The sequence below is a fragment of the Oscillatoria sp. CS-180 genome (assembly GCF_028330965.1).
Classification (GTDB): domain Bacteria; phylum Cyanobacteriota; class Cyanobacteriia; order Phormidesmidales; family Phormidesmidaceae; genus Halomicronema.
Window position 1 is genome coordinate 57,672 of the sequence record NZ_JAQMUB010000052.1, and the last position, 100,118, is coordinate 157,789.

The following is a 100,118-nucleotide window of genomic DNA, read 5'->3' on the forward strand; positions in this document are numbered from 1 at the left end:
GGTGATCCAGAACGGACGTACTGCTCTGCCACCCGCAACAACAACGACCGAAGTGAACACTCGTATCCAGGAAACAACACCTCACAAGGCTAAAGGCCATCCGCAGGGTGCTTCAGATTTGCGTCAGAGTAAGTCTCGTCGCAACGCTTCATGACCCTACTGCATCTATGCTGAGCTATTTGAAGGGAACCCTCGCCGACATCACTAAACCGGGGGGGCAGCGGGTCATTATCACGATTGATGTCAATCAGGTCGGGTATGACTTGCAAGTCACGAGTCGGTTCCTCGGAGATTTGCCGCCGTTAGGAGAACCCATCCAGGTCTTCTGTCATTTGCAAATTCGCGACGATCAGCCAATTGTCTTTGGTTTTGCTAATCGGTCGGAACGGGATGTCTTCCGTCAGCTCGTCAGTGTTAGCGGCATAGGCCCCCAGATGGCAATGGCACTGTTGGATACGCTCGGTTTTCAAGAACTCATTCAAGCAGTGGTGTCGGGCAATACTCGCTTAATTTCCCAGACCAAAGGGGTGGGTAGCAAGACGGCAGAACGCCTGATTTTGGAACTTAAAACGAAGCTAGCGGAATGGCGACAGCAATCTGGTTTGGCGATCGCGCCAAACGCAGGTCCGATGGCCAGTGTGCAGGAGGATGTCGAAATCACGCTGCTGACACTCGGCTATACCAATGGCGAAATCATGAAGGCCTTCCGGGCCATTGGACGCAACAGCACGCTGGCTAAAAATGACAACGCTGAGGACTGGATCAGAGAGGCGATCGCTTGGCTCAGTCAATCGACATGACGGAGTAGCGCCTCCAGTCGGGGCTATGCTATTGTATGTAACTCTGTGCATTATTCACTCTATTCAAATTCTGAAGTAACTCGTACCCTATGGCACTGCTACAAGAACGCAAACAGGAGCTTATCTCTGAATATCAGGTTCACGAAACAGACACCGGATCTGCTGAGGTTCAGGTTGCCATGCTAACTGAGCGAATTAATAAGCTCAGTCAGCATCTTCAGAGCAACAAGAAGGACTATTCCTCTCGTCGTGGCCTGCTCAAGATGATTGGCCGCCGCAAGCGTTTGCTGTCTTACATTGCGAAGAAAGACGTCAATAAATATCGCGAGCTGATTGGCCGTCTTGGTATTCGTCGATAAGGCCGCTATCCTTTGGTGATGGAGCTTTACAATGCCTGCTGACTCTGAGAACGATCGCCTACCTTTCGAACCTAACCGCAAACGGAAAAAGGCACCGAAAAGCTCGGCTGCTCCGGATGCGAACGAACCATCTAGGCCTTCCAGAGAGGTCAGCAAGGAAGAGAGAGTCTCTTCTAGCCAAAGAAGCTACACCCGCGAGGAAACCAGTATTCCTGAGGTTGTTGGTCGTCGAATGTTGCGGAGAATGATGTTTTTCTCCGGCATTCCCGTCACCTTTGGAATTCTGACCTTTTTTGTGAGCTATGTTCTTATTGTTCAGGGCATTGCCGAACTTCCTAATGTGGTGGTTCTGTTGGTAACGCTTGCCTGTTTTGGATTGAGTGTAGTTGGACTCAGTTACGGTGCCTTATCGGCTTCCTGGGAAGAAAATACTGTTGGAACACTATTGGGGTTAGACGAGTTTAGGCTCAACTTTGGTCGCTTATTGGGGTCTTGGCGACAAGCTCGGGAGGAACGCCGCGACAGTGCCTAGGATTTGAGAGTTCACTACGGTTTGCTGTCCTGCTCCTGAGGCGAAAATTGGAGAGACAAGTTGTCGGCGTGACCTTTGCGGGGGAAGATAGCTTAATTCGCTTCTTACCGCCACGCTATCCCTATGACCGACTATCTTGAAAAGATTTTGACTGCTCGGGTGTATGACGTTGCTCAAGAAACGCCCCTAGAATATGCGTCGCGCTTATCAATACGGTTGCATAATCGAATCTTGCTGAAGCGAGAGGATATGCAATCGGTTTTCTCGTTTAAATTACGGGGAGCCTACAACAAAATGGCTCAGTTGGACGCTGCAACACTGGAGCGGGGTGTTGTGGCAGCGTCTGCTGGCAATCATGCCCAAGGGGTCGCCTTAGGAGCAAAGTACCTGGGTACATCAGCTATCATCGTCATGCCGATAACAACGCCTGAGTTAAAGGTAAAGGCGGTGGAGGCCCGAGGCGGTGTAGCGGTCCTGTATGGGGAAACCTATGACGACGCCTATGCGCATGCCCGCGAGCTTGCTAACGAGAAGGAGATGACGCTGATTCATCCCTTTGATGATCCTGAAGTCATTGCTGGGCAGGGAACCATCGGCATGGAAATCCTACGTCAGCATCAGAAGCCGATCCATGCTGTGTTTGTTGCCATAGGGGGTGGCGGCCTCATTTCAGGTATCGCAGCTTATATCAAACGCCTGCGTCCCAATATCCGCATCATTGGCGTGGAGCCTATTGACGCAGACGGCATGAAGCAATCCCTACAAGCTGGCAAACGGGTCAAATTGGATCAAGTCGGTCTGTTTGCCGATGGTGTGGCTGTTAAACAGGTTGGAGCCGAGACCTTTCGCCTCTGTCAGCAATATGTTGATGAAATCATTCTTGTGAACACAGATGACACTTGTGCCGCCATCAAAGACGTTTTTGAAGACACACGGTCTATTTTGGAACCCGCTGGCGCCTTGGCGATCGCAGGCGCAAAAGCCTACGTTGAGAGAGAACACATCACCGACCAAACGCTCATTGCTGTGGCTTGTGGTGCCAACATGAACTTTGATCGCCTCCGCTTTGTGGCTGAACGAGCTGAAATGGGAGAGCAGCGAGAAGCCATTTTTGCAGTCAACATTCCGGAGGGACCTGGCAGCCTGCGTCGGTTCTGCGAATGCATTGGCAAACGCAATTTAACGGAATTTAACTACCGCATTGCTGATCAAACAGAGGCCCATATTTTTGTAGGTTTACAGGTCGCCAACCGGCAGGACGCTAGTCAGATGGCGGCAACATTTGAAGCCAATGGCTTCAAGACTTTAGACCTGACTGACGACGAACTTACCAAAATGCACTTGCGGCATATGGTGGGTGGGCGATCGCCCCTAGCCCACGATGAGCTACTCTACCGCTTCGAATTTCCCGAAAATCCGGGCGCCTTGATGAAATTCCTCAACCGCATGAGTCCTAACTGGAACATTAGCCTTTTCCATTACCGTAACAACGGCGCTGACTATGGACGTATTGTTGTGGGTGTTCAGGTCCCTGCAACTGAGATGGAGGACTGGCAAGCCTTTCTACGAACAGTGGGTTATCGCTATTGGGACGAAAGCAGTAACCCTGCCTACCATTTGTTTCTCGCGTAGCTGTCTTTCAGGGAAGTTTTGTGGATCACCGTATTACGGCTTACGGTAACAAAACCAGACGAAATCCAAACAGAATGTGGCGTGATTCGGTGGGGCGAGTGTGCTCATAGGCAGCGCGACAGAATCCTGGCAGATCGTCCCAAGAACAGCCCTTCATGACCGAGACTGGAACACCACGTCGCTCTCGTAGCGTAGACGTAAACTCAAACACATTGCCTGACATGTCTTCAGCACCGTAGGGACTACGGCTGAGGGGATAGCGAGCGATCACACTTGTGCCAAATGGATCAGACTGTCCCCAATGGGTAGCATCATCCTGCCATTCGTTTCCCCAAGGAAAATAGCGTCCATCCTCGCCACGCGCGGTTTTTTCCCACTCCAAGGCAGTTGGCAAGCGATACACAACACCGTCCTGCTGTCCCCGCCACTCAGCATAAGCAACTGCATCGTTATAAGACACCAGCACCACGGGATGATTGGCTAGACCGTCAGGAAACGAGCTGTTGGTCCATAGGTAAGGGACGACATCCTCGTAGGGATGCACCAAAAATCCCTGCTCTTGATAGGCTGCTTCTGAGATGCCCGGAGAGCGATGTCCGGTGGCAGCTACAAACTCACGATAGTCCTGCTGGGTGACGAGATTGGCTTGAATGCAAAAAGCATTGAGCAATTCAGTGCGGCGGTTGGCTTCAAATTCAAACCAGCGGCGATCGCGCAATCCTGTTTCTGCCTCAGCAATTGCTTCGGGGGACGATGCGATCGCTTGGGCAGAAATTTCGTAGCCATAGTCTCGCTCGACAGTGTCGCTACCGGCGATAAATTCTCCAGCAGGCACGAAGACAAATCCAGGCTGAGAATCGCAGCGATCGCGAGTCATCGGCTGCTCTACCGCAGAATCTGTGCTGCAGGCAGTCACCAGCATCGATCCCAACATGGCGATGCAACTTATTCCCCTCATTGTTCACAATGTCCTCAGCAAAGACTCATCCATAGTTAGGATTTCAGTACTACCATAGCCCTCGGTGCTGAAATGAGAGTAATGGAAAATCGTACCTGGCTTGTGAACGATAATGCCTCGCTGCAAGCGTTGGAAACTGCTGATGTTGAAGAACCGCAGCAAACCTATCGCCTCTATCGTTTCTTGACTGAACTAGAGGATATTCTCAGTGGTGTGAAAGAAGACCCTAAACGGTTAGTGGCGATCGCTCCCCTGGTTCGCAAGCTACTGATCAGTTCCTACTGGCTACAGATGGAATATAAAGAACCTGACCCCAAGACGGGCTGGGGCGTTCATTTCCTCTATCGCGAATTTCAGTTCCCGCTAACAATCCAAATGGTGAGCTGGAGTCCAGGAACGGCCTCCACTGTCCATAACCACGCCACTTGGGGACTAGTCGCCATGTTGGGAGGGCAAGAGAAAAATCGCATCTGGCGCAGAGTTCCTACCCAAGAGAACCCTCACAAAATCAAGCTTGTTGATGAAATCGTACTTTCCCCTGGTGATATCATCACGTTCACTCCAGGCGCCATCCACCAGGTTGAACCCTATGGAGATGAGCCAACTATCTCGTTTAACCTTTATGGCGTGACTGACTTCAAAAATCGCTACGTTTTCAACATCAACGACAACACCGCAAAGCTGTTTTGACGTCGTCGCAATTGTGGGGTTCAGCTACCGACCAAAAATGGGATGGGATGCATGATGCCAGCGAGTCTTCGCCTCTACACAACACCGCACCCCATCTCAAAGCTGAGACGTTTATTCCCTTCAAAGCCAATGCAGAAACGAACGATTAGGTGCCAACCATGGAAGCGACACCCACAAGTCGCTCGCTCAATTCCCAGAGGCGCTTCGCCTTAGCATCGTCACTTCCTTCGGCTGACAGCTCTTGAACAAAAGCCTCTCGTCCTTCCTTCTGACGGTTTCCCCAACTCCAGTGATAGCCTGACTGCTTAAATTCTGGATCAGCAACGACCTTAGCCACCCGCTCACCAGAAAGCTCCTGCGAAACGTACCCACCGGTGACGTTCTTTTGGAACCACGGGAAGATCGTGCGGAAAGCAGCGTAGTGATTGCGGAACAGAGGCGTATCAGCGACACAGCCTGGATAAAGAGTGTTGAACACAATGCCTGTGGAATCGTGATAGCGGCGGTGCAGTTCACGGCTAGTCAGCATATTGCAGAGCTTGCTGTCTTTGTAAGCTTTGCCTGACTTAAACGGTTTGCCGTCAATCATTGAAATAGGCGCTTTGAAGCCTTTCTCAAATCCTTCCAAATCGCCCAGATCGGGAGGAGCTGGGATGGGGATCTTACCACCGAGTTCTTTACGGTTGGCGGTGACTGTTCCTAAGATGATTAAACGCTTGTCATCAGCTGGCGAATTTCTCAGATCGTCCAACAGCAGATGGCACAGTAAAAAATGGCCCAAGTGGTTGGTCGCAACACTGAGCTCATAACCATCTTCGCTGTATTCAGGTTCCTTAAGCAGTGGCAAGTAAACAGCGGCGTTGCACACTAGAGCGTTCAGCGTTTTGCCGCTCTTCCGAAAAGTCTCCACGAACTGACGGACACTTGCCAGACTCGCCAGATCTAGGTGCATTGCCGTGTACTGTTGCGGTTGTATCTGAACGTCTTTGGCGGCTTTTTCCGTTTTCTCTAGATTTCGGCAAGCCATGACAACGTGCCATCCTTTGTTGGCGAGGGCTTTGGCAGCGTATAGCCCAACGCCAGAAGAGGCACCTGTGATAATAACCGTTGGCTCATTTTGGTGTGCCATTTTAACTATTCGTTTTCAAACGTAGAGGTGTGTTAACACTGTTTAGGATTGCACATCTTTCATAACCTTCCTGGCGATGAAATAAACCTTTAGATGGATGAATGAATGTCTTCATCATCCATAGAGAGAGGGATAGAGGGGGATTTCTGTCATTGATCACGCGGCGGCAGCTCTATCAAACCCTGGGTGCCATCCAGTCTTATGGACTGACCTGATTGGAGAAGCGGGCGCTCGTTGGGCATCAGTAGAACAACGGGTAAGCCGTATTCTCGTGCGGCGATCGCACCATTGGACAACTGCCCTCCAGTCTCGATAATCAACCCTTGCAGTTGGGCTAAAGCAGGTACCTCATGGGCTTTGAGGTGAGGCACCACAAGAATGGTGTTTGAGGAAATCGCTGAGGAAGCTGAGTGCTCGTCTGGCACAATAACTTTTCCATCGGTTTGTCCAGGACTAATAGGCATTCCGATAAGGCGCTGGCTCTTTTCATAGGTGAGGGAAGTTGAGGAACCCGGCAGCGCTGGCATCTCTGAAGGGCGGTCAGGGCTGGGGGGAATTAAGGGGCGACTTTGGAGAAGCCATAGGCGATCGCCATCAAAACTCCATTCCATAACTTGAGGCACCCCCCGATATCGTCGTTCCACGTGACGGGCTAAGAAAGCCACTTCTTCGAGCAGTCGTTTAGGCGTGTCCCCGGTCCCTTCCACCGCGAACGTGAGGGCTTCAGGGAGCTGCCAGCTATCAGGGCTATTGAGCTGATCGGGTAGATCATTTTCTTGTACCAGGACACGGTAACGGTCTGGGTTGGATGTGCCTGAAGTCACTTGCTGTGCCGGACCGAGCAGGGCTTCAATGATCACAGCATCACCCTGGCAGGTAAACGGGTCACGGCTACAGGCAACACCACTACATAGGCCCTGAATCTGCTGCTGGACAATGACCGCCAAGCGATTTTCTGGGAGGGCGCGATCGCGACGATACTGAATTGCACTCCCTCGGTTATAAGACTGAAAAACCTGGTTGATGGCAACGAGTAACGCTTCTTGAGAGGTGACGTCAAGTACCGCGCTGTACTGTCCGGCGGCGGACGCCAGCAATGGATTATCCCCAATCGCGGACGCTCTCACGATCACGGGAGACTTACCGGAAGGGCGGGTAATCTCAAGTAGCATGGCGGGATCATCCCCTGCCGGCAGGACGTAGCCTTTGGGGACTGGGTAGTCCCACGCTGTGAGCTGCGCTAGCGTGGCCGCTTTGCTGCCAACGGTGTCCCGGCTTAACGCCTGATCCAGTGAAAAGAGGGCGCGATCGCTCCGAAAAAATCCGAATAGACGGCGGGATTCCAGACGAGTGGAGGCCGAAGGGAGTTCTAAGTCTTCTGGAACCTTTTGATAAATCCAACCCATCAGACCACATAAACAGGCCGTCAGCAGAATTTGCATCCCGTTCTGCTGACTCAGTGCTGTGATCACCGGAAACAGCACCAGAACCAGTAAACGCCCCTGCTGTTTCTCGCGAAATATCGTGAAGCCTAGAAAGCTAATCAGCAGGGTTAGTCCGGCTGCAACTGGACTGTGGATTGTTGATCCCCACAAAATGCTGGTCGTACCCACTGATTTTGCCGCCCAATAGCGCCCCATTAGTAAGGCAATTAGCGCCACCACTTCCCAACTCGCATCCGCTGGAAAGTAGTAACGGGCAAGCAGTACGGTGCCGATACCTTTTGCTGCCTCAAGGATAATGGCCAAAACGCCTGCAAAGGTTCCACCAGCCTCAAAAACGGTTGGGATGCCGATGGCGCGATCGCGCTCCTGCATTGGCTGTGCTCCACCCGTTGGAGGCAGTACGAATCGGGTTAATGGCAGTGCCCCCAAGAGTGGACAGACCACAAAAATCAGTAGGGCACCCCAGACTTGAGTAAGGGTCAGCATAAATCGACAATGACCTTGTCGTTATTAAGGATAAAGGTAGAAGGGTCGTCATCAGGATATAGACGCTATTGGCTTCTTGAAGTGTAGGCCAGGGCTAAGGAAGGAATGAATTTTAAGTTCTCAGTTTTGAGTTTTGAATGATTGAGTCATCGGCAAATCCAAAGTTCAAAGTTGATACTTAAATACGTTCCCGTTGCTAAAAAAGGAAGGGTTAAATCGACAATAGACCCAGTCTGCTATCTGTCGCTAGTAATAAGCTTCCTTCAAAAAAATTCGCCATACTAATCGGAGAGGGTAACGGCAAGCTTTAAAGGAAACTTCATGACAACAGCATTGGTGACTGGCGCATCTTCGGGAATCGGCGCTGTGTTTGCAGATAAATTGGCAGCGCGAGGATACGATCTTGTTTTAGTTGCGCGATCGCAGGACAAGTTGGAGGCGATCGCGGGTTCCCTCAATGAGCAATACGGCGTCAAAACTACTGTCATCGTCCAGGACCTTATCGCTCCTGAAGCCAGCGAAACTATCTTTCAAAAACTTGATCAGCAGGGCATCGAGATTGATGTGTTGATCAACAATGCTGGATTTGGCAGCTATGGAGAGTTTGCAGAGAGTGAGTTGAACACTGCTCTTAACATGGTTCAACTCAACATTTCGGCGCTTGTCGAGTTGGCCTATCGATGCTTGAAAAGCATGAAAGCACGGCAATCAGGCAGCATTGTCAACATCAGCTCTACAGCTGCTTTTCAACCCATTCCTTACTTTGCCATTTATTCAGCGTCCAAAGCTTTTGTCCTCAGCTTCAGCGAATCGCTTTGGTATGAGTGCAAACCGTACAATATCAAAGTGTTAGGCGTTTGCCCTGGTCCAACCAAAACTCAGTTCTTTAAAGCGGCTGATTTTCCTGACAGCATGGAGGCTAGTGTCGGGCAGAATTACGACACACCTGAGGATGTCGTTGAATCAGCTCTCAAAGCGCTTGATCGCGGTGACTCTAACGTCGTAACAGGTGGATTCAACAAAATATTGGTGAATGCTAACCGCTTTTTACCGAGAGAGTTACTGGTCAATACGGTGGGTCGCATGTTCAAAGCCGGCCAATAATCGTCCGTGCTGCGGGTCTATACTCTGGCTCGCTGAACTCATTCAAGTCTTGAATGAGACTGACGTCAATGAGCTATCGAAGTTGTACAGCTAGCGTGAGATGAACAGCACCCATCGACCGGTGAATATTCTGTGTCAGCCTTGCTGAGGGAGAGCGTCTCATGGCCAGACAAATCCTTCTGGTAGCGTGGCCCCATCGAGGGTAGCTCCATCCAAAATTGCTTCTTCCAGATTGGTGCTGGCAAGATTGGCTCCAGTTAAATTGGCATCGGTGAAATCAGCATCAGTTAAGTTTGCCCCTCGTAGATAGGCTTCGCTGAGGTCAGCCCCCTTCAAGTTTGCCCCTGCAAGATTGGCAGACGTTAGTGCCGATTGGGTGAGATTGGCATTAGAGAGATCTGCATTTTGCAAATCAACGTTGTCCATGAGCGCATTGTTTAAATCTGCGCCAGACAGCTTGGCACTGCTCAGATTGGAGCGGTTGAATCGAGCTTCCTTTAAGCTCTGCCCAGATAGATCGATTCCTGCCAGATCGCAATCTAGGCATTCACCCGCGCTGGCTTTGGCGATCGCATCCTCCGGTCCACCGCTGCCTCTTTGCGAGGAGCAACCTGCAGCGGCAATCCCAGTAAAAGCAATTAGGCCTAGAGCTAATCCTGAAAAGATGCGGTTTGCTTTCATAGTTATCGATCAAAACTTACAGTCACAGTTTAAGGCTACAAAATCTCTAAGGCGTTCTAGGCTAACACCTCTAGACGGAGTCGCCTGTCATTAAAGATGAGTTTTGCCAAATTTCTAGATCTGCTCAGATTGGGCTTGTGAGCCAACGTGACTTGCCCTTAATATGCTGTTCTAAGCAGCCAGTTGCAAATAGATGCCAATAGGCAAGTTATATTGGTGTCGGGCTAATGTTATGCATAATCAATAGCCTCGGGGTTAATCGCTGCCTATCTTTGTCAGCGTCATTAAAGTTGGAGTCATTTGTGCAATTCCGCCAGCCTAAGAAAAGAGTACTTGTGCCCATGGCTGTGTTTGCACTATCCGTGATCTCTCATGGGCTACTGCTGACGGTTCCTTTGCCTAAAGCTGAAGAGAAGGAAGCGATACCAATAGCAGAGTCTTCCGAACAACCTAGAACTGAGGACGTTACGGTCGTTATTTTGCCTGAACAACCTGAAGAGTCAGCGGCAAAGGAAGCTGCTTCAGAAGATTCGGTGACGCGATCGCCAGAGCCTCCTTCGGTCGATAACCTCTTGCAAAATTCTGTCATTTCTGGAACTGGCTTTCCAGAAGCTGCCGAACCCCAACCCGAGCTCGATAATACCGTTTTTCCACCCGCAGAGGATACACCTGCGCAAGAAGATCCTGTTCTAGAGGATGTACCAACCGAGGAATCCCCTACTCCCGCCTATGGCGATCCTGTGTCTGGTTCAGAGGGGCCACTCAGGGGCTACAGCAGTGACTTTCCGCATGTTGAGGGTTCTGTGACGGGCTGCTTTGGTCTCAGTGATTGTCGGCGGGTTAGCTCAGCGGTCAGCTATCGTTCGGTTGGTAGATCAATCGTTTCAGGACTAGAAGACCAAGGCTACAGCGTCGATTTGCGGGACGATCTTGAAGACACTGGACGTAATGTCTATGAGTTAATTCATCCTGACGAAGGGGGTACCGTCAAATATTTAATCGTTTTTTCCGATGTGGATGGCTCGGCTGTTTATGTGATGAGCAATGAAATTTTGACATTAGGAGATTTACAAGCGCTTCAGCAATCCATACCAGCTGGTTAGCCCCACTCACGCTGTGAAGCAACAGCGACCTGCACTCCTGGCGCTGTCCCAGAGTCGGCCTCGCCACCTATCTATCCTTTTGAACTCATGTCTTTGGTCAAGTCAGGGAATTCGTTTCACCAACGTCATCGTCAGCCTAAGCAAGTTGCAGGATGGTCAATCGTCGTCTTGGCAATTGCTTTCCTAATAGCCTCGCCCATCATTGCTGTTCTGATGACTGCGGTGATTCATCTGGGGGATGAGACAGCGAATGAGATTTGGGGGCACTTGGTTGAAACCGTTCTGCTTAACTATATTGCCAACTCTTTAGGGCTAATGTTCGGAGTTGGCTTTGGCGTTCTCCTGTTGGGGATCAGTACCGCTTGGTTGGTGACAATGTGTCGATTTCCGGGACGGCGCGTTTATGAGTGGGCACTGCTGCTGCCCTTAGCATCCCCTGCTTACTTACTGGCTTACACGTACACCGATTTTTTGGAGTATTACGGGCCGGTTCAGACCTTTCTACGGACTACGTTTGACTGGCAAAGCGCAACGGACTATTGGTTCCCCAACATCCGATCGCTAGGGGGAGCTATTGTGTTGTTCAGCCTAGTACTCTATCCCTACGTCTACATGCTGGCGCGAGTGGCCTTTCAAGAACAATCGCTTTGTGCGCTGGAAGCAAGCCGCTCTCTGGGATGCAACCCGTGGCGTAGCTTTGCTACCGTGGCGTTGCCGCTGGCCCGACCTGCGATCGCGGCAGGCACTGCTCTGGCTCTGATGGAAACTCTGAATGATTTCGGGACAGTGGAGTATTTCAGCGTTCGTACCTTTACCACGGGCATTTATCGCACTTGGTTTGGCATGGGCGATCGCCTAGCCGCAACACAACTAGCCTGTATTTTGCTGACCTTTATTGTGGTGCTGGTCACTTTGGAACGAGTCTCGCGGAGGCAGGCTCGCTACTACCAAGCTGTCGGCAGTCAGCAAAGTCTGTCAACGTTCGATCTCAGCGGTGTGAGGGCGATCGCAGCAAGTCTGACATGCGCACTGCCTATCGCTTTGGGCCTGTTATTGCCTGCTGCGCTCCTGCTGTGGATGGCACTTGCAAATTGGCAAAAGTCCTTCGACCGAGAATTTTTTGAACTAGCTAGCCATAGCTTCATCCTGGCAGGTATCACGGCCTGCTTGGGCATTGCCCTATCGTTAGCGCTGGCTTATGGTGCTCGTCTACAGTCCGGCAAGAGCGTGCAGTGGGGTGTGCAGGTAGCGTCTTTGGGATATGCCGTTCCTGGAGCCGTTATTGCGGTGGGCATCATGATGCCGATTGGTCGTTTAGATAATGCGATCGCGGCCCTCTCTGAAAGCCTGTTTGGGATTTCTACGGGGCTGCTTCTGAGTGGCACTGTTGTAGCCCTTATCTTTGCCTACCTCGTTAGGTTTCTGGCCATCTCCGTCAGCACCGTTCAGGCGGGATTGACCAAAATTCGCCCGACGCTGGATGACGCTTCCCGCAGTTTGGGGAATGGCCCAACTCAGACGCTGGCCCAAGTGCATGCACCTCTTCTAAGCGGCAGCTTACTGACTGCGGCTGTTCTCATCTTTGTGGACGTGATGAAGGAATTGCCTGCGACGATGGTGATTCGCCCGTTTAACTTCGATACGCTGGCCGTCCGCGTCTTTCAATATGCCTCTGATGAACGTCTGGTCGATGCGGCTGTTCCGGCGATCGCTATTCTCATTGTGGGCGTTATCCCCGTCATTTTTCTCAGCTATCAAATTGCCCGCGATCGCCCTACTCAGAAGCCTGTTTCCCAAACGACTCACCTTTCGGATAAAACGACGAATCGCACTGTCTAAAGGGGGAGGCTTTGTTTTATGATGGTCAATACGCTGTGAATTCTCGCTTTTTAACAAACTTATGGATATTCTGTCTCTGGGCTGGGTTTCGCTTCTCGTCGTTTTCACGTTCTCTTTGTCTATGGTGGTTTGGGGTCGTAACGGCTTCTAATTCCAGAAAGACCCGGTTTGCGGGGTTCGTTGTTGGCTTGACCCATGGATACAGCTTTTGAGGCACAAACTTTTACAGTCTTGGCAGTTTTAGCTGCTGCACTGTTGCTCCTAGTTACGGGAGGCGTCATTTATTTGACTGCTGTTGATTGGCGCGATCGCCGTCGTCGTCAGCGTGAACAGCAAGCTAACAAGCCCCGTATCAGCCCTAAAAATAGGAAGAAAAAGAAGTAGTCGTTAGCCTCTCTGTATCTCGTGTCTGTTCAGTCTCAACCTGCCTCAAATGCAGCTTCGCCAGCCAGACGGTTGGCGTTTGAAGCTTTAAAGGAAGTCCATCAAGGAGGATTTGCCGATGTGGTGCTGCACCGCCTTCTACATCGACATGACTTGAATTCCCTTGATCGGCAATTTGCCACCGAGCTAGTTTATGGAACAGTGCGGCGCCAGCGGACGCTGGATGCGCTGATTGATCAGCTCGGCAAAAAGAGCGCACAGCATCAACCTCTAGACCTGCGAATCGTTCTGCATTTGGGGCTTTATCAGCTGAGGTTTCTAACACAGGTGCCTGAATCAGCTGCTGTGAATACCAGCGTTGAACTGATGAAGGCGGCTGGCAAAACTAAGCTTTCTGGTGTTGTCAACGGTATCCTGCGTCAATATATTCGGCTGCAACAAGCCAGTGTGGATCCCTTGCAGTTACCTGATGATCGCACTCAGGCGCTGGCGATCGCCCACAGCTATCCCGATTGGATCGTCAAGCTCTGGCAAACTCAGCTCAACGAATCAGGAGTCGAGGCGCTGTGTAAGTGGTTTAACCAGGCCCCGTCAATTGATCTGCGAGTCAATCGCTTAAAAATTTCGGTCGAAGAACTGGCTCAAAAGTTTTCCCATGCGGGGATTGAAACCATTCGCCTGCCGCAACTACCGCAAGCACTACGTCTTGTTAGACACGTAGGAGCGATTCGAAATCTACCTGGCTATGCTGAAGGCCTGTGGACTATTCAGGATGCCAGCGCTCAGCTGGTCAGCCATTTCGTGAGTCCACAACCGGGAGATGTGGTTATTGATGCCTGCGCGGCGCCCGGTGGAAAGACAACTCATCTAGCAGAACTCATGGGCGATCAAGGTCTAATTTGGGCCTGCGATCGCACCACCTCTCGGCTCAACAAGGTCAAACAAAATATCAAACGGCTAGAGCTTAGTAGCATCAAAACTTTCACTGGAGATAGCACCGTAATTACACGATTCGAGCAGCAGGGCGATCGCGTGATTGTCGATGCCCCCTGTTCTGGTCTTGGCACCCTGCATCGACATGCCGATGCTCGCTGGCGCCAAACGCCAGAAACAGTTGCAGAACTGGCGACACTTCAGACACGCTTATTAGCGCAGGTGGCTACTTGGGTAAAATCCAACGGCACCCTCATTTATTCAACCTGCACCCTCCACCCCAGCGAGAACGAAGCGGTTGTTCAGCAGTTTTTACAATCCCATCCTGAATGGAGAATCGTGCCACCTGCTGTCGATGAACTCGCCGCTGCTTATACGACGCCTGCCGGCACCGTCAAAGTGTGGCCTCATCAACACGATATGGACGGATTTTTCATGGCGCGTTTGAGAAGGTAACGCCAGAGAAGGTCGTGCCAGGAAAGGTATTCCAGTAGAGGTAGCTGATTTAGGCAGCCATCTTCAAGCCAGCCATGAGCTTGTTTTCCAGGTACGTATAGAGTCCTTCGCTAGCTTCGAAATACAGGCTAAGGCGATCGCCGTCTTGCTCAGCAGAAACAATATCGGCTCGATAATGAGGCGTCACCAGAAAGTTCAGCCAGTCTGCTGCCTGGGTTGCGGGTACCTTTAAACGTCCAAGCCGATACCCGTCAATGACTTCGACTCTAAACGTTACGGTTTGAGGTGCCATGGGTTTTCTACCGCCTTGATGAGTACACATGAACTATATACAGTTTCTCTGTAATTGCTGGAATGTGCAAGCGATCGCACAAGCTGTTACAGTCAGGTCGCACTGAGGCTAGGTTATCTTTGACAGGGGTTTGTCCCCGTTGCTTAAGACGTATCAATACTTTTACGATTTATTCTGTTCCCTTCTACCCAACACCATGACTGGACCACTCCTTCAAATCACAGAATCCCCGCCAAATCAGCAGTTGACCGTATCCGTGCCTGCGGCGGGAATTGCTCTCCGAGGCCGTATTCAGGTGCCTGGCGATAAATCAATTTCTCATCGAGCGCTGATGCTAGGTGCGATCGCCCAAGGCGAAACGCGGATTCAGGGCTTGTTGTTGGGGGAAGATCCCCGCAGCACTGCTCAGTGTTTCCAATCCATGGGTGTAACACTATCTGATTTGGAAGACGACTGGGTGATCGTGAAGGGAGTCGGCTTAGGACATTTGCAAGAACCTGCTGATGTCCTGGATGCTGGGAACTCAGGTACGACGTTGCGGCTGATGTTGGGGTTGTTGGCCTCTCACCCAGACCGTTATTTTGCAGTAACCGGGGACAGTTCGCTGCGATCGCGTCCAATGGGGCGAGTGATTAAACCGCTCGCTGAGATGGGCGCAAAGATTTGGGGGCGGCAGAATAACACCCTGGCGCCTTTAGCGATTCAAGGTCAAGCCCTGAAGCCTATCCATTACCATTCCCCAATGGCCTCAGCACAAGTCAAGTCTTGCGTCTTGCTGGCCGGGCTGCTAACTGACGGGAAAACGACCGTTACAGAACCCAGCCTGTCCCGAGACCATAGTGAGCGGATGCTCCAGGCGTTTGGCGCTGACCTCACCGTCGATCAGCCCAACCGCACAGTGACGGTCAACGGACCCGCTACTTTAACGGGACAAACCGTTGTCGTTCCTGGTGACATTAGTTCCGCAGCGTTTTGGTTGGTGGGTGCTGCCATCACGCCAGGATCTGAATTGGTTATCGAAAATGTAGGCGTCAACCCTACTCGAACAGGCATTTTAGAAGCGCTTCAGGCCATGAATGCCGACATCACACTGGAGAATGAGCGGCTTGTCACTGGCGAACCCGTTGCAGACCTGCGAGTGCGATACGGACCACTCACTGCTGCAACCTTCAGCGGTGATCTCATCCCTAGAATGATTGATGAAATTCCGGTTCTGGCGGTTGCTGCTCTCTTTGCCAAGGGCACCACGGTGATTAAGGATGCGGCTGAATTGCGGGTCAAGGAAAGCGATCGCCTCGCAGTGATGGCTTCGCAGCTTAACCAAATGGGGGCCCACATCACTGAACTTCCTGATGGCTTAGAAATCTCGGGTGGGTTCTCCGCTTTAGAAGGGGCAGAAGTGGATAGCTATACCGATCACCGGGTAAGCATGAGCTTGGCGATCGCCGCCCTCCAAGCCAAGGGAAAAACAATCCTGAGACGGGCAGAGGCAGCGTCAATTTCCTATCCCAACTTTCTGGACACGCTTGACCAAGTTTGTAGTTTGTAGAGTGCTTATCGCTGTCGTCAGTTCCGTTAGGACAAGACGGCGAGCCATCTGCCGATACACTGAGTACCCGGATGCTATTGGGGCATAGGCTTAGATGGCTAAAGTCACACTATCCGGCTTTTCTATCCTGTATCTGTCGGCTTGAGACATTGAATTAAATCATTTTCAGCAGGTTTATTCTTAATAAAGCCAAACATGAAGCCTGCGAAAATGATTGAAAGTAGGCTCTTATTTCAAACCAGAAGAATTGCCTTAATTTAATCTTTCGTCTCTCAAGCATTGTCTAGGCGCTCTTGCTATCACCGGCAAAGAAATGTACTGCACCGTGCCTTTAGTCAAGACTCTATCTGTTAGGAAAAAATTGCAAACTCTCTGCAGAGACTGTTAGCAGCTAGGGCATGATTGAGACACGTCAACTGCAATATGGCGTCTTAGACCCTCAGGCTAAACAACGTTACTCTCCGAAAAAGTACGTCTGAATTATTATGCGAAAAATTTTGGTCATTGAAGCAAATGGGGAACAACACGATTGTCATCTTTCCGCTTTGACCAAGGAAGGTTATGAGATTATTCAAGCTGAGACTATTCCAGCAGCTTTAGAGATGGCTCGCACCCACAATCCAGATCTGATCTTGTGCGGTCTGGAACTTACGGGCGGCGATAACTTTGAACTGCTGCAATATCTGCAAGGTAAGCCGGATCTGCTCTCCATTCCCATCATCTTATTAACGCCCATTGACAACACCCTACGCTGGCGGCAGTGCGTTGCCTTGGGGGCCGATGATTGTTTGGTCACTCCATTTACAGAGCGGGATCTCTTAGAGGCGATCGCGGGGCGCTTACGCAAGCAAGATGCGCTGACTAATCGCTACAACACCCTCATGCGATACACCGCAGAGCGGCTCAACCGGCTATCTCATTACGACAGCCTAACGGACCTACCCAACTATCAACTTCTAAGGCAGCGACTCATGCAAGCGATGCGTCGTGCTGCCAATGGCAATCAGCGGGTGGCCCTGCTAACCCTTAGCATTGACAGGCTTCGACAAGTGAACAACACGCTGGGGTATACGGCTGGAGATACTTTGCTGAGAGCCACCGCTCGACGGCTAACCGGCATCCTGCCACCCTCAACCGCAGTCGCCCGACTGACCGGCAATCAGTTTGCGATTGTAGTGCCTGCGCCTCAGGATCGGGACACGATTGTTGCGATCGCCGAGCAGATTTTTGAAAGCTTAGGACACTCATTTTCGTTACCCGGTCAGGAAGTCTTTATGACTGCCAGCATTGGCATTGCTTTATTTCCCGATGATTCAGAAGACATCAATGTCTTGCTGCGACAGGCGGATGCGGCCCTCGACTGGGCAAAGATACAAAAGAGTCATTCTTATCGGTTCTATCGCAAAGATATGCCCGTCGTTTCTGGAGATGAGTTGCAGTTGGAAACTTGGCTTCGCTATGCCTTAGAACGAGACGAATTCGAAGTATGGTATCAGCCCAAATACAGCCTTAGCGAGGATCGCATTGTTGGCGCAGAAGCACTCATTCGCTGGCAACATCCCGAAAGTGGCTATATTTCTCCAGGTCATTTTGTACCCCTAGCAGAAAACACTGGACTGATTGTGCCTGTTGGTGACTGGGTATTGAGAACAGTCTGCGACCAAACAGCAGCTTGGCTTCGCAGTGGACAGCCTGTGGTCGCGATCGCCGTCAATCTTTCCAGCGTTCAACTTAATCAGTCGCGATTAGCCCAGTCAATTCAGAATATCTTGACCACAACTCAGCTGCCCCCAGAGCATCTAGAACTGGAGGTGACAGAAACCGCTCTCATGCAGGATATTGAATCGGCTATCGATCTCCTGCAAGGGTTGAAAGCGCTGGGCGTCAAGATTGCGATCGATGATTTCGGAACGGGCTATGCATCGTTGGCTTACTTAAGACAGTTGCCCATTGACATTCTCAAAATCGATACATCCTTCGTTCGTGACATACCGACAGAGACTAAAAACCAAATCATTGTCAAACGTGTCACGACAATGGCCCATGATCTAGGTCTGAAGGTCATCGCCGAAGGGGTTGAGACTGAGGAAGAAATGGCAGTTTTAAAGTCCTACGGTTGCGATTTGATTCAGGGCTATTGGGTGGGAACCCCAATGGTGGCTGAGGAATTAGCCAAGCGTTTGTAAAAGATGACAATCGTTCCTTTCCGAGATAGCGCTAAACTGCAAGCGTCAACCTCAGCAAAACAGGCTAGGCTTCTCAGTGATAAAGCTCGTTATTGGCTTCAATCTTGTGATCGCTCTGTTTGGGTTTTATGTCGCTTGGCGCATTTGGCAGATGAAGCGATGGCTGATGTCATTCACAGTCGTGCTGACATCTTGGGAACGCAACACCCATCGTGTTTTGAATCCTGAGAGGACGCCTGAGTTAATTTTGCGGGGGCAACAAGCGACGGCAGCATCCCGGCAAAAGTTTGCTCAGTTAGCAAGACAGCTTCAGCAGTTGCAGCAAATCTTAGCGGTTGCTTTGATAGGAATACGATTATTTCGAGCACGGACCCAAAGACAGCACAGTAGAATCCGAAATAACTGACGGATTCGGTGATTAAACGATAGAGAGTCTACAAAGCAAGGCAAACTTAGAAAAGAACCGTTGAGGTTGAACAAGGAGTTTGAGCATATGGCAGACAATAAATCGGGTGCGTTCTTAGGAGGCGTTGTCATCGGAACCGCGATTGGAACCGTCACAGGTCTGCTCATCGCCCCAAAGCCCGGTCGAGAAACTCGGCAATTCCTTCGCAAATCAGCCGATGCTCTCCCAGAGATGGTGGAAGATTTAGCCACGTCTCTGCAGCTACAAACTGACCGCCTTTCTGAAACGACTCTCCGCAAGTGGGAGAGTACACTGGTGCGCTTGAGAGAGGCGATCGCAGCAGGGCAGGAAGCCTCCGAAAATCAGTACTCCACCTTGGTGAGTCAGGACGCACCCGCATCGCCCGAATACAAGAACTAGCGTTTCCACAGCTTCAGACAAGCCGTGATTAATCCCCTCTTCTGGTTGTTTCTCTCATTCTTGCTGGTGTCAATGAGTTTGACAGCGGTGCTAGTGGTTTTGGTTCCTGCTGTGCGGGAACTGAGTCGGGCTGCTCGCAGTGTCGAAAAGCTCTGCGATACCCTAAGCCGTGACCTGCCCCCCACACTAGAATCTATTCGGTTGACCAGCATTGAGATTAACAACCTGACGGACGACGTGAATGAAGGGGTCCAAAGCGCCAGCCGCGTTGCTCAGCAAGTTGATCAAAGCGTTGGTAATGTTCGTGTCCAAGCCAAGCGAGTACAGGTTGGCACCCGCAGCTTGATGGCTGGTTTTAGCGCCGCTTGGACAGCCTTTAACCGGCCCAAAGAAGGACGAGAACGGTCTTTATCTAAAAAGAGTCGATCGCCTCAACCTGATGTGACTGCCTATCGTCCTCAATCCACTCCGCTACAGCAATCACCAAATCACTATACGGCATCTCCTAGACAATCCGCCGGACAACCTGTACAAGATCCTACTCAGTTACCGACTGCTCAAAAAGAGGTGCCTGAACTGCTTCCTGGCGACTCTACCGAGGTCGATTTTTCGTCGGGTCAGCCCTCTCAAGACGCTGCCAATACTCGCCGCTCAACCCACCCTCCAGAAGCGCCTCGTTAATCATTCTCTGAGAATTTACCCATAGATCCCTTAGAATACAGTAAACATCTGTAAACAAATGAGGACTTCTGCTGAGTAAGTTCTCTAATAGTTAAAAGGCGATCGTGAAATATATGGGCATTTCGATGGAGTCTCAGATCATGCAGCGGTCTCTACGATGGGTTGTGGCAATGTTCGTAGGGCTAATGTGCTGGTCCTCTATAACGGCCCCGGCTGCTGCTTACAACAATCCAGATTTGTTGCCTGATGAGCCAACCCTGGTTATTGATTTAGCGAAGTCTCTCACTAGCCTAGAGGAAGAACAGCTCAACGAGCGACTCCAGGCGTTTGAAGATGAAAGTGGTTGGAAGCTCCGGGTGCTGACTCAATATGATCGCACTCCAGGACGCGCCGTCAAAGAATATTGGGGCCTAGACGATCGCAGCGTGATGCTCATTGCCGATCCTCGCGGTGGCAACCTACTCAATTTCAGCGTTGGCGATGCCTTGTTTGACCTATTGCCACGAACCTTTTGGATTGAACTCCAAACCCGCTATGGCAATCAGTTCTTTGTCCGCGATAATGGCGAAGACCGCGCCATCATTGAAGCGCTGGAGTCCATTGAAATCTGTCTCCGTCGCGATGGCTGCGCTGTGGTTCCGGGTCTACCTCAAGAGCAGTGGATTCTAACGCTGATTACCTCGATCGTGGGTGGCGTTATCTGTGGCTTTGCCGCGCATCCTCGCAAGTCGGGTCAAGTCATTGCTTGGCAATGGGTGCTCATTTTTTCACCGCTGTGGGGCATCCTGTTCCTGGCTTTTGGTGTTGGTCCTGTCGTCACTCGTACCAGCGACTGGATTCCGCTCACTCGAAACATTGCAGGCTTTGCCATTGGGTTCTTAGTGGCTTTCCTGAGTCCTGGCCTTGATGGTTCCTCATCAACCTCTGAGACTTGATAGGGGTCGAGAGCGTCCGCACCACGAGAACAGGTTTTACTCAGACACGCTCAGAAGCGATCGCTGTAGCCAATCGCTAGTACCCTAGGGCGAGGGATTCATCCTGCTGTCATCCTGCCGCCTTTATTAGGGATATGGATCTGTTTGCCCATCATCGAAATGCCCAAGTCGAAGCGGAAGCTCCGTTGGCGGCTCGGATGCGTCCGCGAACCCTAGACGAATTTATTGGGCAGGACGACGTAGTGGGTCCTGGGCGCTTACTGCGCCGGGCCATTCAAGCGGATCAGCTATCGTCACTAATTTTTTATGGTCCACCCGGCACAGGGAAAACTACGCTAGCGCAGATCATCGCGAATACAACTAGTGCTCAATTCATTGCGCTGAATGCTGTTCTAGCTGGGGTGAAAGACATTCGGGAAGCGATCGCTCAGGCGCAAGATCTGCGAGGACAGTTCGGGCGACGCACCATCCTGTTCATCGACGAAGTGCATCGCTTCAACAAGGCTCAGCAGGATGCCCTACTGCCGTGGGTAGAAAACGGCACCGTACTGCTGATTGGGGCCACTACCGAGAATCCATTCTTCGAGGTCAACAAAGCGCTCGTTAGTCGATCGCGCGTTTTTCAGCTCAAATCTTTGCAACGAGACGACCTGTATCGAGTGGTGCAGCAGGTTTTGGACGATCCGGTGCGGGGCTATGGTCAGCAAGCCATCCACATTGCCGAAGAGGCCCTCACTCATTTGGTCAACGTTGCTAACGGAGATGCCCGGGCTCTGCTCAACGCTCTGGAGTTGGCTGTGGAGACCACTGAACCAGATGCTACAGGGCAGATTCACATTCCGCTCTCAGTGGCAGAGGAATCGATTCAGCAGCGAGCAGTGCTGTATGACAAAGAAGGGGACGCTCATTTTGATACCATCAGCGCTTTTATCAAAAGTGTGCGCGGCTCTGACCCCGATGCTGCTCTCTATTGGCTGGCCCGCATGGTCTATGCCGGAGAAGACCCGCGCTACATTTTTCGACGACTGGTAATTCTGGCCAGTGAGGATATTGGCCTAGCGGATCCCCAGGCGGTGACCGTTGCCACGAGTTGCGCCGCTGCCTTTGATCGAGTTGGGATGCCGGAAGGCCGTTATCCCCTGGCTCAAGCTACGCTCTATCTGGCGACGGCTCCCAAGTCCAACAGCGTGATGGCCTTTTTCGATGCCCTCTCCACGGTCGAAAAGGAACAGCAGAAAGATATCCCTAACCCTTTGCGGGATGCCACTCGGGATAAGCATGGATTTGGACATGGCAAGGGATATCTCTATCCTCACTCCTATCGGGAGCATTGGGTGGAACAGCAATATCTCCCCAACGGCCTACAGGGACAGGTGTTTTATCAACCGTCTAGCCAGGGGTACGAGCAGTCGATTCAGGCGCAAGTGGTGAGACGACGAGAGGCTCAGCTCGCTGCGATGGTCGAGGGCACCAGCACGCCTACCTTAGAGGCATTGACCTATAGTCCTGACGATCCAGCTCGCGATCGCTGGCTGCAGCGCACCCTCAGCCAAACTGGAGAACGGCTAGCTCAAGTGCGCGATCGCCTCTTCACCGCTGTGGCTCCCCAACGACACCATATGCTGCTAGATCTCAATGCCCGCAGCGGGCTACTCACTTGGGAGGCTGTCCGACGAGTTCCAGAAGGCGGTGTCTATGCGCGGGTAGAGACCCAGAAGGATCGAGTGGCGTTGGCTGAGCAAGCTGCCCTATTGCCTGAACTGGATCGCCCTGTTATCGTGCAAACTGCCCTGGAGACGCTGGCAGACGCCCTTGCCCAATCAGCGGTAGGTATCACCTTTAATGGTGTGGTGGGTCGAAATGTGTTCAGCGCGATCGCCCCGACCTCAGACCTGCTGCAATTCATCGCAACGCTGCTGCATCCCGGCGGTCACCTTGCCCTCATGGAAACCATTCCCCGTCAAACTCAGCGACTCTCGTCTCTCGTCTCAGGTAGGGGTATGAATGCAGATCTCCGCGATCGCTGGCAAGCAGCTGAAGCCTCTATCTATACCAATCCCGCCGATCCGCGTTTTAGCTGGGATGGTGCCAGCCTTGCTGCTCTATGTGAAGGGGCTGGATTCTCTGTGCAGTGGTCCGAAGAGACCGTACAGAGCGATCTGTTTATCAGCGAAAAGCTGTGCGATCGCTGGTTTGACATCAACAATCCCACCAGCTACCGCAACCAGCTATCTCAGTCCCTTCATTCCAAGGACCTGAAAGCAATAGAAAAGCGCCTACGGCAAAAGCTACAAAGCCAAACCGTTGTTTGGCAATCTACTCAAGTTTTCTTGGTGGGAGGAATTAACGAAAGTCAGCAGGCAAGCTGAATCAACCTCTTGCAGGACCGGCGCAGGAGATTGATCACCTCACGACTATTCATTAACCACTGACCGGACAAAACAACGGCTTGTCAGGTTGATGTTGAACACAAAACTCCAGCATCAGCAGGGGTTCCGCTAGGTTTTTCCGACGCCAACCTAAGCCGCACGTTCGGGAAAGTTAATCCCTACTTATCCCAACTGTAGAAAGTTCACTGTTCCAGTACCGGAATAGTGCTTAATATCGGCTCACGTTGCTTAATCTTCGTGCTCATCGAACGGATCTACCAGCTGCTTAGCGGGAGGGCCAAAAGCCGTGTAGACAGCGAACATGGTGAAGGCGACAACGAGCGCCCCAACGGAAATAATAAGAACTGTTGCGGGTTGCATGAGATTTTGTTTGTTCTAAAACACTCTAATCTTATAATATTACGGAATATTAAAGTGGCGCATAGGTTCAGATACTCATGGCACAACAAACGCGGCTAGGCAATCTGCTTAAGCCTCTTAATTCTGAGTACGGTAAGGTTTCTCCAGGTTGGGGCACGACCCCGCTAATGGCTGTTTTTATGGGGCTGTTCTTCGTATTCCTGCTCATTATTCTCCAGCTCTATAATTCTTCTTTGATTTTGCAGAACGTAGACGTGGATTGGCGTAGCTTGGGTATCTAGGTCTGCTTCTGATACGGATAAATGAGTGAGGGGTAGAGGGTTTGCGCCTTCTACCCTTCAGTGTTTTATCCTCGTCTGTCTTTTGCTATAAGGTGTGGGTGTGGATGAGTACGGTTAGGGAAAGAGTATGAACGTTTTTGGCATTGGGCTTCCAGAGATGGCCTTGATTTTGGTCGTTGCACTGCTGGTTTTTGGCCCCAAAAAGCTGCCGGAAGTAGGGCGCAGTATGGCTCAAGCCCTCAACAGTTTTAAGAAGGCTCAGCAAGAATTTGAGAGCGAAATCAAAAAAGAAACGGAAGATCTTCAGAAGTCGATGAATACGTCGATGAAGGCGGAAATTGAGCGACCTGAACCCAAAGCTTTAGCGCCTCAAGAAGAGGACTCTCAAACGGAAGAGGGTGTTGCAGCGAACGAGGTTGAAGTTGAACCAGAATCAGCAGCCGTCCCTGATTCTCAAACGACTGCATCTTAGAAAGCTGTTTTACCGAACAGACCCTCTTGGCTCTAGCGTCTTGAATGGGTGTACGCATCCCGGTTCTATCTTGTCTAGCTAGAACTGACAATTGAAGACATTTGAGAACGTCGGAGTTCATACTGTGTAAGGCATTGATTCTGCCTTTTTTCTGACGGATATCGCCCTTAAACTCTGCATCCATGACTCAAGAACCTGCTGTCCCTCTCCGTGTGATTGTGGGACTTGGAAACCCTGGAGAAAAATACGCTCGCACTCGCCACAACGTAGGTTTTGATGTTCTCGATGCCCTTGCCCAGCGATGGCATATCGGGCTAAGCGAAAATCGTAAGTTTCAAGGAACGTTTGGTGAGGGCATGGCGATCGCTAACCACAAAATTGCCTTGCTGAAGCCGATGACCTACATGAATCGTTCGGGTCAGTCCGTTCGAGCTGTCATTGATTGGTACAAGTTTGCACCAGAATCTGTCCTAGTTGTTTATGACGAGATGGCACTGCCCTTAGGACGATTGAGGGTGCGACCCAGCGGTTCAGCAGGGGGTCACAACGGCATGAAATCTGTCATTACCCATTTGGGAACGCAGGAGTTTCCGCGAGTGCGGGTGGGTATTGGCAGCACAGAACAGGTTGGCGATCGCGATAAAGCGGTCGTGGCTCACGTTCTAGGAAAATTTTCCCCTGATGAAAAACCCTTGGTAAAGACTGCAATTGACTGGGCCGTGGAGGCGATCGAAACTATCCTGCTGAAAGGAACAGAGCCAGCCATGAGCGCATTTAATGGTCGAACGGCCTAACTTGACCTGACTACCAACTGATTCAAATCCTACAAAACCTCATGTTGCTTGAGTGGATAGACCGTTCTGTAGCGGTCACCGGTTCCGTTAGAACCCGATAGCAAGACATCTGGCTTTGTCTTCAGCCCTAGATGCTATTAGGTGCACGCGCCTAATTAGCTGAAGCTAGCGTGTCATCCAGCAGGAAACGAAAAAAGGCTACTGCTCGATTTCAGACTTCATTCGCTCTAAAGTCATGTGCATCTGTTCGAACATTTGCTGAGGGGTCATTCCAGCTTGGCTGAGTTGAGTTTTGAGCTGCTCAACCGTCATTTTTGCCATGAAGTCGTCAGATAATTCAAACCGCTTCATGAATATCCGATAGCGATCTAGAACAGCTTCCATCTGCTCGATGTAGAGCTTCTTCCCTTCACGATCAAACTTGCCGTAGCTGTTTCCCATCTGCATCAGGTTTTGATAGTCCTGAAACAAGGACATCGCTTCCTGCTGAACAATTTCAGAATCAAAAATTCCCATATTACCTATTGCTTTTCAGTCACTCGGTTGAAAAGAGAAGCGCAACGTTCTTACAACAGCTTTGGCCCCATGAGCTAATGAGATAGCTATGGCAAGCTATCAAAACCATGACGTTTCTTCGGTTGCGATGCCACTTCCAGTGTGTAATAACTACACATTAGAAAGAAATTCAGTTTCTGGAAAAGGGGAGATAACCCTACTTAGCTGCCCGCTTTCGGTTAAAGAAGCTGAAGAGTCCACCTGACTTACGATGACCATTCGTCTTGGACTGTTTGTTGTCTTTTGCTTGAGGTCGTTGAATGTCAAGTTCCAGCTGCTTGGCGTATTTGCGAGCAATCGGGTTTTGAGCGTCTAGCTTGAGGGCGTGGCGGATATGAACTTTAGCCATACCAACCATTTTCTGCATCAGGTAGGCTTGCCCTAGCATGGTGTGATAGTTGCTATTTTCAGGTTCAATCCGAACTGCATCTTGCAGTTCTCGAATGGCCTCGGGAAAACATTTGCTGGCAATGTAGGTTTTAGCGCGAATGACGTGACGCTGAGCGTAGTCAACTTGAGGCGGTTCTTCTTTAACAGGAGTAGCTGTACCATCTCCCCCCATAGGCGTAGGGGTAGCATTGACGCTGGCGGCTGGCACCAACCCAGCCCTTTTGTTGCGAATGACAGGTGTTTTTAGCGTTCGCTGTAGGTAGGTGAGATTGAGTTCTGCGATCGCCAACGTCTGTTCAGTAAACGACTCAACCGAAGTATGTTGTGCGTCAGAAAGCTCCGCCAAGAAGTTTTCATATAAAACCTCGACTTCGGCTTCATCAACTTGTGACAGTCTCTTAGCCAAATCGCGGCTAGGAATTAGCTTTTCTTCTCGGCTCAAACGGCGAACTTTGAAGCGCAATGTCGCCAGGGTCTCATCTCTACCCTTATCTTGCTTGAGCCGCTGGTAAGCAGGGTTAACTAACTGAGTCAACGTCTGATTGGCAAATTTTCGGGCATCTTCGTCAGCTTGCATTTGCTGATCAGGATGAAGTTGCTTGGCCACTTGGCGATAACGCTTTGAGATGCGCCGTTCGTCAGCAGTCACCGCAACACCTAGAATTGCGTAAGGGTCAGAAAACTGCTTGATCCAATCTGGAGAGAAAGCGGTTGATGTCATGCAAACAAAGCAAGAAGGGGCAAACGCAGAAGGGGGAGAAAAGGAACAGAGAACGATTTCTAAGGCTGTTGAAGCTCTAAATCATCAACACTGCACATCCTGTAGGCTTCATCAAGACCAGACTTTCTTTCAGACAATAAAGTGCCAGTCCAGTCTTAATTGTAAGCAGATTTACGGTTAGTTACTTGCTATCAATTCAGTATATGTACTTAAGTTGACGATATCTCCCTGACAGATATTTGTCGCAGATGCCCACTATGGATTCGGATTTTTATTCAGGAGTTCTCTGTTTAAATAGAGAAAAATTCTCCTCTTCAAGCCTATCGTAGTCTAACGTTTAGATGACGCAGTGCGGTTTCAGTAAACGCCCGTCTTTATTCATACTTCTCGCATCGGTTTACTTTGACAGGAAGGTTAGCGGTATTCATGGCAGGCTGGTCAACCTCATTCACTAGATTTCAAGGCGGTGAAGCGGCGCAATTCTCCCGTCAGTATAAAATTGCGGCTAGCTTAGCGTTTGCAGGTGCGTTCAACCCACTGCCATTTCCCCTGACCGGACTACATAAGTTTTATCTAGGACAGCCTATCTGGGGTGGCTTCTATTTGCTCTTGGGATGGACACACATTCCTCGGGTTGCGTGCGCTGTTGAAGGGTTTTGGTACTTGTTTCAGCTACAGCGGGGGGATGCCTCGAACTCAACCACAACTGATGCTGCCGCAGGGATTGCCCTGTCTCAGCAAACCCAAGCGATCGCCTCAGCCCTGCGAGAACTAGAAAAGTTGCGTCAGGAAGGCCTCATTTCTGAGCAAGAGTTCGAACAAAACCGCCGGAGTTTGCTCGACAAATTGATATAACTGCCCCACGATTGGCCTATTGATGTCTAAGCCGCCTATCCTTCAACTCAGCTTGTCTCGCTTGCAGCTTTCGACTTGGCGACGGCGCTTTCACCCTGTCCGAGATCGCCTGCGACGCAATCCTTTAGCCAGACTGATGAATATCGAGGAGGTATCAATAGCGGCAGAATTGGGAATTGCGATTGATGTTAATCAGGCCACAGTAGATGACTGGTTACGATTGCCGGATGTCTCTATCCATCAAGCTCGCACCTTGACAGCCCTGAGTCAGAGTGGCGTCGCGTTTCACTGCGTTGAAGATGTGGCGGCAGCGCTGAGTGTTTCCTGCGATCGCCTCTACCCATTGGCTCCAATTCTGGCGTTTCGCTACTACGACCCCGGCAACGCGGTAGCCCCTACTCCCGTCTCTTTGAATCAAGCAACGGTTGCTCAACTGATGCTCATCCCTGGAATGTCATCCACCATGGTTGAGCGGATTTTGAATGAGCGACGACGAGTGCCCTTTACGCATTGGCAGGAGGTACAACACCGTCTACGGTTGACTGCTGAGCAAATAGGAGAGTGGACGCACTATTTAAGAGTTGGCGGATAAGTCGCAAAGGGCGATAGTTTCCTAAACCGTTCCTACTCTAGATAAGGGCCAAAATCGCAGCCGAGCAACGCCAATAATATTTTTGTCTGGCAGCACGCCCCAAACGTGAGAATCGTTGCTGTCGTTGCGATTATCTCCCATGACAAAAACACTGTTGGGGGGAACGGTTACTGCGCCCATGATGTAGTCAGGGGGTTCTAAGATGTAGCGTTCTTGCAGCGGGATACCGTCGATGAAAACACGATTGTCTGATACCGTGACCGTCTCGCCAGGGGTAGCAATGACTCGTTTAATAAAAGCCTGCTTGCCGGTATAGCCATACTCTCTCAGTTGAGCTGGCGGCTCAAAGACAACAATGTCTCCTGCATGGGGTGGATTTAGGTAATAGGAGACTTTTTCGACCAGCAAGCGATCGCCGATATGGAGTGTCGGCTCCATAGAGTTGGAGGGAATAAAGCGAGGCTCGGCGACAAAAATCCGCAGAACAATCGCAATCACGAGCGCGAGCGCAAGAATGCGGACGTTTTCTTTTTGATCGATCCAAAGGCGTTTCCAGAGCGGTTCTGAAGCTGTTTCTAGAAAGTCTGAGTCTTGATTGACGGGTCGTTTTTGAGTTGAGACGTCATTGTGATCAGATTTCATTGGACCTATTGCCTAGAACCGTGTTTCATACTCTAGCAGGACTCCTGTGCGATCGTTAAAGTCTTCATAGCTAGTCGTTCCGCGTACAGTGAACTGGTCACTCAAACGATAGCGAACATTAAACTGGAACGGCGAATCGTTCGTCAACACTTTGAGAACAGAGACTGAGATGTTGGAACTCACGTCGAATCCAATTTCTCCTCCAATATCTTCAGAATCGTTCACATCTCCACTACCTTCTGCCACCTGGAAGATTCTGAACTCGCTCAGAGGCACAGTATCGCCTAAAAAGTCGCGGACGCTGTTGAGTAATGCCGATCCCAAAAATGTTCCAATGCCCGTCAGCGCGTTGTCTCCGTCTTCTAAGGAACCGAGTGCACCAATTACATTGCCACTTAGCAGCGTCACAATCTCCTGATCGGAACGAGGTGGAGAACTACTCAATTCTAGATTCCTGCGTAAACTTGTCGGATCGCTAGCCAAATTGGCGAGATTGCTAGCGGGACCGGTATAGCGGGCATTAATCCGCACGAGGCGGTTCCCTTGCTGAGTTAAACCGATATTGCCAATTGGTGTATCGGCAACTTCGTTGCGTGGGAAGGGACTGTTATTGGTTTGAATTCCTGATGCAAAGGCTGAGGCATCGGGTAGCGATGTTTGTAAGGTGACATCCAGAATTGGATCAGTATCTCCGCGAAATTCAGCGCGATCGTTCTCCCCTGCCAGTCTCAAAGAAGCACCAAATAATCCCACCCGGCCAGATGGCAAGCGAATATTACCAGTTGGTCTGATATTGTTGATGCTTCCGTCTACTCTTAAACCACCTCGGGCATTGACATCTAAGAAAGACCCCAGCACAACATTGATGTTTCGGGTTAGCGCAATTCGTAAATTGTCGAATCGTAGCGGTGGAATAATACCGGGTTCTTCCGAACCTGAAGCTTCTGTGGTCGTCTGATTGTCGCCCTCAAGGATGGTGATTGTTCCTCTGGATAAATCAATTTCGCCTGAGAGCGCAGGGCCACTAAGTAGACTACCACCCAGCTGAATTTGCCCGTCCACTTGGCCTGCATAGAGACCTCGCACAGCCAGGTCAATATTATCTAGGGTGACAGCTAGCGGAGTGGAACGCAGGGCAAGCGAGGGGGGCGTGCCACTTTCGACATCGGGTATTTCGCCATCAGGACGATCACCATCAGGCACTTCAACATCCGATTCCTCAACATCGGGAATTTGGACATCAGGGACGTCAACGGCATTTTCGGCTGAAGGATCTGGCTCTGAGGGGGCTTCCGCATCCACGGCGTTACCCGATGTGTCGGCGTCCTCCGGGACTACCAGCGGAGTAATCAGCGGGAACGTGCCTCTGGCCGCTAGCTGTCCGTCACTAAATTGCCCTGTTAGCTCGTCCACAACGACTAGAAAGTCTTCACGGACAAGACGAACACGACCAGTGAGACCAGTGATGGGAGCACCCGGGAGATTTCGTACAGAAACCGTGGCCCCATTGAGCAAAACCAGCCCATCAAACCTTTCAGGAATTAGGCTTTCTTCAAAGTTGCCTTCAAGATTCAGGAGGAGACTGCCTTCACCAGATTCCCAAGCAATTTGACGAGTAAACAGGTTTAAGAGGGCAAAACCTTCGTCTTTCACATTGGCTTGAATGGAGAAACTTTGATCAGTGGGTTCGACCTCAACAAAATCTAATTGGTAAGGTACTCGGGCTGATAGCGTTAGCGGATCATCAGACCCGATTAGTAGCAGTTCGGCATCTAACCCAGCACGAGCATCCCTATAGGACAAATTAGCTCGTGCCCCATCAATGGGATTGTTATTGAGCGTGCCATTGACAACTTCAAAGTCTCCTGCCAAGTCTGGATCAGACAACCGCCCGCGTAGGGTTGCATTGCCGTTCAGCCGGCCACCCAAATCGAAGGGAAGATTAGCTAGATCTTTGACTTCATCAATAGGAACATTGACCACCTCCAAGTTCATGACCCGATCGCGCTGCTCTTCTGGATCGATCGCAAACTCACCGGTCAGGGCAATGTAAGCCGTTTCAGCATCGATTTCTGAGATGAACTGCACCGGAGATAAGGTGACCAATCCATCTTCATAGCTGCCTTGGGCAATCACAGAATCAGCGCTAAGAGCTGGTCCCCAGGTCCACGAGTTGCCTTCAATATCAAACTCAATTTCAACGTCGTCCGGTAGCGTTGCTGAAAAATTAACCTCTCCTTCAAAAGAACCTTCAAGTTCGCTCAGGGGAGGAATGGGTGCCCGCTCCGCCTGAATTTCGTCCTGGATTTGCAGCTCTCTAATTTCCGCTAGGCGGCGTAGCTGGTTCAGTAAGCTACCGTCAGGATCCCCGGCTGGTGTTGTGGCAAGAATGGCTTCAGCCTCTGCTTGGGATGCCGGAATGAAGCCCTCCTCAGGGGTAAGACCGCGCCTAAAATCAGCCAGCTCTTGAATTTTGAGAACAGTGAAAATGTCCCGCAATTCACCTTCCTCGGTTGACAACGTAGCCTGTAGTTGAGGTATTTGGTTAATGGCATAACGCCCAGATAAGTTGTAGGCTCGACTCTCTGTTATCACGCCCCGAGCATCTCGATCAGACAGGGTGAATTGAGCGTCGTTGAGTCGAGCAATGCCATTCATGTAGGAAAAGCCGCCTGCCAAGCTGTCGACGGTGTAGTAACTGATGCCTAGGTTGTCGATGTAGAACTGCCCAACGGTGTTGAGCGTATTGAGGTTGACGGTGGCGTTGGCAAAGGCCACTTGGCCGCGTAGAGGACCATAGGCTGAGTTTTCGGGAGGAATATTGAGGATTGAAATAGGAAAGTTGTAGAGCTGCGTTTCTAGAAGATCGCCTTCCGTTTCTCCGATCGCGATCGCGGCGACAGCCTCTCCCGTTGCTGGATCAACTTCGTTGATGTTAGTTGCTCGAATGGAGAAATCGATATCTCTGGCAGCGATATCGTAATCGATAAGGATCTCGTCTTCTTGACCGCTTAGCGCGACATTGATGCCGTCTTGAGTCGAAAAATCGATATCGCCAGTCAGCAACGGCTCGAACACCAAGTCATTTAAGGCGAGGTTGGCAAGTGCTAAGTTGCCATCCAAATTGAGGTTATTGGGAGTTCCCGTTAAACGCCCTTGAAAATCAGCCTGTCCTTGCAGTCCCACAACTGGCGGTAATGTGACGGGTAATGCTGCTAGCGCATAGTCCTCAGCTGCAATATTGAGATCGATAGCGGCAATGCTGGGTGCGCCACCGCCGGTGAAATCAGGAGTAATGGTGCCATCAGCCGAAAGTCCTGCCGTTTCCAGACTGTTCACCTGGAGCTGACGACCATCCCAAGCCAGATTGGTTTCGAGGGGCGATCGCGCTTGAGCTAAGTTTGGATTAATGGCAGCGGCAGTGGCTAATCCCTCAGACAGTCTGACGTTGGCCCGGCCTCGAATACCCGCCGGGGTGAGGTTATCTAGATTGCCCGCTAGCTGGAAGGTCGCTTCGCCTGTTCCCTGCAATTCTGCCGCTAGCTGCCTAAGCTGCACATTGGTAGCCCGACCATCAGCTTGCCAAGTGCCGTTTGCCAGAATGAAATCGCTGACCACGGTGCCGCCTGCGATCGCGGTCGATGCAGTGCCCTCTCCTTGAATCGCATCCAAACTGAAATTGTCTACGCTGCCTGACAGGCGGGCGTCAGCTGTCACGCTGTTGATGGGGGCATCAGGGGCAAACTGCCCAATGGGGAAATCACGAGTTTGAATGTCAGCGTTCCACAGACCATTGGCTAAGGCGACCTGACTGTTAAGCGTGCCACCTCGCAGGGACGTCGTAATATTGCCATCGCCCTGAATGCCGCGCAGAGAAAAGTCGTCTGTACGCCCCGCCAAGCGGACATCACCTCCCGCAGTGATACCCGCTAGTGAAGTATTAAAAACCCCCAGCTGTAGTCCCTGTGCGGCAACGTCGGCAGTCCACTGCCCTGCCGCCAGTGTCCCTGTCCCAGAGAGCGTCCCGCCAGCGATTTCAGCATTGCGAATGCGAACGGTGTTCGCTGCCACTTCCGCTGTGCCCCGAGTAGGGTAAGTGCCCTCAGGAGCGTCCCAAGACACAACTCCATTCAGGCCATCGAGGGGACCTGAAATATCCGCCTCCAGATCCACAGTGCCGATCACAAATTCTTCCGGTAAACCGTAGGGGCGTCCGATAGCATCTGCGGGCAAATTGCGGCCTTGTAAATTCAATGCCAAGGTGGCAGGCCGGGTAAAGTTAAAGCTGCCGTCCCCTGTCAGCACGCCCCCTACTAGAGGTTCGGCCTCTACATTGGACAAACTGATGGCATTGGAAGCATAGGTCAATTGCCCAGTAAGGTTGGCAAACTGAACTTTATCGAGCGTAACGACATCGGTTGAGAGAATTTGGCCTGAGACTGCGGGTTCTGCTAAGGGACCGGTGAGGCGAACGTCTTCAGCTTGAAGGGTACCTTCTGCTTCAATCGGGAGATCAAAGTTGAATGCACTGGCGATTTCGGGAATAGCGACAGGCGCGATTGTGCCTGTCAAATCGTAACCGTTGCGAAAGTCAATATCACCCTCAGCGCTGGCCGACAGTGCACCATAGTCTGCCCTTGTATTTTCTAGGGCCACCCGATTGCCCAAAAAGCGAGCTTGCGTCGCAATATCAGTAAATGGAGTAGCTAAGGCATTAAGCTTGAGTTCACCTTCCGTAAGTCTTGCTGTGCCCGTCAGAGTCGGCTCCTCCTGAGGAACAATTTCAACCTCCAAGTTGGCATCCAACAACCCTGAATCAATCGACAATGGCACATCCTGAGGCAAGCTAGTGAACAAGACCGGAGTGAGTACGGCAAGGTCGATCTGTTGAGCTTGAATCGCCAGATTAGCGTTGACCGCCCCGTCTGTTTCAGGGGATTCATCGTCGCCAAAATCAGGCTGCTGAACCACCCCGCTTACGTCTAAAGTGCCAGCGTTCTCAGGTTCAGCGGTCACATCAAAGGTAATCTCTTGAGCTTCTACCTGAGAGTCCTGATTCCGAAAATCGGCAGTGTCAACTTGATCAATCGTAATTTCGCCGTTAATCGCACCGATAGTTAATGGAATCGCAGTGGCATCGCTGCTGTAGGGCAATGCGGTTAACTCACCGGCTTCTAGCACAATAGTGGGATTGACTTGTAGAAAAGGATCTTCGTCCTCTTCGTCGTCATCTTCATCATCAAAATCGAAACTAATCCACTCGCCTTGGGCATTTTGCTCAACGTAGGCGACTGGATTGACAAAGGTGATTTGAGGTCTAATAGTGCGAGTTAGTAGCTGTAAAGGATTGAGATCGATTTCAACCGCTTCTACAAACAGCTCATCTGGGGCATCTTCTGTGGGGGGCATTGCTGACGGACCAAATCGCACTCCTGTCAGAGACGCTCGCTCAACTTCACCTAAATAAACGGGACGATCAAGGGTATCGCTGAGCTGTTCTGAAGCCCAAGGCGAAAGCCTTTCATTCACAAAAAACCAAGCCCACCATGCACCACCGGCAACACCTAAAGTCGCGATCGCGCCCAAAGTTAAGCCTGTCGTTGCCCAAAGACGACGACGTTTACTGGGTTGAGTTGATTGTGGTTCGCTCGGTGGCTCGTTGGTCATGACCCCACACACCTGCTCGTATGTCGCTCTGTATCCATCCTTAGCGTTGCCCAGACATCATAAAGGACATTACCCATTCTTGAGAGGTTCAACATCGTTTTTCATGCCTCGGCCACTTAATTTAAGCCAGTTTTTCTGCTGAGCTAGCCTAGCTGCACATAAGATACTTAAAATTAACAATTACGGATAAAAACGGATTAGAGACTCATGCAAGTCTACGTGCTCTTGTTCAACGCGGGGACCGACAATGAAGGAATTCACTCGTTGCAGGCGAATGGGCGAAATACAGTGCTGATGTTCGAAAACGAAGACGATGCAACCCGTTTCGGACTCATGTTAGAAGCACAGGATTTTCCAGTTCCGACTGTAGAGGAATTCGACCAGAGTGAGATTGAAGATTTCTGTTCTGAAGCCGGATTCGACTATAAGTTGATTCCTTCAGGAGCACTCATGGTTCCCCCAGAAAGCATTGTCAACAAAACAGACTGGGATCCAGACGGTGTCTACGAAGAGGAAGTTCCACCTACAGCTGATGAGTCTCGGTTGTCGAATGAAGAGTTGAATGATATCCGCCAACGATTAGAAAAGCTGCTCTAGGTTAAGCGTCCGGAGACGCAATAACGTAACTTGGCTTATTGAGCAGCCATACCCACGGCGTTTTCTGTGAGGACGTTCACGTTAGTCATGCACCAAGCAATGCGCTAGATTGATTCAGCCATAAGCACGATCAGAAGTAGAGTATCGTCAGGTGCGTTTACGTCGGCACCCTATCTATTCTTCAAAGGGCAACGCACCGCCAACCGTGGCATAGTGATCTGAGCGGTAAGTCGTGACTTTTCAGGAGAGTCTGGATAATGTCATCCCCTACACCCGATGCAGATAGATTGGTAGATCGAGGACATTTATTAACAGAGCAGGCGAACCCAGCCAGCCGCAACCTTGATCAACTCTCCCCTCTAGCATTTGTCGATTTGGTGAATGCAGAAGACCAAAAGACACTGAGCGCGATCGCAGGCGCGCGAGAAGACCTCGCTGAGGCGATCGCGCTCACAGCCGCCGCTCTGCGCGAAGGGGGACGGCTCTTTTACATTGGTGCAGGTACGAGTGGCAGATTAGGTGTTCTTGATGCGTCAGAATGTCCGCCAACCTTTTGTACGTCCCCTGAGTTGGTGCAGGGCATCATTGCGGGTGGCGCTGGAGCCTTGGTGCGGAGCTCCGAAGGTTTAGAAGACATTGCTGAGGATGGTGAAACTGTGATCCACGAGCACCGGCTCCATGAGCATGATGTGGTTGTTGGCATCACGGCTGGGGGCACGACGCCCTACGTTCACGGAGCTTTGAAAGCCGCTCAACAGCGGGGTGCCACTGCCATCTTCATGGCCTGTGTGCCTCAAGATCAGGTATCTACTGACTACGACGTCGATATTCGTTTGTTAGTTGGGCCAGAGATCTTAGCTGGATCGACACGCTTGAAAGCGGGCACTGCAACCAAGATGGCACTCAACATTCTGTCGACTGGCGTCATGGTGCAGCTAGGCAAGGTCTACGGCAACCGAATGGTAGACGTGTCGGTGACGAATACAAAGCTGCGCGATCGCGCTATTCGTATTCTCAAAGACCTAACAAACTTGGATCGAACTGCTGCAGGGGATCTGCTTGACCGCAGCGGGCAACGGGTGAAGCTAGCCTTACTTATGCATTGGGGAGACCTTACTCCCAACCAAGCAGAAGAGTGTCTGAACCGGCATCATGGGCAGCTTCGTCAGGCCGTGAATAGTCTTAAGGATCCAAAAAGATAGGAAGGAGTTAGTCATAAGCCGGGTTCTGTTCTTCCGAGGGATTCCCGAAAGGGCAATCATCTATCTAGGACGACTGTTACCAATCGCCTCATGCGGTACACCAATAGCGGGGCTGGAAAAAAGACCAACCGTGGCCCCTGCGACCTTGCTTCCAACCGGGGTTTACCGAGCCAGCACCTCTCGATGCTGCTGGTGCGCTCTTACCGCACCCTTGCACCCTTACCTGTAAAGGGTTGAAGGATAAAGGATAAGACGGAGTTCCGCCCTCTGCCTTCGACCTTCTGCCTTTCATCGGCGGTATGTTTCTGTGGCACTCTCCTCACGGTCACCCGCACTGGGCGTTACCCAGCAAGTCTGGTCCTTAGGAAGCCCGGACTTTCCTCAGGCTGGAAACCCAACCCGCGATCGCCTCACTAACTCCTTCCTGTTTCTAGTCTAAAAGCTAAAGCGTCCGCATCCTTCATCTTTTGCTATTCCCTAGGGCCTGTCGTCATTTAGATCTGCAATGCTTCAGCAATGACGGCTTCAGTCCCTAGTTTATGAATCTGGGGCGGGGTCATGCTTATGCCAAAAGACCTCTGGCATTCATTAATGACGCGCCCTATGTGAACGCGATCACAGGCTCATTTCCCGACTTCCTCCCAGTTACTCCTTAACCTTGCACCTATCACTTCACAGGAGCAACACCATGAAATCTCAAGTCTCTCAAACCTCGCTTCAGCGTCATTTTGAAGCTCAAATAACGCCTGGCGGTTTTGGTCGCCGACCGCTTAGACCTCGCCCCCAGTTGACTGCCAAGTGGGTGGTCGGTAAAGACGGTGAGCTGATCTGCCAGTGGACCCAACGATAGCTGCTTACGGTTGCTCAGACTTCTCAGGCAGGGTTTATGTCCCGCTGATGAACTGATCAGGAAAGGTTCAGGAGTGAACCTCACTATATAGCTTTAGCCATCTAGGCTTGTGCATCCATTAGCATCCGGGTGCTTAGCACATCGCCAGATGGCTCGCCGTCTTGTCCTAATGGAACTGGCAACAGCTATAGAACTCAAGACAGATGAAACCCTACCCATTCGGAGTGGCAATCTCATGAAACTCACGTATCGCGGCGTATCTTATGATGCTTTCATTGCCGGTCGTACCGCTACTGAAACCACCGAAATAGGTACCTTTCGAGGCAAGAACTACGCCATCAAACAGTCACCTCTTCGTTTCCAAAAACCTGCCGAGGAATTTGTTTACCGAGGTATTCGATATAGCCGATAGGGCTAGCACCTTTCGCTTTTCTCCCTTCTACAAAGGCAGCACACAAACCCTCCTCTGTCCTTCTCATCCAGTTAAATGAGAGGGACTTTTATGGATAGATTCGGTCTTCCTAATGTAGGCAAAGCTTCAGGGTTAACGGCTGAAAAATGAGCTTGAGTTCAATGCACTATTTTGCGATCGCCGACAAAACCATAAAAAAGTCACTTCAAAATAAAGTTACGCTTTTTGAAAGCAGGTCCGTCTTCAGATAGAAAAAGATGAGTCTATTTATCCTCAAAAAGACGTATGAAATCTCTATCTAAAGCTGATATTTCCTTTTTTAGGCGCAGTGGTATTGCCCTCTATCCTTAGATTCGATACGTTACTAACAAATAGAACGGTGAAGCAGGTTAAGACGAGCAGCTGTTTTGCCCGTATGAGCATAGTTGAATTAAGTTCTTTTGAAGTTTGAAGATAAGGAGGAAATTTATGGCTACTCAAATACCCGATAAAATGCCCAAGATCCCAGCAGCAGAGACAAGAGAAGTCTATGAGGAAAGAGTTAAGGCTGAACTAGATCGGCTAAATGCTCGCATTGATGAGTTTAAGGCAAAAGCGGATCAGGCTAAAGCTGAAGCCGAAATCAACTATCGCAATGCAATGGAAGAAATTACTGCCAAGCGAGACGCTTTAGCTCTTAAATGGGAAGAGATGAACTCCTCTGGAGAAGCGGCTTGGAAGGAATTGCAGAAAGGCTTTGAATCTGCTTGGAATGAGCTTGCTAATTCTTTTGAAAAAGCGTCTAAAAAGTTTGATTGGTAAAAGTTGATGACGCACTTAATCAGCCTAGTGCTGGTATTGGATACTACTGACATTGATTAATTAGTACTCAATCATCGAAAGTTGGAAGGTTTTTATCGAAACCTTCCTTTTTGTTATTTCAATCTACGGTTTGGAAATATGTCGCGTTGGTTATTATCAGTTGTTCGTTATCAAGTTTGTTAACTGTCTGGGTACAAACTGAGCAATCTGGCACGCTAAGCTAATGTCAGCAGTATTTGTCAATTTTTATGAAAACCGTCCCTACGCCTAAAACGTCTCCTTATCTTCAACTGCTCAATTGGATTTTTCGTCCGCTGGAGTACATGGAGGCGAATTTCCAGCGTTGTGGAGATTTGTTTTTGGCGCGATGGGGGATGCTGGAGTGGATCTTAGTGAGTCATCCAGACGCTCTAAAAACAATTCTGACTCAGGATAGCGGTGACGTAGTAAGCGCGCCGGGAGAAGTCAGTGCTATTCTCAAACCCTTGTTGGGAGACAATTCTGTCATTTTGCAAAGTGGTGACAAACATCGCCAGCGACGCAAGCTAATCATGCCGCCTTTTCACGGCGAACGATTGAAGGTCTACGCTGACTTGATCCAAAACATCACCCGATCGCTCATGGGCGAGATGAGGGATGGTCAAACTTTCCAGGCGAGAGACCTGACACAGAAACTTGCTATGCGGGTCATTTTGCAAGCGGTGTTTGGGCTGCATGAGGGCGATCGCTACCGCCGCTTAGAAACGCTGTTGGCAGAACGTTTGGATATGCTCAGCAGCCCAATTGCATCTACCCTGATCTTTTTCCCGGCGCTGCAAAGGAACTATGGCGCTTGGAGTCCAGGAGCCAAAATAGCTCAGCAGTCGCAAGAGATTGATTCGCTTCTCTATGCTGAAATCAAAGCCCGTAGAGCATCTCTAGATCCGACACGCAAAGACATCTTGTCCTTGCTGCTGCTGGCCAAGGATGACGCTGGCAACGGGTTGACTGATGAAGAACTGCGGGATGAACTGATGACGCTGCTGGTTGCAGGTCATGAAACGACCGCCACAGCCCTAGCCTGGAGCCTCTACTGGACCCACCATCACCCACAGATCAAGGAGAAAGTTCGGCAAGAAATTGAGGCAGACGGGGCCATTGATAATGCGATCGCCCTCACGAAGCTGCCTTACCTAGAAGCCGTTTGTAATGAAACGCTGCGCATTTATCCAGTGGCAATGCTGACTTTTGGTCGTATGATTCATCAGCCAATCACCCTGTTGGATTACACCCTTGATGAGCCGGGACGGTTGCTCGTTGGCTGCATTTATCTGCTCCACCGGCGAGAAGATCTTTACCCTCAACCTCAAGAATTTCGTCCCGAGCGTTTTCTGGAACGCCAATATTCGGCCTATGAGTTCATGCCCTTTGGAGGGGGAGCACGGCGCTGCATTGGCTATGCTCTAGCAATGTATGAACTGAAAATTGCGCTGGGGACGTTGCTGACTCACTACGATTTGGAGATGGCGAGCGATCGCCCCGTGCGTCCCGAACGTCGCGGCCTTACTTTGGGAATGAAGGGTGGCGTCGAGATGGTCTTCAAGGGCAAACGATCCGTTCCAACTCCAGCAATGGTCTAGCTCGAATGAAAAAGAACTAGGAGAACAGGGTTTAGGTTGCTGTGGCGGAGCAATAGGACAAAACCTGACGCCTCAACCCTGACTTCTCTGTAGCGGATACTCGACTCGGCACGTCTTTCTACTAGATACTAGAGTTAGCAGCTTAAACCATGCAGCACCATGAAAAAGCGCAGGCAGCCTTGGGGATGGATATTGGCCAGCATCCTAGCTTGGGGGGCAACGTTGGAACTGACTCGTTCAGCAACCCCACCTCCCGACGTGGATACAACAGGCGATGAAACGACAGAAACGGCTTTCTCTGAAGAAGATCCTCTAGGGACAGCTTTTGAAAACGCCATAAGAGCTGCCAATCTGGCTCAGTCTGCCGAAACGCCTGAGGATTGGAGTGCTGTCGCGATCGCTTGGTCCGCAGCAATTCAGGCTCTGCAAGCCGTTCCACCCGATAGCCCCGAATGGCTCTTTGCTCAGCGGAAAACCAGAGAATATTTAACGAATCAAGAGATCGCCCTGCAACGGGCGGAAGCCGCAGGGACCTCAGCTGTGTTTCCAACCCTCGGAAACCCGGTTTTGGATGAACAGCTGGCGGTGTATTTATCTTATGTAGCAACGTTTGGTCCCCCTGATGTGTTGGTCATTGGCAGTTCCCGAGCACTACAGGGATTGAATCCCCAGATTTTGCAGCAGCGTCTCAGCCAGCAAGGAATTGAATCGCCTCGGGCTTATACCTTTGCCGTGAACGGTGCAACGGCTCAGGTCGTGAGCTTTATTCTGCGACAGCTTTTGACGCAGGAACAGATGCCGGAAATGATTGTTTGGGCGGGCGGATCGCGCTCTTTTAATAGCGGTCGAGTGGATCGGACCTTTGCCAGAATTCTAGAATCACCAGGTTATGCTGCACTGCAGGCTGGCGATCGCCCTAAAATTGATGACCCGGAGGAAACAACCGATTCAGAAGACTCGGAAGACGATAAAAACAGTCTTTTACCAGTGACGACCATCAATAGCTATGGTTTTCTAAGGGTCAGTGATGTCTTTGAACCCAGTGTTTACTACCAAAACTTTCCTCGGGTTGCGGGCTTGTATGATTCTTCTTACCAGGCATTTAACTTGGATGGCGTGCAGACTATGTCTTTCAGGGCGATCGCTAATTTTGCTCAGGCCAACGATATTCCCTTGATCTTTGTCAATCTTCCGCTTAGCGCTGACTACCTTGATGAAACGCGCCTTTTCTATGAACAGCAGTTTCAGCAATACCTAGAAACGGAATCGCGCTCGGGTGGATTTACGGTCGTAGACCTGCTCCAAGAATGGCCTGATCGCAACAATATCTTTGCGGATCCCAGCCATCTTAATCAGGTTGGAGCCGCTCAGGTTGCGATGAAAATTGCTGCCGACCCCTCCATTCCCTGGGATCGTCTTAACGAGAGTGAGGCGTTGAGCGAGGCTGATGAAGAGGAAGCAGCAGAATAAACGGTCTTAGGACAAACATGAAACTGGCGACGCCATAACTTAGACTGCTCCCCTGAATTTTGTCCTCAACGGTTTGCTTTTGGCAAAACTAACTCTGCAACAGCGATCGCCAGCGTTTCGGGCTGTACGGGTTTAGTAATGTGTTTTTGAAAGCCACTGTCGAGCGCGTGCTGATAGTCTTCTTGACGAGCATAGGCTGTTAGGGCGATCGCAGGAATTGTTCCTCCCTGTTCGGGCGAGCGTGATCGCAGCTGTCGAATTAATGCATAACCATCCATATCAGGCATGCCGATATCACTGATTAAAATATCTGGGATAAACGTTTCGAGTGCGCTCAAGGCCGCTTTGGCAGACGTGAAAACGATCACCTCAGCCCCATATTGGCTCAGTATGACTTTCGTCATCTCCAACGAATCAGGACTGTCATCAACTGCAACGACTTGCACATGGCTGAGATCTACTTGCTCCTGAGAGAGCCGACTAGGCAACTGAGCCGTTGACGAGTCTTTCAGCAACGGGAGACTAACTGTAAAGGTGGCTCCATGCCCTTCGCCTAAACTAGCGGCTTTGATATTGCCGCCGTGAGCTTCTACCAAATAGCGAACGATCGCCAGCCCTAAGCCCAATCCACCAAACTGACGGGTGATGGAGGTATCTTCTTGGCGAAACGATTCAAAAATGTGAGGCAAGAAGTCTGGGGGAATTCCGATACCCGTATCTGACACAATGATGTGCGCCTGTTTTCGCTTGCGAACTAACTTGACCTCGATTCGCCCATTATTGGGTGTGAACTTGATGGCATTGGACAATAAATTCCAAACGACCTGCTGGAGTCTAGCCATATCTCCTTGGATCTGTCCCACGTCTGATAAGTCTAGGTGTATCTCGATCTCCTTCGCTTTGGCTGCTGACTTGACGGTTTCCAGAGCCGCTTCAATAACGGATATGGGGTCGACGGGGACGGTTTCTAGTTTGAGCTTGCCCCGTAAAATACGAGCAACATCCAATAAATCATCAATTAGTTGGCTCTGTAGCTTGGCGTTTCGTTCAATTGTTTCAAGGGCTTGAGCTGTCTTCTCAGCACTGAGTCGATTGGTTTGCAATAGACTGGCCCAGCCTAAGATCGGGTTGAGGGGCGATCGCAGTTCGTGAGAAAGAATAGCTAAAAACTCATCTTTAATACGATTGGCCCGCTCCGCATCTTCTCTAGCGGCTAGTTCTCGCTGAAGTGATTTCTCCCTTTCGGCTTCAATCTGCTTACGAGCGCTGATCTCCTTAAACAAAACGGCAACTCTATGATCTTCGGGAGCGGCAATTGGAAAAGCGTGCACCTCAAACCAACGATCTATTGCCTCGGCAGCGTTTTCAAAGCGCATCGGTTCGCCCGTAGCCACGATGCGCCCATAAATTTCAGGCCAATGGCTTTCCAGATTCGGAACCAACTGACGGGCTGTCTTACCGGCTGCTTGCTGAAGTCCGGTCTGACGCTCAAATGCAGGATTGACTTCTAGGAATAGATAGTCAACTGGCTGATTATCATCATCAAACAAGACTTCGATGACGCAGAAACCGTCTTCCATTGACTCAAAGAGCGTACGATAGCGTTCCTCTGATTGACTTAACGCAGTTTCCACCCGTTTTCGATCCGTCAAGTCAGTCAGTGCTCCTGGAAAGGCGATCGCCTTTCCAGCCAAGTCATATTCTGCTCGACCCCGTGCTAGAACCCATCGCTCTTCACCTCGGGCATTATGAACCCGAAACTCCGTTGAGTAATTTCCACGAGTGACGATCGCTCGACTAATGTCCGCTTCGACTTGGGGGCGATCGTCGGGGTGCATTGCGTCTAGAAACTTTTCGATAGGCAGACCTGTTTTTGCTTGATTGGGGTCAACACCAAACAGATCGGCGCAACTGCTATCCGTAGTCACCAGATTGTGTACAATGTCCCAGCGCCAAGTGGAAATAGCCCCTGCCAATAAAGCTGCTTCTAGCTGAATGTGAGCTTCCTTCAGAGCTAGCTCAGTGCGTTTGATATCGGTGACTTCTTCACAAACGGTACTAATTCCAATGATTTGATTTCCGTCCTTCAAAGGGACGAAGTTTTCCCGCCAGATACGCTTCACGCCTGGCGAAGCCGGAGTTTCACCCTCAATTTCAACGTTCAGAAGGGGTTCTCCATTTTGAAGAATGGGAAACAAAAACTGTTCCGCCTCATCGGCCAAATCAGGGAGCAGTTCACGAATGGTGTAGCCTAGATGGGCCTCAGCTGACGGACCGTTCATCTCTGCCAATCGTTGGTTGATCCGCACAAACCTGAGGTCTCGGTCAAACACTGCGAGGCCAATGGGGGCTGTTTGATAGATGGCTTCTAGCTCAGCGAGTTGCTGGCGTAATTTGACCTGATTCTCTTGTAATGAAGCTTCTGCCTGAATACGTTCGGTGATATCAACACCCGAGGGAATTAAATACTCGACTTGTCCGTCGGCATCAAATAAAGGAACTAACGCAAAATCAATGGTGATGAACCGATCAGGCCCTAATCGAATCCTGGCGTCGTAGCGCACCTTGTCTCCACTTGCAGCCCTCTGTATCGCCGTTCTGAGAAGCTGTTGCACACTCGCATCATAAGACCACCAATAGGTTTGCTCGAAAGGTTGACTCAAGACTTCAATGGGTTGCAGAGAGGCAGATACTAAAGCCATTTGATTGACTTCAATCAAAATTCCGTCTGGAGTCAACACACCAACAAAGCTTTGCAAGCTGTCCAGAACTCGCCGCAGATTCTTTTCATCGCTTTTCAACGCTGTTTCAGCCTGCTTGGATTGACAGTAAGTCTCCAACAGTCTATTTTCTTCCACCGTTGAAAACGGTTCGAGCGACTGTCGCTGAGGCAACGCTCCATTGCCGTCAGTTGGGCTACTGAGATAATCAATCCGAAAATCAACGATCTCGCCTGCATCATCTCGAATGGCTGAAAACACCCCACAGCAATTACCCTCATTTCCGGCAGGCAGTACAGAGAGTTCTGGATTAGAGAGATGATCGAACTGTAATTCAGTGCTTGTAACCGCAGTACGAAGTGCGTTGCATAGACTGTCCGGCGTCAATTGATCTTTGACGAGATAGTCAGCTGCACCCGCTTTAATGACTGCCACTGCCGTTTGAATATCCTCGTCGCCAATGACGATAATTGGAGGACGTATTGCTTTCCAATAGACTTTGATCTGAGCCAGCAGGTCTAGGCTGTCTTGCTTAGAAAAAGCTTCTATTAGAACGACATTGACCTCATGGAATCGGCGTTCTGCTAAGGAAAGACTATGCCGCTGCACCTCAACTAGTCGATAGGAAATGGTGGAGTCTTGTTGTAAGAAACGCTCATAGCTTTCGGTGAGTGTTTGAGCGCTACCAATAACCAGAATAGTCCGGTCAAGCCTAGTCATAGTGTTATTTGAGTCTCCAGAGACTAGTTATTTGCCAAGATATAGCGTTAGCCATTTAACTTAGTACGCCTAGAAGCTACTCAACTTAGCGCATAGCCGAATGGCTGACCGCCTTGGCCTAACGGAACTGGCGAGGGCTATAGCTCAAGATACATACACGTCATTTACTTTTACCATCTTCTAAATAGTGCTGAATCTATCTCATGGGGGATGTTATTCTCTCAGCCAGCATCGTTGCTGCGGGCTACTTTGCTATAGCTCTGGCCATCTAGACTTGTGTAACCCGATAGCGTCTGGTACCGCTACGCGGAATTCAAAATTCAAAATACTCTGCGAGAAGAGCAAAGCTCTACAAAACTAAGGCAGATAAGCTTTCTCAGTGTTTTAAATGGTGAGCCTATTCCTGCCGCAGTGTACTAGGTGCTTGACTCATAGCCCGATAGCTCACCGTCTTGGCCTAACGAAACTGATGACGGCTATTAAAGCCGCCTTAATGGTTTGCTGCTATTTTTCTAAGCGAATTGCGAACCACTGCATTGCCTGACCAGGCCGCAGTTCAAAGTCACAAGCAGTGGCAATCAAATACTTGGCCTGCTCCTGAATAGAGGAAAACTTCGCCAGGTCGCGAGGGAGATTAGATTGGCGATCGCTCAATATTTGCTCAAGCTTTTGGCGAAGTTCCTCAGCCGTTAAAATCTGCTCCTCTTCTCCCGGCATGAGCAGAACGAAGTATTCTTCTTCATACATCAATGAGTAGTCAGGCATGATGGGATTCCACTAACCAACTTCCTGAGAGGTCTTGACTTGAGGTTGGGCTTGAGGCTGGAACTGGAACAGGGTGTAGACAACATTTCGTCGGATGCCCGTCATCATATCCAGGAAGACCTCATAGCCTTCACTCTTGTATTCGATGAGGGGATCCTTCTGTCCATATCCTCGCAGACCTACCGTTTCTCGCAGGGCATCCATCTGCTGAAGATGTTCTCGCCAAAGGGTATCAATTTGCTGAAGGATGAAGAAGCGCTCAGCTTCTCGCATCAAACCCGGCTTCATTTGGTCTACCTGAGCCTCTTTCATGTCGTAAGCCGTGCGGACCTGCTCATGCAGAAACGTCTTGATCTCCCCAATCGAAAGATCCTCTAGCTGCTCTGGCTCCATGTCAGACAGCAGGTAAACAAATTCCTTCACCTTCTCAACCATTTCAGGCAGCTTCCATTCCTCGGATGGCAGCTCAGGGTTGATGTAGGCTTCCACGATGTCATCCATCGTGCGTTCAGCATAAGAGATAACTAATTCCTTTAGGTCTTGCCCTTCTAGGACGCGCCGCCGTTCAGCATAAATGGCTCGCCGCTGGTTGTTCATCACTTCGTCGTATTCGAATACCTGTTTACGAATGTCGTAGTAGTAGGTTTCGACTTTCTTCTGAGCGCCTTCGAGCGAGCGCGTCAGCATTCCCGATTCGATGGGCATGTCCTCTTCAACGCGGAACATGTTCATCAGACCAGCAACACGATCGCCCCCAAAAATCCGCAGCAGGTTATCTTCCAAACTCAGGAAGAATCGAGTAGAGCCTGGGTCGCCCTGTCGTCCAGCCCGACCCCGCAGTTGATTGTCAACCCGACGAGATTCGTGACGTTCTGTACCAATAACGTGCAGTCCACCTAGTTCAATCACTTTGTCGTGTTCGGCGTCAGTGAAGCGCTCGTACTCCGACAAAATTAGTGTGTAAACGTCTCGCAGTTTTTCGACAACCGGATCGTCAGTGGGTGCTTTCTCTGCCGCGATCGCCACTTTTTCCTCAGCTTCCAACTCCGGTAAACTGCGATCGCCATAGGTTTCGACCGCAAAATCCACGGCTTCTTTCAAAGCCCTTTCCGCCTCATTGGAAAGCTCAGTCGGGAAAATATCGGGTGAAGCCTTCCAAGTCTTCACTTTCTTCTTAGTGTCTCCAAAGCCTTGAGATTTAGTTCGTCCCTTAGTACCGGGGACCGAAACCATCATGTCATCTTCTTCGGGCTTCACAATTCGCGGCAGCAAGTATTCCCGAATCTTCAGACGCGCCATGTAGTCGGCGTTACCACCCAAGATAATATCTGTTCCGCGTCCTGCCATGTTGGTGGCGATCGTGACGGCCCCACCTCGACCCGCCTGTGCGACAATCTCAGCTTCCCGCTCTACATTCTCTGGCTTTGCGTTCAGCAGATTATGGGGAATTTCCTGTTCTGCTAGCAGAGTCGATAGCAATTCCGACTTTTCAACACTTGTGGTTCCAACCAAAACTGGGCGATCCGCTTCGTGCATTTCAGCACATTCGCTGGCAACAGCCTTCCACTTCGCCATCTCAGTTTTATAAACCACGTCAGCCAAGTCCCGCCGCCGAGAAGGCTTATTGGTCTCGATGACAGTGACTTCTAGGTCGTAGATCTTTTCAAATTCCGCTTCTTCCGTTTTGGCTGTCCCTGTCATACCGGACAACTTAGGATACAGCAAGAAGAAGTTTTGATAAGTAATGCTGGCTAGAGTCTGGGTTTCAGGCTGAATTTCAGTGTGCTCTTTGGCCTCAATGGCTTGGTGCAGTCCATCACTCCAGCGACGGCCCGGCATCACCCGCCCAGTAAATTCATCCACGATGACAACTTCGCCATTGCGAACAATGTAGTTGACATCTTTAGTAAACAGTTCCTTGGCCTTGATAGCATTGAAAACGTAGTGCGCCCAAGGATCTTTCGGGTCGAACAAGTCTTGTACGCCTAACAGTTCCTCAGCTCGGATAAAACCCTCATCGGTGAGCAATACATTGCGGGCCTTCTCATCGGTTTCGTAGTGATCTTCACCATTGAGAGCCGCTGCTACTTCTGCGGCCTGAGTATATTTTTCACTCGGACGTTCAACCTGACCTGAGATGATCAAAGGTGTCCGAGCTTCATCGATCAGGATGGAGTCAACTTCGTCAATGACGCAGAAATTGAAAGGACGCTGAACAACATCGGCGATCGCCGTTGCCATATTGTCCCTCAAGTAGTCAAAGCCAAATTCGCTGTTGGTGCCGTAAGTAATATCGCAGGCGTAGTTCTTCTTCCGCTCAGTCGGACTCATCCCCTGCTGAATCAGCCCCACATTCAATCCCAGAAAGCGGTGAACCTGTCCCATCCACTCGGCGTCCCGTCGGGCTAGATAGTCGTTCACCGTAACAACGTGGGCACCCTTGCCTGTCAGCGCGTTGAGATAGCTAGGTAGGGTGGCCACCAGTGTTTTACCCTCACCCGTCTTCATCTCGGCAATCTGCCCCTCGTGGAGCACCATGCCACCAATCATCTGAACATCGAAGTGGCGCATCCCTAGAACGCGCTTAGACGCTTCTCGCACCACTGCAAAAGCTTCAGGAAGAAGGTCATCTAGAGACTCACCTTTCTCCAAACGCTGCTTGAACTCACCCGTCTTAGCGGTTAGTTCTTCATCTGACAACGGCTGGATGTCTTCTTCCAGCAGGTTGATTTCCACTACGTCAGGTTTGTAGCGCTTGAGTTTGCGAACGTTTGGATCACCAAGCAGTGCTTTGAGCATATGTCCGGAGACGATTAATTAACTGAATCTTTAGTAAAACGAAAATTTCAAGGCTGCACAAGGGGCGATCGCCGCACCTTCAACTGAAATCACCTTTACTACATTAAATCGATACTACCACCTGACTCTATAAATCAGAGAACGCTGACTTTTCAAGATGTTTTAAGCCCTCCCTCTAAAATTCGTGCTTAAATGTGTTCAGTCTGAACATTCAAGTTTTAAAGATCAGGGTTTGCGAGTGCGCCATTTCTTCTCCAATGCTTCAACGAAGACGGTAGGGAGGTCCTTTGGGCTTCTGATGGACCGTTTTGGGGTGACTGGCGTATCAGCACGAAGACTAGGCTTTTTGAGACTTTGCCGAGGACGGCTGAGCACACGACGACGAAGATACGGCGTTTGATCTTAGAGTTTGGGCGGCTTTCCCCATGTCCAAATCGATCTAGCGCCAGTCTTCTGCTCTAGCGATGGTTAGCTTCGCTGGCATCATTGCGTCATTTTTGCTTGTCAGACAATATTTGGACAATTTTCTATGGACTGCAGCAACATTCAGTTTCAGTATGTTGACTTTCTGGAGACTGATCAGCTGAATCAGCTCATCGGCCTATTTGAAGCAGCTGCTTTCTGGGCCTGTGAGCGCGCTTCGGAAGATATGGCTATTGCGATCGCTCACAGCCATCCGGTTGTTATTGCTTGGGACAGCAACGAGCTTATTGGGTTTGCTCGCGCAACATCTGATGGCATTTATCGCGCCACCATTTGGGATGTGGTGATTCACCCTAACTATCAGGGTGCTGGTCTCGGACGCAAACTTGTACAAACGGTTTTGGGACATCCCCACATGAGCCGAATCGAGCGCGTTTACCTGATGACAACCCGCCAGCAAGCGTTTTATAAACGCATTGGATTTCAAGAGAATGAAACAACTACGATGGTTCTGTTTCATCAAGAAATTGAACCCGTGCCCGATTTCACAGTTGTTGAATCAGGCGTTGCATCTTCCAAAGGCTAGAGTTTATGAGCTTCGGAGTAAGCAGTCTCCCTCAAGACAACCCTTCACCTTGATGGTTTAGGAACTCAACTTTCTTAAAATCCGGCGTCCCAAGCTGGGCTTCGTTGGCTCAGTGCTGACCAGAGGACCTTCAAAGCTTGGACGCTGCTGGGGAGCATGTAAATAGCGATAGTGGAGAAAAGTATTGCGATAAGGAATATCGAGATTCTCACCTTCGCACAAACGAGCGATCAGCTTTGAGGAAATGCCAATGTAGTGTAGGTAAAGCAGCCGCAGATCGCCATCAAAAACGACGTTATCCCGTTCCTCAAAATGAGTTGAGGTCACAGAATTACCCGTACGTTCTTCCCTCGATAAAGCGATCGCCAAGTTAGCCGATTCTATGGGCCGTCGGAGGACAAAGTAGTTCAGAATGGTCTGATCAGGAGCCATCGGATAAAGGACTTCAGCTTCCCCCTGAGCAAGACGCTGAAGATACCATTCAATATCGTCTTGAGCAACGGCACCTAACTTGGCACCATAGAAACCTGAACAAAACGTTTTCATCTCCAGCGCTTTTTCAGAGAAAAGGCTTTTGAGTTTGGGGGAACTTAGATCGAAAACATGACTCAGGTTTTTGTACTGAAAGTCATAGGTTACCCAATCGACATAATCTAATGCTTTGAAAATGGTCTCAGGAGAGCTCAGCAAAAGCGTATCGGCGTCCATGTATATGAAGCGATCAAAAGGACCTTCAAAGGCACAGAAACGGCGATGGGTTCCCATTCGGTGAATGCCAGATTTTCCATTGATCGCCAACCATTTTTCAGCTGCTGTGGGATGATGGCTCCATATTTGATGGACCCATTGGTCCCAACGTTCAATGATCGCTTTCTCCTCGAATAGATGTAGGTGAGGACGAGATGCCGCTAGCTGTCTTAACTTATCTAAGCGATCGTCGTAAGGATAAATACAAACTGGAAAAGATTTGCCAGCATGAACTTCAATACTATTCAGAAGGGCAACAATTTGGTCATATACGTTGTCATTACCCAGCGTACAAATGCCGTCTATCATTGGGACTTTCTCCTGAAAAGTTATTAGGATTCCACTGTTTTTGGAACTAAATTGGTTCTAGATATAGCCGTCGCCAGTTTCGTTAGGTCAAGACGGCAAACCATCTGGCGATATGCTTAGCACCAGATGCTATTAGGTGCACTAGTCTAGATAACTAAAGTGATAGCTCAGGCGGTCAAAAACTTTTAGACAGCAATCAGGTATCCATAGCACAGTTAAAACAATCTAGTTAAAAGAAGTATGCCCTTAAATCTTCAATTAATGACGTTATGGAAATAGACGCTAGGAGTTACGAGTCTTGGTTTTCTCATTTTTATGGATCAAACTTAATAGTCTTGATTTTCAAGCACTTTGAGTGCCTCAAGAATATTCTGTGCCGATCGCTGAATATCATCTAAAACGAGTTCTCGTTCTTCATCAGTTTCCAGCAAATTATCAGAGATAAGGCTTAAAGCCCCCAGCATAGAATTCAGGTTAGTGCGCGCATAATAAGACGTTTCAGACAGCTTTTGTCCCCCTTTCTTGGTGGTCAAAAGCTGATCGCCAAATTGCATTTCACAGAGTTCACGATACTTTCCACCTAGGCTAAGCAGTTCTTCATGAGTGCCAACTTCCACTACTTTTCCCTGGTCCATTACGGCTATCTGATCCGCATTACGGACAGTGGAGAGTCGGTGAGCAATGACGAGGATCGTGCGGTCATGGCTGAGTTCATCGATCGCCTGCTGCACTAAGCGTTCTGAAACCGTGTCTAAAGCACTCGTGGCTTCATCCAGAATCAAAATTTCAGGATCTTGGAGAATAGCTCGGGCGATCGCCAATCTTTGACGTTGTCCACCTGATAGCATGACACCGCGATCGCCAATTAAGGTATCCCACTGCTGCGGCAGCTCTAGGATGAAATCGTAGGCATTTGCCCGCTTCGCCGCTGCAAAGATAGCCTGATCGCTAGCGTCTGGCTTGGGGTAGCAGATATTATTCCGCACGGTCTCATTGAACAAAAAGGTATCCTGGCTGACCACTCCCATTGACCGACGCAAACTTGCCAAGTCAAACATCTTCATATCAACACCATCAATCATGATGCAGCCCGCAGTTGGGTCATAGAAACGGGCTAGAAGATCCGCCAACGTAGACTTTCCAGAACCAGAACTACCCACTAATGCAAGCGTTTGACCTTTTGGCAAAGTCAAGCTCACTTGGCTGAGCACAAGCTTTTCATGGCTAGGGTAGTGAAAGGTAATATCCTTAAATTCAATGTTGTGTTCAAGTCCTTGAAAGCACGTTTGTCCTCGAAGCATAAAAGGTTTGTTATCGAGGCTGATAAAGTCTTGCATGACTTCAACACTGGCGGAAGAATTGCCCAGCTGATTGCGAATTGCGTTGAGCTGCCCCACAAAAGGCAGCATCCGAAACAGAATCACCAAATAGACCAGAAGAACCGCTGAAAAGGCATCTACCTTGTCAGCAAAAAATATTCTGGCAAAGAGAATAATGAGGATGACCGAAACAATTCCTGTAATTTCATTAATAGGCCCAATCGCAGCCGCATTCATCTGACTCTTAAATTCTGTTTTTTCTTGAGAAAAAATCAGGTGAACAAGCTTTTGATATTCTCGATTCTCAGTCCCTACAGTTCTAATAAGGCGCATGCCATTCAGAACTTCTAAGAGATGAACTGAGATGGCACGATTCGCTTCGCTGAGTTGACGGCCTAGCTTTTTAGCTCGACGATTGTATAGCTGACTGGGAAGCAGTGTGGCAGTTGCAACCAAGGTTGCAGCGATGGTTAGTGGCCACGAAAGCGAAACTAAAATCCCCAGAAAAACTAGGATAGTGATAACAACATTGATGGCTTTGACATAAGAGATGATAGCGTTCACAGCTCGATTGACTTCGACATTGAGGCGGCGGGTGATGTCTCCAATTTGCATCTGGTCAAAATAAGCCAGATCGACATCCATTAGCATCCTAAAACCATTGGCTCGAACGGTATTAACCAAACCTCGTCGAAGCGATACATTCGTCAGCGTATTGAGATAAGTGACCATCCCTTTCAAAACAATCGTTCCTAAAATTGCCAAGAGCATGACAGTCAAGCGATATTGCTCAGGAACGGCTTCAAACGGTTGGGTCAAATACTGCAATAGCTTGGGTAGGCTTTGATATTGAGCTTCTTGCCCTAACAGCTGTAATAAAATAGGAAAAATTAGAGCAATGTTAATTCCGTTAAATAAAGCTCCAGAAAAGCCGAGAAGAACGCTGAGAAAAATTCTTCCTGGAAATTGTCTAGCTAACTTAAGCATGAATTCATTCTGAGAATTCTGCTTCCGATCAAATGCATAAGATCGTTTTTTGCCGCTTACGATACTAGTCATTAATTTCCGAGTTTTCTTCAAAATTAACTAAAATAAATTTGAGGGCTTAATCTAACTAGCTGTGACGTTGTGCTTGACCAAGTAGGAGTCGAGCAGGGGCTTTAGAGTGTGACTCATGTTGAGAATACTAAAATTTTGCTGGCACCGAAAACGAGCAAGCTTTGCTTTTTCTAAAGCGGAAGAATAGGACGCAAAAACATGGTCAATTTTTTCTGCAAGTTGCTGAGGCGCATTAGGCTCCACTAAATAACCTGTTTGGCCCAGAATGTTGGGGATATCCCCCACATGACTCGCTACAATAGGCTTTGCCATTGACATCCCGTCCGTTAATTTGAGGGGAAATTGTGCTCTTGTTGCGGGATCATCTCGCTGTGGAACTACCACGATGTGAGCAGCTGCAATATGTCGGGGCATATCTTCATACTTGGCTTTGGGCAACTGAATAAGCCACCGCCCCCACCGCTGACGAAGATGCTTATCGTAGTCATCATAGGGACTACCACCGACAATGACGAGTCGTAAGTCAGGCTGGTTTAAGCGATCAAGGGCCGTCAAGACATCTTCGACGCCTTTGTAGGGTCTGGGCGCACCTGGAAACATCAGGACTCGATAATCCGAAAGCCCCAAAGCTGCACGGCAGGTTTCGGGATCATATTGGTCAGGATCGAACAACTCCGTATCTTTACCGTTGGGTAAATAAGTGCCCCCAAACCGATTTTGCAAAAACAAATTGTGCGTTGTGATGTGATCGGCACGATCCGTCCACTTTTCCATCCATTGGAGATAGAGGGGATGTTCTGGATTTCGCAGCGCTCCACCTGTCTTAAAGGTATCTCTGAACAATTGTTTGGGGGTAGGCCGATAGCGCCAGCTATCTCCTCCGTGCCAACTCAATTCCCAATCATCAATATCAAGCAGTAAGGGTTTGTGGTGACGCTGTCGATGGAGCAATGCGAGTCCGAAGCTGCCTGGCTTGAGCTTATAGGCATAGATCAAATCACCCGTCAGCGATCGCAACATCTGACGAGCGGAACGCCACAGGTGAACGCCTTGCTGAAGCGGAATGATGCGAATAGGAATATCATCCGACGTCCCTTTTAGGGAAGTCTCGTGGCTGAACCCAATAATTTCTGGCGTATATCCAGCCTGCTGAATAGCTTTAGCGAGCAAAAATGGACGTACTGCACCTGACCAACGTCCGGCACCTTTGCTGGAAAGATCGCTGACCAAGATTGAGATACGTGGGGATGCTGATCGTTGATCAGGCTTAGTAAGGGCAGTTGTCATCGTTTCCAGAGTCGGATTGGGTTCAATCGTTTCAGCATTGTGCAGTGCGATCGCCAAGCACAATGAGCAAATGGCTGCTAAGGGGGCTTGCTTTTGCCTCAGAACCTACGCATTTTGCTTCCAAATCCCTTTAGAAGAGGAATTATTGGAAACTGACCCTCGTAGGGTTGGCAGATAGGATCCGGAACCAACCTTCACGACGTCAGTCCTGTCCCTGATAAACACGATAAAGGTTCTACAAACCGCTACTTTCCTCTAGTGAGAATACCCGGACAGTTAATGAAAAACGATATTCCTGCTCATCCTCACACTCATCGAAAGTAGATCTTTAAGAATGGGATTGACGTTAGGCAGGCGGCCATTCAAGAGGAAGATTGCCCAAATGACCGACTCGATAATCATGAAGCAGACTACGGGCTGCACGCTCGCGATCGCCTTGATAGCGAATCTCAGCCATTTGTTGTAAATAAGATTCGCCTGTTTGGTCCGCTAGAGCAATTCCATAGCGATCGTGCAAAGCCTCTATATAAGCTGCATCTGTCGCTTGATTCTCTAAAGATTTGAACAGGTCAACGAGACTAGCAGCAATTCTTTGGTTATCGTAGGCAGCTTGTCCAATGTCATCGCAAATCGCTAGCCTAAGGGCGGCTTTCTGATCCTTTAACTGGGCAGGAAGGATACCAGGGGCATCTAGTAGCTCAAGGTCGTCAGAGATACGAATCCAGCGAAGCTGACGAGTAACGCCAGGCTTACGAGCACTATCAACCACTTTGCGATTCAGTAAACGATTGATGAGAGCCGACTTTCCTACGTTGGGAAAGCCGATAACAACAGCGCGAACTGCTCTGGGACGCATGCCGCGATTCCGTCGCCGTTGGTTCATACTCGTCCCCGCAGACTTAGCCGCTTTGGCAATACCGGCAACCCCCTTTCCCTGTTGAGCATTCGCAAAATAGGGTGTATCGCCCTGATCCCTAAACCAAGTCTCCCAAGCTGTTCTGGCCTGGGCCGAAATCATATCGACTCGATTGACGACGAGAATTTTCTCCTTGCTTCCTACCCAATTGCCAATCTGAGGATGACACGTCGCTAGGGGAATGCGGGCATCTCTTACTTCTAGGATCACATCGACTCGCTTCAACTGCTCTAGCAGAGACCTCTCCGCTTTAGCAATATGGCCGGGGTACCACTGGATAGCAGGTGTCATTGCAAAGAAGGGTCAGTACTAGAAATAAAAAGAAAACCGGTGCGATCGCCCTGATTCAGGCCCCTGGTCTCAAATCTTGAGATATCCGTGAAGAGTCCTGAAAACTGGCAAACTTCAGGAGAGTTCGAACACACAACCTTCACCGACATCGATTCTTGACAATATTGGTGTAGGCCAAGATTGTAACTTGCCAACGCAGTTAATCAGTACTGTGCTCCTATAGGTTTGCTCGCAGACCTACTCTACACAATGCAAATACGAAAGGCATATTCCTTTTTTAGTGGGCTGTAGGCGTTCAAAATGCCCCTTCCAAAAGGAACAGGAGATATTGTTTCACCAAGCTTCAGACCGTGAAAAGAAACGATTATCGATCCCAGCATTAGCGATAAATTATACCCAGAGTTATATCCGGAAAAGGACAAAATCAACTACTATTCTTTACTGGATCTTAAATCTTCATCAATAGTATTGTGTGGATTGATGCTCCTAGCTTTCCAAAAGGAATACAGAAGAATTTATGCCTAAGGAAAGACTGCTATTGATGATTCTTTGACATTTTCTGGAGGACTTTATATGGGTTTTTTAGGTAGGCTGTTTGGGAAAAAAGAGGAAGAGAAGGCAAAAGCTGCGCCTCAGATCTCTGTCGCGAAAGCTGCGAAGGATAATTCAATTCCACCTGAGAAAGTGGGGTTGGACGGTAAGTTTGACGAAAGTGGACTGGCCAAACGTGTCGCTAAAGCCCTAGACGATGCGGGCATTTCCGATGATGTTGGCCTCTGGGTAGCCCAAAAAGGAGACACAGTTGTTCTAAAATATAACCCTGATGCAGAATCTATTCTAGCTCGTGCTGAACAAGTAGCTAAACGCGTGGATGGTGCAGGTGGATGTGAAACGGTACCTAACTCTTAGGCTCTTTTTTATACGGAGCTAAGTGTTTGTAAAGTGTGCAGGTGTTTTCTATTACCTACACACTTTTTTAGTACTGATTCAATAGACTGGCAAAGAAGTTGTTTAGTAAATCCAGTTGTATGAAACAAGCCCAAACCGATTCAAAAATTGCGTTAATTACGCTGAGTTATGCTCCCGATTTTGAACGATGTAAGTTATTAGTTGAATCAGTTGAGCGTTGTCTTACCGATGACGTCCATCACTACATCATCGTTGACCGGCGCGATGTTGCTTTGTTTAAGCCACTCGTCTCTTCTAGGTCGTCATTACGAGTCGTGGAGGATTTGCTTCCATCCTGGATGTTTAGAGTTTCTGGACTCAACAAATGGTGGATGAGTTTACGGACATTGCCCGTCCGAAACTGGATCATGCAGCAACTTGTGAAGATGTCAATATTCGACGCGATTGATGAAGATGTTGCTGTTTTCTGTGATTCGGATAATACCTTCATCCGTCCTGTTGACCTGAGTTCGTATCTTTTGAAAGGCGATCAGGTCGCTTTCCTAAAGGTTGATTATCAAAGTAAAGACATTCAGAAGTGGATCATTGCCTCTCAAAGACTACTAGGACTAGAGAGCGTTCAAATTCAACCCGCCAACTATATTTCAAATCTCATTGCGTGGCGACGAGACAATGTCAAAGCCATGCTCGATCGCATAGAGAAGACTAACAATGTCAGTTGGATGCGTGCTGTTTGTCAGCACCGAACCATTTCTGAATACATGATATACGGCATTTTTGTGGATTATATTTTGGGACTCGAATCTGCCAACCATTTTCTATTTGACACTGAATTAGTAAAGCCCTCATGGTCTATACCCCTATCAACACAATCTGAGGTTGATGACTTTTTTGGGGATCTTAAAGACAGTCATGTGGGCGTAATGATTCATTCTAAAGACGGTATTCCTGTCGAGCGATACCGCGATCAGGTTGAAGCTTTGTGGTCACAATCTACGCAAAAATCCCTCTCCGTATAGATGTTTCCTTCTGGCTTAATGAGATGGCTATATAAGCACAGAAGGAGATGAAATTCTGGAGATACAGCTAAAAGAGCGTGCAATTTCTCTAGTTAATGATTGCGATTGATATGCTTCGATTCTTGTTGGCAATTTTTGTCGAAGTTTCATTCATTTTTTGTTGCTAGAGAATTGAAAGCCTTGGTTTTTGAAAGTTTCAGTGCTACTGATTACTTCAATCGCTCTCGGCTTGGTATACGATAAAGAGCAGCTAGACTAGTGGAAATTTGTGAGTAAATTGCGAAAGCAGATTCGAAGTTGAGCTTTACAGCGTCATGATTTTTATCTAGATTAAAAGTCTTGACGTTCTTTATAAGCTGGCGTTGTCCAGTTAGCCCATCCTCTTCGTTAACAATAGAGGCTTCTTTCAAAGCTTGCTTTCAGCAACTTTTGGGTGCTGTCATCGATGAACGGTAACGATTTATTCTCCAATGGCAATTTTCTCTCGGAAGCTGCGTTGCAGCATCGGCTAGCGCATTGCGAGAAATTGTTGGCTAAGGGGGAATATACCGCCGAGCTTTGGCAGCAGCACGGCTATTATTTAGCGCGACTGGAGCGTTATGCAGAGGCGATCGCCAGCTACAAGAAATCTCTGTTCATCGACCCTCAGGACGCGAAGGCTTGGTGCAATTACGCTAGCGCGTTAGCAGCGGCAGGACAGCCCCAAGAAGCGGTCGATGCCTATGATCATGCACTCAATCTTGCACCTGGCTATACAAATGTTTGGCGGCGACGCGGCAGAGTGCTCTACCAGCTCGGTGAATATACGCAAGCAATTGAGAGCTATGACTACGCCCTAACAATATCACCTGCGGACAGTCGGCTTTGGCATGCCAAGGGATTAGCCGTTTATCGCCTGCAGCAGTATGACGAAGCGATCGCTTGTTTGCATGCTGCGATTGCTCATGCGCCGGGCAATCGCGAAGCCTATCTGGCACTGGCGCGGGTTTTTATTGATTGTCATCGCCATGACGAAGCGCTCTCCTGTGTGCAGCCCTGGATTGTTAGGGGATGGAATGATGCTCGGTTGTTTGACTGTTATGCCTATTTGCTACAGCAGCAAGGACATGATCAAATCGCTTTAGAGTATTTAGAAGAAGCCATCTTCATCAAACCTAAAGACGCTAATTTGTGGTTTCATAAAGGGCTTATTCTCACTCGCTTGAATCAATATCCAGAGGCTCACGATGCGTTTCGAGAAGCACTGAGGAGACAAGCAAATCATGCTGACAGTTGGCTAGCACTAGGCATTGTCCTACGACAATTATCTGAACCAGAAGAGGCGATCGCGGCCTTTGAAAAAGCTTTAGCTATTATTCCAAGTCATCCTTTGGCATTTTTCCACCAGGCAGGTTGCTACGCTGTCTTGGGTCGCCATGAGTGGGCAGAAGAACACCTCAGAAGAGCACTCTCGCTGGATGCTCAGAATTATTTAACGAAAGCTCAGCGCGATCCTGTTCTCAGCTCTTTTGAACCCTCAGAGATGCTCAGCTCTTAGGAGATCTCCAGGAAAGAATTTACCGCTGATAGGGTGTCATGAGCGCAGCGTAATGCACCACAGCCGGGTATTTTTATTTTCAGAACCCCCTTAACGGACAAAGATATAGCCCTGTGCAACTTGGTTAAGTACATCTCAGTGTCTTCAGGGAGCAGGGAATAAGGAACGGGGAATGGGGTGTGCTCGACTCAAATGGATGTCGCTATGTAAGTCCGTCAAGAGTTCTAAGCCGTTAGGGAGCAAGGCAGTAAGGAGCAGATTGCTACCAATGCCCACTGTATACCGCTCAGTTTTCTCATGAAGTGATTAAGAGAGGTTCATTTTGAAGTCAGGTCAGGTTCAGGAAGGCATCGCACTATGGAACTCAAGATGATTGAAGTGATAAATCAATTCAAGGAGTTCAATTATGAAACGCATTGCATTAGCCCTCACCGCTCTGACTGCTGTTTCCATCGCTGTTGTTCCAGCCGCCTATGCTGCTCCTGACTTCGACGAGTTGCGCCGCGAGAACTTAGACAAAGACGCAGTGAACTTCGATGAGTTACGCCGCGAGAACTTGGACAAAGACGCGGTGGCTGAGATTCAAATCAAGGGTATCGATTTCGACGAGTTACGCCGCGAGAACTTAGACAAAGACGCAGTGAACTTCGACGAATTGCGCCGCGAGAACTTGGACAAGGACGCGGTGGCTGAGATTCAAGTCAAGGGTATCGATTTCGACGAGCTACGCCGTGAGAACTTAGACAAGGACGCTAGTGGCTTCGAAGAGCAGCGTCGGATCATCACCAAGTCATAATCTTGGTCCACTGCCCACTTTCCTCTCTACGTATCAGCCTGCTCAACGATTGCAATTGAGCAGGCTTTCTTAGTACAGACTTATTGCACCAATCCTTGAATAACGGCCTTGTGGGTGAGCAGCGACTCTAAAGTGATACGTCCGCCTTTGAGCCCGCGCTGAGCTGACATCCCCAGCGCGATCGCGTTAGCTTGAGCAGCATTCCGCTTAAAGCGGGGAGAAGCATTGACATAGATGGACGCGCTGCGAACCTGGCTAGCAAACTGTACGCTTTCCTGGTAAGAGTTAGTCACGATGCAATCGGCATGACCGTTGCTGTAGCGATTGATCAGAGCGATCGCCGTTGATAGATCAGTCACCCGCGAAACGACAACAGAATAATTAAGCTGTGCTTCCTGCCAAAGTTCCTCCTCCTCAGGAGCAATAAATGGAACGATAGAGGGCACCTCGACATCTATCGGCTTCAAGCCTCGTTCTTGCAGCAATTGGAAAAGCTCATCCATTGCAATTGGAGAGACTCGGTTATCAACCAAAATTTTTTCGATTCCATTGACGGGCTCTGGATTACCTCGACGGCTGTCCAGGACAATCTCAGCAACGACGTCAGCTGGAGCCGTGTGTGCCCAATACAGGTAGCAGTTGGCGATCGCAATCGACAGGCTAGGCGAATTAGCTTCTCTGACCACCTGCTGCACCAAGCTGGCTCGTCCATAGGGGATCAGCAAATCCAGCTCGGTCGTCTGCATTAGCCAGCGACGGGCAGCTTCGCCTTCGCTAGGGGAAATGGTCAGAATTGCAGCTTCGGGTAAAGACACCCGAGCCAACACTGTTTGGAAAACCTCTGCAATCACCTGATTAGTCTGACTGGCTTCGTGACCGCCTTTGAGAATGAGACCGTTTCCTGCCCGCAAGCACAGTCCCGCTGCTACGATGGCAAGCTCGGGTAAGGCTTCGTAAACAAAAGCAATGACGCCCAAGGGTTCGCCTAACAAATAGGAATGAGAAATGGAGGCGATCGCTAGCTGAGAACTGTAAACAGAACTCGTTACCGAATCTAAGTTAGCTAACCTTTCCAAAATGGTAATGGCCGTATTGAGCCGCTCCGGCGTGAGCTTAAGCCACTCAACAACCAGCTCAGGCACTGCCATTTCTAAACTCGCTTCCAAGTCCAGCGTATTGGCTTCCAAGATGGCATCTGTTTCTTCTCGGAAGGTCTGAGTGGCTAAATGAAGGACCTCTGTCACCTTTTCGACCTTCTCTAAGGCCTTGGCTGCGTAGCGGACTTGTCGGATAAGCGCCGATAGCTCGGCCAAAGACTGAACAGAAGTCATTTACATCATCCAGGAAAACAAGAGGACGTCTAGCGACGACAAGAAAGCCAAAAAACAACTAGAAACAGTAGCGCAACAGCCGCAACCGTGAGCAACCGGAGAAACATTCCTAAGCTGTTAGGCGGCTGCAATATCGCCAACAATAGAACAAACATGCCAACCCCAAACAACATGGTTGCCAGGGGTAAGTAGTGATTACTCAAAACAGAGTGGTCAAGACGCCATTGACTGCCCGTCCAATACCACACCCGTTTGTAGGGATAATGGGTCGAAAGCTGCTCCAGCAGATAGCCGTCTTCTTTGATTACGAAGATTTGTTGGCAGCGGTTGCAACCAAACGCTTCGGTCAGCGCAATGGGGACCAGGGTGCCATTGCGACGGCAGGGGCAGGGGTACTCTGCTTGGAGGTCAATCTTTTGAGCTTTTCTAGAGCGCACAGATCGCAATTGTCGAGGATGTCTGAAAATGCATCGGTCTACCCTGTGTGGGGATTCTCACACCATAGCTAACCCCCCATAAGAAGGCAAGAGCGTCGCTTACACGACACATCATATTTGCCTCCTGTCTCAATCATGCCGCTTAAAAATGATTTCCGGAAGCTGTTTAACCAATTCGATCAAATCGTCTGAAGCAGCAGTCGCCAACAGGGAATGAAATACTCAGCCAGCACATTATCAATTTTCCAAAATTCAGCATAGCTATCCCCAGAACAATAGTTGCTGACGAAAACAATCAGCAAGTCTTGAAAGGGCAATGGAGCCTGCTCGGTAAACTGAGCGTCAGTGTACAGAGTGTTAATCACGTTCTGTAGCTGCAAAAGATTGAGCGCAATTTCTGCAAAAAGGCTTTCTTCCGTTTCGATCACCGGTAAGTAGGCCGTGTAATATTCATCGATGAAAATCTGATAAAGCTGAGCGATCGCTCGCTTCAAGTTGACCTCCAAGCGAGGCACCTGGTCAGAGGACAATTGCTGGATGGAGGACTCGGTTAGCAGTGCAATCTCCAGAGGTGAGGTTTTGAGTGGCGACAAGTGAATTTCGAGCAGGGGTTGCAGCACTCGCAGGAACAGAAAGTCGAGGTCTGCCAGACTGAGATCAAGGTTAGCCGGATAATCCGTAAATGCCGATGAGCTCGGCAGCTGATGGGCTGATTCAGGATTCGTCCAGGTGAATTTGAACTCAGCAATATCGGCTACAAGTTCTCCCAATAGATGCGTGAATAAGAGCCCTAGACGCTGACGCACTTCACCATGAAAAAACTGTCTAGCTCGCCCTTCATCGACTAGGACATCAGCGTTGGAAAACTGAAACAGCTCACGGAAGGTGAGAGGGCCTTGAGGCGTATAAGCGGTTTCTTGCAGTCGCAGCGCCTCACCACAATCTGCCAACGTGACATAATCGCTGTCAAACTGGCTGAAGAGGAGTTGCCAGTAGTGCCCCCAGATATCGTGAACCAAAAACATCTCAGCATCTTTTGCAGGTAGGACGCCAATACTTTTAGACAATCTCTGGATAACCTGCTCCGGCGTCACTGAACTGAGAGACGGAGACTGATCCTTGAAGCGATCGCAAACGGTCTGTGCCCACTCCCAGTTAATGCCTGCCGGGTCACAGGGTCCAAATGTTGGAAAGCGTTTGAACTTTTGAAAGCTGAAATCAGAAAGTTTCTGATGCAGGTCTCTCAAGTCAGCCTGATACTCGGGAGCACTCAAATTTCCCCACGCTAGAAAATCTTCTAAGGGTGGAAAGTCTATACAAAAGTGCAGCTGCGTGGGAGTGAAGATGACTGAGAGTCTGTCGGCGTTGACGACAACACCATTGAACAGGTTTTGAAAAAGCAGGGCAAAAGGGTCGATAGGCAGCGGTTCTGGCATATCTGCCGCTAGCCCCACCGATTGTAAAACTGCGTTTATTAACTGGCGCTGCTGAGCAATTTCTGTGTCTACCTGCTTGAGGGTGTGAGCAATATCCTCCATCACCTCTTTAGGCAGTGCAAAGCGATCGCCCATCACCGCTATGCCTGTGGTCGTTTCCCAAACGGGAGGTGTGGGATCAGGGCGATAGCCCGCCAGCGTTGGCGATTCGAAGGTGCCCCGCCAGCCCACACCCCCAACTGCAAAGTAGCGACTGACCAACAGCGTTGATTGCACAAATGCCTGGCGCACCCCTAACGGAATCGATTCAGGTGCACACAAATCCCGACGGATGGGATGGGTGCAAGCCTGCAATTCCTGTTGAAGGGTGCGTAAGCGATCGCGCCGCCGCTGCACCAATGACTCATCCGCCGTACTCGATTCAGCAATCAGAAATCGGGAGAGCGTCAGCGCCTCAGCCATGCGCGATCGCTGAACACCTGTCAAACGTGATGTCATATTCAAGACCGTGCTTTTGTACTACTAGCTGGCAATCCTTTAATCTAGTGATGCCCCGCAACCAATGCCTCACAACGCTCAAAGATTCTAACCTGTACTAACTGAGTTCATGGCAGATAGCGATCGCTAGAAAAACTTTTCTCAATCCTGACTGAGAAAAGTTTTTGGTCACGAAAAATAGCAGTCAATTACCTGTAGGGGATCCAATTTCTCTGGTCAGAGAAGCTCCGCTATCGCAACCGTAAACTTGGATATCGCTCTATGGAGAAATGCTAATTAAATGGTTTCTTCTTAGAAGGAAAAAGGGAATTTTTATAAAACATAGATATAGCTATTGACTTGATAGGACACGATAGCAACAGATCATTTTCAGATTGTTGAACGGATAGTCCAATTCAATGAATTCTCAAATTCCATCTGGGATCAACTGTTATTTCTCGAAAGGAGATGATCCCAGATGCAACCTTGAAAGTAATTGAATCCTTTTTTACTGTTCCGCTTACATCTGCTAAAGCAAGTCCTTGAGCGCAAAGGCTTGAAATACTTTGTGTCAAAAGAATTTGCTTCTGTTTGAGATACTGAGTCATTTGACGAGCCTTTGCAGGTCCGAAGAAGCTCGATAGACGCATTTGGAGTTAATACAATGGCACAAGAAATCGTAAACGTATCCTTGCCTGTTGTTACCAACAAAGTGGAAGAAGTCCTTAGTAATTACACTACGGCCCACTATCAAACAGCTCTCTCGTCTAAAATCTTGCGAGAGAAGCTAGTCGCTTACGTTTTGAGGCGCATGCCAACGTTTTACACGACAGCTGAAACCTCCCATAGCTGCTCCGCTGAAAATCTGACTCACTGCTTTTCGCAAGAGCAGCAGATCATCATGGATGATCTGATTCATGAAGGGATTCAGCATTTGACGGCGCGCCAAGCTCCTTGGGAATCGATCACTCAAGGGGCTCCCCAAAGCTGTGGTTCTTTGCCATCACACTGGTTTGGTTAGAAACCCGTTCTCGTTCCGTTCGGTTCTACACCTAACAAATACGCTGTCCTTCCAGTAGGCTCTACTTATTGGAGTGTGTGCTTGCTGACACACAGCGCCCTCTCAAGGGGTGATTTCAGTAGGGCAGGGAGGCGTTTGTGGATACCGCTAACTACACGAGTTTAAGCGATCTTCTGAGTGATATGGAGTGTTTCTCGGGTTCTTGGAATCAGAGAAATACATCCCGGCAATCTGAACAGCGCTCTCTTCAGGGGGCTGAGGCAGAATGGCGGGCGGCGATCGCAGCGCTCACTGATGTTTTGCCCCATTTACCTCGTCGAACTAGCCGAACAGCTCATCCAGCAGATTTAGCGAAAGGTCTTATTCTGTCAGGACCTCTTCCAGTTCTGAGTGATGCAACGCTCGACCAGCGGTTGGAAAAATGGGTGATTACGCCGCAGCCCATTGCTGATGCCCTACAGGGGCAGAAAACTCTGCTGCCGTCATCCTCAGAATGCCCTGTGGCTGTGAACGTAGGGGAAGCGCTTCAGGTGATTCCTCTGTCCCATGACGATCCCCTACTAACAGAGCGATTTTGTTTAGTGATCACGCCTGCTTTCAGCGTAGGTCTTGTTTTAGGACAACCCACAGGGGCGAGTCCCCGTCTACAATATTCATTCGATCCACAAACTCTATTGTCTCTCTGGCAGCAAATTCAAATTCATGTGTCGCGAGCAGGTGCATTGTCAAGCCTTGATGCATTGGATGAACGTATTACAAAGACGATCGCGGCTCCTGATTATCGAGCGATCGCCCAATTTACGCAGGCTCTACTAGCTCATCTACCCCACCGTACAGACGAGGGTTGGCCTTCTGAGGCATCCTCAGCTCAGGGATCTGAGTTCAGAATTCCAGACAGTAATAGTCATGTTCGGTTTGCTGCTGCCACTGCGTTGGATGGTAACACCGAAACGCCTGCCGAGAAGGATACTGAACTGTTGCAGGCCATGGCCCATGAGATTCGTACACCCTTGACGACAATTCGGACCCTAACGCGATCGCTCTTACGTCGAAAAGATCTCGCTGCCGAAGTTAAGAAACGCCTAGCTCGAATCGATCAGGAATGTACTCAGCAAATTGATCGCTTCAATCTCATTTTTCGCGCCGTTGAGTTAGAAACCGCTGAACGTAATCACCCGCGCTCCTCGTTGACCCCTATTGCCTTGACTCAGATCTTTCAAGATGCCATTCCTCGCTGGCAGCAGCAGGCGCAGCGCCGTAATCTTAATCTAGATGTGACCTTACCGCCTAATTTACCCCGTGTCACGAGTGACCCCACGCTGCTCAATGAAGTTCTGGCAGGGGTTGTTGAGTGGTTTACTCAGTGTTTGCCCCCCCATAGCCACGTCCACATGACCGTCATGCTGGCAGGACATCAGCTGAAGTTACAGTTTGAATCAGAAAATGGCGCTTCTGGTTGTCCCCTCGAAAATGGCTTTGCTAGCAAGCGCCAGTCTGTTAAATCAGTCGGACAGCTGCTGACTATCGTTCCAGAGACGGGAGGCGTGAGCTTGAATTTAGACGTTACGAAGAGCCTGTTCCAGTTCCTTGGAGGTAAGCTCATCCTGCGACAAAAGCCGGAGCAAGGAGATGTTTTGACGGCGTTTCTACCTTTGGATACTCGTGAAATATAACGTGTATTGACAATGAGTTCTTTGAGAGCCTGTCATAGATTGAGGCCATGAGGCAAAATAGGAAAGAAATTTGCTGACAGACTTGCTAGGAAATGACTTACATACGCCGACGTCGTCAAGAAGCCTCATGGATTCAGCGGTGGTCTCGCTGGATCATCGGAGCGATCGCTCTAATGGGCGCCTTAGGAACCGCCTACCTGACTGTCGTTAAGCTCATGGAAGGCGATGTTACCTGTCCGACGGGTGGATGCGATCGCGTCCTCTCCAGCGAATATGCTCGCGTCTTTGGCCAACCTTTAACGCTGTTTGGGTGTCTGGGATACTTGGGAATGGCCACGATGGCACTGTCTCCCTTTGCCATTAATCCAGACAAGAATAAAGATTTACGGCGGAAATTAGAAAACATTACTTGGCCGCTGTTGTTCATGGGCGCAACTGCAATGCTGGTCTTCAGCGCCTATCTGATGTACCTATTGGCGTTTGAAATCAAGGCTCCCTGTCTTTACTGCATTACATCGGCAGTCTTTGCAGCGACGATGTTTGTGGTGACTATCATTGGTCGGCGCTGGGACGATGTGGGGCAGTTAGCCTTCATGGGGGTGATTGTTGCCATGGTGACGCTGATTGGCACCCTAGCCGTCTATGCGCCTATCAATAATCCCCAACTCGCTCAAGAGGGCGGGCCTGGCGAGGTAGGGCCACCGATTTCCACCCAGTCTAGTGAGTCAGAATTGCAGCTTGCTAACCACTTAACTGACATTGATGCCAAGATGTATGGCGCTTGGTGGTGTCCTCATTGCCATGATCAAAAGCAACTCTTTGGACAAGAAGCCGCAAAGGCTATTCCCTACGTTGAATGTGCTGAGGACGGACAGAACTCACAGACGCAGCTCTGTCGTTCAGTGCCTGAGGTCGAAGGGTTCCCGACGTGGGAAGTCAACGGTGAATTTTTCGTGGGTGCCCAATCTCTCGAAACACTGGCGGATGCGTCTGGTTACACCGGTCCGCGCAATTTTCAGAACTAAGGCTCAATTTCCACTACATTCATTAGGCCGATGGAAAATACGACGGCCTGATAGATGACTCTTGAATAGTCTGAAACAGACCCAGTAGTAGGAGTCCTCAGTGCGACACATAGCATTGGGGACTCGTGTTTTGAAAACCTATCCTGCGTAATCGGTTGTGATCGCAACTTCGAGGGTGTCTTCGTCAACGGTGATGTAGAGCTGGTTAGGACGACAACAAACCTGGCAGTCTTCGATGTAGCTCTGTTGGAATCCGCCCGAGAGGTCAATGAAAGTCGTGTTGGATTCACCACAAAATGCACAAATGTAATCGGCTGTAGTCTGCATTGTCAGTTCGAATCGTGAGTTGTAGACCTTTCAAGAGTCTACTAGCTCACCCTCCCAAAAACATCTTGGCAATATCAGGATTTGTCAGAATATTGGGGCCTGTGTCTTCAAAGCGGTTCGCCCCCATGGCTAGCACGTAGCCACGATGAGCCATGCTGAGAGCCTGTTTAGCGTTTTGCTCAACCATTAAGACGCTGATGCCTTGACGATTGATATCTTCGACGATCGCAAATATCTGCTCAACGTAGAGCGGCGATAGCCCCGCTGTCGGTTCGTCTAACAAGAGCAGCTTCGGTTTGACCATCAGTGCTCGCCCCATGGCAACCATTTGTCGCTGTCCTCCAGATAGGGTGCCAGCAGTTTGCGATCGCTTCTGCTTCAAATCGGGGAACAGACCATACACCTCCTCTAGTTGGGAACGAAAGTCATCTTCACGAATAAACGCGCCCATTTCTAGGTTTTCTTGCACGGTCAAGCTAGGAAAGACATTGCTGACCTGAGGGACATAGCAGATACCGGCTTGAACGAGGCGATCAGTTCTTAAGTGAGTGATATCGCGATCGCGCCATAGGATTTCCCCCTGATGGACTTGGGCTAGGCCAAACAGGGATTTCAGCACCGTGGACTTGCCTGCTCCGTTAGGGCCCACAATGACAATAATCTCTCCAACATCGACTGTTAGATTCAGGCCCTTGAGGATATCCACTTCTCCATAGCCGCTGTATAAGTCTCGAATGACTAGAAGGCTCATGCCCAATCCTCTCGCTTTCCCAACAACCCACAGGCCAATGTGCGATGACGATTGGTCTGGTTTTTCACGTTTTCACAGAGGCTTACAAACTACCACTAGACTGCGTTTATCAGAAATTCAAAAAAATTCCTTGCCGTCTTTACCTGCATGGGTACAAAAACGGATAGGTTATGAAGTGGATGTTCTCTACGAACATTCACCCTCGGTAGTGACACGTTTGTTTGGGAAGAGACTATGGCAACTACGTTATACAACCCTGCTGTCAATACAGATATTTTGGCGCTAGGCCAATTAGCGTACGGTCAGATCCCCATATTTCCTTTCTTTCCTTCGCTGCCCCTCTCACTGCAATCTGTCGTATACGTCGACATACCCAATTTATCGAGCGATGCCACTAAATCGGCTAGTGGAACAACCCTAAACACAAATGGGACGGCTTTTGATGATGCCCCGGGTTACAACGCTCTTACCTTCATTCTCAGTGGTGGCAACCTACCCCCTATAGCGCCCTTCAGATTTACAGCAGACGCCAATACCGGATATGCAGGCTACACTAACTACACGATCAACCTAGAGGAAATTGACCCAAATAACCTTGATATCGAATTTCTGAGTAACTTAGACGAGTCGTTGGAATTTGTGAAGGTCAACGATAATTTTCCTGATCTTGATCCAACGCCCGGCTTTACCGTCGCCTTTGATTTAGCCATCTCGGAAGAAGCAAGTGACCCTAACCGAGCAGGCTTTACCGTTATTGCAGTCACGGACGATCCCACGAAAGCCATTGAAATCGGCTTCAAAACTGAGGGCAGCGATCGCGCCTTTGCCCAATCTGCCAACTTTACAGAAGCAGAAAACTCCAGCGCCACGCCCCTCGACTTCAGTGTTAGCAAGACGTATTGGCTTAGCGTTTCAGGTGAGACTTACTCACTCGCTGCAAACGGTGTTGAAATCCTGACGGGCAACCTGCGAGACTACCAGTTCGATCCTACGACTAGCGATCCGCCTTTCCCCGAAGCGGCTAATCCTTACGAGACGCCCAACTTTTTGTTCTGGGGAGATAATACTGACCAGGGATATTCCGAATTCACGCTCGGCAAAATCGAGGTCGTCTCCCTACAAACACCCCTTAGTCCGGCCACCTACGATGACTACATCGCGTCCTATGGCGATTTGATTAGAGCGTTTGGGTATAACCCAGAGGCAGGCAGACTGCACTATTTACAATCCGGCTTTAAAGAGGGGCGAGTCGCTGACCAGTTTGCCGAAGATATCTATCTGGCTTCCCACGGAGACTTGATCAGGGCATTCAGCTATAACCTGGATGCTGCCACCCGGCACTACATTCAGTCGGGTTTTGCAGAGGAGCGATCGCTGAAACTCTTCTTCCCAGAAATCTATCTGGCGGGTTATGAAGACCTGCAAGACGCCTTTGGTAAAGACTTGGCTGCGGCCACTCGCCACTACATTGAATCGGGCTTTCGGGAAGGCCGTGATCCTTTCCTAGGGTTTGATCCTGCTGCCTACATTGCCTCCTATGACGATTTGATTGCCGCCTTTGGCTATGACTTAGAAGCCGGTCGCAATCACTTCTTCCAAACGGGAATCAGCGAAGGCAGAAGCATCACCTTTGAAGCGGCTGACTACATTGCCTCTCATCCCGATCTTATTGAAGCATTTGGCTATGACCTGGAGGCGGGAACCGAGCACTACATTACTTTTGGCAATGGTGAAGGCCGTGCCCGTGACCTGTTTGATGAGGTCGCTTACTTGGGGAAACACAGTGATTTACGAGCTGTTTTCGAACATGATCCTAATGCCGCAACTCGACACTATATCGAGTTTGGCTACGCTGAAGGACGTGAGATATTCTGTTAGCTGTGTTGAACAGGTATACTCATTGTCGAACCCACATGGCGTTAGACATGATTATCGAGAAGGTCAGCTCATGGGGAAATTCGCTTGGCATTCCGCTGCCACCCGCGATCGCCTCCCAAACTGGTATCAAAGAGGGAGCGATGATTTCGATTACAGTGGAAGCTGATCGAATCGTCATTGCTCCTGCCAAGTCTCATCACACACTTGAAAGCCTGCTAGCCACAGCTAATTCAGCGCTACAGCCAGGTGAGGTTGACTTTGGCGCTGCTATCGGGGAGGAACATTGGTGACCGCCGAAGACCGGACCCTTGATCGGGGAGACATTATCCAGATTGACGGCAGCTTACAAATTGGGGAAGGCCCCTTAGACCGCCATTTTGCCATCGTGATTTCGCCCCTCATTTATAATCGCATCTCCAAACTCATGCTGGTTTGTCCTGTGGTCAGCTCTCAAAAGGGGTGGCCTTTTGAAGTGCCCTTACCAGAATCGATGGAGACCTACGGGGTTGTCCTGGTCGATCAGCTGAGGACGGTGGATCGAGAGGCTAGAAAAGTCGCGTTTGTAGAATCGGCCACGCCTGAACTCATGATGGAGGTCATCGGTCGCCTGGAGACCTTGGTGACATGACCGATGAACAGGCTGCTGGGATAGACATGGCACAGGGTGGACTGGGATGAGTGGATTGGCGGCAAAGGCGATCGCCTCAGTGCAGCGGTATCGACAACAAGCAGTGGGGCTATTGCTGTACCAGTCAGTATTAGAGACCCCGGTTAGTCAAGCCCTCTTGTCGCTGCTGGATGCCCTTTGCCGGGAGGACTCTGCTGAATGTCTGATTGCCTATGGCGTTTGGTTTCGAACACTGGCAGAACGTCAACAAACCTGGCAAGCTCACCTGATCGAACAGATCCTCCAGTCCGAAAATCCCTTTTCGCAGCAGGCACAGCGTTTGCCCGTTCAAGAGTTACCAACCGCGTTGCTCAATGCCGCGCGCAGTGATTTACGGCGACTCCAAACGCTATTCACGTGCCAAAGCAGTCAGCTTAGCCAGTGGGTGCAAACGGTCTGCCAGATCCCCGACGCTCCTGTGATTTGGTACTTAGAGGATGAACCTGCGCCCGACCTTACATTCGTCACCCTTCCTGACTGGCAAGAAGGGCTAGTGGAGCTGGCAACCCTTTATCGTCAGCGAGGCGCTGGCATTGTAGGACAGTATCAGGTCTTTCGTTGGCGGCACAATTCTCTAGACGGCGTGCCCCATCCCGACCCAGTTCGTCTCGCTGATTTAGCCGCCTATGGTGATCCTAGAAAGCGGCTTCTACACAACACTCAGTTTTTACTGGCGGGATATCCCGCGCTCCACGTTTTGCTGTACGGCAGTCGAGGCTCCGGCAAATCCTCTCTGGTGAAAGCACTGGTTAACGAGTATGGCGATCGCGGCCTTCGCTTAATTCAGGTAGACAAAGCTGAGATGATTCACCTGCCTGCGGTCGTGGAGCGGGTCAGAGATCTGCCCCAAAAGTTCATCATTTTTGTGGACGATCTGTCTTTTGAGGAGGACGATGATGCCTTTAAAGCGCTCAAGGTTGTTTTAGAAGGCAATGTGACGGCACGCGCTACCAATACGGTTGTGTACGCGACCTCCAACCGACGGCATTTGGTGCGGGAGTACTTTGCGGATCGGCCTCGCCCCAGCGATCAAGACGAAATTCAATCCTGGGATACTGTTCAGGAAAAGCTGTCGTTTAGCGATCGCTTTGGCCTGACGCTAACCTTTGAAGCGGCGGATCAAAAAACCTATTTGGCGATCGTTCAGCACCTTGCAGCCAATGCCAAGCTGACTATCGATCCCGAAGATCTCAAGTACAGAGCCTTGCAGTGGGCGACTCGTCACAATGGGCGATCAGGACGCACAGCCCGCCAGTTCATTGATTTCCTCACGGCTGAACTCGCTACGGCAGAGAGCTAGCAAGTTCTCAACGCGACTCATACAGGGGTAATGTCCTCACCTTTGGATAATGGCAGCTCCATAAGCTGTTACGTCAAAATAAAGACAGAAACAATTTGACACATTTCGCATCATGGCAACCCGCTCCACGTTTGTTTATTCAGCGGCAGCCGTTCGTCGATTAATGGGGCTGCCCAGTTCTGTTCCCGTTCAGATTCGAGAGTTTTTGGATGTTATTTGGGTTTGGGTGAAAGGCGATCGCCCCACGTTCATTTCCAAAACTGACTTTAAGCACCACTTTGTTGAGCGTCGGAAAGAAGATGCCCGCGAGCTAGAAGTGACTGATTGGCTACGCGATCCGCCTCGTTACACAGTCACTAACCCAAACAGCGGTTCCCAGCACGTGGTTTCAGAATATGCTGATCGCCTCGATTGCGACTGCGAAGACTATCGTTGGCAGCAGCAGTTTATTGGTCGAGGCTGTTGCAAGCATGGCTACGCCGTACTTCAATACTTAGGTTTCGATTCACTGAAGACTTTTGTCGAGGCAGGCACTACGGGTTTACAGACTACTCTGGTGCTTCCTACGCGATGAGGTGCACTGAATTCAATGGGTATCCCCTATTGGTGTAACCCGAAACGAGGCATCGTCTCACTAATTTTTTGCCGCTGTAGCCGCTAGCTGTTTTGAACGCTTTTAACGTCCTCGTGAAGATCAGCTTCGGCCTTATTCTTGCCCTTGCATCATTGCTTACTGCTGCTCGTTACTATACAGAAGCAACTCCTTCAGGGTGTTTGACGGCAGATTTTTCTGACTGCAAGCTCTCCATCAGCTGCAACAGTTCTCGTTCAAAAGCGACTTGAGCGCGGTTAGTACGTCCGCCCACGAAAAACTGCCCATCTGCCTCCAGTGCCCAGACTTGTGAGTGGGAAATGTAGCTCATCAAAACACCTACCATGAGGAGTCCGAAACCAAGATAAACCGCAGGAATACCAGGGTCAGCTTTAATTTGCAGCCCCGTGCTGCCGACAATATCAACGATGGCTAGGCGAATACCATTCACCTCAGTTGCCATGCCCTTTCTAACCGTAGAGATTAACTGTCCCTCTGTGTTGTAGACCAGGAGCATGCCTTGTAAGTCTGTTGCCACCAGCGAGACACCTTCGCTCAGGTCGGGCTTAATGGGCAGCCAGGTCCCCCAAATGCGGGACTTGCCCTCGGTCTCAAGCTGGCCCATTGGGACTTCCAAAACTGGGCTGTTGTTGAGCTTCACTTTGACGCTAGCGATGCCCCAATCGGCCTGATACAGCGTTACGCCCTTGTACCGCATGGGTTCATTGACGTGGATCGTTTTCTGCTTGACCTCTTCTCCAGACTCGTTGATCACCGATAGATCCGAATAGAACTGATCAATGACGCCTTCAGTGGTGTAGTCAATCCAGAAATCGTTGACGCGCACGGCCCAATCTTTGGGGATCTGTGCCGCTGCCCAAGGCCCCGCATCGAAGATATTGCGGATCTGAAACACCTGACCGCTGGGAACTATCTCCTGAGCGAAGAATCCCGTCATTGCCCCATAAATGGCACCCGCCAGGATGATCAACATACTGGCATGGACCACAATGGGACCAATTCTGCCAGAAATTCCCTTTTGGGCATAGAGTGCCTGATCGCGCTGAAAAACCTGATAGCCCCGCTGCTCTAATAGCGGTGTCATGGTCTCTAAGCTACCTTCATCCAACGCTGCACTCAGCGCCAACTTATTGAACTGCCGAGGCTTGGTGTAGAAGTTCCAGGTTCTGGAAAACCAGCGCAGCGCAGTGATTTGTCGGGTAAAGGTACAAGCCGTCAGACTCGCCCCAAACAGAATCAGAATCGCTAGATACCACCAAGTGCGATAGACGTGATCCAGTCCGGTGATGAGAACAAACTTCCAATCTAGAAAGCCAAATAGCGCCGGATCTTCAGGGTAATTAGCTTGATAAAACGCCACCGTTTGCCCTTGCTCAATCACAGTGCCCAAAATACTGGTCACTGCGATGGTCAAGAGTAGGGCGATCGCTAGCCGCAAATCCGCTAGCAAAGGCAGCAATTCTCGTTTGAAATATCGCTGCATCCAGCGACCCAGAGATTTAGTGTTTAAGGCAGCCATGTCAATTTTTAGTTGCGCTTCCCTACGCCACTTCAGCGCAGACATCCAAGCGTTGTTTATTGATCTTTATTTCTCAAGATCAATTCTAATCTGATTAACAACCTTTCCTAGGGCGCGTCATCAGTTAACGCTAGAGGCTTTGTGGAATAAGCATTGCTGTGCCCGCCCCAGATTTATCAACTAGGGGCTGAAACGCTCATTGCTGACGCCATTGTGGATATAAATGATGACAGCGCTCCATCCCTACACCAACTGACTCGGAACGAGTCGGAGCAGCAAAGAGAATACTCCAAATCCCACCAGTAAAATTCCACTGGCCGGGGTGATCCAGCCTGACCAGCGACGAATCTCTAAAAACCGTTTAATCGTTGCAGTAAAGCTTCCAGCAATCACTAGCGGAGAGACATAACCGACTGTGTAGGCCAGCAACAGCGCCGCGCCCAGAACTGGGTCGCCCGTTGTCGAGATCCAGGCCAGTATCGTTGCCAGAACAGGAGTGCTACAAGGAGAGGCGACCAAGCCAAACGTTAGTCCCAGCAGGTAGCTTTTAAGGGCTAGCGGTAGTCCCTCATTAAGGAAATCGGTGTTACCGATGCTGGGCATGGGGAGCGGCAGAGCCTCCAGCAGATTCAGCCCCATCAAAATTGCCAGCACGCTCACAATAATTGGCAGACCCACGCCAACTTGTCCGTAAACGCGACCGATCGCCCCAGCAATCAAGCCCAGCGCTGCTAACGTCGTCGCTAGCCCTAGAGCAAACCAAGAGGACTGAGCGATCGCCTGAAACCGTCCTTTGGCCTCATACCCACCCATGTAGCCCACCATAATGGGCAGCATCGACAGGGTGCAGGGAGTGAGACTGGTGAGCAATCCGGCGAGCCAAACCACGCCCAAACTAACAACCGAGATGCTGGTCAACTGTTGGGAGACTAGGGTGTTGGCATATTGGCTAACTTCATAGAGGGTGGTTTGAAGCGTTTCAAACATGTGAATTGAGTTGATGGCTGTTGGGGCGATCGCCCAGTTTATTTTTTAATACTCAGATCTTGCAGTTGTCCCGACATTGCTTGGTCTGCCCCCCCCTGCCCTCCAAATTTGGGTGGTTCTGAGATCGAAGTCCCCTAGAATTGGGGGATTTAGGGGGCAAATGCAGGATGCTGATGTACTAATGCAAGATCTCAGTAATACTCATTCTACTGGGGGTTGGTGGATTGGATGTGGACCTGTCTTGCTCGCGATGTGATCGCCTTTGCAGGTGGGGTCCCTTATCAAATCCCTGTGTTGTCTTTAATCTACAAGGCTTTAATCAAGAAAAATCAAGCTGTCAACTCAAAGGAAACGGTTCTCCAGAGGTCCAAAAAACCTGTAATAAGCTTCGGGGAATAGGGTTCTACTAGCTTATGACGTCTGATTTCTGACTTCTGGATTCCGAATTCTAACGCTTTCATCACCAACATTTTCCGACCTAAATGACGCGCTTCAATTAGGACAAACCACAGTGTTAAGCTAAAAAACCGACTCTTTAACGACTCGTTGAGTCAAGGTGCAATTGGGAAGCGAATGGGACAATACACAATTCAACGACGAGCAGCTTTGCTGGGAATGCTCGTCGGGGTGATGATGGCAGCCTGCCAAAGCACACCGGAAGCCTCGACAACCGACGCCGAAGAAACAACAGCAGCCACAGAATCCCCTTTAATAGTCGGCTCTATTCCTGACCAGGATCCTGAGAAGGTGCAGCGCCAGGCAGAAAAGTTGGCGGCGTACTTGAGCGAGGAACTGGGGGTTCCCGTGGAGTATCAGCCCGTGACGGACTATGCCGCTGCGGTGACTGCTTTCAGGGTTGGGGATCTAGATTTAGTTTGGTTCGGAGCGTTGACAGGGGTGCAGGCACGCCTTCAGGTTGAGGGCGCAGCGGCGATCGCCCAGCGAGACATTGATGAGCAGTTCACCAGTGTCTTTGTCGCTAATACCGCTAGCGGCATCGAACCTTTCGAGAACACCAGCGATCTGGCTGTGTTGAAGGAACGCACCTTTACCTTCGGCAGCGAATCTTCTACATCAGGACGGCTGATGCCTCAATACTTCATTCAGCAGGCTAACGTGACGCTGGATGACTTCAAAGGGGAAGTAGGCTTTTCTGGCAACCACGACGCCACGATCAAACTTGTAGAAGCGGGCACCTATGAAGTTGGCGCCCTGAATTCTGAGGTGTGGGAGTCACGTTTGGCCGAAGGCGAAATCGCAACTGATCAAGTGCAGCTTATTTGGGAAACGCCTCCTTATTACAACTATCACTGGGTAATTCATCCCGAGGTAGAGGCCCGTTATGGGGACGGCTTTATGGACCAGGTGCAGGCGGCTTTGGTGGGATTAGATGCTGGGGATGCTGACGAGCAAGAAATCTTGGACCTATTTAGCGCGACCCAGTTTATTCCCACACAGAATGAGAATTATCAGCAGATTGAGGTGATCGGTCGGGAGCTCGGCAAAATTCAGTGATGGGAGAAGCCGTATTTCAGCTGCATCAAGTAACGCATCGGTTTGGTGAACTCACTGTTTTGACTGACCTCACGTTTACGGTACAGCCAGGAGAGCGAGTTGGACTGATTGGTCCCAGTGGCGCGGGCAAGAGTACGCTACTGAGTCTGCTTAACGGCAGTCTGTTGCCTAGTCAGGGCACAGTGCAAGTGCTGGGTCAGGATCTCAGTGAGCTGCAAGGGCAAGAGCGACGACGGCTACAGCGACAAGTGGGAACCGTGTATCAACAGCACCACCTAGCCAACAATCTGGCAGTGATTCACAACGTCAATGCTGGACAGCTCGGCCGTTGGTCATTGGCCAGAGCGGCTTGGTCTCTGCTCTGGCCCCAGGATGTTGAAACGGCTGTGCAGGCGTTGACCCAAGTGGGCATCCCTGAAAAACTCTATGCTCGAACGAATCGACTGTCGGGAGGACAACAGCAGCGGGTGGCGATCGCCCGTGTCTTGGTCCAAAATCCAACGGCTATTTTGGCAGATGAGCCAATTTCCAGCCTTGATCCTGCTCGCTCCCACGACCTCATGGCTCTGCTCTGTCGCTTAACGGAAACCACTAGCAAAACTCTAGTCGTCAGCCTGCACGACATCGAGTACGCCTTTCAGTACTGCACCCGACTGATTGGTCTACGGCAGGGCCAGATCTGCTTTGATGCCCATCCAGAGCAAATGGACACCGCCCGCATTGATGCTCTCTATGCGCTCTCTGCTTAACGGATAGCCAATCCCCGGCTCTAAATCAGCGAAAACGCTAGAGTCCATCTTGACCTCGAAGCCAAAATCCAAAAGTCGAAAAGCCAAAATTGGTGTAAGCTCCGTGACTCCTTCTTTGCCAACAACCCTTTCCAAACGACCTCCTTGGCGGTGGAGCAGTGTGGGGTGGTGGGGACTAAGCTTGGGGGCAATCGCTACCTCTTTCTATCAGGCCGGCATTGGCCGTCCCGATGCTGAAGTCTTCAACAGCGGTGGGCTGAGGCAGTTTGCAGAATTTTGGCTCGGTGCACTCCAGCCTGACCTCAGTGCCGAATTTCTCAACATCATTGTCCGTGCCACTGTCGTGACCCTGGCCTATGCCGTATGCGGTACAACGCTGAGCGTTGGACTAGGCTTCGTCGGCGGGATATTGATTTCCAAGTGCTGGTGGCAAACGATATTTCCTGAACAAACGCGAGAGCGCTGGCTGGGAACTGCTATTTGGTGGTCATTGCGGGGATTGTTGGCCTTTCCCAGAGCGATTCATGAACTCATCTGGGGGCTATTTTTTCTCAATATCTTGGGTTTAGATCCCCTCGTTGCTGTGTTGGCGATCGCCCTACCCTTTACGGCGATTGTGGCTAAGGTCTTTTCAGAAATTCTGGACGAGACACCCCAAGAGCCGCTTCAGAACTTGCTCAACAGTGGCGTTCCACCGCTGACGGCGTGGCTGTATGGCCTGCTGCCTCAAGCGTTGCCCAATCTGCTGTCCTACAGCACCTATCGGTTTGAATGCTCGTTGAGATCAGCGGCAGTTTTGGGAGTGATTGGTGCTGGTGGGCTGGGGTATGAAATTTTGCTCAGCTTACAGTCCCTTCGCTACGACCAATTGTGGACTGGGTTCTATGCTCTGATCGTGCTGAATGGAATGGTGGATCTAGGGAGCGGCTGGATACGGCAACAGATGGGATTTACCAGTCGCTTGGATATCAATCAACCTCGTCGTCAATCAGCAGAACATGAAACCCTTTCGCGATCGCGATTGCGTCCCTGGCGTTTCAAGGCCACAATGCTTGGCATGGGGACCGTAATCCCTCTGTGCTTTTGGGCTATTGACATGGATTGGTCTCGCCTTTGGGCACCCCGGACGCGAATGCTGCTTCAGGACGTGATTGTTGCCGCGACGCCCCACTGGCCTGGAGGAGAAACGCTCAGCAACCTTCTACAGCTATCGGTGTTGACCTTGTCTATGTCGATTGTGGCGATCGTGATCGCAGGACTTAGCAGCATCCTGGCCTCTTTCCCAGCTGCACGGACTTTCCTGCTGCCAGGAGGCTGGTGTCGTCCTCTAGCTCGTCCACCTCAAGGCTCAAGGCTCAAGGCTCAAGGCAGAAGTGAGTTCAATCGTTCTAGCAACCCTGGCATTCCGTTGGCCTGGACAGGACTGATCATGACTCGTTTGCTGCTGCTCGTCAGTCGTGCTGTGCCTGCCCCCATCTGGGCATTGGTGTTTCTATTTGTGCTGTTTCCCGGCATTTTGCCTGGAGCACTGGCGCTGGCGGTACATAATTTCGGCATTTTGGGGCGCTTAATGGCTGAGGTCAACGAAAATGTGGACGATCGCCCAGCGCGATCGCTTCATGCGCTGGGGGCCTCTCCTGGACAGGTCATCCTTTACGGCATCCTGCCGCAAAACCTAGGTAGCTTTTTGGCCTATATCCTCTATCGCTGGGAGGTCTGTATGCGAGAAACCGTGATTGTGGGCTTAGTCGGCGCAGGCGGACTAGGCCGCTTGATGACAGAACAGCTGAGTAGCTTTGACTATGCTGGACTGGTTCTGACTCTAGGGTGTTTTATCGTCCTCACCTTTGGTGTAGACATGGTAAGCCAACAAATGCGGGCTACTTTACGGAGCGGCTGAGCGAAAGATTTCGGCCTATTGTTTTTTGGCTCTCATTACCCTGGCAGACGACTCTTTTGTGTGGGGAGCTGCACGACATTATCGTCTTTGATCTCACGGGCAACACGGGTCAGTAGAGCTGCACTGACTAAGCTCGAAATCATAGAGCTGCCACCATAGCTAAATAGCGGCAAAGGCAACCCCGTTGTCGGGAGGGCACCCACAGCAACGCCGATATTAAGGAATGACTGTCCAACCAGTAAGACCATAACGCCAACAGCGGTGAGGCGATGCAGAGGATGGGTGGCTCGTATTGCAATGATTGTGGCGAGGGAGGCGTAAGCTAGCAGCAGCAGCAGCAAAACGGCGCTACCCGCAAAGCCAAACTCTTCCGCGTAAACGGCAAAAATAAAGTCGGTATACTGAATCGGCAGATAAAAAAGCTTTTGTTCTGAGAAGCCAAAACCACTGCCGAACAGACCACCGGAACCGATCGCCAGCAAACTCTGAATCAGCTGATAGCCATTACCCATCGGATCTGCCCAGGGATTAAGAAAAGCCGTAACCCGTTCCCGCTGATAGGTGTTAGCGCCCAAACTAATAACGGCTGTTAGCAGACCTGTGGCGGCAGTCGTCAGCAGGAGGCGATAAGGCAGTCCGGCAGCTAAAGCAATGAGCCAGAGAGATAGGCCACAAATGGCGGCGGTGCTGAGGTTGGGCTGTAGAAGAATGAAGGCGATCGCAACTGCAAACAACGTCACCCATAGTCCCCGCGTGGACCAGGACAGCTGCGACCAGCGTCCAAATAGCCGTGCCGCTTGCAATATCAGCAGCGGTTTGAGGAGTTCGGAAGGCTGAATGAGAAAAGGACCGATCGCCAGCCAGCGAGTGGCGCCATTGATGGTGATCCCCAACGCGGGCATGAGGGTCAAAAAGAGCAGCCCCAATAAGCCGAAGAACAGCAGTCCTGAAAGGCGTACCAGTTTTGCCAACGGCTGACATACAATCCAGTTAAAGAGCGAAAGGCCAATGAACGCCCAGAGAAGTTGAATGGCGAGAAAGCGCCAGCCGATGCCTGTTTCGGCCAAGGCGATCGGATAGGACGCAGAGAAGAGCGTTACCAGACCGATCGCTAGCCAAACCAAGGTTAGCCAACGAACCGTCCTGGCCTCGCGGGACCACTGATAAATCGTTGGATCAATCACTGGAAACAGACGCCAAACCAAAGTCCTGCTGAGCTGTGGGGTCATAACGTTTCCGTTCGTGCAAGTTCCGTTATCAAGCGACATGCAGGATCTCTGTCCCGCAAATATCGGCAAAGTATAGCAAGAGATGTTGGGTTTGAGGCGATCGCAACAGCAGAACTTGTCAGCCTACGTAATAGTAATACTGTCAATGAGTTCGACCAGGCCTCGGAACGAGAGTCGAGTTTCGACTTGACGGAACTGACGACGGCCATAGCATCAGCTCATTGTCTTGAGCATACGAAGGAACTGACCAGAATGTACGGGTTAAAAGCAGTTGTAATCGGTGCGGGGATGGCTGGCTTGGCAACAGCCATTGCTCTACGTCAAGCCGGATATGAAGTAGACGTCTACGAGAAGACCTCGAAGATACGTCCAGCAGGAGCAGGTATTTCACTCTGGTCCAACGGCATCAAAGTTCTCAATCGGTTAGGACTAGGCGAAGCAGTTGCGGCTATCGGCGGTCAGATGAACCGTATGGAGTATCGCACTCACAAAGACGACCTGCTCAACGACATTGATCTGATTCCTCTTATGGAGAAAGTGGGGCAAAGACCCTATCCTGTTTCTCGGACCGACTTACAAGACATCATGGTGAACGCCTTTGGTGAAAACAACATCCATATGGGGATGCGATGTGTTGGCGTCAAACAAGATGAACAAAGCGCCACGGCGATCTTTGAAGACGGCAGCACCGCAACTGGGGATATCGTCATTGGAGCAGATGGCATTCATTCAGAAGTCCGCAGCTACATCGCGGGACCGACGGGAACGCGCTATGCCGATTACGTCAACTGGAACGGTCTAGTCGACATTGATGAAGATCTGCCTGCCCACGATAGCTGGGTGATTTACGTCGGTGAGGGCAAAAGGGCCTCAATGATGCCCGTTGGCGGCGATCGCTTCTACTTTTTCTTCGGTTGTCCAAAGCCCCAAGGCACGTCAACGGAACCAGAAGAGATTCCAGCAGAACTAGCAGGCATCTTTGCAGGCTGGGCAAAACCAGTGCAGCATCTGATTCAAAAGCTTGATCCCCAGCAGGTCAATCGTCTAGAAATCAGCGACCTTGATCCCCTACCTCAATTAGTGAAAGGCAGGGTTGCTCTAGTTGGAGACTCGGCCCACGCCTCGACACCGACCCTTGGACAAGGGGGATGTCAGGCCATGGAAGATGCTGAGGTGTTGTGTCGGTATCTAGTGACGACCAACATCAGCGTAGAAGACGCCCTCAAGCGATACGAAGCAGAGCGAAAAGAGCGCGTTGCTGACTTGGTCCTTAAAGCTAGAAAGCGGACCGACAAAATCTATAATAAGGTCCCCAAAGAAACTCAGGAATGGTACGAACAGCTCAAGTACGAATCGCCCCAAGATGTGACGGACGCCATTGCCAAAGTCATTCTAGGAGGGCCTTTCCGGTAGTACCGCTATGCGGAATTCAAAATGCAAAACTGCCTCACAGTGAGCCTTTTGAGCATTTGGAATGATGCACATACGTCCGTCGTCGAGTCCTAGTATCCGCTGAGGGATCCCCGCCGCTTGGCGGTACGCTCGGCCCAGCGAAAGATCAGCAAGCCTAGGGCCAGATACGCAATACCGTTCAACAGCGCTAAACCATAGGTGAGCCAGTCTAAGCCAATGTTTCTCGCCATGAGGTCTCGCAGTAGGCCCGTACTGGGGATCATGGGCAGCAGAAAGCGAAGCCCCTGCATGATGCCTGTCGATTCTTCTAGAGGGGCGGCGAGCAAAAACAGCAGGAGGAATTGAAAAACTCCCAGAATCTGCTGCACTCGCTTGAAGACCAACGCGCAGGCTCCCATCATGAAAGCGAATCCGTAACCTGCCATGACCAGAGAAAGGAGCGGCAGCAGCAGTGTGATTGGAAAGGATAAACGACTACCTGAAATGCCCATCAGCAAGAGGACAACGCCCACAATCAGGGTGAATCGCAAGGCTAGGCTAGCAACAGCCCTAGCTAGAAAAACACGGGGAGCACCAAAAGGAGACAAAAAGACTTGCTCTAAAGTACCGGTCTGGGCCTCTGACTGTAGCCCGATCGCAATGTCGTTGATGATGTACAGATTCAGCGTCCACAACACATAGCCAACGACAACAGCATCCAGGCGATCGCCGAAGGCAAAGCTTGGCCCTGCCATGTATCGAGCGCTGAGAAACAGGCCATAGAACACCGACGTCGTGATGATGAGACCTGCAATCACCTCAGCCGGGTAGCGGATGAACTGAATCCAAGTACGCTTCAGCTCGACGTAGAGTAAATCCATCATGACGTGGGTTCCTGATTATCTTGGACTAGCTTGAGGAAAACTTGAGTGAGGTCAGCGCGATCGCGCTGCACTGACATGAGCGGTAAGGGTTGAAGTGCCGCTAGCAGGGCATACAGCCCTTCGGACGTCCCAGCGTAAGTGATAGATTGGCCGTCCACGTGCCCCCCCAATCTGGCAATGGCAACGCGCTGCGTCTCGGTCGGTACACCATCCACTTCCAGGCGATAGGCCGAATCAGAAAATTCTCGCAGCAGGGACTCGGTAGATTGCTGTGTAATCATGCGTCCCCGTCGGATAATCGCAACCCGATCTGAGAGTTCCTCAGCCACGTCTAGCTGATGGGTGGTCAGCAAAATCGCCCGCCCCTCTTTAGCGATTTGTCGAACGAGGGTCTTTACCGTTTCACTGGCTTCGACATCAAGTCCCAATGTGGGTTCATCTAACAGCAGCAATTGAGGATTGTGGATTAGAGAAACCGCGATCGCCACTTTTTGCTGCATGCCCCGGGACAGGTTTTGCACAGGAGTCCTTCGCTTCTCTTCTAACCCAAAGCGGGCCAGCAGCTCTAAACCGCGCCGGTGAGCAATCTTGCGAGGAACTTGACGCAGGACGCCGAAGTACTCCAAATTCTCCTCCGGAGTCAACCGCCAGTAAAGATTGCGATTGCCCTCCAAAACGGCACCAATGTTGCGAAGGGCACGGGCACTACGATGGGGATCTTCTCCCACGACACGAACCTGCCCCCGATCAGGACGCACCAGCCCCGAAATCATTTTGATAGTAGTGGTTTTACCCGCTCCATTGGGACCCAAGAAGGCCAGAACTTCTCCTCTATGCAGTGTGAGTGAGACCTGATTAACGGCCTCAAATCGCCGCTTGCCACGTCCATAGGCTTTTGATAAGTCGCGGGTTGCCAACACCACGGATGAAGGCGATGGCTCCGTGACCTGCTCCAAACCCGGACGATTGATAAGTTGCACGACAGAATATCGCTCCTAGCTAAGGTTAGCTCTTTACTTATCTTAATATTCTGATGAGATTTCAACATAGCGGAATTGAAGAGCCAGGGCCATCGCCTCTGAGTAAGTCCTTCAAAGCCTCAGAATTTTGCCCGGAAGATTGTTCAGTACTTTGACTTGCAATCGTTCTTTGTCAAAGTTACGGCAGCGAATTAAATTTCGTCTCGAATATCCAATACCTGGCGCGTAGTTTCTAGCGCTTCTGATGCTCGTTTGAGCTTAGCTTCAAGATATTGCTTTTGGTTGACGAGCTGCCGCAACTGCTGGTTACGGGCGATCGCCTGACTCACAATACCCAGCTGCTCTGGTGGGCATATCTGGCACTGCATTTGACCATCCGCATCTAAGCTACAGAGACGATATTGTGTCCCTTGCACAAGACGGGCTGCCTGAGTTTGCTGGGACAGTTTTTCAACATAAGCTGCGATTTGCGCGGCATCTCCATATCGCAATACAGAGGCTGTGTCCTCCACAGTATTTTGAGGAGATTGATTGACCGCCTCTAGCCAACCGTCAATGATGGGACCTGCCATGTAGAGCTGCTGAATTTTAAATAAGGTATCTCTCAGAGCTTGATGCCAACCCACGATCGCCGTTTCCACATCGGCCAATAAATTGAGCGCTAGCGCCGCATTAGCATCGTTGCGATGACTACTAAAGTTAGGCCGCTTGGCTTTGGGAAATAGAGGCAGTGTTGCCTGTTCAGACACTGATTGTTTGGGTAAGGAGTAAGACACAGGGGGAGACGACGAGCCTGTCGCAGTAGCCTTCTTCTTAGAGGACACCGTTGACTGCGTGAATGATGGCAAGTCTAAAGAGGCGGATTTTTTAACCATTTCACTATTCCAAACTCGGCGCGATCGCACCTCGATTCCCCTTCGTTAACGCATACTTCAAATCCGATACAGGTCTTCATCAAAGCACACGGGTAGAATACCCGACATTTCTATTCAAAGGATGCAACAAAACTCATGATCTGCACCAACTTTTTCCTGATTTTCTAAACACAGCAGCAGAAATCATCATTGCTTTTTAAACTATACGATCACTTGTACTATAACTACCGAACTCTAGATTTTGGACCTTTACAAATTCAACGTCTCTTTAAATTGAACATCCCAGTCGCAGCATCAACCCCGATACTTCTTCCCGTTAAAACGCAGACCAATTCGAGGTCTTTTCCAAAAGACCTCTCCATAGGAAGACGACTGCAATGCCTCAGTTCAATAAGGTCAAATTTAGAGGCTGGATGTCTAGAACCAGCCTGTTTCAATTCTGTAAAGATTCAACTCTGTAAAGACCGCTGCCGAGGGATTTAGGCTTCTCCAACGTAGGGAAAACGCATGGCGTTCTTGTGCTACTACGTTCTTGTGATAGATGTATCAATGTTTTTCAGCAGATGAATATCTTTAAGTGGCTTTGGAAGACAACTCGCTTCCTTGCGTCTTTAGCCGCAGGGGAACAGGGGCAAAAAGCTTGGTGGATCAGAATTATTACTCAGGAACCCAACTGCACGTACTACTTTGGTCCCTTTGATGGGCGGAGCATTGCAACTGAACAGCAGTCTGGTTTCATTGAAGACTTGGAACTAGAAGGCGCCAAGGTTGTGACCGTCAACATTTTGTTCTGCTATCCATCAACTTTGACTATTGAAGGGACTCGTCAACTCAACTACTAAATTCTTTGATTGACAGGATTGATGCAGTTGAATCCGGTTTTGGCCCTTTGCCCGCTAAATTATGGAGAAGCCAAATTTAACGTCCCCCTAAATTGGAGGATGTCAGGGAGCCATGCGTAAGTCCTAATTGAAATAGGAACCCCAAAATTATTGACATGGCAGACAACTCTACCGCTAAAAAACCGACTGGCGATCTAGAGCAGGGCAACATTTATTTCGTCTATTTACCCAAAGTGCAGTCTGAAACGGTCAACGCTCTTGATGACGTGCAGCAACTTCACATCATTCTAGAACCTCATAATCATCAATGGTTTCGCCTAATTACGATTGGTAAGAAAACACTGCCTGATCCCAAAAGCTCAGGTCGTCAAGGCTGGTGTTATGTGGACAGTGTCACCGACTCCAATACTGAATTTGAAGAGGGCATGCGGCGCCGAACGTATCAGACTAAGACGCTAGGTGAACGGCTTCAGCCTGCTGCCCGGCCAGTTGGAGAAGGGGTTTATAGGTTGCTCACTTACGATGACCAGACCCGTCTGGTATATGCTTTAGAACTGCCCAAAGAATTGGGTGAAGCACAAAAACTATTCAATATCGGTAAGACGGGAGACTATATCGTCAGCGTCAAAAATCCTGACCAAAACTCTTCTGATGGCCAGGGTTTCCAGAAGGATAGCCGTAAAGCCGATTTCCCAGAATCATTGCAAGAGAGGTTTGGCGATCGCCGCTTTGCTTCGTTATCTTCAGTTGATTTTCTCGATTATGAAGGTGCTGAATTGCTGCTGATTGGCACTGATGCCGACAGTCCAGAAGCGATTGGTACGTCTTTGAGTCCACAGGACGAAGATGAAAGCTCTGCCGAAATCATCAACAAACTCAGGATGCGAAAGACACGACATCCTCTAGGACCGTTGCTTGAGGGCACCTTAGAGTAAGAGAGAAAGAAACTTTGGTCGACTGTAGTCAGCTATGACGACAAAACACAATTGCCGAATCGAGAATCGCATGAAATAATAGGAGATCGTGTCTCTTATTTTCTTGAGCTGATCTATCTGTCATGGCTAAAGGCGTTCGTTTGGTAATCACCTTGGAGTGTACGGAGTGCCGCACCAGCACCAATAAGCGGTCTCCTGGGGTTTCTCGGTACACCACTGAGAAAAATCGTCGGAATACCTCTGGTCGCATTGAACTCAAAAAGTTCTGTCCGCAGTGCAATACCCACACCGTGCATAAAGAAATTAAGTAATTGAACTCTGAGCAAACCATTAATTAGGTAGAACCAATGGCATATTTTCGTCGTCGTCTTTCTCCTATCAAGCCAGGAGACATTATCGACTACAAGGATGTAGATTTGCTTCGCAAATTCATCACAGAGCGAGGCAAGATCCTGCCCCGTCGGATTTCTGGCCTGACCGCAAAACAGCAGCGTGATCTAACGGTTGCAATCAAGCGGGCACGCATGTTGGCTTTGTTGCCCTACGTCAATCGCGAAGGCTAAGTTATTTCGTTGGCAGCTCAAGAGGGTTGGGTTGTAAGCGGCGATCGCTGAGACAGATAACACACCTACGGATATGGCATTGCTATCTGTCCAAACGGTAATCGTTAATACCTCAGGGCTTGCTTTAGCGTTGTTCTCTCAAGGGTTCTGAGCTGAAGTGCCGTTACTAACGACGTAATTGACAGCATAATCCCGTTGTCCTGATAGTTCTAAAATCGGAGCGTCTTGAGCAAGTAGGTCAGACGACCCTAGTTTGGATAAGCTAGGGACATATTGTGTAGCTGAAGGGAAGTTAAGGTTGTGCAGAAGGGGACGCTAGTCGAGTTCCAGGTGAAAGGCAGTCCTCGTCTAGGCATCCTAGATCGACCTGAGGGTAAGAAAAACTGGATCGTGCTAGATGATCGCGGCCAGTCCCACACGATTCATCCCCGCTCACTCACCTTCCAATTTGCGCAGCCAGTAGAAGAGGACTACACGGCAGAAGATCTCACTACGCTACAGGCCGAAGCTGAGAAATATATCGATCCCAGCAGCCTGCAAGTTGCTTGGGAACTGCTGCAAGAAGCTGGAGAATCAGTTGAGCCCTCCTCGCTAGCGCTGCTGCTATTTTCGGATCAAAGTTTTGCTTTTTGTTACGCAGCTCATCGGCTGCTAGCGGACGATACCATCTTCTTCAAACAGAAGGGCGATCGCTATGAACCACGCCCCCCAGCCCAGGTGCAGGAGCGTCTGCATCAGATTGAAAAAGAGGCTCAAAGGAAAGCGGAATGGGATGGTTTTTTAGGCCGAACTCAACAAAGGCTGGCAGGAGAATCAGTAGAATGGCAGAAGAGCGATCGCGTGCGCTTGGAAACCCTTGAAAAGTTCGCACTTTTAGGCGACGAGTCCAATCAAAAGGGTCAAGCTCAAGAGGTGTTGTCTGCTTTGGGTAGGCAAATGACCTCTGAATCAGCTTTTCATCTGCTAGTTGATTTAGGACTATGGAAGGTTCATGAGAATCTGGCGCTGCGACGTAGTCAAATTCCTGTGGATTTCCCTGAGGCTGTTGTAACAATGGCGCAGTATCGCCTGATCAATGTGTCACCTGACGCCGATGAAAATCGGCTCGATCTGACTGCCTTAAAAACTTACACCATTGACGACGAGAGTACTCGCGAAATTGACGATGCTCTCAGTATGGAAACTTTACCAGACGGACGACAGCGCCTCTGGGTTCATATTGCTGATCCAACCCGCTGGGTCGCTCCCGGTGATGCTTTAGATTTGGAAGCGCGTCGTCGCTGCACGACGGTTTATTTGCCAACTGGCATGGTGCCGATGTTCCCCATTGAGTTGGCAACCGGCCCCATGAGTTTGATTCAAGGAGAAGAACGCTGCGCTCTCAGCTTTGGTGTCGTCTTAACAGGAGCAGGGGCGATTGAGGAGTACTGTATTGCCGCAAGTCTGGTCAGGCCGACCTACCGGTTAACCTATGAAGACGTGGATGAGATGCTGGATCTAGGCATTCAGGCAGAGCCAGAACTGCTGGCGATCGCCCATTGGGCCAAAATTAGGGAACAGTGGCGAGCACAGCAGGGCGCTATCAATATTCACATGCCTGAATCCTCTATTCGAGTTCTGCAAGAGGATGAACAGGACTCAATCGACATTCGGGTATTAGATGACTCTCCCTCCCGGGAACTAGTCGCTGAGATGATGATCTTGGCGGGTGAAGTAGCCGCCCGTTATGGGCAAGACAATGCGCTGGCAATGCCCTTTCGGAGTCAGCCACAGCCTGAATTGCCGCCAGAGGAGGAGCTAATGCAGCTGCCCTCAGCCCTAGTTCGCTATTCCGCTATTCGCCGCTGTATGCCGCGCAGCGAGATGGGCATCACCCCCGCCCGCCACGCCACTTTGGGTCTGGAAGGCTACAGTCAGGTCACGTCTCCCATTCGCCGCTATACAGATCTGCTGGCCCATTTTCAAATTAAGGCTCATCTCCGGGGCGATCCGCTACCTTTTTCGTCAGACGAAATTACGGAGCTGACCCAGGGAGCTAGCTCAGGGGCCTATGAAGCTGTTCTTGTCGAACGTCAAACCAAACGCTACTGGGCCTTGGAATATTTACGTCGTCGGGGTCAAGAGACACTTTGGTCTGTGCTTTTACTGCGGTGGCTGCGAGAGAACGATCGCTTAGGGTTAGTTCTGTTTGAAGAACTGGGCCTTGAATTGCCCATGCGCTTCGAGCGCAACGTTGAACTGGGAGAACGGTTACAAATCAAAATCACCCACGCCAATCCTCGTCAAGACATCATTCGAATGCAGGAAGTGACCATCGAAGAAGAAACTGACTCTCTTGCTGAAGTCTCCAGTTAGGATCATCCCTTAGCTAGAACGATGGAGAGAGCTAGACCGTAATCCGTGGGCTAGAAATTGATCTCTCCTTCAGCCTTCATCCTGTTCTGGCGCTCCCTATAATAGGAGACTGTGAAAGTCGCCAATCTCCCAACCCTATGGCTAATAACGAGTCTCAACAGCCTGCCCAAAATGCATCAACATTGGACGAAATTCGGGCAGCGCGGCTACAGAAGGTCGAGCAGCTAACCCAAGCGGGCTTGACCCCGTTTGCGTATCGTTGGGAGAAGACCCACGATGCAGCTGACCTGCAGGCTAAATACGCGGATTTAAAGGCCGGGGGAGAAGTTGAGGATGAGGTAGCGATCGCCGGACGCATCCTGGCCCGTCGTGTCTTCGGCAAGCTAGCCTTCTTCAACTTGCAAGACGAGAGCGGCACCATACAGCTTTACCTGGATAAAAAAGTCATTCGTGACAGCATGGCCGACAATCCCAATGCGTTCAATCAGGTCAAGCAGCTGACGGACGTTGGCGACTTGATTGGCGTTCGTGGCACTATCAAGCGCACAGAAAAAGGTGAACTGTCGGTCAAAGTGCAGGAGTATGCCCTCCTGACTAAATCTCTGCTCCCATTGCCGGACAAGTGGCACGGGCTAACCGATGTGGCTAAGCGTTATCGTCAGCGCTATGTCGATCTGATTGTGAATCCTGACGTGCGGGAGACGTTTCGTAAGCGGGCGCTGATCACGTCGACCATTCGTCGATTTTTTGAAGACCGGGGATTTTTAGAAATTGAGACTCCCGTCCTGCAAGGAGAGGCTGGGGGGGCAGAGGCTCGTCCCTTTGTGACTTATCACAACACGCTGGATATGGAGCTTTACCTCCGGATTGCCACCGAACTGCATTTGAAGCGGTTGGTCGTAGGGGGATTTGAGAAGGTTTTCGAAATTGGTCGTATCTTTCGCAACGAAGGCGTCTCAACTCGCCATAATCCCGAGTTCACCAGCATCGAAGTCTATGAAGCCTACGCGGACTACAACGACTTCATGACTATGACGGAAGAACTGATTTCAGAAATCAGCCGTTCCATCTTAGAAACGACCCAAATCACCTATCAAGACCACACGATTGACCTGACCCCACCGTGGCGACGCATTTCTATGCATGATTTGGTGAAAGAGGAAACCGGCTTGGATTTTAACCAACTTACAGATTTGGCTGAAGCTAAAAGCAAAGTAACTACCCTGGGCATTAAAAACATTGAGGAGTGTGATTCGCTTGGTCGCTTGCTCAACACGGTGTTTGAAGAAGCCGTTGAGGCGAACCTAATTCAGCCGACCTTCGTCATTGACTATCCGGTTGAAATTTCGCCGCTCTCGAAACCCCACCGCAGCAAGCCAGGACTAGTTGAACGGTTTGAGCTATTTATTGCAGGACGAGAAACGGCCAATGGCTTTTCAGAGCTGACCGATCCGATCGATCAGCGGGCTCGGTTTGAAGAGCAGGCGGCTCGCAAAGCCGCAGGGGATTTAGAAGCTACAGGCGTTGATGAGGACTTCTTGACAGCGCTGGAATATGGCATGCCGCCGACTTGCGGTCTGGGAATTGGTATTGATCGCCTCACCATGCTGCTCACGAACAGCCCTAGCATCCGCGATGTCATTGCTTTTCCGCTCCTTAAACGCGATCGCGCCGACGAAACAGCAGAGACTTCTGACAAGAACAGTGAATGAAGAAACTTTTGGACAGCTCACTCTCTTGACTTAGCAGACTCCTGCTCTGCTGTCTACAAAATAGTGAGGTAAGTATCAACAGATTCTTCGGGCAAAACTCTGAGTTTCTGATTCCGCAAGTCCAACTCAATACCAAGGGCTTCCAGGGGAATGACCCCTAAGAGAGCATTTCGTCCCCCAGGGAGTTCTAGACATTCAAACGTCCCTTCCCGTTTCATGAGGGAAATACGTGCATCTTGGAAAATACGGGCTTTGCTAAAGCCCGTCGCGGTTGCTGCATCGACTTCCTTCAGAAGTTCCAGACCAAGCTGTTGGATTGCCTCTGAAGGTAAGCAGAGGGTAGTCGCCCCCGTATCGACAAGAACATCATTCAGCGTGATAGAGCGTATTTGATCTGCGGAAATGTAGCCTCGGGTAGCCGCTGATTGATCAGCGCGGTTGGTGATGGTGAGTGTGGTGAGAATCTTACCCGTTGCTTGGTCTGTAGACATAGCGACCCTCCAAGTTGCCCTATTGCCATTTTAGAAGCACATACAGACCACTCTCTCGGATAGGTCGGTCTCACCCATCCCCCCTCTACTCTCCCACTCCGATCCACCGCTCCCATCAACTTCAACGCTGTCCGTTGCCCTTTCGTCAGCCCGATCTCGCCTGTTATATCCATTCCAGCTCAGGCGCGATCGTCAATTCCCCGTAGATATTCACACAGGCCTACGCCTAAACAAAGTTTCATCAATCCTGGCTTTCAACAAATAGACTGGCTTCTTGAAACACTTGTGCGATGTCAGGTTTATCGACAGCAGTGACGGTGTCGGGAAGATGCTTGTGATGTGGAAAGGTAGACAGATCAGGAAAATGAGGGGTGCTGTCATAGCGGAAAACCATTTTGTTGTCCTTATTCTGAAAGTGATATCGATAATCGATATGGGTGATTTGCCCATCAATGACTAGGATCGCTTCGCTGACTGCTAGCAGATAGTTGCCTTTGAAGCGAATGCGTAGCTTGAGATTTGCTCTCTCGGTCGTCAGGATAGTGGCATTGAATTGTTCGACGTACACATTGGGAAGGTCGAGCAATCGTTCTTCAACGAGATCGAAGTAAACCGTTAGAACATCACGCGACACTGGTAAGTTTTGCCTCTAGTTCCTGATGCAAAGCTAAATAGTGTTGGTAATCACTAGCCCACTCAACGAAATCTTCATCGTCCGAAATTTGCCCCTGGCTGTACTTGTTGAAAAATTCAACGGAGTCCATTTGATATTGGGTTTCGTAGGTGTTGAGCTGCTTGGCCAAGGCGATTAGCGCATCTAGCGGTGACGTGTATTCAATGATCTGTTTACGCATGTGAAACTTCCGACAACTTCAAAGATGCTTGTTCTGTGGGCAGAGTGTACTTCCAAGATTCCTACCCTCATTGTAGAAGTGCAGATACGAGGAGATCGTCCCCATTCTTACTCCAAAGCCCTTTCTGCTTTCTGACTTTATCCTTCTGCCTTGTCAATGGCTCCCATCAGCTTCAACGCCGTTCGTTGCCCTTCTGTCAAGCCTATAGCGCCTGTGATGTCCATTCCGGTACAAACCCGATTATCAATTACATCCAGACACTTACCCGTGTTTACATCCCAAAATCGAATGGTTTCATCAACGCTACCCGAGACTAAGGTTTGTCCATCAGGACTGAAACTTACAGATTTAACCCAATCTGAATGACCCTGCAGGCTATGAATACAGATGTTTTCCTTTATTGACCAGAGCTGTACTGTCGAGTCTTCACTACCAGAGGCCAGAATTTGTCCATCCGGACTGAAGATGACACACAAAACCCGGTCTGAATGGTAATTGAGGCTGCAAATACAGGTTCCATCAACAATCGACCAGAGTTTTACCGTATGATCGAAACTGCCCGACGCTATGGTTTGCCCATCTGGGCTAAAAGCTACAGAAGAGACTTGATCGGAATGTCCCTCAAATGTATGCACACACTGATTATTAGCTATTGACCATAGCTTAATAGTGCTGTCACTACTACATGAAGCCAAGATCTGACCATCCGGATTGAAGCTCACACATAGAACCCTACCTATATGGCCCTTAAGGGTTTCAGTCTGAGTTTTGCTATCCGTTGACCACAACCTTACAGTACTGTCGGCGCTACCAGAAGCCAAAATTTTTCCATCTGGGCTAAAGGCCACAGACCAAACGCGCCCTTTGTGTCCTTTAAAGGTATGTACAGAGTTTCTGCTAACCATCGACCATAGTTTGATAGTGGAGTCACTACTGCTCGAGGCCAAGCTTTGTCCATCTGGACTGAAAGCTACGGAAGAAACTGTACCTGAATGGTCATTGAAGTTAAGGATAAAGGTCGTGTTAGCCATTGACCTTATTTTTACTGTGTTGTTACCGCTACCAGAAGCTAAAGTTTTTCCATCCGGGCTAAAGGCTACAGACCAGACCCAGCATCCATGACTTCCAATGGTTTGAATACGACTATTATCTTCTGTCAACCATAGCTTTATTGTGTTGTCACCTCCTCCTGAGGCTAAAGTTTTCCCATCTGGGCTAAAAACTACGGCTCTAACCCAGCTTGTATGTCCTACGAAAGTGTTTACGCAGTCACCATTCTCCGTAGCCCAAAGCTTGATAGTGCTGTCCTCTCCTCCCGAGGCCAAGGTTTTTCCATCTGGGCTAAAAACTACGGCTCTAACCGGGCTTGTATGCCCGTTGATGACATGAGTGCACTGACCACTGTCTATTGACCATAGTCTTACTGTTGTGTCAGCACTGCCTGAAGCCACAGTTTGCCCATCCGGGCTAAAGCTTGCAGACCACGCCCAGTCAGAATGTCCTTTAAAGGTCTGTACGCACCCACCACCAACTATCGACCACAATTTCAACGTTGTATCGGCACTGCTTGAGACTAAATTTCTTCCACTCTGATCAAAAGCTACAGATGTAACCCGATCTGAATGGCCTTCTAAGATACAGGTGCAATCGCCAGTCTCGACTGACCATATCCTTATTGTGGCGTCAGCACTACCTGAAGCTACTAATTTTGCATCCGGGCTTATCGCAACAGATCTCACCCAATTTGAATGACCGGTGAAAGTGCGGATACATTCACCACTATCTATGGACCAAAGTCTTACTATTGCATCCCTGCCACCTGAGACTAATTTCTGTCCATCTGGGCTAAAGGTTACTGACCTAACACCGCCTAAGTGGCCCAAGCAAAACAATAATACTTGGCCAGTTGCAATTCTCCAGATTTGTACGCTGCCTTTACTATCACCGATAGCAAGGTATTCGCCTGTTGGACTAAACGCTAAAGAATTTACATGACCGATAGCTTTGGAAAATACAGACTCTTCCAGCTGAGCACCCTGTAGTTTCACTTGACGTAAAAAGGTTTTAGTAAAGTCAATACCCAGCAACTTAGTGCCGTTCAAGTTGCTGCCTTCCAAAGCATAAGGAGTTTTAGCTAACATCAGTTGAACAACATTTCCTCCAAAGTATCTAACTTCCTTGAGTGCCCTCTCTCGTGTTGACGATAATAGCGGCAACAACAGATCGCGTACTTTCTCCCCATCTAACATTGGATGTGCCAGATCCAGTACTGCCTTCGCTAGCTTTGCTCCATTCAATAGTGACAGTAGTGCGTCAAATGCCATTGTCTTAAAGTCGCCCAGCGGAGCCATGATTTCTGGTACGCCATCTGCACCGCAGCTCCGGCGAAAATAGTCCCCCCAGGTGTATTCCTGAGGTGCTGCGGTCTCATCCAAATGTGTCTGCTGGCGTGCCATCGCCGTGAAATCCTCTGACATTGCCCCTAATGACGCCACGATTTTGTATGCCGCGAAGAACTCCAGCAGAGATCGATGGGCGGGGCTGTAGTCGCCTTCGGAGTTGCGGATGAGCATGGTTTGGCCCATCATGTCGTGACGCCAGTAGTCCAGTTCTCGTTCTTCTTTGAGCCGATCGCCAAACATGGCCTGCAATCTTTCAGGAAACGATCGGTAGTTGAGGCTCATGCGGTTGGTGGAGAGCATTTCCCAGGAGAGTTCGCAGAGGAAGTAGAGCTTGTCGGCCAGGGAGGTGAAGGTGCGATCGCTCTTGATATCGCGATTCATCTTGGCGGTGACGGCGTAGAGATAGACCCGCGCCATGTCTACAGGTTTTCCGGCCTCAATCTCTGGCAGGGCTTCGAGAATTAGATCTACCATCACGGGACGCTGGGCCAGATCCCGCAGTTGAGGATTGCCCATCACCATCTGCACCGTACTTTCCTGAGCTTTGCGCCCGAGCAGAGTAGCAATCTGGTCGTCAGTGAATTTTTCCAGATCCAGTACTTCAAACTGAGGGGATTCTCCGGTGAGGTTAGCGGTGGAGGCTTTCAGTTCAGCGTTGAGGAGTCGGCGACCGGCGATCGCATCGGGAAAGTGTTCGGTGCGACAGGTAAGGATGGCTTTGGCTCCCGGCACGACGACTTTGGACAGTTCCCAGAAGTTGTCGATCATGGACTGACGGTTCACCCGTGCCGCCATTTCGTCGAAGCCATCGAAAATCAGCAGCAGCTTACCCATGCGGTTCAACTGCTCGAAGATGGAGTAGGTTCTGAGGATCTCGTGCTTGCGGAAGAAGAACTCAGACAGCAGCGATTCCACGGTGACGGCTTTGGCATAGTCCCGCAGGGGCACGACGATAGGCACGCGGGGGCGTTCGAGACCACGTTTTTTAGCGTCTTGGTAGCGCTGGAGGGCTGTCCAGGCATAGTGCAGGGCGAACCAGGTTTTGCCCGTGCCGAATTCCCCCAGCACGGACAGGTGTTCCTTGGCCGGATCGTCTAGCCACTGGTCCACATAGCCGTCGATCCAGCCGTCGGCTTCGTCGTAGACGCTGACGCCAATTTTCTGCTGGCTGACGGGGTCTAATTCATCTTTGCGACAGGCCAATGGCAGATAGTCTGTATCCACATGCTTTTGCTGAATGTCTGCCGCCAGCCAGTCCAGATATTTGCTGAAGTCGGCGTCTTCATCTAGCAGTTCGTCAAAGGTGTAGCAGGTGATGGTGTCGTAGTGGGTGTCTTCCTGGGTGGCTGTGCGGGCGGCTTTGCTGACACGACGATTGCCGACTAGCCAGCCTTCGTCTGTGTTGGTGCGCGCGATCGCCTGCTGAAAATCTTGCAGGTCAGCCATGCCGACTTCTCCCGCCACGCCGCGCACCAAGATACGGGCCACTTTGCGGCGGGTCATGGGAAAGTTGATGATCCACTCAAAGGAATCCTCTGTCCAGGTTTCATAGTCGGGATCGCGATCATAATCCAGCACATCGAACCACTCCCCGAGTTGACGAGCCAAATCTACGGCGCGGCTGGTCTCGGCAGCAGCAGGTAAGGCAAGGGTTTCGTCGGCTCCCGCGAGCTGATTTACCCGCTGGTTGATGGCCTCCAAGCTGGGGAGCTGCTGGATTTGAGTTTGCAGGGTTTGCAGTGATCGCTGAAGACTATCAAGCTTTTGTTCTTGGCGGATCTCTTTAGGCGATCGCGTCTGCTTCACCACCTCCACAAACACTGCTGCAAAGGTGCCTAACTCCCGTTTGGGATCCATTTGTGGCAGTTGCTTGCCCAGTCTGAATTGGGCGATCTCTTCTCCCTTTCGCAGCCATCCTTTCGGGTCATTGTTTTGATAGACCGTCTGAAATAAATCGCGCACGTCCTTGGCTTTGAAAAAGGTCACCAGCTCGGGTGGCTTGCACAGCCCCTCGTCATCAAAGGCATATTCCACCAGGGCATAGGCATAGAGGTCTTCAAAAGCGGTCAGCACCTCAACGGAATCCAGGTTGAATCGCTTTAGCAGACGAATTACGCGATCGTTGCGACCAATTTTCTCTTTAAGGCCCGTCGCATCTAAAACCGCATCAATTACTTTTTCAATCACAAATTCCATCGCTGTGCCCGATTAAAACTCCCAACACTCAGGAGGCCGTCATGTCAGCTTTAGCGTAACCCAACAAAATCTTTATCCCGCTTCTCTTTTTGGGAGTTGCAGATAGTGAGAGAACTGATGCGATCGAGCGATGCGATCCCCCGTTCTAGCCCCGCAAGCCGCTAAATACTCCGCTTGATGTGGCTTGATAACTGTTGGATAAACGCTTCCGTTTTTCTCGGCAAATAGGCTTGGGCTACCTAAACAGCGTGAATAGGAAAACTTTTCAAGCGATATCCTGATAGGATTTTGCGAACTTTTCATTTCACTCGTGTAGCCGCTAAGGAGTTTGCCCTCGGGGCATCTCTGTTGCGGCGATCGGGCTAGGACCGATGGACACGCCGTTTTTCTATGGACCGGAAACACTCGAACGAGTGCGTTCTACAAGTCGCTCCCATGGGATATCGCTGCGCTGCAAGACTGGGTGCCATCTACTTTTCTGGGTTCGCGAGGGTCGATTTTCCTCGACATCTAGCCAACTCACGATGGCAGAAAGCTATCATCCATAATTTGAGATAGCTTGAACTCGCACTCACTAGGGGAGGTATCTGCCGGAAGCTGAGTTTCAGCAGCGGCTTGATTAATTGCGTCGGCATAAGCCTCGGATAGCATTGTTTCTAGCTGAGGTTTGAGACTGGGGGAGTCTTTTAATGCCTTACGAATACGGCGACGATGTTCGACGATGCTGCCTGCCCAGCTTCCACTCCTTTTGTTAGGCTGATATTGCCACTTCAGCAAGTGCAGTAGCAATATTGTCAAATTGCTTTCTAGGCTTCGCCGCTCCCGCTTTCCTATATCTTCGATTTCTTCGATCAGGTTGGCCCAATCGACGTGGTTGTAGTCCTGACGGCGCAGCTTGTCCACAGTGATCGCGATCCACTGCATGTAATCGGTGTCGTATAGGGTCACTAGAGAACTGCTGGATTGGGTAGCTGTCATCGGTCAGGTCGACATCAGCAGGTTACGGGTTTGATCATAGCAGGTACGATTTTGGGGTCGCTGGAACCATTGAATTGCTAGATGTACTTACCGTTTAAGGGCTATCAGACTGTGCTACTCGTTGCAGAATAGAAAGTACCTGATAGAGTTCATTACCCGGATTGAGCAAAGAAAACAATTTGGACGTTGCGTATTGAACCGTTGGCTGACGCTGAGCTCTTAGGAACAAAAACTCGGTGCCGTTAGTAATAAACCCAAACGTCGGGCGCTCCGGATCGGGCTTGCCCAGCATGTAGGCCAAGGTTTGTGGCAAGGCACGAGTCACTGCAAAATCGCTACGCTTTGATTCAATAACCACTAACCAAAACGATTCATTCAACACCAAAAATTCAATTCGCCCGCGAATGATGGTTTCTGCGTCTTCTAATTCAATATCAATGCTGGTTTCCGTCGTAATGCGAAAGGGGCGGCGATAAAAGCCTGCCAGGTCTAGGAGCGGTCCCAGAACAACCATCTTGACGCTATTTTCTAGAACCGGGGAGTCTTCGAGGAAGTCTAAATAGTTAGCTTTTACTCGAGCTAAAGCCTGCTGAGCCAATTCGCTAATAGGCTCCATGCCCCCCTGCCATTCTGCGAAGAAGGAGACATCGGTAGCTGCTTGTAAATTGAGGATCTGCTTCAGAGTCCGCAGAGTCACTTCAGGAGCGGGAATCGCTTGAATCATCGCACCTCCTTTCTTATACACCTAGTGTGCCTTGTAAAGGCCGGGTGTGCTCCCACTCTGATATATGAAGTAGGGTGGCATCGCCCACCAAAACCAGCCCGTAGGAAGTGGGCACCAAAACTTCTCATGCCGAATTGTTTAATGGGTTAAGCGAATATAAAAGGTGGGCAGTGCCCACCCTACCGGCTCTTTCGTCCGCTGCTTACACAAAAAATCAGAACACTCTCTGATTTCTCAAAAATTGCTTCATTCTGAAAATCTGTATTTACTGTCTTCGAGCAAAACAGGGTTGTAGCTAAAGCGGGTAGGGTGGGCACTGCCCACGCCATTTTCACATCTATTCTCCAAAGCATAGACCAACCTCATCAAACCATCTAAAACTCGCCCTTGAGCCACTGCATCGACAAGCCCAATCTCGACGATAAACACCCTCACCCACCAGCTTGTGAAAACTGGAATAACGCCATTGATGCGGGCAATCCACCAAACCATGCTTGACAGGGTTGTAATGAACGTAATCAAGACAACGGGACAACTCTGCCTCGCTACGAATAGTATGCTCCCAAAACCGACGCTGCCAAACATCGCTCTCCCGGTGCTTGCGACGAGACGGTGACAACACAGTCGGTCTTGTATTCTGACCTTTTAATGCTCTCGTAAACAACACCTTGATGCGTCCTACCCGTTTGGAATAGTTACTATCTGCTGGCGGTAACGTCCAAATAAAGTGAAGATGGTCTGGCAAAATAACTGCGGCAGCGATCGCAAAGTCTGCTTCGTTTTTGGTTTGTCTAACTGCTTGACGCAGGCGTTCAATATTCTCTGAGCTGTCAAAAAGTAGCCGACGACGATAGGTAACCAATGTCAGAAAAACAGTGCTTCCAGGAATATAGGCACGGCGATAGTAGGGCATTCAACAGATGATTTAGCGGATGCATTCAACGTGCCCAAGATGAGATGTTGATTATGGGTTGTGGGTGCGTGGGCACTGCCCACTCCACTCATTTGTAGCTCTACTTCGCTACGCAGAGTATATTCCCAAAATCGCTGTTGCCAAACCTCACTTTCCCGATGTTTACGACGCGATGGCGGAAGAGTGGGTGCGTGGGCACTGCCCACCCTACTCATTTATAGCTACTTCATCACGGCGATTAGTGCCGCATAATCGCCGTGATGAAGTAGAGCGGGTGGTGCTCATCATCATGCCGCTCTGTGCAAGGCACAGAGC

At 50.0% G+C, this 100,118-nt stretch carries 91 protein-coding genes and 1 other RNA gene (1 of these 92 only partly in view); 55 read left to right on the plus strand and 37 right to left on the minus strand.

The window, feature by feature from the left end:
• From PN498_RS12645 to ilvA, 5 genes are all read left to right on the plus strand, one after another.
• A protein-coding gene (locus tag PN498_RS12645; protein ID WP_272063162.1) for a DivIVA domain-containing protein crosses the window boundary here: on the plus strand, positions 1–154 show its final stretch. 611 nt of this gene lie to the left of the window's left edge; the window shows 154 of its 765 coding nt (coding positions 612–765); its start codon lies off the left edge, out of view; the stop codon is at positions 152–154.
• 13 nt (positions 155–167) lie between these two features.
• Positions 168–800 (plus strand): Holliday junction branch migration protein RuvA, encoded by a 633-nt coding sequence (gene ruvA, locus PN498_RS12650; protein WP_272063163.1) that lies wholly within the window; start codon positions 168–170, stop codon positions 798–800.
• An 89-nt stretch (positions 801–889) separates the two neighbouring features.
• Positions 890–1,159, plus strand: a complete 270-nt coding sequence (rpsO, locus tag PN498_RS12655; RefSeq protein ID WP_272063164.1) for a 30S ribosomal protein S15 — start codon at positions 890–892, stop codon at positions 1,157–1,159.
• A 31-nt stretch (positions 1,160–1,190) separates the two neighbouring features.
• Entirely contained in the window at positions 1,191–1,691 is a 501-nt protein-coding gene (locus tag PN498_RS12660; protein ID WP_272063165.1) for a PAM68 family protein, read from the plus strand.
• Positions 1,692–1,814: 123 nt separating this feature from the next.
• Positions 1,815–3,323, plus strand: coding sequence for a threonine ammonia-lyase, biosynthetic (gene ilvA, locus PN498_RS12665; protein WP_272063166.1), 1,509 nt, complete (start codon positions 1,815–1,817; stop codon positions 3,321–3,323).
• Between the two features lie 40 nt (positions 3,324–3,363).
• Here ilvA and PN498_RS12670 read toward each other — a convergent pair whose 3' ends face one another.
• Complete coding sequence (locus PN498_RS12670) at positions 3,364–4,257, minus strand: formylglycine-generating enzyme family protein (protein WP_272063167.1); 894 nt, start codon at positions 4,255–4,257, stop codon at positions 3,364–3,366.
• Between the two features lie 105 nt (positions 4,258–4,362).
• Here PN498_RS12670 and PN498_RS12675 point away from each other — a divergent pair, with 105 nt between their 5' ends.
• The gene (locus PN498_RS12675; protein ID WP_272063168.1) at positions 4,363–4,971 is read left to right on the plus strand and encodes a cupin; all 609 of its coding nucleotides are present in this window, start codon (positions 4,363–4,365) and stop codon (positions 4,969–4,971) included.
• Positions 4,968–5,120, plus strand: coding sequence for a hypothetical protein (locus PN498_RS12680; protein ID WP_272063169.1), 153 nt, complete (start codon positions 4,968–4,970; stop codon positions 5,118–5,120). The genes PN498_RS12675 and PN498_RS12680 overlap by 4 nt, the downstream gene beginning before the upstream one ends.
• Here the strand turns inward: PN498_RS12680 and PN498_RS12685 are convergent.
• Positions 5,117–6,100: a protochlorophyllide reductase gene (locus tag PN498_RS12685; RefSeq protein WP_272063170.1), complete on the minus strand. Its 984-nt coding sequence runs from the start codon at positions 6,098–6,100 to the stop codon at positions 5,117–5,119. The genes PN498_RS12680 and PN498_RS12685 overlap by 4 nt on opposite strands.
• 149 nt (positions 6,101–6,249) lie before the next feature.
• Positions 6,250–8,031, minus strand: a complete 1,782-nt coding sequence (locus PN498_RS12690) for a glycerol-3-phosphate acyltransferase (protein WP_272063171.1) — start codon at positions 8,029–8,031, stop codon at positions 6,250–6,252.
• Positions 8,032–8,352: 321 nt separating this feature from the next.
• On the opposite strand from PN498_RS12690, the gene PN498_RS12695 reads away from it, so the two are divergent.
• Positions 8,353–9,135 carry an SDR family NAD(P)-dependent oxidoreductase gene (locus PN498_RS12695; protein WP_272063172.1) on the plus strand — a complete coding sequence of 261 codons (783 nt, stop codon included), beginning with the start codon at positions 8,353–8,355 and terminating at the stop codon, positions 9,133–9,135.
• Between the two features lie 159 nt (positions 9,136–9,294).
• Here PN498_RS12695 and PN498_RS12700 read toward each other — a convergent pair whose 3' ends face one another.
• The gene (locus tag PN498_RS12700) at positions 9,295–9,816 is read right to left on the minus strand and encodes a pentapeptide repeat-containing protein (protein ID WP_272063173.1); all 522 of its coding nucleotides are present in this window, start codon (positions 9,814–9,816) and stop codon (positions 9,295–9,297) included.
• A 341-nt stretch (positions 9,817–10,157) separates the two neighbouring features.
• Between PN498_RS12700 and PN498_RS12705 the strand changes: the two genes are divergently transcribed.
• From PN498_RS12705 to PN498_RS12725, 5 genes are all read left to right on the plus strand, one after another.
• Positions 10,158–10,919 (plus strand): hypothetical protein, encoded by a 762-nt coding sequence (locus PN498_RS12705; RefSeq protein WP_272063174.1) that lies wholly within the window; start codon positions 10,158–10,160, stop codon positions 10,917–10,919.
• Between the two features lie 87 nt (positions 10,920–11,006).
• A complete protein-coding gene (locus PN498_RS12710) occupies positions 11,007–12,758 on the plus strand; it encodes an ABC transporter permease (RefSeq protein WP_272063175.1) in 1,752 nt (583 codons plus the stop codon).
• Between the two features lie 61 nt (positions 12,759–12,819).
• Positions 12,820–12,909 (plus strand): cytochrome b6-f complex subunit PetN, encoded by a 90-nt coding sequence (gene petN, locus PN498_RS12715; RefSeq protein WP_272063176.1) that lies wholly within the window; start codon positions 12,820–12,822, stop codon positions 12,907–12,909.
• 44 nt (positions 12,910–12,953) lie between these two features.
• Entirely contained in the window at positions 12,954–13,142 is a 189-nt protein-coding gene (locus tag PN498_RS12720) for a hypothetical protein (RefSeq protein WP_272063177.1), read from the plus strand.
• A 21-nt stretch (positions 13,143–13,163) separates the two neighbouring features.
• Positions 13,164–14,531 (plus strand): 16S rRNA (cytosine(967)-C(5))-methyltransferase, encoded by a 1,368-nt coding sequence (locus PN498_RS12725; protein ID WP_272063178.1) that lies wholly within the window; start codon positions 13,164–13,166, stop codon positions 14,529–14,531.
• 49 nt (positions 14,532–14,580) lie between these two features.
• Here PN498_RS12725 and PN498_RS12730 read toward each other — a convergent pair whose 3' ends face one another.
• A complete protein-coding gene (locus PN498_RS12730; RefSeq protein ID WP_272063179.1) occupies positions 14,581–14,823 on the minus strand; it encodes a hypothetical protein in 243 nt (80 codons plus the stop codon).
• Positions 14,824–15,019: 196 nt separating this feature from the next.
• Between PN498_RS12730 and aroA the strand changes: the two genes are divergently transcribed.
• The 7 genes from aroA (at position 15,020) to PN498_RS12765 (ending at position 23,369) form a co-directional block, all read left to right on the plus strand.
• Positions 15,020–16,372, plus strand: a complete 1,353-nt coding sequence (aroA, locus tag PN498_RS12735) for a 3-phosphoshikimate 1-carboxyvinyltransferase (protein WP_272063180.1) — start codon at positions 15,020–15,022, stop codon at positions 16,370–16,372.
• A gap of 485 nt (positions 16,373–16,857) precedes the next feature.
• Positions 16,858–18,558 carry a putative bifunctional diguanylate cyclase/phosphodiesterase gene (locus PN498_RS12740; protein WP_272063181.1) on the plus strand — a complete coding sequence of 567 codons (1,701 nt, stop codon included), beginning with the start codon at positions 16,858–16,860 and terminating at the stop codon, positions 18,556–18,558.
• A gap of 76 nt (positions 18,559–18,634) precedes the next feature.
• Positions 18,635–18,964, plus strand: a complete 330-nt coding sequence (locus PN498_RS12745; RefSeq protein WP_272063182.1) for a hypothetical protein — start codon at positions 18,635–18,637, stop codon at positions 18,962–18,964.
• A gap of 87 nt (positions 18,965–19,051) precedes the next feature.
• Positions 19,052–19,384: a YtxH domain-containing protein gene (locus PN498_RS12750; RefSeq protein ID WP_272063183.1), complete on the plus strand. Its 333-nt coding sequence runs from the start codon at positions 19,052–19,054 to the stop codon at positions 19,382–19,384.
• A gap of 24 nt (positions 19,385–19,408) precedes the next feature.
• The gene (locus tag PN498_RS12755; protein WP_272063184.1) at positions 19,409–20,065 is read left to right on the plus strand and encodes a DUF948 domain-containing protein; all 657 of its coding nucleotides are present in this window, start codon (positions 19,409–19,411) and stop codon (positions 20,063–20,065) included.
• Between the two features lie 170 nt (positions 20,066–20,235).
• Positions 20,236–21,000, plus strand: coding sequence for a TPM domain-containing protein (locus tag PN498_RS12760; protein WP_442951419.1), 765 nt, complete (start codon positions 20,236–20,238; stop codon positions 20,998–21,000).
• 134 nt (positions 21,001–21,134) lie between these two features.
• A complete protein-coding gene (locus tag PN498_RS12765) occupies positions 21,135–23,369 on the plus strand; it encodes an AAA family ATPase (RefSeq protein ID WP_272063185.1) in 2,235 nt (744 codons plus the stop codon).
• 249 nt (positions 23,370–23,618) lie between these two features.
• Here PN498_RS12765 and psbN read toward each other — a convergent pair whose 3' ends face one another.
• The gene (gene psbN / locus PN498_RS12770; protein ID WP_272063186.1) at positions 23,619–23,750 is read right to left on the minus strand and encodes a photosystem II reaction center protein PsbN; all 132 of its coding nucleotides are present in this window, start codon (positions 23,748–23,750) and stop codon (positions 23,619–23,621) included.
• Between the two features lie 77 nt (positions 23,751–23,827).
• Here psbN and psbH point away from each other — a divergent pair, with 77 nt between their 5' ends.
• The 3 genes from psbH (at position 23,828) to pth (ending at position 25,297) form a co-directional block, all read left to right on the plus strand.
• Positions 23,828–24,031, plus strand: a complete 204-nt coding sequence (gene psbH / locus PN498_RS12775) for a photosystem II reaction center phosphoprotein PsbH (RefSeq protein ID WP_272063187.1) — start codon at positions 23,828–23,830, stop codon at positions 24,029–24,031.
• 127 nt (positions 24,032–24,158) lie between these two features.
• Positions 24,159–24,503, plus strand: a complete 345-nt coding sequence (locus PN498_RS12780; RefSeq protein ID WP_272063188.1) for a TatA/E family twin arginine-targeting protein translocase — start codon at positions 24,159–24,161, stop codon at positions 24,501–24,503.
• A gap of 182 nt (positions 24,504–24,685) precedes the next feature.
• Positions 24,686–25,297 carry an aminoacyl-tRNA hydrolase gene (gene pth, locus PN498_RS12785; RefSeq protein ID WP_272063189.1) on the plus strand — a complete coding sequence of 204 codons (612 nt, stop codon included), beginning with the start codon at positions 24,686–24,688 and terminating at the stop codon, positions 25,295–25,297.
• 198 nt (positions 25,298–25,495) lie between these two features.
• Here pth and PN498_RS12790 read toward each other — a convergent pair whose 3' ends face one another.
• Both PN498_RS12790 and PN498_RS12795 read right to left on the minus strand, forming a co-directional pair.
• Positions 25,496–25,813 (minus strand): DUF1825 family protein, encoded by a 318-nt coding sequence (locus PN498_RS12790; protein WP_272063190.1) that lies wholly within the window; start codon positions 25,811–25,813, stop codon positions 25,496–25,498.
• A gap of 196 nt (positions 25,814–26,009) precedes the next feature.
• Positions 26,010–26,963, minus strand: coding sequence for a J domain-containing protein (locus PN498_RS12795; RefSeq protein WP_272063191.1), 954 nt, complete (start codon positions 26,961–26,963; stop codon positions 26,010–26,012).
• Between the two features lie 426 nt (positions 26,964–27,389).
• On the opposite strand from PN498_RS12795, the gene PN498_RS12800 reads away from it, so the two are divergent.
• Positions 27,390–27,818 carry a hypothetical protein gene (locus PN498_RS12800; protein ID WP_272063192.1) on the plus strand — a complete coding sequence of 143 codons (429 nt, stop codon included), beginning with the start codon at positions 27,390–27,392 and terminating at the stop codon, positions 27,816–27,818.
• Positions 27,819–27,840: 22 nt separating this feature from the next.
• Positions 27,841–28,410, plus strand: a complete 570-nt coding sequence (locus tag PN498_RS12805; protein WP_272063193.1) for a ComEA family DNA-binding protein — start codon at positions 27,841–27,843, stop codon at positions 28,408–28,410.
• Between the two features lie 21 nt (positions 28,411–28,431).
• On the opposite strand, the gene lepB is transcribed toward PN498_RS12805, so the two are convergent.
• Together lepB and PN498_RS12815 are read right to left on the minus strand one after the other, a co-directional pair.
• Positions 28,432–29,052, minus strand: a complete 621-nt coding sequence (gene lepB, locus PN498_RS12810; protein ID WP_272063194.1) for a signal peptidase I — start codon at positions 29,050–29,052, stop codon at positions 28,432–28,434.
• 12 nt (positions 29,053–29,064) lie between these two features.
• The gene (locus PN498_RS12815) at positions 29,065–34,719 is read right to left on the minus strand and encodes a translocation/assembly module TamB domain-containing protein (RefSeq protein ID WP_272063195.1); all 5,655 of its coding nucleotides are present in this window, start codon (positions 34,717–34,719) and stop codon (positions 29,065–29,067) included.
• Positions 34,720–34,926: 207 nt separating this feature from the next.
• Between PN498_RS12815 and PN498_RS12820 the strand changes: the two genes are divergently transcribed.
• A complete protein-coding gene (locus tag PN498_RS12820) occupies positions 34,927–35,316 on the plus strand; it encodes a DUF3110 domain-containing protein (protein ID WP_272063196.1) in 390 nt (129 codons plus the stop codon).
• Positions 35,317–35,573: 257 nt separating this feature from the next.
• Positions 35,574–36,518, plus strand: coding sequence for an N-acetylmuramic acid 6-phosphate etherase (gene murQ, locus PN498_RS12825; protein ID WP_272063197.1), 945 nt, complete (start codon positions 35,574–35,576; stop codon positions 36,516–36,518).
• Here the strand turns inward: murQ and rnpB are convergent.
• An RNA gene (gene rnpB, locus PN498_RS12830) (RNase P RNA component class A) lies at positions 36,518–36,939 on the minus strand. The genes murQ and rnpB overlap by 1 nt on opposite strands.
• 267 nt (positions 36,940–37,206) lie before the next feature.
• Here rnpB and PN498_RS12835 point away from each other — a divergent pair.
• From PN498_RS12835 to PN498_RS12855, 5 genes are all read left to right on the plus strand, one after another.
• The gene (locus tag PN498_RS12835; RefSeq protein ID WP_272063198.1) at positions 37,207–37,368 is read left to right on the plus strand and encodes a hypothetical protein; all 162 of its coding nucleotides are present in this window, start codon (positions 37,207–37,209) and stop codon (positions 37,366–37,368) included.
• A 148-nt stretch (positions 37,369–37,516) separates the two neighbouring features.
• Complete coding sequence (locus PN498_RS12840; RefSeq protein ID WP_272063199.1) at positions 37,517–37,780, plus strand: DUF4278 domain-containing protein; 264 nt, start codon at positions 37,517–37,519, stop codon at positions 37,778–37,780.
• 468 nt (positions 37,781–38,248) lie between these two features.
• Positions 38,249–38,581 carry a hypothetical protein gene (locus PN498_RS12845; RefSeq protein WP_272063200.1) on the plus strand — a complete coding sequence of 111 codons (333 nt, stop codon included), beginning with the start codon at positions 38,249–38,251 and terminating at the stop codon, positions 38,579–38,581.
• A gap of 248 nt (positions 38,582–38,829) precedes the next feature.
• The gene (locus PN498_RS12850) at positions 38,830–40,200 is read left to right on the plus strand and encodes a cytochrome P450 (RefSeq protein WP_272063201.1); all 1,371 of its coding nucleotides are present in this window, start codon (positions 38,830–38,832) and stop codon (positions 40,198–40,200) included.
• A 159-nt stretch (positions 40,201–40,359) separates the two neighbouring features.
• Positions 40,360–41,670, plus strand: coding sequence for a hypothetical protein (locus PN498_RS12855; RefSeq protein ID WP_272063202.1), 1,311 nt, complete (start codon positions 40,360–40,362; stop codon positions 41,668–41,670).
• 65 nt (positions 41,671–41,735) lie between these two features.
• Here PN498_RS12855 and PN498_RS12860 read toward each other — a convergent pair whose 3' ends face one another.
• The 3 genes from PN498_RS12860 to secA all read right to left on the minus strand — a co-directional run bounded on the left by PN498_RS12860 (position 41,736) and on the right by secA (position 48,674).
• Positions 41,736–45,110, minus strand: coding sequence for a PAS domain-containing protein (locus PN498_RS12860; protein ID WP_272063203.1), 3,375 nt, complete (start codon positions 45,108–45,110; stop codon positions 41,736–41,738).
• 504 nt (positions 45,111–45,614) lie between these two features.
• Positions 45,615–45,875 (minus strand): chlororespiratory reduction protein 7, encoded by a 261-nt coding sequence (locus PN498_RS12865; protein WP_272063204.1) that lies wholly within the window; start codon positions 45,873–45,875, stop codon positions 45,615–45,617.
• Positions 45,876–45,887: 12 nt separating this feature from the next.
• Entirely contained in the window at positions 45,888–48,674 is a 2,787-nt protein-coding gene (gene secA / locus PN498_RS12870) for a preprotein translocase subunit SecA (protein ID WP_272063205.1), read from the minus strand.
• A 529-nt stretch (positions 48,675–49,203) separates the two neighbouring features.
• Here secA and PN498_RS12875 point away from each other — a divergent pair.
• The gene (locus tag PN498_RS12875) at positions 49,204–49,683 is read left to right on the plus strand and encodes a GNAT family N-acetyltransferase (protein WP_272063206.1); all 480 of its coding nucleotides are present in this window, start codon (positions 49,204–49,206) and stop codon (positions 49,681–49,683) included.
• 57 nt (positions 49,684–49,740) lie between these two features.
• Here PN498_RS12875 and PN498_RS12880 read toward each other — a convergent pair whose 3' ends face one another.
• The 4 genes from PN498_RS12880 to ylqF form a co-directional block, all read right to left on the minus strand.
• Complete coding sequence (locus PN498_RS12880) at positions 49,741–50,739, minus strand: Npun_R2821/Npun_R2822 family protein (RefSeq protein WP_334312253.1); 999 nt, start codon at positions 50,737–50,739, stop codon at positions 49,741–49,743.
• 326 nt (positions 50,740–51,065) lie between these two features.
• On the minus strand, positions 51,066–53,045 hold the full coding sequence (locus PN498_RS12885) for an ABC transporter ATP-binding protein (protein ID WP_272063207.1): 1,980 nt from the start codon (positions 53,043–53,045) through the stop codon (positions 51,066–51,068).
• 123 nt (positions 53,046–53,168) lie between these two features.
• Positions 53,169–54,404 carry a glycosyltransferase family 4 protein gene (locus PN498_RS12890; protein WP_272063253.1) on the minus strand — a complete coding sequence of 412 codons (1,236 nt, stop codon included), beginning with the start codon at positions 54,402–54,404 and terminating at the stop codon, positions 53,169–53,171.
• Positions 54,405–54,750: 346 nt separating this feature from the next.
• Positions 54,751–55,611 (minus strand): ribosome biogenesis GTPase YlqF, encoded by an 861-nt coding sequence (gene ylqF, locus PN498_RS12895; RefSeq protein ID WP_272063208.1) that lies wholly within the window; start codon positions 55,609–55,611, stop codon positions 54,751–54,753.
• 573 nt (positions 55,612–56,184) lie between these two features.
• Here ylqF and PN498_RS12900 point away from each other — a divergent pair.
• The 4 genes from PN498_RS12900 to PN498_RS12915 all read left to right on the plus strand — a co-directional run bounded on the left by PN498_RS12900 (position 56,185) and on the right by PN498_RS12915 (position 59,872).
• Positions 56,185–56,520 (plus strand): hypothetical protein, encoded by a 336-nt coding sequence (locus PN498_RS12900; RefSeq protein WP_272063209.1) that lies wholly within the window; start codon positions 56,185–56,187, stop codon positions 56,518–56,520.
• A gap of 119 nt (positions 56,521–56,639) precedes the next feature.
• A complete protein-coding gene (locus PN498_RS12905) occupies positions 56,640–57,539 on the plus strand; it encodes a DUF6492 family protein (RefSeq protein ID WP_272063210.1) in 900 nt (299 codons plus the stop codon).
• Between the two features lie 433 nt (positions 57,540–57,972).
• The gene (locus PN498_RS12910) at positions 57,973–59,076 is read left to right on the plus strand and encodes a tetratricopeptide repeat protein (protein WP_272063211.1); all 1,104 of its coding nucleotides are present in this window, start codon (positions 57,973–57,975) and stop codon (positions 59,074–59,076) included.
• A 406-nt stretch (positions 59,077–59,482) separates the two neighbouring features.
• Positions 59,483–59,872, plus strand: a complete 390-nt coding sequence (locus PN498_RS12915; RefSeq protein ID WP_272063212.1) for a hypothetical protein — start codon at positions 59,483–59,485, stop codon at positions 59,870–59,872.
• Between the two features lie 80 nt (positions 59,873–59,952).
• On the opposite strand, the gene PN498_RS12920 is transcribed toward PN498_RS12915, so the two are convergent.
• From PN498_RS12920 to PN498_RS12930, 3 genes are all read right to left on the minus strand, one after another.
• Positions 59,953–61,203 (minus strand): gamma-glutamyl-phosphate reductase, encoded by a 1,251-nt coding sequence (locus PN498_RS12920; RefSeq protein ID WP_272063213.1) that lies wholly within the window; start codon positions 61,201–61,203, stop codon positions 59,953–59,955.
• A gap of 29 nt (positions 61,204–61,232) precedes the next feature.
• Positions 61,233–61,640, minus strand: coding sequence for a hypothetical protein (locus PN498_RS12925; protein ID WP_272063214.1), 408 nt, complete (start codon positions 61,638–61,640; stop codon positions 61,233–61,235).
• Positions 61,641–61,819: 179 nt separating this feature from the next.
• Positions 61,820–63,574 carry a hypothetical protein gene (locus PN498_RS12930; protein ID WP_272063215.1) on the minus strand — a complete coding sequence of 585 codons (1,755 nt, stop codon included), beginning with the start codon at positions 63,572–63,574 and terminating at the stop codon, positions 61,820–61,822.
• 643 nt (positions 63,575–64,217) lie between these two features.
• Here PN498_RS12930 and PN498_RS12935 point away from each other — a divergent pair.
• The 3 genes from PN498_RS12935 to PN498_RS12945 all read left to right on the plus strand — a co-directional run bounded on the left by PN498_RS12935 (position 64,218) and on the right by PN498_RS12945 (position 67,272).
• Complete coding sequence (locus PN498_RS12935) at positions 64,218–64,574, plus strand: hypothetical protein (protein WP_272063216.1); 357 nt, start codon at positions 64,218–64,220, stop codon at positions 64,572–64,574.
• 137 nt (positions 64,575–64,711) lie between these two features.
• Positions 64,712–66,247 (plus strand): sensor histidine kinase, encoded by a 1,536-nt coding sequence (locus PN498_RS12940; RefSeq protein WP_272063217.1) that lies wholly within the window; start codon positions 64,712–64,714, stop codon positions 66,245–66,247.
• Between the two features lie 92 nt (positions 66,248–66,339).
• Positions 66,340–67,272, plus strand: a complete 933-nt coding sequence (locus PN498_RS12945; protein WP_272063218.1) for a vitamin K epoxide reductase family protein — start codon at positions 66,340–66,342, stop codon at positions 67,270–67,272.
• Positions 67,273–67,410: 138 nt separating this feature from the next.
• Here the strand turns inward: PN498_RS12945 and PN498_RS12950 are convergent, their stop codons facing one another.
• Positions 67,411–67,599 (minus strand): CPXCG motif-containing cysteine-rich protein, encoded by a 189-nt coding sequence (locus PN498_RS12950; RefSeq protein WP_272063219.1) that lies wholly within the window; start codon positions 67,597–67,599, stop codon positions 67,411–67,413.
• A gap of 46 nt (positions 67,600–67,645) precedes the next feature.
• Positions 67,646–68,350 carry an ABC transporter ATP-binding protein gene (locus PN498_RS12955; protein WP_272063220.1) on the minus strand — a complete coding sequence of 235 codons (705 nt, stop codon included), beginning with the start codon at positions 68,348–68,350 and terminating at the stop codon, positions 67,646–67,648.
• A gap of 234 nt (positions 68,351–68,584) precedes the next feature.
• Here PN498_RS12955 and PN498_RS12960 point away from each other — a divergent pair, with 234 nt between their 5' ends.
• From PN498_RS12960 to PN498_RS12980, 5 genes are all read left to right on the plus strand, one after another.
• Positions 68,585–70,228: a choice-of-anchor Y domain-containing protein gene (locus tag PN498_RS12960; RefSeq protein ID WP_272063221.1), complete on the plus strand. Its 1,644-nt coding sequence runs from the start codon at positions 68,585–68,587 to the stop codon at positions 70,226–70,228.
• 35 nt (positions 70,229–70,263) lie between these two features.
• Entirely contained in the window at positions 70,264–70,518 is a 255-nt protein-coding gene (locus PN498_RS12965; protein WP_272063222.1) for an AbrB/MazE/SpoVT family DNA-binding domain-containing protein, read from the plus strand.
• A complete protein-coding gene (locus tag PN498_RS12970) occupies positions 70,515–70,856 on the plus strand; it encodes a type II toxin-antitoxin system PemK/MazF family toxin (RefSeq protein WP_272063223.1) in 342 nt (113 codons plus the stop codon). The genes PN498_RS12965 and PN498_RS12970 overlap by 4 nt, the downstream gene beginning before the upstream one ends.
• Positions 70,857–70,902: 46 nt before the next feature.
• Positions 70,903–72,195, plus strand: coding sequence for an ATP-binding protein (locus PN498_RS12975; RefSeq protein WP_272063224.1), 1,293 nt, complete (start codon positions 70,903–70,905; stop codon positions 72,193–72,195).
• Positions 72,196–72,307: 112 nt separating this feature from the next.
• Positions 72,308–72,769 carry an SWIM zinc finger family protein gene (locus tag PN498_RS12980; protein ID WP_272063225.1) on the plus strand — a complete coding sequence of 154 codons (462 nt, stop codon included), beginning with the start codon at positions 72,308–72,310 and terminating at the stop codon, positions 72,767–72,769.
• A 172-nt stretch (positions 72,770–72,941) separates the two neighbouring features.
• Here the strand turns inward: PN498_RS12980 and PN498_RS12985 are convergent, their stop codons facing one another.
• Both PN498_RS12985 and PN498_RS12990 read right to left on the minus strand, forming a co-directional pair.
• The gene (locus tag PN498_RS12985; RefSeq protein WP_272063226.1) at positions 72,942–74,327 is read right to left on the minus strand and encodes a cytochrome c biogenesis protein; all 1,386 of its coding nucleotides are present in this window, start codon (positions 74,325–74,327) and stop codon (positions 72,942–72,944) included.
• 243 nt (positions 74,328–74,570) lie between these two features.
• Positions 74,571–75,314 (minus strand): cytochrome c biogenesis protein CcdA, encoded by a 744-nt coding sequence (locus PN498_RS12990; RefSeq protein WP_272063227.1) that lies wholly within the window; start codon positions 75,312–75,314, stop codon positions 74,571–74,573.
• A 573-nt stretch (positions 75,315–75,887) separates the two neighbouring features.
• Here PN498_RS12990 and PN498_RS12995 point away from each other — a divergent pair.
• The 3 genes from PN498_RS12995 to PN498_RS13005 all read left to right on the plus strand — a co-directional run bounded on the left by PN498_RS12995 (position 75,888) and on the right by PN498_RS13005 (position 79,478).
• Positions 75,888–76,829 (plus strand): putative selenate ABC transporter substrate-binding protein, encoded by a 942-nt coding sequence (locus PN498_RS12995; protein ID WP_272063228.1) that lies wholly within the window; start codon positions 75,888–75,890, stop codon positions 76,827–76,829.
• The gene (locus tag PN498_RS13000; protein ID WP_272063229.1) at positions 76,829–77,578 is read left to right on the plus strand and encodes a phosphonate ABC transporter ATP-binding protein; all 750 of its coding nucleotides are present in this window, start codon (positions 76,829–76,831) and stop codon (positions 77,576–77,578) included. The genes PN498_RS12995 and PN498_RS13000 overlap by 1 nt, the downstream gene beginning before the upstream one ends.
• Positions 77,579–77,681: 103 nt before the next feature.
• A complete protein-coding gene (locus PN498_RS13005; protein WP_272063230.1) occupies positions 77,682–79,478 on the plus strand; it encodes a PhnE/PtxC family ABC transporter permease in 1,797 nt (598 codons plus the stop codon).
• A gap of 35 nt (positions 79,479–79,513) precedes the next feature.
• Here PN498_RS13005 and PN498_RS13010 read toward each other — a convergent pair whose 3' ends face one another.
• A complete protein-coding gene (locus tag PN498_RS13010; RefSeq protein ID WP_272063231.1) occupies positions 79,514–80,707 on the minus strand; it encodes an FtsW/RodA/SpoVE family cell cycle protein in 1,194 nt (397 codons plus the stop codon).
• A gap of 252 nt (positions 80,708–80,959) precedes the next feature.
• Between PN498_RS13010 and hpxO the strand changes: the two genes are divergently transcribed.
• Positions 80,960–82,120 (plus strand): FAD-dependent urate hydroxylase HpxO, encoded by a 1,161-nt coding sequence (hpxO, locus tag PN498_RS13015; RefSeq protein WP_272063232.1) that lies wholly within the window; start codon positions 80,960–80,962, stop codon positions 82,118–82,120.
• 89 nt (positions 82,121–82,209) lie between these two features.
• On the opposite strand, the gene PN498_RS13020 is transcribed toward hpxO, so the two are convergent.
• The 3 genes from PN498_RS13020 to PN498_RS13030 all read right to left on the minus strand — a co-directional run bounded on the left by PN498_RS13020 (position 82,210) and on the right by PN498_RS13030 (position 84,838).
• Positions 82,210–82,983 (minus strand): ABC transporter permease, encoded by a 774-nt coding sequence (locus tag PN498_RS13020; RefSeq protein ID WP_272063233.1) that lies wholly within the window; start codon positions 82,981–82,983, stop codon positions 82,210–82,212.
• Positions 82,980–83,963 (minus strand): ABC transporter ATP-binding protein, encoded by a 984-nt coding sequence (locus tag PN498_RS13025; RefSeq protein ID WP_272063234.1) that lies wholly within the window; start codon positions 83,961–83,963, stop codon positions 82,980–82,982. The genes PN498_RS13020 and PN498_RS13025 overlap by 4 nt, the downstream gene beginning before the upstream one ends.
• Before the next feature lie 191 nt (positions 83,964–84,154).
• Complete coding sequence (locus PN498_RS13030) at positions 84,155–84,838, minus strand: hypothetical protein (protein ID WP_272063235.1); 684 nt, start codon at positions 84,836–84,838, stop codon at positions 84,155–84,157.
• 563 nt (positions 84,839–85,401) lie between these two features.
• Here PN498_RS13030 and PN498_RS13035 point away from each other — a divergent pair.
• The 6 genes from PN498_RS13035 to lysS all read left to right on the plus strand — a co-directional run bounded on the left by PN498_RS13035 (position 85,402) and on the right by lysS (position 91,245).
• Entirely contained in the window at positions 85,402–85,680 is a 279-nt protein-coding gene (locus PN498_RS13035) for a DUF1816 domain-containing protein (protein WP_272063236.1), read from the plus strand.
• Between the two features lie 155 nt (positions 85,681–85,835).
• Positions 85,836–86,615, plus strand: a complete 780-nt coding sequence (locus PN498_RS13040; RefSeq protein WP_272063237.1) for a hypothetical protein — start codon at positions 85,836–85,838, stop codon at positions 86,613–86,615.
• A 122-nt stretch (positions 86,616–86,737) separates the two neighbouring features.
• Positions 86,738–86,926 carry a 50S ribosomal protein L33 gene (rpmG, locus tag PN498_RS13045; RefSeq protein ID WP_272063238.1) on the plus strand — a complete coding sequence of 63 codons (189 nt, stop codon included), beginning with the start codon at positions 86,738–86,740 and terminating at the stop codon, positions 86,924–86,926.
• Positions 86,927–86,962: 36 nt separating this feature from the next.
• Positions 86,963–87,178: a 30S ribosomal protein S18 gene (gene rpsR, locus PN498_RS13050; RefSeq protein ID WP_272063239.1), complete on the plus strand. Its 216-nt coding sequence runs from the start codon at positions 86,963–86,965 to the stop codon at positions 87,176–87,178.
• A 300-nt stretch (positions 87,179–87,478) separates the two neighbouring features.
• Complete coding sequence (locus tag PN498_RS13055) at positions 87,479–89,533, plus strand: ribonuclease catalytic domain-containing protein (protein WP_272063240.1); 2,055 nt, start codon at positions 87,479–87,481, stop codon at positions 89,531–89,533.
• Between the two features lie 137 nt (positions 89,534–89,670).
• Complete coding sequence (gene lysS / locus PN498_RS13060; RefSeq protein WP_272063241.1) at positions 89,671–91,245, plus strand: lysine--tRNA ligase; 1,575 nt, start codon at positions 89,671–89,673, stop codon at positions 91,243–91,245.
• A gap of 53 nt (positions 91,246–91,298) precedes the next feature.
• On the opposite strand, the gene PN498_RS13065 is transcribed toward lysS, so the two are convergent.
• From PN498_RS13065 to PN498_RS13100, 8 genes are all read right to left on the minus strand, one after another.
• Positions 91,299–91,736: a retroviral-like aspartic protease family protein gene (locus tag PN498_RS13065; RefSeq protein WP_272063242.1), complete on the minus strand. Its 438-nt coding sequence runs from the start codon at positions 91,734–91,736 to the stop codon at positions 91,299–91,301.
• 241 nt (positions 91,737–91,977) lie between these two features.
• Entirely contained in the window at positions 91,978–92,370 is a 393-nt protein-coding gene (gene tumE, locus PN498_RS13070) for a toxin TumE (protein ID WP_272063243.1), read from the minus strand.
• A complete protein-coding gene (tumA, locus tag PN498_RS13075) occupies positions 92,360–92,590 on the minus strand; it encodes an antitoxin TumA (protein ID WP_272063244.1) in 231 nt (76 codons plus the stop codon). The genes tumE and tumA overlap by 11 nt, the downstream gene beginning before the upstream one ends.
• Positions 92,591–92,727: 137 nt before the next feature.
• Positions 92,728–97,188: an NACHT and WD40 repeat domain-containing protein gene (locus PN498_RS13080; RefSeq protein WP_272063245.1), complete on the minus strand. Its 4,461-nt coding sequence runs from the start codon at positions 97,186–97,188 to the stop codon at positions 92,728–92,730.
• Between the two features lie 519 nt (positions 97,189–97,707).
• Positions 97,708–98,166 (minus strand): DUF29 domain-containing protein, encoded by a 459-nt coding sequence (locus PN498_RS13085; RefSeq protein WP_272063246.1) that lies wholly within the window; start codon positions 98,164–98,166, stop codon positions 97,708–97,710.
• A 94-nt stretch (positions 98,167–98,260) separates the two neighbouring features.
• Positions 98,261–98,890 carry a restriction endonuclease subunit R gene (locus PN498_RS13090; RefSeq protein ID WP_272063247.1) on the minus strand — a complete coding sequence of 210 codons (630 nt, stop codon included), beginning with the start codon at positions 98,888–98,890 and terminating at the stop codon, positions 98,261–98,263.
• Positions 98,891–99,227: 337 nt separating this feature from the next.
• Complete coding sequence (locus PN498_RS13095; protein ID WP_272063248.1) at positions 99,228–99,803, minus strand: REP-associated tyrosine transposase; 576 nt, start codon at positions 99,801–99,803, stop codon at positions 99,228–99,230.
• A complete protein-coding gene (locus PN498_RS13100) occupies positions 99,755–100,018 on the minus strand; it encodes a hypothetical protein (protein WP_272063249.1) in 264 nt (87 codons plus the stop codon). Before PN498_RS13100 ends, PN498_RS13095 begins: the two co-directional genes overlap by 49 nt.
• Positions 100,019–100,118: the final 100 nt, after the last annotated feature.

Bases quoted from the DNA above. Each gene is read 5' to 3' on its own strand.
- ruvA (WP_272063163.1), top strand. From the start codon at position 168: ATGCTGAGCTATTTGAAGGGAACCCTCGCCGACATCACTAAACCGGGG.
- rpsO (WP_272063164.1), top strand. From the start codon at position 890: ATGGCACTGCTACAAGAACGCAAACAGGAGCTTATCTCTGAATATCAG.
- PN498_RS12660 (WP_272063165.1), top strand. From the start codon at position 1,191: ATGCCTGCTGACTCTGAGAACGATCGCCTACCTTTCGAACCTAACCGC.
- ilvA (WP_272063166.1), top strand. From the start codon at position 1,815: ATGACCGACTATCTTGAAAAGATTTTGACTGCTCGGGTGTATGACGTT.
- PN498_RS12670 (WP_272063167.1), bottom strand. From the start codon at position 4,257: ATGTTGGGATCGATGCTGGTGACTGCCTGCAGCACAGATTCTGCGGTA.
- PN498_RS12675 (WP_272063168.1), top strand. From the start codon at position 4,363: ATGGAAAATCGTACCTGGCTTGTGAACGATAATGCCTCGCTGCAAGCG.
- PN498_RS12685 (WP_272063170.1), bottom strand. From the start codon at position 6,100: ATGGCACACCAAAATGAGCCAACGGTTATTATCACAGGTGCCTCTTCT.
- PN498_RS12690 (WP_272063171.1), bottom strand. From the start codon at position 8,031: ATGCTGACCCTTACTCAAGTCTGGGGTGCCCTACTGATTTTTGTGGTC.
- PN498_RS12695 (WP_272063172.1), top strand. From the start codon at position 8,353: ATGACAACAGCATTGGTGACTGGCGCATCTTCGGGAATCGGCGCTGTG.
- PN498_RS12700 (WP_272063173.1), bottom strand. From the start codon at position 9,816: ATGAAAGCAAACCGCATCTTTTCAGGATTAGCTCTAGGCCTAATTGCT.
- PN498_RS12705 (WP_272063174.1), top strand. From the start codon at position 10,158: ATGGCTGTGTTTGCACTATCCGTGATCTCTCATGGGCTACTGCTGACG.
- PN498_RS12710 (WP_272063175.1), top strand. From the start codon at position 11,007: ATGTCTTTGGTCAAGTCAGGGAATTCGTTTCACCAACGTCATCGTCAG.
- petN (WP_272063176.1), top strand. From the start codon at position 12,820: ATGGATATTCTGTCTCTGGGCTGGGTTTCGCTTCTCGTCGTTTTCACG.
- PN498_RS12720 (WP_272063177.1), top strand. From the start codon at position 12,954: ATGGATACAGCTTTTGAGGCACAAACTTTTACAGTCTTGGCAGTTTTA.
- PN498_RS12730 (WP_272063179.1), bottom strand. From the start codon at position 14,823: ATGGCACCTCAAACCGTAACGTTTAGAGTCGAAGTCATTGACGGGTAT.
- aroA (WP_272063180.1), top strand. From the start codon at position 15,020: ATGACTGGACCACTCCTTCAAATCACAGAATCCCCGCCAAATCAGCAG.
- PN498_RS12740 (WP_272063181.1), top strand. From the start codon at position 16,858: ATGCGAAAAATTTTGGTCATTGAAGCAAATGGGGAACAACACGATTGT.
- PN498_RS12750 (WP_272063183.1), top strand. From the start codon at position 19,052: ATGGCAGACAATAAATCGGGTGCGTTCTTAGGAGGCGTTGTCATCGGA.
- PN498_RS12760 (WP_442951419.1), top strand. From the start codon at position 20,236: ATGTTCGTAGGGCTAATGTGCTGGTCCTCTATAACGGCCCCGGCTGCT.
- PN498_RS12765 (WP_272063185.1), top strand. From the start codon at position 21,135: ATGGATCTGTTTGCCCATCATCGAAATGCCCAAGTCGAAGCGGAAGCT.
- psbN (WP_272063186.1), bottom strand. From the start codon at position 23,750: ATGCAACCCGCAACAGTTCTTATTATTTCCGTTGGGGCGCTCGTTGTC.
- psbH (WP_272063187.1), top strand. From the start codon at position 23,828: ATGGCACAACAAACGCGGCTAGGCAATCTGCTTAAGCCTCTTAATTCT.
- PN498_RS12780 (WP_272063188.1), top strand. From the start codon at position 24,159: ATGAACGTTTTTGGCATTGGGCTTCCAGAGATGGCCTTGATTTTGGTC.
- pth (WP_272063189.1), top strand. From the start codon at position 24,686: ATGACTCAAGAACCTGCTGTCCCTCTCCGTGTGATTGTGGGACTTGGA.
- PN498_RS12790 (WP_272063190.1), bottom strand. From the start codon at position 25,813: ATGGGAATTTTTGATTCTGAAATTGTTCAGCAGGAAGCGATGTCCTTG.
- PN498_RS12795 (WP_272063191.1), bottom strand. From the start codon at position 26,963: ATGACATCAACCGCTTTCTCTCCAGATTGGATCAAGCAGTTTTCTGAC.
- PN498_RS12800 (WP_272063192.1), top strand. From the start codon at position 27,390: ATGGCAGGCTGGTCAACCTCATTCACTAGATTTCAAGGCGGTGAAGCG.
- PN498_RS12805 (WP_272063193.1), top strand. From the start codon at position 27,841: ATGTCTAAGCCGCCTATCCTTCAACTCAGCTTGTCTCGCTTGCAGCTT.
- lepB (WP_272063194.1), bottom strand. From the start codon at position 29,052: ATGAAATCTGATCACAATGACGTCTCAACTCAAAAACGACCCGTCAAT.
- PN498_RS12815 (WP_272063195.1), bottom strand. From the start codon at position 34,719: ATGACCAACGAGCCACCGAGCGAACCACAATCAACTCAACCCAGTAAA.
- PN498_RS12820 (WP_272063196.1), top strand. From the start codon at position 34,927: ATGCAAGTCTACGTGCTCTTGTTCAACGCGGGGACCGACAATGAAGGA.
- murQ (WP_272063197.1), top strand. From the start codon at position 35,574: ATGTCATCCCCTACACCCGATGCAGATAGATTGGTAGATCGAGGACAT.
- PN498_RS12835 (WP_272063198.1), top strand. From the start codon at position 37,207: ATGAAATCTCAAGTCTCTCAAACCTCGCTTCAGCGTCATTTTGAAGCT.
- PN498_RS12840 (WP_272063199.1), top strand. From the start codon at position 37,517: ATGGCTCGCCGTCTTGTCCTAATGGAACTGGCAACAGCTATAGAACTC.
- PN498_RS12845 (WP_272063200.1), top strand. From the start codon at position 38,249: ATGGCTACTCAAATACCCGATAAAATGCCCAAGATCCCAGCAGCAGAG.
- PN498_RS12850 (WP_272063201.1), top strand. From the start codon at position 38,830: ATGAAAACCGTCCCTACGCCTAAAACGTCTCCTTATCTTCAACTGCTC.
- PN498_RS12855 (WP_272063202.1), top strand. From the start codon at position 40,360: ATGAAAAAGCGCAGGCAGCCTTGGGGATGGATATTGGCCAGCATCCTA.
- PN498_RS12860 (WP_272063203.1), bottom strand. From the start codon at position 45,110: ATGACTAGGCTTGACCGGACTATTCTGGTTATTGGTAGCGCTCAAACA.
- PN498_RS12865 (WP_272063204.1), bottom strand. From the start codon at position 45,875: ATGCCTGACTACTCATTGATGTATGAAGAAGAATACTTCGTTCTGCTC.
- secA (WP_272063205.1), bottom strand. From the start codon at position 48,674: ATGCTCAAAGCACTGCTTGGTGATCCAAACGTTCGCAAACTCAAGCGC.
- PN498_RS12875 (WP_272063206.1), top strand. From the start codon at position 49,204: ATGGACTGCAGCAACATTCAGTTTCAGTATGTTGACTTTCTGGAGACT.
- PN498_RS12880 (WP_334312253.1), bottom strand. From the start codon at position 50,739: ATGATAGACGGCATTTGTACGCTGGGTAATGACAACGTATATGACCAA.
- PN498_RS12885 (WP_272063207.1), bottom strand. From the start codon at position 53,045: ATGCTTAAGTTAGCTAGACAATTTCCAGGAAGAATTTTTCTCAGCGTT.
- PN498_RS12890 (WP_272063253.1), bottom strand. From the start codon at position 54,404: ATGACAACTGCCCTTACTAAGCCTGATCAACGATCAGCATCCCCACGT.
- ylqF (WP_272063208.1), bottom strand. From the start codon at position 55,611: ATGACACCTGCTATCCAGTGGTACCCCGGCCATATTGCTAAAGCGGAG.
- PN498_RS12900 (WP_272063209.1), top strand. From the start codon at position 56,185: ATGGGTTTTTTAGGTAGGCTGTTTGGGAAAAAAGAGGAAGAGAAGGCA.
- PN498_RS12905 (WP_272063210.1), top strand. From the start codon at position 56,640: ATGAAACAAGCCCAAACCGATTCAAAAATTGCGTTAATTACGCTGAGT.
- PN498_RS12915 (WP_272063212.1), top strand. From the start codon at position 59,483: ATGAAACGCATTGCATTAGCCCTCACCGCTCTGACTGCTGTTTCCATC.
- PN498_RS12920 (WP_272063213.1), bottom strand. From the start codon at position 61,203: ATGACTTCTGTTCAGTCTTTGGCCGAGCTATCGGCGCTTATCCGACAA.
- PN498_RS12930 (WP_272063215.1), bottom strand. From the start codon at position 63,574: ATGACATCACGTTTGACAGGTGTTCAGCGATCGCGCATGGCTGAGGCG.
- PN498_RS12935 (WP_272063216.1), top strand. From the start codon at position 64,218: ATGGCACAAGAAATCGTAAACGTATCCTTGCCTGTTGTTACCAACAAA.
- PN498_RS12945 (WP_272063218.1), top strand. From the start codon at position 66,340: ATGACTTACATACGCCGACGTCGTCAAGAAGCCTCATGGATTCAGCGG.
- PN498_RS12950 (WP_272063219.1), bottom strand. From the start codon at position 67,599: ATGCAGACTACAGCCGATTACATTTGTGCATTTTGTGGTGAATCCAAC.
- PN498_RS12955 (WP_272063220.1), bottom strand. From the start codon at position 68,350: ATGAGCCTTCTAGTCATTCGAGACTTATACAGCGGCTATGGAGAAGTG.
- PN498_RS12960 (WP_272063221.1), top strand. From the start codon at position 68,585: ATGGCAACTACGTTATACAACCCTGCTGTCAATACAGATATTTTGGCG.
- PN498_RS12965 (WP_272063222.1), top strand. From the start codon at position 70,264: ATGGCGTTAGACATGATTATCGAGAAGGTCAGCTCATGGGGAAATTCG.
- PN498_RS12975 (WP_272063224.1), top strand. From the start codon at position 70,903: ATGAGTGGATTGGCGGCAAAGGCGATCGCCTCAGTGCAGCGGTATCGA.
- PN498_RS12980 (WP_272063225.1), top strand. From the start codon at position 72,308: ATGGCAACCCGCTCCACGTTTGTTTATTCAGCGGCAGCCGTTCGTCGA.
- PN498_RS12985 (WP_272063226.1), bottom strand. From the start codon at position 74,327: ATGGCTGCCTTAAACACTAAATCTCTGGGTCGCTGGATGCAGCGATAT.
- PN498_RS12990 (WP_272063227.1), bottom strand. From the start codon at position 75,314: ATGTTTGAAACGCTTCAAACCACCCTCTATGAAGTTAGCCAATATGCC.
- PN498_RS12995 (WP_272063228.1), top strand. From the start codon at position 75,888: ATGGGACAATACACAATTCAACGACGAGCAGCTTTGCTGGGAATGCTC.
- PN498_RS13000 (WP_272063229.1), top strand. From the start codon at position 76,829: ATGGGAGAAGCCGTATTTCAGCTGCATCAAGTAACGCATCGGTTTGGT.
- PN498_RS13010 (WP_272063231.1), bottom strand. From the start codon at position 80,707: ATGACCCCACAGCTCAGCAGGACTTTGGTTTGGCGTCTGTTTCCAGTG.
- hpxO (WP_272063232.1), top strand. From the start codon at position 80,960: ATGTACGGGTTAAAAGCAGTTGTAATCGGTGCGGGGATGGCTGGCTTG.
- PN498_RS13020 (WP_272063233.1), bottom strand. From the start codon at position 82,983: ATGATGGATTTACTCTACGTCGAGCTGAAGCGTACTTGGATTCAGTTC.
- PN498_RS13030 (WP_272063235.1), bottom strand. From the start codon at position 84,838: ATGGTTAAAAAATCCGCCTCTTTAGACTTGCCATCATTCACGCAGTCA.
- PN498_RS13035 (WP_272063236.1), top strand. From the start codon at position 85,402: ATGAATATCTTTAAGTGGCTTTGGAAGACAACTCGCTTCCTTGCGTCT.
- PN498_RS13040 (WP_272063237.1), top strand. From the start codon at position 85,836: ATGGCAGACAACTCTACCGCTAAAAAACCGACTGGCGATCTAGAGCAG.
- rpmG (WP_272063238.1), top strand. From the start codon at position 86,738: ATGGCTAAAGGCGTTCGTTTGGTAATCACCTTGGAGTGTACGGAGTGC.
- rpsR (WP_272063239.1), top strand. From the start codon at position 86,963: ATGGCATATTTTCGTCGTCGTCTTTCTCCTATCAAGCCAGGAGACATT.
- lysS (WP_272063241.1), top strand. From the start codon at position 89,671: ATGGCTAATAACGAGTCTCAACAGCCTGCCCAAAATGCATCAACATTG.
- PN498_RS13065 (WP_272063242.1), bottom strand. From the start codon at position 91,736: ATGTCTACAGACCAAGCAACGGGTAAGATTCTCACCACACTCACCATC.
- tumA (WP_272063244.1), bottom strand. From the start codon at position 92,590: ATGCGTAAACAGATCATTGAATACACGTCACCGCTAGATGCGCTAATC.
- PN498_RS13080 (WP_272063245.1), bottom strand. From the start codon at position 97,188: ATGGAATTTGTGATTGAAAAAGTAATTGATGCGGTTTTAGATGCGACG.
- PN498_RS13085 (WP_272063246.1), bottom strand. From the start codon at position 98,166: ATGACAGCTACCCAATCCAGCAGTTCTCTAGTGACCCTATACGACACC.
- PN498_RS13090 (WP_272063247.1), bottom strand. From the start codon at position 98,890: ATGATTCAAGCGATTCCCGCTCCTGAAGTGACTCTGCGGACTCTGAAG.
- PN498_RS13095 (WP_272063248.1), bottom strand. From the start codon at position 99,803: ATGCCCTACTATCGCCGTGCCTATATTCCTGGAAGCACTGTTTTTCTG.
- PN498_RS13100 (WP_272063249.1), bottom strand. From the start codon at position 100,018: ATGAGTAGGGTGGGCAGTGCCCACGCACCCACTCTTCCGCCATCGCGT.